Here is a 115,343-nt window from a genome sequence, read left to right on the forward strand (position 1 = left end):
ATCCCTAACTGGGTGATGCGATAATTGCACAGATTTCTGGGTGTTTTTACTCACTATTATCTCGGATAATTCACTTTTACCCCCTCAAGCAGTGTATGTGCCAGTTGGGGGTGCGGAATGTGGGTTAATAAGTAGAATATATCTCTAGGCTGGAACAGACAAAACCGCCAAATATCGCAAGAGTAAATCTCTAGATAGATGGCGGTTGCAGCTCGATCTGCTATTATTTTTAACACGCAAAAAATATCCTATTGACACTCTCAGGGCTGAATCCACTGAGATTCTGCGAACGCGAGTAAAACTCTCGCTACGACCGTCAAACGCCGTCTACTTAGTCACAAATCGTCAAGCGATAGTTACTAGCTAATGATTGTGTTTTTAATGCTTTCAGAATCCATCACGATAGGCCAAGACGCGGTACGCTCCACAACCTGCCATTATTTGCTCTTTCCTGTCATACTGACGTTAGGACTTAAACCTAACCGTTGTTTCATAGGAGCCGGGATTTCTCCGATACTAGGATGCTTCAACACGTAGATGTTTTTGTTCTTACTCACAATCTAGATTGTAGCACATTTTTAATACCGCGGCGGTTAAAACCGCACGAGTAGCTTCCCTCTCAGGTCTAAAGACTCGCTCGTTTCCCGCATCCCGTATTATTTTTATGACTGTCAACAAGAAGTGCAGTTGCCAGACGAACGTGACCAACCAGAATCCCAGAAAATCAGATCGACACGGGCGGCCGAAACCCACTCATTTGCAGAACTTTCTTTCGTCCTATGCCATTAAGCTGGTATGTAATGTGTGTAAAGATCGTGCTGAGCAAACTCTCTGCGTCCGCTGCCTCTTTCTGGAGAACGATCGCCTTTTTGTGATTGAGTGGACGCCAAGAACATATAATCAGCAGTGGCAATTACGAGCAGTTCCACTAGGCGTTCAAAATATCGATCGGCGCTGGCACTCAAGGTAATGCCCAACAGGCTCAGTAAAGCAATTGCAGTGTAGGTGTGCATGGGTAGTATCCGTGTCAGTGTCTATAACCTGATACAGACTTCCCCCCATCCATCAGGATAAATTTCTGACAATTTTCGGAACTTTGCAAAAAACCTCACCCCTTCCATGTTACTGCACCCAACCGCAGCCAAGCACCAGCAAAATTCAGCCTGCCCCATACCGTCAGAGGCTTTTCGGTTTCGCAACTTTCTAACAATCTGTCGGTTTCCCAGTCCAAAGTCACGAGTTGCCAAGTTCGATCGGCTAAGGATGGGGGACTTGTTAGCGTCAGTGTCCAGTCTTGTGGGCCCAGACGGCGGAAAATGCCCGAAAATTCACTCTCGGTATTTGCTGTTGTATTGCTGGGAGTTGCACAGAAATTGGGTTCAAATATCAAGGTTCTCGGTTCAAACACAGATACAGAATTTTCGTTGAGAAACCGGGTTTCTCGATTTTTTGGGACTGAAACAGGACATTCGCCGCTGGCGGGATATGCTTGAGGTCGATCGAGATAATAGCGTTGCCAATGCAGCCAGTCCGATCGATCCGGTGTCAAATTAAATAAAGGAACAACTGCCGCCCTCGCCTCGGAATCTTGCAGCAAAGCTTCCTGCAAAACTCTGACAGGCAAATCGCGCGGCGCACATCCAACTTCCGCACACAAAGCCGCCGCCATCCCCGCCGCCTGTCCGATATTCATCACCAAAGGCTGCAAGCGAGTTGCACCGTTGGCGATGTGAGAGACGGAAATATTTTTTTCGCAGACTAGCAATCCGTCTGTAGTCGCAGGAATTAGCGCACTGTAGGGAATTGTAAACGGAGTGCCAGTCCAGCGCCCGCCCCAGCGGATGGATTTGGGCTGCAAGGGAATGTCGCCGCTGGTGTAATGGTGATCGTTGGCATAGTTGCCGATCGCAATTGTCTCGCAAATTCCCTGAGAATCGATCGGCAATTTCGCGACTCTACCCCCGACAACCGGCAAAATATCTTGTTCTGTGACTGTACTTATCCCTCGCAAACGGCGGCTTTCTCGGTAGTAGGGGTGCAAGGCGAAGGCAGAAAGTAGGGAAGAATTTGATTGATTTTCGATATGGGAAACGGGGAAAATATTTTGTGCCAAACCGTAGCGGGGGCCGAGTTGGGTTTGAATGAAGCGGGCGAAACTTTGGCTGTGCCAGAGACTTTCTTGGAGGAATTCTGTTCGGGATGTTTTGGATTCAATTAGTCGATCGACCTTTTCACCATAATCATTACCACAAATCGGCCAATTAATCATCAACAATCCCCCAGGAAGTCGGCCGTAATTGAGAAATTGTTCGGGAGTGTAATCTTTCCAAGCATCGAAAAATCGATCGGGATTGTCAACAGGCGGCGCGGGAATTTCTGGCGCCACCGCGCCCTCGCCAAAATCCTGCATGATGGCCACCCAAGTTGGAGCTTGCACCGAATACCTTTGTGTGAGATCGTTAGATGCGATCGGCGCGCTAGGTTCTCCCCACTCTGCTTGGAATTCCCAACCCCAGCGATGTCCAACATCAGCTAAAGCCAGCAAATCTCCCAATTCCGTTGCATCCAAAGTGATTTTGGCAGAAACCGTAAAATCGGCAAATCTCACCCCAGAAATTCTGTTGTCTTCAAAAATCACATCTTGAGCTGTTTGTCCAGAAATCCACTGCAAGTTCGGCAAACACTTAACCCAATCAGCAAAAATTTCAGCACCGATGCGGGGATCGTAAGTAAAAAAACTGACCCAGCCCCAATCCAAACCTCCCGGCTGTCGCTGCTCAAGTTCCCGGAGAAACGCGCCCCACAAACCTGTCTGAAATGCTGCTAATTCGTTGCCGTCGGGGGCACAAACGCCGGCCGAAGTCAGCATTCCTCCCAGCCAGGGGAATTCGCTGACTAAAATAGTTTTGGCACCTCGGCGGGCTGCTTGGACTGCTGCTGAAGTGCCGCCGGTGCCGCCACCAACTACTAAAACATCTGCTTTTAAGACGGGAAACATAGGCAATAGGATTGGAGATTGGAGATTTGGGATTGTTCAAGGCTTATGTAGGCGAGCCGTGCCGTGAATATACGGATATATTTTCAACACTTGTGATAATTACCAGCAATTTGTGCCGTGAATATACGGATATATTTTCAACACTTGTGATAATATCAAATGTTGAGTACCGTTAATCTACGGATATATGCTCGATATTTATAATAATTTTAAGTGTTCAATGCCGTAAATATACTGTTAGATCTTCGAGGTTTGCGATCGATCGCGACTTTGATTTGAATTTGTTAAGTCTTTACAAAGAATATATCGAAAATTATATGGCTGTCGCGCATTTTTGTGGTGATATGACCGCAGAGCTCGCAAGTTTTGAGTCCTCATTTTTCGCAGGCAAATCTTATCAAGATGACACCGCAAACCACGATAAGATAGAAAAGGGAGAATAGATATAGAAAGTTTTACATCCTATAATTTCCCAGTTACTTATTAATGGTTGAAAATGGAAAAAGGTTTTATTTTGTGGTTTACCGGACTCAGCGGTTCTGGCAAGACAACTATCAGCAAAGCTCTCGAACCAGAATTGAAGGCCCGAGGCTGCAAAGTTGAAATATTGGATGGAGATGTCGTTCGCACCAACTTGTCAAAAGGCTTGGGATTTAGCAAGGAAGACCGAGATACTAATATTCGGCGGATTGGATTTGTCGCGAACCTACTCAGCCGCAATGGAGTGGTGGTAATGACGGCAGCTATTAGCCCCTACAGAGCCATTCGCGACGAAATTAGAGCAATGGAGCCAAATTTTGTTGAGGTGTATGTCAAAGCCCCGTTAGAAGTGTGCGAAGCCCGCGATGTCAAAGGGCTGTACGCTAAGGTCAGAGCAGGAGAGATTAAGGGTTTTACGGGCATTGACGATGCCTATGAAGCACCCCTCAATCCCGAGATTGTTTGTTGCACAGACGAGGAAAGTTTGGAAGATAGTGTCAAAAAAGTTCTGAGCAAGTTGGAACAGTTGGGTTACATTTAATCTTGGCGGGCTAGGAAGAGGATAGGGGCAAAAAGCGATGGTGGCGAACAGTTCTTTGCGTGGTGTGCAACTTGAGAAAAAACCTCACCCTTCGGTTGTGTTGGCAAAGAGGAAAAGGGGAGATTTTATCCCTTATCTTTGCAGGCAAGGGTCTGAAGGAGAGGTTTTCAGCAAAAGCTGCAAACAGGTTTATGACGTAAGTAATGCAGTCAAAAATTTAATTTTCCAAAGTTTAACAGTCTCAGTGCTGGCGGCGACTGTGGGTTCATCTGCGGCAGTGGCGCAGTTTTTGCCTCCTCCTCCTCCTTCTCCTCCTTCTCCTTCTCCTTCCCCTTCTTCTCCTTCTCTTCCTTCTTTTCCTCCTCCTCCTGCTTCGGGTTCTCCGATTCGCGTACCGGTACCGGCAGCGCCGGGATTTCCGTCAGTTCCGGCAAGTGCACCTTCGAGTGTACGATCGGAAGTTTACACTTTGGGCGCGGGCGATCGCATCCAAATGGACATTTTTAACGTCCCAGAATACAGCGGCCCCAACGGTCAACACCAAGTACAGGCTGACGGTTCCCTGAGTTTGCCCTTAATTGGCAGCCTATCAGTGGCTGGAATGACCTTACAACAAGCTTCTAATGCTGTCAAGGAGCGATACGGCAAATATCTCAAACGTCCTTGGGTTACGCTGAAACTCCTGGCTGCGCGTCCTTTACAAATTGCGATCGCAGGCGAAATCAACCGCCCTGGAGCCTATACAATATCTTCAGCAGCAGGCCCTGGAGGCACATCAGAGCAAATAGGCACTCAAATGCCCACAATATCGCGGGCGCTGCGACTGGCGGGCGGAATTACCCAGTCAGCAGACGTGCGGCAAATCAAAATCCGCCGCCCCCAGCGCAACGCAGCAGAACAAATTATCAGTGTGGATTTGTGGGAATTATTGCAAAACGGCGATTTGCGCGCCGATATGACTTTGCGCGACGGCGACACAATATTTATTCCCACTGTAACTAGCCTCAACCGCCAAGAAGCACCGACTTTAGCAGTAGCTAACATTACCGGGCAAAGCACTCAACCAATTAATATTGCTGTAGTGGGCGAAGTAACTCGACCCGGTACTTATACTCTGGCAAAAGAGCTTCAAAGTAGGTTACAAGAGAATGAATCGGGTGCAGATTCTGGTTTGTTTGCTGCTAAGGAAACGGACGGTGGAGGGGAAAATGTTTTGCAGCAAACTGTAACTAGGGCTATTAAAATGGCGGGCGGCATTACGCCGGTAGCTGATATCAGACAAATACAAGTTCGCCGCCTGACGCGGGCGGGCACCGAACAAATTATTAATGTGAATTTGTGGCAACTTTTGGAAGCGGGAGATGTATCCCAAGATTTAACACTGCAACAGGGAGATACGGTAATTGTTCCCAAAGCCGAAAATCTCAATGCACTCGAAGGCGCACAAGTTGCTACTTCTAATTTTTCACCGGATTCGATTAAGGTTAGTCTGGTGGGAGAAATCGTCAAACCGGGGTCTTTTGCTTTAGTGCCCAACACTACTTTAAATCAAGCGCTGGTAGCAGCGGGAGGTTTTAATAAATCGCGGGCAGAAATGGATTCGGTGGATTTAATTCGCCTCAATCCTAACGGCACTGTTTCGCGGCTAAGTGTTAAGGTGAATTTTTCTGCAACCGCCAATGAGGAAAGTAATCCCAAACTGCAAAATAATGATGTAATTATGGTAAGGCGATCGGGTCGCGCTGCGTTCTCGGATAATGTAGGTGGCACTCTCGCTCCTTTCAGTCCACTGTTGGGAATTTTCCGGTTGTTCAATATTTTTCGGTGATTTGAATAGACTAGCCCTAATACCAATTTTTTATGAGGCTGCATAGAATTCCGATCGCCCTGGCACCCCCCTTGATAAGGGGGGGACAAGATTCTTCTCAAAGTCCCCCTTCTTAAGGGGGATTTAGGGGGATCGGAATATGTGCAACTTCACATTAAATTGGTATAAGACCTCATCAACCCGGTTTCTACAAAAAAAATTAGTTGGTAGCGATATCTCTAGTCAGAAACCGGGTTGATGAAACTGCGCCAGCATTACAAACGTTTAAACTAATAAGTTGTAGCAATCAAATGAAACCAGGTAAAAAATCTTCAATAGCACTGTTTAATCACAATAAAAAAATCCTTGGACAGCAAAAGTTATCTTCCGTACTTTATGATGAAGAGCAGTTTTTCGGCAGGGAAAATACAGAAGAACCGTTAAGTTTTTGGGAAGTTTGCCGCAGTCGTTCGTTCTTAGTTATCGGCGTAGCAGCGGCGGTGACAACCGGGGTTTTTGCCTGGACGCTAACTCAAAAAAGCGAGTATGAAGGACGATTTCAATTATTAGTAGAAACCCCTGTTACGCAAAATACTTTAGCAAAAGTCTACTCCGGGGAGCTGAAACTACAACCAGCGAGTCCCGCGACTCCAGAAAATCCAGTTTTTGACTACGAATCGCAAATTCAAGTTTTGCAAAGCCCGCAAGTAATGTCGCCAATTATCAAACAGTTGCGAGCGAAATATCCAGAAATAAATTACAACTATCTTTTGAACGAAAAAGCAGATAATCTGCCATATTCTCAGGGAACTAGGCTGTCAATCAATCGCTTCAAAAATACCAAGATTATTGAAGTTAGATATCGGGATTTCGATCCGAAAAAAATTCAGTTTGTTTTGGAAAAAGTTGCCCTAGGCTACCGCAACTACAGCGTGCAAGATACCAAAACTCAAATTAGCCAGAGTTTGGATTTTGTAAAATCGAAAATTCCCAACCAGCAAAAGCGCCAACAAGCTCTGCAAACAGAAATTCAAAAGTTGCGGCAGCAGTACAATTTCATCGATCCGCAAATTCAAACCCAACAACTCGCGCAGCAAATCAGCCAACTTCAAACGCAAAGATTGGACGCGCAAACGCAGCTCAACCAGCAAAGATTGCTCTATATTAACCTGCAAAGTCAGCTCGGATTAAACCAGCAACAAGCACTGATGGCTTCGGCGCTGAGTCAAGCTCCCCGCTATCAAGGAATGCTAACTCAATTGCAGCAATTGGAAGGACAAATTGCGATTAATTCGGCAACATATACAGACCAAACTCCGCAAATGCAGTTGTTGCGAGAACAGCGCAAAAATCTGATTCCTTTGCTGAAGAAAGAAGCCCAACAGGTTCTGGGAACTGATTTGGCTAAGGTGAATTCGCAAGTGCTGGCTTTTCAAGATCCGGTGCGGATTAAGTTAATCGAACAGTTTATCGGTACTGCTAATTTAATTCAGATTTTGGGCGTGCGGAATCAAGTTTTGGAACAGGCTGCTAAGCAGTTGAATCAATATTCTCAAGGATTCCCGGTGATTTTTCGGCGCTATTCGGATTTGCAACGGGAGGCGGAGTTGACTAACAATACGCTGAATGGTTTGCTGGCAAAACAGCAAGCTTTGCAGCTTGAAGCTGTGGGTAAAAAAGAGGTGGCTTGGGAAGTTATTGCTAAGCCGGAAATTCCGCGCTACAAAAATGGCGAGTTGATGGCTGTTGCTCCGATTATGCCTTTGAATTTGGCTTTGGGGGGATTGGCTGGTTTGTTGTTTGGGATGCTGGCGGCGCAGTTGGCGGAACGGTTTAATAATAAAACTGTGTTCAATTCTCCTGAGGATGTCAAACATTCGGTTCGTTTGCCTTTGTTGGGGGTAATTCCTGCTAGCGATAAAATTTTGAGACTGCCACCTGCGGAGGGAACTACGATTGATGTGGGAAGTTCGCCGGTGCCTACGGATGCTTTTCAAGAGGCTTTTCGATCGCTCAATGCTAATATTCGGTTGTTAAATGTTAATAGTCCGATCGCATCTTGTGTAATTACGTCTTGTCAAGTAGCTGACGGCAAGTCTACGGTGGCGGTAAATCTGGCGCGGGCGGCGGCGGCAATGGGCCAGCAAGTGCTGTTGGTGGATGCGGATTTGCGGAGGCCGCAGGTGCACGAAATGCTGGGTTTGCCGAATTGGCAAGGCTTGCACAATGTAATTGCTGAGGATGTGGATGTGGAAGAGGTGATTTTGCGATCGCCCCGCGATGAAAACCTATTTGTGTTAACATCCGGGCCAGTGCCTCCCGATCCCACAAAGGTGCTTTCTTCCCGAAAAATGCAGCATTTAATGGCAGCTTTGGCAAGTCATTTTGACTTAGTTATTTACGATACTCCGCCGCTTTTGGGTTTGGCAGATGCGAATTTGTTGGCGGCTCATACTAACGGATTGATGCTCGTGGTGGGGCTGCATCAAACTGAGCGGGAGGCGCTGTTGTTGGCTTTTGAGGATTTGAAAATGGCGGGAATTCCGCTGTTGGGAATGGTGGCTAATAACGATAAGGGCAGCAGGTATTACTATCAGTCTTACGTGCAGAATTACATTGAGGAAAAGTCTGTTTAGGATGATTCGATGGGATTGTTAACGACGAGCGGGGACGATCGCACTGTTACTCGTTACCAGGCTCTGCCTGGTAGCGGATATCCGGAGGCTCTGCCTCCATTGTCGATTGTCCCAGCCGAGACAGAGCCTCTGAATATGGGTTCCCCGGCAGAGCGAAAGGAACCATTTAAGGAAACGAGCGATCGAGTAATACCAATTTAATGTGAAGTTGCACATATCCCGATCCCCCTAAATCCCCCTTAAAAAGGGGGACTTTGAGTTCTTCCTCCCCCTTTTTAAGGGGGCTGGGGGGATCAGATTCTATGCAGCCTCATAAAAAATTGGTATAACAGTGCGCTATCGTCCGGGGCATTCGATCGCAAACATAAACTTTAAAAACAAAATTTCTTAAGATTTGCAATTAATACTTTGCACTATAATTAAAAACAGAGAGATTTAAACAAAACCCGGCACTTGCAAGTTAGCAAGCTCTAAAAGTATGGCTGTTCAACAGTTGACAGTTGACAGTTGACAGTTGACAGTTGACAGTTTGAGAGCGACCTCTACCTATAACGAAGAGGATTGGAGTAATGAATAGTCTGATGTTAATTTCTCCCTCAAAGCGAGAGGCTTTCAACCAATTCTTTCTGGTAAATCCCAATTTTGTAATACATCAATACAACTCCCAAGCTAGGTTCAAAACTATCAGGGAGTTTTGTATATTTTGAAACGGAGATAGAACAATGGGTATTTCTACTATCAACCCGGCAACGGGAGAAACGCTGAAAACTTTCGAGTCACTGACAGATGAAGCAATAGAAGCTAAGCTGGCATTAGCACAGCAAGCTTTTAACAAATACCGCCACCTGCCTTTTGAGCAGCGAGCAATCTGGATGCAGAAAGCTGCGGATATCTTGGAGCGCGATCGCGAAAATTTCGCCCAAATGATGACGCTGGAAATGGGCAAAACGCTGAAATCGGCGATCGGCGAAGTAGAAAAATGCGCCTTAGTTTGCCGCTACTACGCCAAAAATGCCGCTCAATTTATGGCAGACGTACCCGCAACCACCGACGCTAGCAGCAGCTTTGTCCGCTACCAACCACTGGGCGCTATTTTAGCCGTTATGCCCTGGAATTTCCCATTTTGGCAAGTTTTTCGGTTTGCGGCACCGGCGCTGATGGCGGGCAATGTGGGCTTGCTAAAACACGCTTCCAACGTGCCTCAGTGCGCTCTAAAAATTGAAGAGATTTTCGCCGAAGCAGGGTTTCCCGAAGGAGTTTTTCAAACCTTGTTAGTGGGAGCCGACAAAGTAGCTAAGATCGTTGCGGACGATCGCGTCAAAGCAGCAACTCTCACCGGTAGCGAACCAGCCGGCGAAAGTTTAGCAGCAAATGCGGGCAAAAATTTGAAAAAAGTTGTGCTGGAATTGGGAGGAAGCGACCCATTTATTGTGATGTCCAGCGCCGATTTACCAGCAGCTTTATCAACTGCTGTGATATCACGAATGCTCAATAGTGGGCAAACTTGCGTAGCTGCTAAACGCTTTATTTTAGCAGAAGAAATCGCCGACGAATTTATCAAAGGATTTGTCAAAAAATTCGAGGAATTGAAAGTAGGAGATCCGATGTTGCCAGAAACCGATATCGGCCCTTTAGCTACTCCGACAATTCTTAAAGAATTGGACAATCAAGTGCAAGCTTGCATTCAGTCAGGAGCAAAACTTTTGACAGGCGGCCGCGCACTGTCAGAGAAAGCCGGCAATTTCTACTTGCCAACTATTTTGACAGATATTCCCCTAGATGCTGCGGCGCGCCAACAAGAATTTTTCGGGCCCGTGGCCTTAGTATTTCGGGTTGCAGACATCGATGAGGCGATCGAACTAGCCAACAATACATCTTTTGGCTTAGCCGCGACAGCTTGGACTACAGTAAGCTCAGAAGGCGATCGATTTATTTCGGAACTAGAAGCAGGCGCCGTATTCATCAACGGCTTAGTAAAATCCGACCCCAGATTGCCCTTTGGCGGCATCAAACGCTCCGGTTACGGACGCGAATTGAGCATCCAAGGAATTCACGAATTTGTCAACATTAAAACAGTGTGGGTAAAATAAGTAAAGCTCGATACACTTTTCGCAAAATCTAAATTTATCTGGGTTTATGGTGGCATGGGCAGGGGTATCTCGCCCCTTTAGGGCACGGGTATCCCGCTTCTTGATTGTGGCATGGATATCCCGCCCGTTGTTTTATCTGCGGTCATAAACTCAAATTTTTTTGTAAAAAGTTTCCCGAGGGCGATCGGCTAAAAACTTTGTCAGCCTCAACAGTGGTACAATAAATTCCGACATTGCAGATTATTTGAGCAAAAAAAATCCTGAATAACAAAGGAAAACAACGGAAATGAACACAGCTCAACTCTTGGTAAAATGTTTAGAAAACGAAGGCGTAGAATACGTCTTCGGACTTCCCGGAGAAGAAAATTTAGAAGTTTTAGAAGCCCTAAGGCACTCTTCAATTAAATTTATTACTACTCGCCACGAACAAGGCGCCGCTTTTATGGCAGACGTTTACGGCCGCCTTACCGGCAAAGCAGGCGTTTGTTTATCCACCTTGGGCCCCGGCGCAACTAACTTAATGACAGGAGTTGCTGATGCCAACTTAGACGGTGCTCCCTTAATAGCAATTACCGGACAAGTCGGCACAGACAGAATGCACATAGAATCGCACCAATATTTAGATTTGGTCGCTATGTTTGCCCCAATTACTAAGTGGAACGCTCAAATTGTCCGCCCCAGCACAACCTCAGAAATCGTCCGTAAAGCCTTTAAAATAGCTCAAAGTGAAAAGCCGGGAGCAGTTCACATTGACTTGCCAGAAAACATCGCGGCAATGCCTGTAGAAGGAACTCCGCTAACCAAAGACAACCGCGAAAAAACTTTTGGCGCTTACCAAAGCCTCAATAAAGCCGCTGTGGCAATTTCCAAAGCAAAAAGTCCTCTCCTGTTAGTTGGAAACGGTACGATTCGCGCTAACGCCAGCGAAGCATTGACAGAATTTGCTACTCGCTTAAATATTCCCGTAGCTAATACTTTTATGGGCAAAGGTGCAATTCCTTACACTCATCCTTTAGCGTTGTGGACGACGGGATTGCAAAAACGGGATTATATTAGCTGTGCTTTTGAAGAAACTGATTTAGTGATTGCTGTTGGCTACGATTTGATTGAATATTCCCCGAAAAAGTGGAATCCTGACGGCAAAATTCCGATTATTCACGTAGGAGCTCTGCCAGCAGAAATTGACAGCAGTTACATTCCGATGGTAGAAGTTGTGGGGGATATTTCGGATTCGCTCAATGAAATTTTGCAGCGTGCCGATCGCATGGAGAAGACAGATCCTTTTGCTAAGCAATTGCGGGCGGATATTCGCGCTGGGTACGAACAATATGCTAAGGATGATGGTTTCCCGATCAAGCCCCAAAAACTGATTTACGATTTGCGGCAAGTGCTGGGCCCGGAAGATATTCTCATATCTGATGTAGGAGCTCACAAAATGTGGATCGCGCGGCACTATCATTGCGATCGCCCGAATACCTGTTTAATCTCCAACGGATTTGCTGCGATGGGGATTGCGATTCCCGGCGCGGTGGCGGCAAAACTCGTTTATCCCGATCGCAAAGTAGTAGCAGCTACCGGCGACGGCGGTTTTATGATGAACTCTCAAGAGTTAGAAACTGCGTTGCGCGTCGGTACTAATTTTGTCACTCTCATCTTTAATGATGGCGGCTACGGGTTAATTGAATGGAAGCAGGAAGATCACTTTGGTCATTCAGATTTCGTCAAATTTGGCAATCCCGATTTTGTAAAATATGCCGAAAGTATGGGTTTAAAAGGCTATCGCGTGGAATCCGGTACCGATTTTATTCCTATCCTGAAGGAAGCGCTGGCTCAAGATGTCCCCTGCGTGATTGACTGTCCGGTAGACTATCGTGAAAATGCTCGTTTCAGTCAATTATCTGACGATATGAGCTGCAATATATAATACCAATTCACTATGAAGCTGCACTCCATGGTTAGCCTGAAATCCTTTCTAGTAAGGATCTATTCCATGGAGCTTCATAGAAAAATGGTATCAATCCGCTAAACCAGAGTTGTTAGCCCGACTAATTAACGTTTTGCCCATTCTTCCTCAAGAATGTTAAGCCTCCGAATAGCCTCATCACTTTGTATTCCCCATTGGTAGGCTTCCATCATCCCACGTCCACAGATGAAAGCTCCATTGAAGCCAATTGGTGAACACGCTCCTTTCGCTGTTGCTGCCGAGCCTTCTCCCTCGCCAGTATGTTTATAAAGGGTGTTAATATAAAACCCTCTCTCGATCAAGTCGGCTTTTGTGACATAACCAATCCAAACATTTTGCAAAAAACCGCCAAGCCACGAGTCTGAAAGAATAAAGTTTCTTATTTCCTCATTTTCTGGCGGTAGGAACGATCTGAAGTCCAGCGCAGTCTTCTGTGAAGACTGCTCTGAACTATTCGGTTGAGCAGGCGTTGAACTTTTGGTAGATTGCTCAGGCTTCGGCGAGTTTCGACTCTCCGTGGGTTGGACAACTACCGACTGATTCTCTGATTTAGGCAATATGCCCCATATGAGGATTGATAAAAAGATAAATGGGATAGCAACCAAAACTCCCTTAATTGTACGTTTGGTAGCACGCTCCGCCTCCTCAGGAGTCTTAAATTGCCTTTTTTGAACCATTTCATTTAATTTATCTTCAGGAATTTTGTGATTGTCAGCTACTTGATTAACCCAGCGCCAATAAGCCTTACAAAGATCCAGGACATATTTTCCACTATTGGAATTTTGCTTCATTTTTATTATCCTCTAAGTTACAATTTATATAATACAAGAATACCGCTGATATTACTTCATCCCCTGATGTCGCTCGTCTGATACGGTTAAGTCGTCCATACATTTGCTCTTCAAATGTAACGATCGTAATGGCAATATCTTTTGAATTAACTGCACTGACACGCTGCACTATTTGTGGATTCCCCTGCCCAAAAAGTGTGGCATGGTCTGTATCAAATATCCACAAAGTCACTTAACCGTTTCCTCCACCTCAACTTTATTAGTGGATGCTGCCTCATCGAGTCGATCGTAATATTCTGCCATTTCTGCATTCCTGTCGCGGCGCAGTTCTGCAATATCTTCTAGCATCTCATCAAAGTGCGGATCGTTTTTAAAGGCTCCTGCCCACTTCATCAGAGGATTTTCAGCTTTGGGAATGTCTACTGTCAGAGAGACTATTTCGACTCTTTTTAGACGCTCCGTCAACAATCGGTGCAAAATTTTTAAAGCTTCTTCTTTGCTAGATCCTGAGCTTCTACACTCGGGCAATTCCCAAACTATTGCGCTGTAGAGATCTTCATCGTGCTTTTCAACCAAAACTTGATAAGTTAATTGGGTTAAAGGATTCGGATTAGGATTTAATACTGTGGCATTCATCTGTTTTTTGCGGTTTAAATAGATATGTTTACGGATTGTAGTCAGCCAGAATCATCATTGCTTTGTTGCGGCCCGCTGCGCTCTGCGTTCCTGAAGTTTGACTCGCGCAGCTTCATATTCAGAGCGAGGGGGAGTTGCAGCTATGCGAGCAAAGCGTTCGCGGTTTCGCTCTTCCCAATACTGCCGAGTTTCTTCGGCTAATTTCAAAACTTCTTGATACTCAGCTTCTACGTCTGTCTGATGCGCTTCTATGTAAGAAAGAGCAGCGCCAAGCTGCTCATCCGTAAGATTAAATACATCACGAATGAATTTAGAGGGATACTGGGCTTTGAGATGCTCTATTACATCATAAAGGGTTATGCGTGTTCCCGCGATCGTCAGCCCCCTTTCTGTGCGGACAATAGTCACTTTTTGATTAAGATTAGGATTAGGATTTAATACTGTGGCATCCATCGGTTTTTTCCGCTTGGCTATATTTGGCATTTTAACGCATTGTTTTTCAAACATTCCATTTTTTTCGCAATGCTTTCGATAGATGTCAGAGGTTAATAACCAATAACTCCGCAGCACCTAAAGAAATCGTGATTCTAGCCTTTACCAATCATTCAAGGCTGCGATCGCAACTTCAATCAACTTTCATTACATCTCAAATCAGAAAAATATTATTGCCAAGAAAACCACTCTATGGTATACTAGAAGATTGTGAATATTAATCAAAAGTAAAGTAACAAGCCGGGAGAAATCAAAATGACACAGCAAACCCTGCACGGAACCAGCCGCAAAAGAAAAAGAACATCCGGTTTTCGCGCCAGAATGCGTACCGCAACTGGTCGATTGGTAATCAAAGCACGCCGGAGCAAAGGTCGCCACCGCCTCGCAGTGTAGCACGGCCCAAAAATGAGCCCGATCGCACGCAGCCACCATGTTGCCCCTGACAAACCGACTCAAGCACCGAAAAGACTTCAGCGCCGTTTACCGCAAGGGAATCCGCCGCAACTCCGCTCATTTCAGCTTAAGAGCTCTTCGCAAACCCAAAAGCGTCGAGATTGACAAACCCACAGCCGAGAAATCCTTGCAACCGAGTCGCACAGGCATTTCTATTAGCTTGAAAGTCAGCAAGCGCGCCGTAGTCCGCAACCGGATCAAGCGCCAGATTCGCGCAGCTTTGCGACAGCTATTGCCCCGATTAAAATTCGGATGGGATTTAGTAATTGTGGTGCGTCCGATCGCACAAGAGTGCAATTATGCAGAAATTCTGCAAGAATTAGAGCAGTTGTTGGTAGAAGCCGAGGTACTAGATGGGAATTCGAGAGGAAGTATATTATGAAGGCGGCCCAGCGCTGGGAGACTTGATTATCAACTTACTGCTGGGGTTGACTGTCGTGGGAATCCCCCTCGCAGTAGGAGCAATTGTCCGGGCTCTGTGGCTGCGCTACCGGATCACCAACCGCCGAGTATCGGTAACTAGCGGTTGGATGGGTGGCGATCGCATCGACGTTATCTACTCAGATATAGTCAAAATTGTCACAGTACCTCGGGGTTTCGGGACTTACGGAGACATGGTGCTGACAATGAAAAATGGCAGCCGCTTGGAACTGCGATCGATTCCGAAATTTCGAGCAGTATATGACTACATTAACGAAAAACTGCCCGCAGCAGCTCAAAAAGCCAACGCAGCAGCAAAAGCTAAATAACCAAAAGGCTTTCACCCTGATTTGAGGGCGAAATCAGTCGATTTTCCATTTTGCGATTTGAGATTTACTCCACAGATGAATCTGCGAGGTTGAACTCTTAGTCTAAAATTTGGGGAGCATCCACGACGATTGTCGGGGGCTTGTATGCGTTTTTTGGGTGAAGTCAGCGCGAGTAGTGGCTTTAGTCATTACAAAAATCTGTGAGCGGGCGGTCGATCGACAGGCAATGTCCTAAGATAGAGACAAAAGCCTAAAAGTTGAGGCGGCCCGCATTCAGCGGGTAAAAATAGTTCTCAACAGTAAACTAAGAGCACCTAAATTAACTCAAAGCGAATGGATTTTGGTATCTCGTTTCTCTCCAACAACCTAATGCTGCCGATCCTAGATTTTTTCTACGGGATCGTGCCAAGCTACGGTTTAGCGATCGTAGCTCTGACGCTCGTGATTCGCTTTGCTCTCTATCCTCTCAATGCAGGATCTCTTCGCAATATGCGGCGCATGAAAGTAGCGCAGCCGTTGATGAAAGAGCGAGTAGATCAAATTCAAAAACTGTATAAAGAAAATCCTGCCAAACAGCAGGAGGAAATGAGCAAAGTATACAAAGAATTTGGCAATCCTCTAGCAGGATGCTTCCCGTTAGTGCTGCAAATGCCGGTGCTGTTTGCACTGTTTGCAACGCTGAGAGGTTCGCCTTTTTCTGACGTAAATTACAGCGTCAACGTCCAAGTTTTGCCGAAAGAACAAATCGAAACTGTTCAACCGCAAGCCTTTGCTACGCCTCCACAAAATATTTACGTGACTGGTACATTTCACGCCCCAGTTGTGGGCGTGATTCCAGCAGGTGACAAACTTGGAGTCGGCGATACAACCAAGGTTGAATTTAAGACCCCAGACGGTAAATCTCTCCAAACTCTAGCGACAGAAAATAAGAGCGAAATTGACTTTGTTCCCAGTTGGAAAGTCATCAAAGGCGAAGAATTTGTCAAGGTAGACGAACAGGGCAACATCGTGGCTTTAGCGCCCGGTGAAGCCACAGTTCAAGGCACAGTCCCCGGATTGGCTACTAACAAAGGATTCCTGTTTATCGAAGCTCTAGGCCGCGTGGGCGCGATCGACCCAGACGGCACAATCCACTGGGATATTTTGGTGATGATCCTCGGCTTCGGTATCAGTTTGTATATCAACCAAACTCTTTCGGGACAAGCACAAGGCCCAAACGACAACCCCCAACAGGCTACAGTCAACAAACTGACGCCAGTTATATTTTCGGGGATGTTTTTGTTCTTCCCGCTGCCCGCAGGCGTGTTGATGTATATGCTGATTGCTAACATCTTCCAAACAGTTCAATCGTTTATTTTGTCCAGAGAACCGCTGCCGGAAAATCTCCAAAAAATCGTGGACGAAGCAGAGGCGAAAACTAAAAAAGAACAGGGATTAGATGCACTTCCCTTCGAGCCGGGCCGTTCTAAGAAAAAGGCTTGATTGTTAAAATGAAAGAATCAGAAATGCAGCGCGGACAGCAATGGTTAGAAGAATTGCTAAAACTGTCCGCAATTCCCTCAACAGTGGTAAGCCAACAGCAAGATGATTGCTATTGGATGACAATAGATGACAGCAATCTGACACCAGAACAAGTAGCCATCTTAATCGGCCCAGACGGTAATGTCCTAGATGCGATTCAGTACCTCTGCAACACAGTTGCAAACATCGCTCACGAATCAGATGAACCGATTGCTTATACAGTCGAACTGAACGGCTATCGCATCCGCCGACAAGCAGAACTGCGATCGATGGCAGAGTACGCAGCAGATCAAGCGCGATCGACTGGAGGAGAAGTTGAAATCAAATCGCTGTCTTCGGCAGAACGCCGTCAAGTACACAGTTTCTTGAGCGAATGTGAGGATATAGAAACTTACAGTCAAGGACAAGAACCCGATCGGCGTTTGGTAGTGCGACTGCGCTGACGGTAACAAGGAAAAAAGAAAAAAGGAAAAAGGAAAAAGCCAAAAATGAGCTATTCCTTTTGACTTTTAACTTTTTACCCGTTACCCGCCCAAAAACAGGTACAAGCCCCGATGCCCTTCGTGGATGCCCCCCAAATTTTAGACTCGTGTTTAATATCCCAGATTCATCTGTGAAGTAAATCTAAAATCTAAAATCTAAAATCGACTGGCTTGTGACTTGAGACGAGGATAATAAAACGGCGAAAGATGATTATGGAGACAATTTATATCCCTCATCTGCTCACAAAAACCGAGCGGAAAGAGGTCATTGATTTTGAAGAAATTATCCCCGATTTAGAAACTCTAACTCCCGTGCGGGGACGGCTGCAAGTTATTCACAAAGGTAATTTTCTTGATGTGAAGGCGAACGCTGAAACAATTGTGACTCTTAGCTGTCATAGATGCCTAAAACAATACAACCACCGTTTAAAAATCCAATCATCGGAAATAATTTGGCTCGAAGAAAAAGTGAGCGATCCTGATGCAAGTTCAGGAGAATTTGAAGTTGATTTAGAAGATTTGGTGGAAAATTTATCTCCCACAGGCTATTTCTCTCCGAGTGATTGGGTGTACCAACAAATGTGCTTGGAACTGCCGCACAAACAGCTATGCGATGTTGAATGTCCGGGAATAGATTTAAATGAGGATGATGCAGAAGAGACAGAAAGTTCAGAAACAGTCTCTGACAGTCGCTGGGCATCTCTGGCGGCACTTAAACGTCAATTGCCCTAGTCAAAAGTCAGCAGTCAAGAGTCATTAGTCATTAGTCAGCAGTCAATAGTCAATAGCTAAGGGAGCATTTCAGTTTTGCTTTTACTGTCCGCGAGCGGGACAGTTGCTAGATGTATAGCCTTTCTCAAAAAGATGAGGTATAACTGACAGCTTATATAACCACTTAAACCAAGAGGGCCCAAGCCCAACAACGTCCGCGAATCTTTGTGAGAACCGGTATATATAAGCTTTGCTGCGATCTTGAAGAACTCGCACTCTAACAAAAACTCTTTTTACTCTCGGAAAGAAATGCTTGCGTAGCTAACCACGAATAACCGTGGAATAACGACGAAAAAAACACCCGCTAACAACTAATGACTAATAACTAATAACTAATAACTAATAACTAATGACTAATAACTAATAACTAATAACTAATGACTATTTTTAGCGACGAGTTTGAACTGCTGCTACGATCGCGCTACCCCGTAATCTACATTCCCACACGGGAAGAAGAGCGCGTCGAAGTCGCGATCGCCCAATGCGCCAAAAAACAGGGTTCTCGCGCCGTCTACATCTGGGATTTTGTAGATGGCTATCAAGGCAATCCCAACGATGCGGGTTTTGGCAAGCGCAACCCGCTACAAGCTTTGGAGTTTCTTGAAAAATTGCCGGCATCCGCACCAGCAATCTTTATTTTGCGAGACTTTCAGCGCTTTTTAGAAGATGTCTCAATTTCCAGAAAGTTGCGAAATTTGGCGAGACTGCTCAAATCTGTACCCAAAAATATAGTCATCGTATCTCCGATAACTTCGATCCCGGATGACCTCAGCGAAGTCATCACTGTTTTGGAGTTTCCCCTGCCTGCGGCTGCGGAAATAAAAATGGAGGTAGAAAGGCTGTTAGGCGCTACCGGACAAGCCATAGAAGGGCGTTTGCTGGACGAAACGGTGCGCTCCTGTCAAGGATTGTCGATCGAACGAATCCGCCGAGTGTTAGCAAAGGCGATCGCCACCAGAGGCGAACTGCATCCCGACGACGCCGAACTGATTTTAGAAGAAAAACGCCAAACCATCCGCCAAACTCAAATTCTCGATTTTTACCCAGCCCGCGAAAACATCTCCGATATCGGCGGTTTGGACAATCTCAAAGAATGGCTGCTGCGGCGCGGCGGTGCTTTTTCCGATCGCGCCCGCCAATACGGTTTGCCACATCCCAGAGGCTTGTTATTAGTCGGAATTCAAGGCACCGGCAAATCCTTAACTGCAAAGGCGATCGCCCACCACTGGCATTTACCTTTGTTGCGGTTGGATGTCGGACGGTTGTTTGCCGGATTAGTCGGGGAATCGGAATCGCGCACCAGACAAATGATTCAGCTAGCGGAAGCCTTGGCGCCTTGCGTGCTGTGGATTGACGAGATTGACAAAGCTTTTTCGGGATTGGATGGTAAAGGCGATTCTGGGACAACCAGCCGCGTGTTCGGAACTTTTATTACTTGGTTGGGCGAAAAAACTTCACCGGTGTTTGTCGTCGCCACGGCGAACAACATCCAGTCTTTACCGCCGGAAATGCTGAGAAAAGGCAGGTTTGACGAAATATTTTTTGTAGGTTTGCCAAGTCAGGAGGAACGGCGGGCGATTTTTGAGGTACATTTGTTGCGGTTGCGATCGCACAGCATCAAAAACTACGATCTAGAGCGCTTGGCTTACGAAACTCCAGATTTTTCAGGAGCCGAAATCGAGCAAACTTTGATTGAAGCAATGCACATTGGGTTTAGCCAAAATCGAGACTTTACCACAGATGATATTTTAGAATCAGCTAGTCAGATGGTGCCGTTAGCCCGAACAGCGAGCGAGCAAATCCAATTTTTGCAAGATTGGGCGGCGGCGGGGAAAGCTCGCCTTGCTTCGAGATACGGCAGTTTGAGCCGCCGGATTCAGGGATAGTCGATCGCAAACATTGTGCAGACAGTCAGTATTCGGTATTTACCGGAATCAGAAGTTGTCTTCCCAAAGTCTATCCCACCCAGCCCAAATTTCTCAATTCCCGATTTTCCCGATTTTCCCGATTTTCCCGATTCTTTATTCTGGCGATCGACGGTCAACTATTCCTTATTCTTTCGACTAACTGTCAACTGTCAACCCTTCTCTTTCGCAATCTGTCAACTCTCAACTATCAACCCTTCTCTTTCGCCAACTGTCAACTGTCAACTGTCAACTGTCAACTGTTAAGTCAACTGTCAAATTTTCCTTCATATGAACAGTGTATATAGCGTTTTCAAGTTTTTAGTGGGTTTTCTGCTAGCGATCGTGCTGATGGCAGGCGCTAGCGTGGCGGCTGCACTTTACTTTGCCGCTAAGCTAACTACTGTGCCCGACAGGCCTGTTTTTCCCAACGACAAAACAGCAGCACAGATTGCCGGTGCTGGGGCGAAGTCAACAGCCAAGGCCAGCCCAGTTTCTACGTCTAGCGATGCTGCGTCTGGCGATGCCGCGTCTGAGAAACCCCTGGAACCGGGAGCTTACCGAGCTCTGGTGACTCAGCCGATCGGCTTAATTCTCCGGGATAGTGGCAACCGAGACTCGAACCGAATTGGCGGTGTAGGTTACAAGGAAAAAGTTGTGGTTTTGGAAGATTCACCAGACAAAGAGTGGCAGCGAATTCGAGTTGAGGATGGCAATCGCGAAGGTTGGGTGAAGGGCGGCAATACTGAAAAAGTTGAGGGCGAATAGCACAAAGGCTGGTGTCTAGAAATTATCCGCGTTGGCCTGTGTTGCTCTGCGGTTGCCCGATCGCAGATCGTATGCAATAAGTCTAATCTTTATCTCCGCTCAACCCATCCTACATATCACATTCTTTTTGAAAAGTCAAATTAAATTTATTTAGCATAAAGATTTGGTTTAAACCCCCAAGCTTTTTCGGAAAAAATCAAAAGCAGACTATTCATTACTCCAATCCTCGGACTTCCAGATAGAGTTCGCTGTCAGCGGTCAACCAAGAGGGCCCGCACGGCGGTGTACCACCCCTACGACAGGTCAACTGTCAACTGTCAACTGTCAACTGTCAACTCTCAACTGAGAGTTATGTTAAGAAACTTAGCAAAATTTTAAGCTTAGTTGCAAATCGTAGGCTTTTGTCACCGCAGTAGAGGCAAGAATGGTAGCTTAGATCACAAGATCTAAGTTTTCAGCTTAACAGCTATCAACCATAAAAAATATGTACGACAAACGTCCCGATCGAGATTTGGCGACTGCTGCTGTAACTGCGGCTTTAGGAGCTGGAGTGGTCACTTCTTTTGCAGTCAGCAGAGGGCAAAACCCTCTGGTAGCGTTAGCAATTACTGTTTTTGCAGCCGGAGTAGCTTTGATTTGCGATCGGTTCGGTTTAATTTAAGTTAATTTCAACTTTGTAGAGAATAATTAATAGTTAACAAATTAAATCCCCATCCTGTTGGCAACTAGCAAGGGTGGGGATTTTTAGTCGATCGTCAACAACTAATATTTTTCTAATACAAAATTTCATTTTTAGCCAATAATAGCCAAAAACTGGTCATTTTTCCCTCAGCAAGGCTAAGATGTGGCTGCAAACTATTTTCCTGACACTCGCGTCTCTCGAAACAGCGATGCTATCGTGGTTGTTACCTGTAATTATTTTTGAAGGCATTTTTTTTTAACACGGGTGCTTCGCGCAAACAGGTAAAACTTAGTCTTGATAGATCCTGAGCAACCCAAAGCTCAGCTTGAGTTTGCTCGTACATCACAGCCACAATTTCACACTAAAAATTTATGGAATCTCTCGCCTACCTCGAACTTGCTCTTGTTTGCGAAGCACCCGCACAAGAGTCGAAAATTTTTGATACGCCCAAGTGGCAAAACCTATCGACTCAGACTTATGTCCGTTTGCTGTCTCTGGCTTTGATGCTGTCGGTTTTGAGTGCAGCCGGTTCGGCTTTTGCTCAAATAGATCCAGGAAATCCCAATTTGCGCTCTGTTCAAGACAGATTGCGGGATCTTGGCTATTTTTCCAGATCTTCTACCGGTCAGCTAGGCCCGGTAACAAAACAAGCTCTGACTAACTTTCAACGAGACTATCAACTGTCGCTGACTGGTAAACCCGATCGATCTACGGTGATAGTGCTCAACAGTTTAGACGAGGACGATCGATCTTTTAAAACTACTTATACAAACTATAGCTATAACGAGCTGCGTTATGGAGACTCGGGTGCAGATGTTACCGCTCTCCAGCGCAGGTTGAAAGAGCTAGGCTACTTCAACACGCATCCCACAGGGAGTTTTCGCGAAATTACTCTCAATGCGGTGAGATACTTCCAGCGGATTAATCGACTGCGGGTGACTGGAGTTGCTGACAGGCAAACTTTAGCCTTGCTGTTTGCTTCCACCAGGCCAACTCCCCCCGTTACTCCTCCTGATATTTCGGAAAATGGCGGTTGCAAGGGGCTGCGGTTCGGCGACAGAGGGGCGACGGTAGACTTGATCCAGCGGCAGTTAAAAGCTTTAGGCTATTTTGAGGGCGGGATTGACGGCAAGTTTCGCGAACGCACTCTCTACGCTGTGACTCGTTTTCAGCAAGATTTCAATCTGGTTTCTGACGGCTGCGCTGACACTGCTACTTTGAAGGCGATAGATGCCCAGATGAGGGAAGCTCAAATTACTGTATATCCAGGAGAAAATGACGAGCAGAGTAATAATGCTGGAGATTTTCTGGATTTGGGCGACACAGGTCGAGAAGTAGAATTGTTGCAACGGCGGCTGCAACAATTGGGTTATTACAGGAGCCAGATTCACGGTTGGTTCGATCGACCAACTCAAGAAGCTTTGATCCGATTTCAGAGAGATAGCGGGCTGTCCGGGACTGGCACAGTAGATCGCAGCACTCGATCGGCTTTGAGACAAGCCAACAGGCAGGCTGCAAAGCCGCAGCAGCCCGTTGCAACGGGTCTGCGGCGGGGGGATACTGGGCCTGGTGTCCGACAGCTTCAGTCTGCGCTCAGAAGTCTGGGGAAAAACCCTGGCCCGGTGAATGGAGTATTTGGAGCCGAGACTGAGTGGGCGGTGCTGTCCTTTCAACGCGAGCGCAATTTGTCCCCGGCTACGGGTATTGCCACTCCGGCAACTTTGGCCGCAATCCAAAACGGGTTAGCTGGGCGAGTTACTGTTCCTGCTGTGCCGATTAGCAGTGTCAATTCTCGATCGAGCATTCACCAATTACAAACACGATTGCAAGGCCTCGGCTTTTATACAGGCTCAATTACCGGAGTTTTTGATGCTCCGACGAAAGACGCTCTCGATCGATCTGTGCGCAGTTACGGGGTGAGCAGCGATGATTTGTTGAGCCAAACTTTTTAGCACCCAAGTTGCGGATGCGACATCAAATAAATCTGGTTTCTGGTTCCTGACTCATTCCCGATCTGGATCTATTGTCCCCCAGAAACTCGGTTTCGGCGCAAGTGCGATCGCACTTGCGCCGAAGATGTTTTGCTAAAAATTGTAACAAACCGTACTTGAAATGCCAAAATAGTGTATTATCACTCGATTGCATCAGGAGCACTGTTGCCATTCTGGGCGATCGACCTCGGACAAGACCAATTGCTAGAAACCAAAGACGGCCATCCCATCCGCAAAGCTTCATGGCACACCGTATGAATCGTTAACTGGCAGTCTAGCAGGTGCAACCCAGACTTTTCAGCTTGTTTCATGCCAATTTTCAAAATCGAATCGTTGTTAAATTCGATCGTTCTGTTGCACTGAACGCAGACTAGATGGTGGTGGTGGTGCGGGTAAGGCTGGTTTATTTCATAGTGTTTGTGACCTTCGGCTAGTTCGAGTTCGCGGAGCAAGCTCATCCTTGCCATTAACTTTAAAGTTCGGTAAATAGTGGACAAGCTAATGTTTTCGCCACGATTTTTTAACAAAGTGTACAAATCCTCCGCACTCAGGTGGTTGCCTTTGGGGAGGTTCTGAAACACGTGCAAGATGGTTTCCCGTTGGGGAGTCATCCGCCAGCCTTTGTCATTGAGTTCGGATTTGAATGAGGACGCGGTGTAAAGTGCCATAGTGACCCTCTCAAGAAAGTCTGCCTATTGACAATAATACATAACGAGCGAGATATTTTGCAAATATCGGAGCTTATTGAAAAAAGCTGGGGATAAAAATTTAGACAGAGGACAGAGAAATCGTGTAGAAGTAACAATCATTACTTCTGTTTTATGCTTTCTGTCTTCTGCCTTCTACCTAGATCCAGAAACGGACATTACCAATACATTGACCTACTCCCGAACCTTGAAGAATGGGGATTCTGGATTTAAACAGACAAAGCAAGCATTCCTTGTCTGATATTGCCGAGCATCCTAGTTTGATGCCTCAACCTATAGGATTGTTTTGCCATTATAGAATTGAGACCGGATTTTTAGCGCTCGGGTACCAACAATACATAGCCAATTATGAAAGCCGTCCTATAAGAAGGACGAGGCTCTAAACCCTATTGGGCAGTAAATGCACACCAGCTAACTTAAGTTAGAGACTCCAGATAGTCGCGCACGCGGTTGCGACGCTTGGGTTGGCGGAGTTTTTGCAAAGCTTTGGCTTCAATTTGGCGGACTCGCTCGCGGGACAAGTCGAGAGCGCGACCGATTTCTGCCAAGGAGTAGGGGTGTCCGTCGCCCAAACCAAAGCGCATCAGAATTACATCTCGTTCGCGGCTAGTCAAATCTGCCAACAATTGTTGCAAATCGCGGTGCAGAGCTTCTCGCATCAGCATTTCTTCTGGCGAGATGCTGTCTGTTTCGAGTAAGTCGCCCAACTCTGTATCTTTTTCGTTGCCCACTTTAGTTTCCAGAGAAACAGAGCGAGGAACTCGCAGCAATACTTCCCGAACTTGAGCGGCAGTCATGTCCAATTCGACGCCGATATCTTCGATCGTAGCTGTGCGACCTTTTTCTTGAGAAATTTTGCGCTGGGCTTTCTTGATTTTGTTAAGTTTTTCGGTGATGTGGACGGGGAGGCGGATGGTGCGGCTTTGAGTCGCTATAGCCCGCGTGATTCCCTGGCGAATCCACCAGTAAGCGTATGTGCTAAACCGATAGCCCCGTGTCGGGTCGAACTTTTCGACAGCTCGTTCCAGTCCGAGAGTACCTTCTTGTATTAAATCGAGCAATTCTAAACCGCGATTTTGATATTTTTTCGCCACCGAAACCACCAGGCGCAAATTCGCCTTAATCATGTGGTCTTTAGCTTCGATGCCTTCAGCTTGAATTCTTTCGATCGCCTCCACCGTCATCTCTGCCAACTCTGCCCACTGGCGCTTGCCTTCGGACATAATTCGCTTGAGTTCTGGCACGTCACTGATGCCGGCGGTTAATGCCCAGCGTTCCAGGGAAGGTTTGTGTCCCAATTGTGCAGACAGGCGATCGCGCACTTCTATTAAATGCACGAAGCTTTGAATCAGCCCTTCTTCCTGGGAGGCGACGGTATTCCGCAATTCCAGCAATTTGATGTAGCGCTGAACTTTTTGAGCTTCGGAGACTTCTTCGTCTCTACCCAAGAGACGCACCCGACCGATTTCCTGTAAGTACAGACGCACTAAATCTGTAGTGCGGCGGCTAGCGTTTTTTTGCAATTTGGATGCTGTGTCTGCATCTTCAGTCTCTGCTGAGTCTTGGTCGATGGGTTCGTCTCCAGCTTCTTCAGCATCTTCATCCAACACATCTACATCTTGCAAGGGATTGACTCGCAGTTGTTCGTCGAATTCAGCTTGAGCGTAAAAAGAGGTGGCTGGCATAGTGATTTTCTCAATGGCTCCGGGTGAAAAGATGCTACGCTTAGCGGTTATTTATAATTATGATGCCCACTTTGTTAAGACGAAGCATCACCGCTGTTTGTTTCTTTACTAACTTTTCTGACTTTTGTGCTGTGGTCGAGATCGAACTTTTGCTGCCCCACTTGTTTTACCAAGATTCGGGAAAACGCTAAGAACTTTCTGATGTAACAGTTTGAAGGCCCGAAAAGTGCGTTGTACTTCTTTGTTTATATAGCTAGTATAGATAGAGACTGGCTATAAACAAGTGACCTTCGTCAGAAGTTAAGTTAATCTTCATCACTAATAACCTGGTTCCCGATCACTTCGGAAAAATAGGGATTTTTTTAATAAAACTTTATATAATCCTGCGTTCTTGATTAAATATCCCACAGCTCACAGGAAGCTTAATTCCTTGCACCATATGAGATTCATTGTTTTTAGAGTCTCCCTTATCGAGTTGGCGGTTAAGGGGAAAACCGGGTTTCCTGACAAAAATTCTGCATTTAAACCCAGGAATTAGAGGAAAAAACCCGGTTTCTTGATGTATTTGGCGTAGGTTGGGAGTTGGATATGGCGATCGATCTATAACTTTTTTGGTGTTGGCTGGGGCTTCCCTTTTAACCTCACCCAATATGAGCAGCATCAAAAACCGGGTCTTTTGAACTCCCGCTGGCACAGAAAGCGTAGGTTTTTCATCGCTGTTACCGGATTGTTGAAAAGTTAAAACTGGCCTTGCACTTGTCAATCAGTAAGATTACTTAAAAAACTGCTTTTGAGAGTATTGAAAAATTAGCGGGGGTAAGTGGGCATAAATATGGCCCTCCGAATGTTGGCGAAGCCCTCGAAGACGATCGCCTAAATCTCAGTTTTTCACCCAAAATTTGAGCAAATTTTAAGTATAATTGCTGAGGGACAAATACTTCCCTCGCTTAAATTGTCACCAATGCTGTTACCCGATCGACTTTGAGTGACAATCATTCTCTCTCGCGTCAGTGCACTCCAATTAAAATTACTAGCGCGGGTAAAGTTTCATCAATTCCCTCACCTGTTCGGCATGATAGGAACTGCGAGTTAAGGGAGAAGCGACAATTTGCAAGAATCCCAAAGATTCGCCAAACTCTCTCCAAGCATCAAACTGTTCCGGCGGCACAAAATTTTCAACGTTCAAGTGCTTTTGAGTCGGTTGCAGGTACTGTCCCAGGGTCAAAATATCGCAGCCAACTGCCCGCAAGTCCTGCATCGCCTCGCGAATTTCGGCATCTGTTTCCCCCAGTCCCACCATGATGCCGGATTTGGTGTAAACCCCAGGTGCGAGTTCGCGGCTGCGTTGCAATAGTTCCAGGCTGCGATCGTACTTTCCTTGCGGCCGCACCTTGCGGTAAAGTCGCTTTACGGTTTCGGTATTGTGGTTGAGTACCTCGGGCCCGGCTGCGAGAATAATTTCTAAAGCTTGCCAGTTGCCGCACAAGTCGGGAATCAAAACTTCTATAGTTGTATCCGGCATTGTCGATCGTACAGCTTGAATGCACTCGACAAACTGAGACGCGCCCCCATCCGGCAAATCATCGCGGTTAACAGAAGTAATCACAACATGATTGAGTTTGAGCCGCTGCACCGCCTGCGCCAATCTTTGGGGTTCCGTCGGATCTAAAGCTTGGGGCTTTTTCTCAAAATCGATATCGCAGTAAGGGCAGGCGCGGGTACAAGCCGGCCCCATAATCAAAAATGTAGCAGTACCTGCGTTGAAGCATTCGCCGATGTTCGGACACGAAGCCTCTTCGCAAACCGTATTCAGGGATAAATCCCGCAAAATTTCTTTGACGTTGCCGACGCGCTCCCATTGGGGGGCTTTTACTCGCAACCACTGGGGCTTAACTGTCACGCCTGCCTCCGCCTGAGTAGTGTTTTACAAAACATTATACTAGGAGGTTGCTAACTTTTGACTTAAATGTGATATTATAAAAAATCTATTGACTAATTTCGGGATGTAGCGCAGCTTGGTAGCGCACCTCGTTCGGGACGAGGGGGTCGCAGGTTCAAATCCTGTCATCCCGATTGTTAAAGTAAATCGGATATTCCGCAGCAATTTCGAGGCAGAGCCTCTGGATATTCATTACCAGGCTCTGCCTGGTAATGAGAAACAAGCGCAACTGCGAACGAGTTTTTTAAACGCTCAAATTGCGACGCAAAAAGCTTTCTAGGGATTCCATTCTGATGCCGTAGATTAACTCCAATTTTTGCACTTCTTCGGGAGTGCAGAAAAACTCGTTACCCAGCAATACCCGCAAAGTTCCCAAGCCTTTTTGAGCCTGAGGATTTAACAAACCCAAGGCATTTCGCAAGCCGTCAAATACCATCAACGGCGGATTGATTACCACGGGTTCGCGATTGAACAAGCGTCCGAAAATCCGGGCAATGTCGTCTCTGGTCAGCACATCGGGGCCGCCGACTGATAAAATTTGGTTGCGCGCGCCTTCGACTGTTGGCGAGTCTGCTGCAATCTTTGCTAAGTCGTCGGTACTGACAACAGAGGTGCGGTTTTTGCCGTCGCCAATCAGCAGGTAAAGCCCGGTTTCTCGAAATCTTTCTGCTAGCGGCAGCAAACTCGAAGCGAAACCGGCTGGCCGTAAAATGGTATAATTTAATCCGCTGTTTTGCAGGTATTTTTCGACTTCTCGCTTGGCTTTGAATACTGCTGAATCTTCGTATCCGCGATCGACTCCCAGTACCGAAAGAAAGACAAAGTGCTGCACTCCCGCTTCTTTGGCGCAGTCGATCAGTTCTATGTTAGCGCGGTAGTGTACTGCTTGAACGTCGCCGCCGGTGCCGTGGCTGCTGATGATGTACTGCACTCCTTGGCAAGCTTTTTTAATATCTTTGTCTTGTTTCAAGTCGCCGATAAAGATTTGGGCGCCTCGGTTTTCTAGTTCTGAGTAGCGAGATGCGAGGCGAACAAATGCGCGGACAGGTTTGTCTTGCTGTCTGATTTCTCGTACAATTCGGCGGCCTAGTGGGCCTGTTGCTCCAGTTACTAAGAACATGATTTTTGGTTGTTGGTTTTTATTGAGATATTGCAGTCCGGCAGGGGTTTAAACCCCTGCCTCATAGCTTAAGTCTTCTGAAAGAGGACTGAGGAGTTTATTGAGAATTATGCCCGATGTGAGTTGTTATTAAATTTATAACTGATAATTCAAATTTCGACAATTACGGGGGTGTGATCGCTGGGTTTGACTAATTTTCTGGGAGCAATATCTATTGTACAGTTTTTGGCTTTTTCGTAGAGGGGAGGGCTGAGATAATGGTGGTCGATTCTCCAGCCGTTGTTGCGGGGAAATGCGGCGGCGCGATAGTCCCACCAACTATAATGTCCGCCTTCTGAGGTGAATTTGCGAAAGGGGTCGCTTAATCCTAATTCGGTGATTTCTGTTAATGCTTGGCGTTCGGGTATTGATAGGCCAACGGAGTTTGCAGCAGCTTTGGGATTGTATATATCTCGATCGTCCGGTACGATATTGAAGTCGCCACAAATGCACAGGTTGGGCGATTTGTCTAGTGCTATTTTCAGGTATTCTTGCAGCAGTTTGAGCCAATGCAGTTTGTATTGATACTTCTCGGAACCAATCTCGGAACCGTTGGGAACGTATACGGAAATAATGCAAATATCGTCTATAACCCCGGCTATGAGGCGCTTTTGTTCGTCAAAGATACCTGTGGTTTCGGTGCCGAGAATGGGGGAAAATCCGGCGCTGACTTGTGACAGGGGCGATCGACTAAAAATAGCGACGCCGTTGTAGGATTTTTGACCGGAGATGTAGCAGTTGTAGCCGATGTCTACAAATGGTTGCAGGGGAAAGTCTTTGTCTGTAACTTTGGTTTCTTGCAAGCAGAGAACGTCGATTTGGTTGGTTTGCAACCAGTTAGTAACGTGTTCGAGGCGGGTGCGAATTGAGTTGACGTTCCAGGTGGCAATTTTCATTTATAGTAAGTAATAGATTAGTCGATTTTAGATTTTAGATTTTACATTTACTCATCGGAGTGCGATCGGGATGCTCGTGAGTGATGGTCGCAACCGCGACGCTCTATAGTATAGTACAGTTTGAGGGTGGTGAGTTCGGATGTGCGATCGAATAATTGAGTCAAAGTTGACATTTGGCGATTTGGCTGATACAGTACCGTAGCGCAAACTGAAGGATATAGAGTCTTCGTAGAAATGAAATTTAACACCCTGCGATCCACCAACAAATTAAAGCAATAAATTGTTGTTTGATCCAATTTTTTTATTTAGGGTTGTGACAGCAATTATGATTCAAGGCGATCGAGATATTAAGAATGTCTTTCAACTGGTTAATCGTGAGAGTCAGAAAGAGTTAAGGAGTAAAGCAAAATTAATTACATAATTTTCTCCAAATTCTTTAATTTTTTTCTACATATGAAACAAGAGATTGCCAGCTAGAGTAGTCATCTATCTATCGCTCGCTCGATCGCCCTTAACCGAAAACATCACATCCCCGCAGCTAAGGCGGAGTCAGCGCGAATTTGGTAGTTTCATGGTACTGTAATGAAGTTATACCACAAGTGTGAGTTTAGCTCTTGCTAATCGATCGAGTGGATTTTTGATTGCGCGCGTCGATAAAGATGAGCGTTTTGCTGATTTATCTCAAATTATCAAATTTATTTACAGAGGTGAGTTTTGGAGATTATTGAAGTACCGTTCAACAGTTTTATTGGCATTGAGAAAGCGAGTCACTCCAGTGAAGTTCTGCTTAAACTGAGCAATTCTCCCAATTACCAAAATCACCTGGGTACTGTTCATGCGAGTGCTCAGTTCGCTCTGGCTGAAGCTTGCAGTGGAGAATATTTATTAAGTCGTTTCAAGGGAAATTTATCTGACTACGTTCCAGTGGTGAGAAGAGTTGAAGTTAAATATAAGAAACCAGCGACAGGAGAGATCTATGGAAAAGCTCAAGTTTCCGATGACGATTTTCAGCGGTTTATAAATGCTCTAGAAGCAAGAAGTAGAGCAATGTTATCTATTAGTGTTGACATCGTGGACTCTGAAAATATTGTGACAATGAGTGCTTCTATTGAATGGTTTGTTCAGAAACTAAAGTAATAGGGAGCTTAACTTTACAAAATGATATTATAAGGTCGATCGCCATTAACCGCAAATAATCAAATTCCTGACTTTTCAAAATCTTCCAACTCCCACAAAAAAGTCGAGGATTTATGGTGCTAGGCGCCAAAGCCCGAAAAAATCAAATCCCCGACTTCTAAAATTCTCTCATTTCAATTCAACGTTGACAGTAGCAGACATCCCCGGTGCAATCCGCGATTCATAACCTTTAATGCTGTCGGCATCAAAGACAACTTTCAATGGAATCCGCTGCACTACTTTGGTGAAGTTTCCCGTTGCATTGTCGGGAGGCAATAGGGAGAATTGAGCGCCAGAAGCAGGGGAGAAACTATCGAGACGCCCTTCAAATTTACGGCTACCAAAAGCATCTAATTTGATTTCTACTTTTTGGCCTGGTTTCATGTTTGCCAGTTGCGTTTCTTTGAAGTTGGCAATTACCCATAAATCGTTGCTGACGATCGCCATTAACGGAGTTCCCGACTGCACCCGCTGCCCCACTTCAACCGATTTGCGCCCGATTTGTCCGGCGGCGGGTGCGGTGATATTCGTGTAGGAAAGTTGCAGTTGAGCGTCTTTCACCGCAGCTTCCGATTGGGCGATCGCAGCCTTAGCAGCATCATACTGCGATCGACTGACCTTAGTTTGCTCGCCCGTAGCTTGAGCCTGTTGCAATCCGCCCTTCGATGCAGCCAGTTTGGCTTCAGCGGTGCTGATACCTTCTTGGGCTACAGCGACTTTAGCTTGGGCGCTGGCGATGCCGACTTTGGCTTGCGCGACTTGAGCTTCAGCTTGTTTTACTCCTTCTTGAGCTTGGGCTACTGCTGCTTGGGCTGCGGTTACGCCTTCCTTGGCTTGGGCTAACCGCGCTCTAGCTTGGGCAATTCCTTGTTGGGCTGCGGTGGTTTGGCCTTGGGCGACTTCGTAGGCTGCTCTCGCTGCGTCTAGTTGCTGGCGGGCGATCGCACCTTCTTGCTGCAAGCTTTCGTACCGTCTATAATCTGCTTGCGTTTTCACGAGATTAGCTTGCGCTTGCACTAACTGAGCTTGCGCTGCGGCAATTCCGGCTTCGGCTTCCGTCACTTTAGCTTCAGCTTGGGGAATTCCGGCTTCAGCTTGGGCGACTTTCGCTTGTGCTGCGGGGACGCCAGCTTCCGCTTGGGCGACAGCGGCTTCGGCGGCGGGTACGCCTTGTTGGGCTTCTCTAATTGCTGCTTGGGCGGTGGAAATGCCAGCGTTGGCGGTGCCGATATCTCCTTGAGCTTGGGCTGTTTTACCTTGGCTGGTTTGAGAGGCTAGGGAAATGTTCGCTTGGGCTGCTTCGGCTTGGCGGCGGGCGTTTTCTAGGGCTGCTTGGGATTGTTGCAGTTTAACTTGGTAGTCGCGGGGGTCAAGTTTAATCAGCAGTTGGCCGGGTTTTACTTGTTGGTTGTCTTCTACTAAGACTTCGCCGACAGTACCGTTGATGCGGCTGCTGACTTGGTGGATGTGTCCGGCTACTGTGGCGTTTTCGGTTTCTTGGTGGATGGAGGCGTATTGCCAATAATTGTAGCCAAAGCTGCCTGCTGCGATCGCCCCGATGCCCAACGCTGCAAAAATCAGCGGTTTCTTGGACTTTTTCTTCGGGGTTGCAGGCGGTAGGGGTGCTTGCAGTTCTGTTTCTGTGCCTGTTTTGACATCGGCGGGGGCACTGATTTCTGTCTCTGGGGCGGGGATTACTGGTAGGCTTTTTGCTATGGTGTCGTCGATCGGCTTTTCTAAGACAGCTACTGCTTTGCCTTTACCGTTACCGTTGAATTCTGCTGGGTTGATTTCGTTTGTGCCTTTCATGGTATTTGACTCCTGATACTTTAGTAAGATGTCGTTTGTTTAGGGTGCGTAGTTTTTATTTAGTAAGACTGCTTGTTTTAGTGTTATCAAAGAAGGTGCGTAGTATTTTTCGGTTATTTGTAATGTAGTTGAGGTAGATGCTGCTGCGCTTCAGTCGAAAGAGCTATTTGTTGGCGGTTTAGGAAAGATTGACGATCGCCCGATCGATCAATTGGGAGAAGAGTTCTCGATCGGCCTTTGAAATTCCAGTCATTGACTTCTCTCTGATATCTGCTACCAGCGGGGGCAAAACCTCTTGCAGTTGCGTACCCGAGTCTGTCAGCCAAATGCGCCAAATGCGGCGATCGCGCGTGTCTCTCTCCCGGCGGACTAAACCTCTTTCTTCCATGCGATCGAGCACGCCTGTCAGTGTACCGCCTACCTGTTGCAGTTTGTCGCCAATACTGGAAGTTGGCAACCCGTCTTCTTGCCACAAGCAGCACAGTACCAACCAGTGAAATGGTGTCAGCCCAAATGGTTCGAGTATCTCTTGCAACCTGCGAGTCCCTAGCTGCCCTAGCAGTTTGATGCGGTAGCCCAGGCTGTGGGGGGCGAGAACGTCGTGCCACCTAGCTAGATATTTGCGATCGACTGTCGATGTAGTAACCATCTGTTTATTACTTAGCGTTCTTACTATCAGTGTAGGATGTTATTTGGGAGCTGTCAAGGGGCGATCGCAGGGTTTTCGGTCATCGGATTTGAGATTTGAGATAGAGTCGGCAGCAAGTAAGTCAGTATAATGAGGGCGATCGCCCACGCTCGATCGCAAAAAACAGCTAAATTTTCGTCAAACTTGTTTGGATTTCTTAATTATTCCTAAAATAGGAAGCTCAAAGTTGCGATCGCACTTTATTGTATTCCCAGGAAATCAGTACACCAAGTTAAATAATACCGACGATAATAATTTGTTCTATTCCTATATATAGCCTTTCTCAAAAAGATGAGGTATAACAGACAGTTTGCAAAACCAGTAAACTCAGAGGGCTCGCATCCCAACAACGTCCGCGAATCTTTCTGATAACCGCTATAATTTAGTCTCTCAAGGAGTGATGAATGTGATGTGCGAAGAGCAAAGAAAAAAAATGCATCAAATCATTCAGCAATTAAAGAACGCCCAATCCGAGGTGGAAGAAGCCTACGAAACAACAATGATGAGTGATGCCAAATGGGCCGTGTCTCGCCTGTGTGATAATTTAAAAAAAGATGAGTCGATCGATCCGTCTATGAAGAGCCAGATACTGCCTTATTTTGAAGCCGCTCATTCAGCTATTCTTGGTCTTGAATCAACGTATAAACGAGCCGGAATGTGTGGTGACAAGCTGAATGAAGCAGAGTCTTGCATAATAAAAATACTGAGTAAACTCTGAAGATAATGATTTAAAACAGGAGCAGGCGAGTGCTGGAAAGTTTATCCTGGGGAATCTGTTTACATTTCTTAATTATTAGTAAAATAAGAAGAGTAAAGTTACGATCGCACATCGCACGTTATGCCACTCCAAGAAAATCAGCGCACCAAGTTAGACGATACAGACGACAATCTGTTCTATTCCTATCCCCGGTTTGTGACGCACGTAGACGAGGGATTCATTCAGCAACTAACCGATTTGTATCGGGAACGGCTGAAACCGAATACTCGGATTTTCGATATGATGAGCAGTTGGGTGTCTCACTTGCCCGAGGAAATGGAATTTGCTCATGTCGAAGGGCACGGCATGAATGAAGAGGAGTTGGCAAAAAATCCCAGACTGAATCATTATTTCGTGCAGAATTTGAACGCAAATCCTAAATTGCCGCTGCCGGATGCAGAGTTTGACGCGGTTGTCAACTGCGTTTCGGTACAATATTTGCAATACGCGGATGCGATTTTCACCGAAATTCACCGGATTTTGAAGCCGGGGGGCGTCGCAATTATCAGTTTTTCCAACCGGATGTTTTATCAGAAGGCAATTGCGGCTTGGCGGGAAGGTTCGGAGGGCGATCGGGTAAAATTAGTCCAGGGTTACTTTGATTCTGTCCAAGGAGCGAACATACCCGGATTTAGCAAGCCGGAAGTAATTGCTAAACAGTCTAGCTTGCCGAGTTTTATGCAAATGCTGGGGATGGGAGGCGGCGATCCATTTTATGCAGTAGTTGCTTACCGCCAAAGTTAGGATTTTTTTAAATGTTCGTAGTGAGGACTTTAGTCCGCTGATTTTTTTGAGGACTAAAGTCTTTACTACAAACCGAGCTAGAGTTACGATCTTTATCTTAGAATATATTTAACAGTGGCTCCTCAAACATGGACAACCAACTTTTGCAACGCATCACACTCGATCCAAATATCTGTCACGGAAAACCCTGTATTCGCGGTCTCAGATATCCAGTAGAGTTGATTCTTGAATTACTCTGTTCAGGTATGAATGCTAAAGAAATTATAGATGATTGTGACGATTTAGAAGATGAAGATATTTATGCTGCTATAGTGTTTGTAGTGAGGACTTTAGTCCTCATAAATATTTTAGGACTGAAGTCCTCACTACAAACCTTTGTACAGTAATCATCAAGTAGGTAAAACCTTGATATGAAGCCATATCAGCAAATAGAAATTGACGAATGTGGTGAGCCTTTAGTCCCAATTCCACCCGAACATTTTGCTTTTGAAATTCCGCACCCTTATCAAAAGTTGGGTGCTCCCTATCACAACAGTAAAGTAGATTCACCTTACTATTTGCGGCAAGGAGTTGTAGATAATCTGGTAGCAGCTAAAACGCATCTACAGCAAAATCATCAAAATTTGAAAATTCTAATATTTGATGCCTATCGACCCGTGGAAGTTCAGCAATTTATGGTAGATTATACTTTCAATCAAATTGCCGTAGCTCAAGGCTGCGAATTTCCGGTTTCCGAAGACCAACGCCAAGTTATTATAGAACACGTATATCAATTTTGGGCTGTGCCGAGCCTCGATCGCGCTACGCCTCCCCCTCACAGTACAGGCGCAGCTTTGGATATAACTTTAGTCGATGAAAATAATGGACAAATTGATATGGGTTCTCCGATTGATGAAATATCGGAACGTTCTTATCCCGATTATTTTGGTAATAGCAAAGACGCGCAAGAACAGCAATACCACCTGCACAGGCAAATATTGAAAGATGCGATGATAGTTGCTGGTTTTCAGCAACACCCTAACGAGTGGTGGCATTTTTCTGTGGGCGATCAGATGTGGGCGTGGTTGACAAATAACAAGAATAGTGGTAATCAAGTTATCGCCCGATACGGCCACTATTAAACCATTTTAGATTTTAGATGACTGAATGCTCGATCGCTAGAAATCATTTGTTGGATTGGAACCGACAAGATATAGCGTTTCGACATCTCATATCAGGTAATCATGGGCATAGGGCATAGGGCATAGGGCATAGGGCATAGGGCATAGGACATAGGGCATAGGGCATAGGGCATAGGGCATAGGGCATAGGGCATAGGGCATACCTCACTTTTTGAGAACCGCTATATTACAATACTTCGGACAGTTTTTTGACGACTCTGTAAGCGTTACAGCGTAAGCCCTGGCATTTTTAATGGTTTTTTTAAAACTCAGGACGCTTACTTAAAGATTGAAAAAATACTCATCCCTATAGCCATCAAAGGTTTGAGATACTCAATTATATCTAAAACTGTCCGAAGTATTGATATTAAAAACGTTCTTAATTGCTGAAACCCCTGCTTTGATTACTTCTGTCAACTGTCAACTGTCAACTGTCAACTGTCAACTGGTGTGCTGTCAACTGTCAACTGTCAACTCTTCCTTCTTTTTGATCGGCTATTGCCAGCGGGGTAGCCGTGCTTTAAAATTAACGAGAGCGAATAAGTGCAGGCAAATCAAGCCAGCACCGCAAACCCTAAAGGATAACTTAGATTTCACCCAATGAAAGCACTCATCCTCTCTGGCGGCAAAGGAACACGCTTGCGTCCCCTAACCTATACGGGTGCTAAGCAGTTGGTTCCTGTGGCAAATAAGCCGATACTGTGGTACGGAATTGAAGGCATTGTGGCGGCTGGGATTACGGATATCGGGATTATTATTAGTCCCGAAACCGGGGAAGAGGTGAAGGCGAAAACAGGAGATGGCTCTCGCTTCGGTGCAAAAATTACTTATATCTTACAATCAGAGCCGGCGGGACTCGCTCATGCAGTAAAAATTGCTAGACCATTTTTGGGTGATTCTCCATTTATTATGTATTTAGGAGATAACTTAATTCAGAGTCAGCTAGATCCGTTTTTAGAGAATTTTAATAAGCAAAAACTAGACGCTCTAATTTTGCTGCGCCCAGTTCCCAATCCCAGTGCTTTCGGTGTAGCAAAGGTTGATGAGAACGGGCGAGTTTTACAGTTAGTAGAAAAACCCATAGTTCCGCCGTCTAATTTAGCACTGGTGGGGATTTACTTTTTTGCTCCTACTATTCACGAGGCGATCGATCAAATTCAACCATCTGCCCGCGGGGAACTCGAAATTACTGATGCTATCCAACAGCTAATCAATCAAGAAAAACACGTAGAAGCCTGCAATTTAGATGGTTGGTGGTTGGATACCGGGAAAAAAGATGATTTGCTGAGTGCAAACCAAATCATTTTAGATAGCTGTATCGTAGCTTCAACTGAATTAAAAGTAGATGCCAAAAGTCAAATTATTGGGCGAGTGCAAATAGGCGAAGGCAGTGAAATTATTAATTCTACAGTTCGCGGGCCTGTGGTAATTGGGGAAAATTGCCGCATTGAAAATTGCTTTATTGGGCCTTACAGCAGTATTGCCGATCGCGTGACGATGGTTGATGCTGATATCGAACACAGTGTAATATTGCAAGGGGCGAAAATTGTTGGCATTCACCAGCGAATTGTTGACAGCGTGATCGGGCAGCGAGCTCAACTCACAAATGCGCCGCCGCGCCCTAAAGCGTTGCGGTTTATGATTGGTGATGACAGTCAAATCGAGTTAGTCTAACTTGGGATTTGCACTATTCTCGTAGGGGCAATTTACCCAGTGGTGCGGGTTGCTAACCCTACGAGATGGTGTGCCGAGGCGCACCATAAATTAAAAGGAGGCGACAGATTGCAGTACGAAGAAATACCGACTCAACAAATTATAGATAAATTGCGCCAAACTTTGGAGCCGCGAATTGGTATTGCTGAGTTGCCGCTGCCGGAAAGAGCAAAAAGTGCGATCGCCCAAAATGAAGATGACGAAGACATTGCCCTTCTCAAAGCGGGCTTTGACATTTATAACATTCCAATTACATCTTACCAAAGGCGGCTCGGTTCCGCAGTCATCGCCGTCAGAAAAATCGTCCGAAAATTGCTCAAGCCCGTATTAGACAGGCAAGTAATTTACAATTTCGCGAATACCCGCGTTGTGCAAACATTGAGCACACAGTTGCAAAAATTGCAAGAAAATCAACAAACTCTAGAGAAAAAACTTACATCGGAATTCAGCAGCGGATTTCCCGAACTTACAGCACAGCTTGAGAGTCAACAAAGGGCGATCGCAAATTTTCAGTCTGAAGTAGAGCAAATCAAAGCAGTACAGCAGCAACATACTGCTATTTTACAGGAGATTACCGCTCAATTGGGCGATCGACAACCATAAAGCATCAAAGATGACTACACTTCCTATATGCTCATTTATTATAGTTAACTATAATGGTCTGCGCCACACCAAAGACTGCTTGAAATCCCTACAAAAACTTGCGTATCCAGAATCACAACTCGATTTAATTGTAATTGATAATTGCTCTCAAGACGATTCCGTTAGTTCCCTGCGCGAACTGTTTCCAAAAGTTCGCATTTTTGTGAATACCGCCAACAACTTTGCCAAAGCCCTCAACCTCGGCATCAGCGAAGCAAAAGGGCAATACATCGGCTTTCTCAATAACGATGCAACGCTTGAGTGTCACTGGCTAGAAATATTAGTTAAACGCCTAGAGACTGAAAAAAAAATCGGTGCAGCTAGCGGCAAATTGCTGTTTAAAGACGGGCGAATTAACAGCGCGGGCATTCAGCAATTACCTAATTTTTATTGGCAAGATGTCGGTTTTGGCGAAAAAGATTCGGGACAATATAATACAGAAAGGGAAGTAGAAGGGCTTTGTTGGGCGGCGGTGCTTTTTCGCAGAGAATGTCTGGAAGATCTCGGGCCTATAGATGAAGATTTTGTGATGTATTTTGAAGATGTAGAGTTTTCCAAACGCTGCCAAAAACGCGGTTGGAAAATGCTTTATACTCCCGCAGCTATCGCCCATCACGAGTATCGAGGTTCGAGTAAAGGTAGCAAACTCACCGAGTATTTCTGCAACCGCAATCGGTTTTTGTATTTGGCGAAACACGAACCTCTGCAATTAGTGAAATCGATTCATACTTCGGATTTTTTTAGTAACAAACAGTACGATTTGCTGTTCGAGAGTTTGTTTTTCGCGATTAAAAAACTGCTAGATTATCAGAAGCCGGAAATCGTCGCCACTGTACTGCCGCAGTTGACTGAAAAGTTGGCGGTGATTTACAGTAGAATGAAGATCGATCGCATTTTACCTCGATTGGAGGTGGTTAGGGGCGATCGCAAAATGTCGATCGCAATTTACGATCACGGACTGCATTTTATCGGCGGCGGACAAAAATACGTCGCTACCATCGCCTCGCTACTGCAAAATGAATTTGATATTACTTTTATCGCCAACAAACCCGTTGCTGTTTCTGACTTAGAGTCGTGGTACGGACTCAACCTTTCAGGATGCAAAATCAAGATTATTCCGTTGCAATTTTACGAGAAGCGCGGAATGCAGTGTATCGATTCCAGTATCATCGCTGAGGATATGGAAAATCCCTTTGATGAAATTGCCAGAGAAAGCAAAAATTACGATCTTTTCGTCAACGCCAACCAACTCGAAAAAGTCAAACCGCTGTCGCCGATATCAGTATTTTTCTGCCACTTTCCGAATACTTTTCGCAACCGTCATTTTGCTGTGGATGATTACACTTTTATTATTGCCAACAGTCAATTTACTGTCAAGTGGTTAGAGAAACGTTGGAATTTGCAACCAACTTTTATGCTATATCCGCCCGTGGAAATGGCTACAGCTAAAGTGTCGAAGGAAAAGATAATTTTAGCTGTGGGACAGTTTGAAGCTGGAGGAACAAAAAAGCAAATTGAACTCATCCAAGCTTTCCGCAATTTGCTAGCAGATTATCCCGATGAACTTCAAGGATGGCGGCTAATTTTAGCTGGAAGCAGTGTTCCGAAAAATCCTTATTTAAAGGCGGTTCATAATTTGCTGAAGCAGGATTCAAGGGCGATCGAACTTAAAGTTAATGGTTCCTTAGATGAGATAAAATTGCTTTATGCTAAATCGAGTATATTTTGGCATGGCTGCGGTTTGGGTGAAGTCAATCCTCAAAGGTTTGAACATTTTGGGATGGCGACTGTTGAAGCAATGCAAAATAGTTGTGCCCCGATCGCGTTTTGTGGCGGTGGACAACCGGAAATTGTCGAACACGGGCGATCGGGCTTTTTGTTCAATACGGTTGAGGAACTTTGCCACTATTCACATCAACTAATTGTCAATCCCGATTTGCTGGCAGAACTTCAAGCTGGCGCACAGCAACGCAGTCAGAACTTTAGACTCCCACCTTTTGAACACAAAGTCAAGAGTTTTTTTGAGATTATTCACCAGGAGTATGCTACAATTCGGCTGCCAAATCCAGGCGAGATTGCTCAAATGCTCGATCGACCTTAAGCATACATATATTGATGTGGGTAAGGAAGTGGCAGTGTCTGTTAGTGTTAATTTAAGCCTAGATCCCCCCTAGCCCCCCTTAAAAAGGGGGGGACAAGAGTATTCTCAAAGTCCTGCTTCTTAAAGAGGGACAAAAGTATTCTCAAAGTCCCCCTTCTTAAGGGGGATTTAGGGGGATCGAGCCTTGGATGCGAACGATAAATTCAAAAGTTTTAGATCTTAAATTAACACCAGCGGGTAGTGCCATTCCTCACAAATATCGCCGAAAATCGACTTAGTTTGATATCAAATATCGACTAATCACAAGTTTATTTTTACTCAAAACGTGTCCAATCAACTGTTAATCAATTTATCCTTTCTTACTCCCGAACCCACGGGAATCGGTACTTATGCAGCCAATCTTTTCCCCCAACTGCAACACCTAGAACCAACATTACTCGCTTCCCAGAAAATTGAGAATTATAGTTGCTATCAAATTCCAGATAACATCACACCGAATCGAGGCCCGAAAGGACAAATTAACAGACTGCTGTGGACTCAATTTGAATTGCCTAAAATTTACGACAAATTGCAGTCAAACCTAATATTTTCGCCGATTCCAGAAGCACCTTTATATTCCAAATGCCGTTACATAGTTACGGTTCACGATTTAATTCCTTTGCGATTCCCCCAAAAGTTCTCTCGGCTGACAGCTTATTTCCGCTACTACATCCCCCAGGTTTTGCGACAAGCCGAACATATTATTTGCGATTCCCAAGCAACGGCGATAGATGTTGCTAACTTTTACCAGATTTCGCGTCAGAAAATGACCGCAATTCCCCTAGCTTGTGATAATATTAATTTTCGCTGTCTCGACTTGCCAGCAAAAAATTATTTTCTTTATACCGGCAGACACGATAGTTACAAAAACTTGGAAAGATTAATTGCTGCATTTGCGAGTTTAGCCGATCGCACAAACTACGAACTTTGGCTAGCCGGGCCTCCCAACGCCTACACGCCACAGTCGATCGCACAAGTAGAACAATTGGGTTTACAATCTTTGGTAAAGTTTCTCGGTTACGTTCCCTACTCGCAATTGCCCGTACTGATGAATCAGGCGATCGCCCTGGTGTTTCCCACACTCTGGGAAGGATTCGGCTTGCCGATTTTAGAAGCAATGGCCTGCGGTACACCAGTCATCACTTCCAACCTGTCATCGATGCCAGAAGTAGCCGGAGATGCGGCATTATTAGTCAATCCCTACAGCGTTGGAGAAATAGCAGCAGCCATGCAAACAGTAGCCACAGATTCAAAAGTGCGATCGCGCTTAAAAAAATCTAGCTTAGCGCGATCGGCCGAATTTAGCTGGCACAAAACCGGAACAGCAACCGCCAACATCTTACAACAATATCTGTAAATCTTCCCACTCTTCTTTCCACTCTCCGCGCCCTCTGCGCGCTCTGCGGTTAATCAAAAAAAATCCCAACCAAAAAACCGCAATCCTCAACATCTGTAAAACAGCCCACTATTCTTTCATCTCTCTGCGCCCTCTGCGCCCTCTGCGGTTAATCAAAAAAAATCCCAACCAAAAAACCGCAATCCTCAACATCTGTAAAACAGCCCACTATTCTTTCATCTCTCTGCGCCCTCTGCGCCCTCTGCGGTTAAATAAAAAAATCCCAACCAAAAAACCGCAATCCTCATATTACGCTATGCCAAACCCCCAATCCAACCTACTAATTAATCTCTCCTTCCTAATTTCCGAACCAACCGGATTAGCCATCTACGCCAAAAACCTATTTCCCCACCTAAAAACCCTCAATCCAACCTTACTAACAGCCCAAAAATTTCCCAATAATAACTGCTACAAAATCCCAGCCAACCTCACACCACAACAAGGAATCAAAGGACACATCAACCGATTGCTGTGGACACAAACCCAAATCCCCAAAATATACAAAAAGCTAAAATCTAACCTGTTATTTTCGCCAATTCCCGAAGCTCCTCTATTTCGCGGTTGTCGGTATATAATTACAGTACATGACCTAATAGCTTTACGATTTCCCCGCCGCTTCGATCCTTTGGCAGTTTATCACCGCTACTACATTCCCCAAGTGTTGCGGCAGGCTGAACATATCATCTGCGATTCCGAGTCAACCGCCAATGATATTACTAATTTTTGTAAAATTCCAAGTTCTTTAATTACACGAATTTTTCCCGGCTACGATACCAGTTTTTTTAAGTTTCTAGACTTACCAACTAGCAATTATTTCCTGTATATGGGCCGCCACAATCCCCATAAAAACGTCCAGCGAGTTGTAGCAGCGTTTGCGGCTTTACCCAATAATTCCGACTACGAATTGTGGATAACGGGATCGGAAGATAAACGCTATACGCCGCTGCTGAAGGCCCAGGTTCAAGAATTGGGATTGTCCGATCGCGTAAAATTCCTAAATTACCTCCCCGCGGCTGATTTGCCGAAAGTCATCAACCGGGCGATCGCCCTGGTATTCCCCAGTCTTTGGGAAGGATTCGGTCTCCCGGTGCTCGAAGCAATGGCCTGTGGCACTCCTGTCATCACTTCTAACCTATCTTCTATGCCGGAAGTCGGGGGGGACGCAGTATCGTTAGTCAATCCGTACAGCATCCAGGAAATAGCCTCTGCTATGCACGAGCTGGCAACAGATACTAAAGCTCGATCGCACTTGCGGGAACTAGGTTTGGCCCGAGCAAAACTGTTTAGCTGGGAAAAGACAGGCGTGGAAACTGCTGCTATTCTCGATCGATACTGTTGACTGTTGACTGTTGACTGTTGACTGTTGACTGTTGACTGTTGACTGTTGACTGTTGACTGTTGACTGTTGACTGTTGGAAGACGGAAGACGGAAGAGGGAAGAGGGAAGAGGGAAGAGGGAAGAGGGAAGAGTTGACAGAAGGAAGAGTTGACAGTTGACAGAAGAAAGATTTTTCCAATCTCCCCCTCTCCCTATCTCCCCATCTCCCCATCTCCCCATCTCCCCCCTCTCTCCTCCGCTTCACCGAGGCACTATAGGCCCTTTTACTTATTGATACCCAACTGATCGCCGCGCTTGTATTGCTGGTAAGCAGCAAAAAACAGCCCCGCCAGAGTAACAAAGATTAAACCCAGAACAATACCTGAAAGCAGCGGTTCTACCATGAGAGCTCCTTAACGTTAAGATTTAACAATCTAATTTTAATATTACCAGCACTGAGACAGATGAATTTTCCCATTCTTGGGAGTTCTGGGGGTATCAGATCTTGATATCCCCGCTGGAAACGATTAAGCTATGTGATGAGAAATAAATTTTCTTGTAGATACTATTTTAAATTTGCACTCCTTTGAATCACCAAATTGCCACGAATGAAATTAAAAACCCGATCGAGCGACTGGTCATATTTGCGATCGCCGTGTTGCTTGCCATCATGTTGGCGACGATGACAATTCGTCAGTTTCAAGTTGCCGATCCCTACGTCAAAAGCGTACTTTCCCTTACTGGCGACCAGTTTCAGGGTTCCGCCATCTTTCAAATGAACTGTGCGGGGTGTCACATATCCGTCGGAGAGACTCAAGTTGGGCCCAACTTGCACCGAGTTTCAGAGCGCAAATCCGAATTCGAGCTGATCCGCCAAGTCACCAGCGGGCGAACCCCACCAATGCCACAGTTTCAGCCGAGCCCGCAAGAAATGGCCGACTTGCTGAAATATCTCCAACAAATTTAACAAAAAAAGGGGAACGGAATTTCGTTCCCCTAATCCTGATTGTCCAGCTAAGAGTAGGTGCGCGAAGTGTGCATCCTACTGTGGATTGGTGTCAACTTAACCCCGAAAACCTTTGTATCTCTCGTTTACCCTGAGCGTCGATCCCCCTAAATCCCCCTTAAGAAGGGGGACTTTGAGGAAAATCCTGTCCCCCCCTTAAGAAGGGGGGCTAGGGGGGATCTGGCTCCGATCGCCAAACAGAAGACAGCCACTAGGTTTGACGTTAAGTTGAAAGCGATGCCTACTAAGGACTACAGATTAAACCACTAGCACGTTAAAACTGCTTGCAGCTAACCGGTTGGGGACAACGCCCGCCAATATAGCCAAAGTCTGGTTGGTGCTGGCGATCGCGATCGCAGTTGAGCCGTTAGTTTCGGTTAACGACAGTTGACTGAAGTCCAAACCTCCCACCAACTGGATCGAATCAGATTCTGGTCTGAAGTTGATAATCGTGTCAGTGCCCTGAATCGCTGCCAATACAAAGCCTTGTGAGTTGCCATTAGCGATCAAGGTGTCATTGCCAAGGCCGCCAAAGAGCAAGTCATCGCCGGTGCCACCAAAGAGTATGTCATCGCCGCTGCCGCCCAGCAAGGTATTGTTACCGTCGCCACCGCAGAGAGTGTCATTACCTTGATCGCCCAATAGTATGTCGTCGCCGCCTTCTCCCAATAGCACGTCGTCGCCTTTGCCGCCGTACAATACGTCATCGCCATCGTCGCCACTTACCGAGTCGTTGCCGCGATTGCCGTAAAGAGTATCATCAGCTCGATCGCCAAAAATCAGGTCAAAGCCTTTACCACCAAAGATAGTATTGCCATCTTTGCCACCGAAGATAGTATCGTTGCCGACATTACCATTGATGTAATCCCCGCCCTCTTGGCCGAAGATCAAATCGGCGCCACCTAACCCGAAGATAGAGTCAGCATTGGCACTGCCCACGAGGGTATCGTCGCCGTTAGTGCCGTTGATGACACCGTTCCGCGAAGGACTGGGGGACAGATTCGGAGGGATAACCCTGGGGAAGGAATCGGGACAAACCAAATCTGTCACTAAAGGTGTCGGTGTCGGTGTCGGTGTCGGCGTCGGTTCTGGTGTCGGCGTCGGCGTCGGCGTCGGCGTCTCTGGTGTCGGTGGTGTCGGTGGTGTTGGCGGTGTCGGCGGCGTCGGTGGCGCAGGCGTCGGTGTTGGCGTCGGCGCAGGCGTCGGTGTCGGCGATGTCCTGCCAGGTGGTTCTGGCGTCGGTGTCGGCGTTGGTGAAGGTGTCGGTGTTGTTATAACCGAATTCCCGAAGTTGATGCCGCTGACAATAGCGCCCGAAGCCAGCACGATGTCGGCGGGGTTGGGGCTGCTTTGAGTGAAACCAACTGGCGCGATTTCCCGAACGCGGTAGGTTGCCGGCGCTAGGTTCGCGAACAGGTAGTTGCCGCTGTTATCTGTGGTAGTAGTAACCGGAACAGCAACAGGAGCTCCTGGCGCGGGAGCTACGACTTTGGTTAACTGAATTTGGACATTGGGTAAACCCGGTTCTCCGGCATCCTGAACGCCATTTCTGTTGTTGTCTTGGAACTTCAGACCGCGGATCTGGCCCGGTTGGGGCAGGAAGTTGCCGAAGTCAATGCCCGTGGGTTTTTCTCCGGCTTTAGCTATAACAACGTCGGCAGGGAGCGCGGTTGTCAGCGTCCAGCCGGTTTGCTGGACTTCCCTTACCTGGTGAGTGCCTACGGGTACGTCGTTGATAGTGTAGTTGCCATCCTTATCCGTGATGGTAGTCAATTCGCCCTGCTGAAAGACTCCATCCTTGCTGGTGTCTATGAAGATTTGCCAGTTTTGTAGGCCCAGTTCCCCGGCATCCTTAACGCCGTTGTTGTTGAGGTCATTGAATTTTTGACCGCTGATCGTGCTCGCCTCGAAGAAGTTGCCGAAGTTGTTGTTTTGCGAGTCTTGACCGCTGGTGAGGGCGATCCTGTAGGCACCTGAAAGGGTAGGCGCGGTGCCGCTGGCTGCCGGGGCGATTTGCGTCCAGCCCGGTTCTACTAACTCCCGGACGTTGTAGGTGGCGAATGGCAAGTCGTTGAACTGGTACTTACCGGTGATATCGGTGACAGTAGCGGTTTCGGTTGGCTCTAGCGTGCCGTTGTTGTTGGCATCTAGGTAGATTCTCCAGCCTGCTAGCGCTGGTTCGCCGGCATCTTGGACACCATTTTTGTTGCGATCGTTAAATTTGATCCCGCTAATCTTGCCAACCTGGAAGTTCCCGAAGTTGGTGGGAAGGGCGGCGGTGTTGGCAATGTTAACGCCACTTGCGGTAGTAAGCCTCGTGGCGGCTGGGGGAACAGGGAAAGTTTGCTGCCAACCAGTCTTTTGCTCTTCCCGCAGGAGGAATGTACCAGCCCCAACTTCAGTAAAGGTGTAATTCCCAGAGGCATCCGTGGTAGTCGATCGCGGTACTGCTGTGCCGATAAAGGTCTGTGGTTCTAGTAAGATTTTCCAGCCTTCTAATCCTGGTTCGGTGCCCTCTTTGACCCCATTCCCGTTGAGGTCGTTGAACTTCTGACCGGTGATAGTGACGTTTTTGAAAATGCCGAAGTTCTGCCCGACGACGGGTTTACCGCTTTCGGTAGTAACCGCAATAGCCGGATTTGTGCCAGCGGGGAAAGAGATGCTGGAGCTGGCCGGGGGAACGGCTTGTATCAGGTACTTGCCCGGGCCGATGTCCGCAAAGCTGTAATCTCCTGTTGCCGTAGTCGTTTGCGGAGTGCCGACAACTGTATCTGTGGCGGCTTGGAATATGCCGTCGCCGTTGGTGTCTCTGTAGAGATTGACAACGACGCCAGCTAATGCGGTGTCGTCGGGAGTGAAACCGTTGCCTGCGAGGTCGCTGAAGGTTTTGCCCGCGATCGTAGTTTTTAGGAAATTACCGAAGTTAGCGTTAGGGACATCAGCAGTACCTGTAGAGGGCGGAGTCGGACCGACAGTCTGCACCCAACCTGGTGGTAACGTTTCGGCGATCGCAGTGTTTGCCTTAGTATCCGTAAGGGTGTACTGACCGAGAGTTGCAGGAACGCTAGAGCTAACAGCAGTAGTGACAGATGTAGTAGAAGTCGGGGTTCCTGCGGTAATGGTAAAATTCCCTAGACCTGGATCTGTCGCAGCTTTAACGCCGTCGCCGTTGATATCGTTGAATTTCTGACCCTGAACAACTGGGCCATACTCGTAAGCACCGATGTCAATAGTTGGTTTACCAACGAGAGTATTGTCAATTTTGCGAGGGAAACCAGTGCCGCGTTGGTCGAAAGCAGTAGTGCCCACTACCGTTATGGTTGGGTCGCCTCCACCAATTGCCGGATTAGTGCTCGTGGTGACGACGGGGTTGCTAACTAGGGCGAGGGTGAAAGGAGCGGGAGCAGTTGCGCCGTTGAGTCCGGCAGCAGCGGCTGGTGCTAATACCGTCGCTAGAGGAACCGCTAATGCCTGACCTGTTAAACCGGTGCTAGTGCCTAGAACTCCAATCAGGTTGTTGTTTCCTGTAAATGCCCCTGTAACATCGGGGTTGGTAGTAGCTGTGTTGCCAGCGACGATCGTATTTTTGACCGTGACAGTACCGCCGTTGTTGTAAATTCCTCCGCCATTAGCAATCAGACTGGCCGGTGTACCAACTGTCGCTGCTGTGGCAGAGTTATAGGCGATCGTGTTGTTAGTCAGGGTAGCTGTGGCACCAAAGTTGACAAAAATTGAACCGCCTGCGGCTGTACCCGCACCTGCGGTAGCAGCACCAGCATTTCCACCCCTGACTGTATTGCTATATAAGGTGCTGTTGGTCAAGGTCAAGTTGCCGCCGCCGACAAAAATCGCACCACCCAAACCAGCACCACCGCCACCTGCGGCAGCGACAGCAGTCCCACCAGGGGTAAAGAGATTGATCGCAGTGCTGAGACCGGGAGTAGCTCCCGCGCCACCACCGCCACCGAAGCCTCCAACACCTCCTGCACCGTTAACACCAGCAAGAGCAGGGGGAGTAGAAGTACCACCAGTACCGCCTGCACCGCCACCGCCCCCGAAGCCACCAGCACCGCCAGCGCCACCAGTACCACCGCCACCGTTGGTCGTAGCGCCCGTACCGCCATTCCCGCCAGCACCGCCAGCACCACCGCCACCACCAATAGAGCCGCTCACACCAGCGCCACCAATACCGCCAATGCCACCTACGCCAGCAGGCCCGACTCCATTACCACCTGCCCCAGCAGCACCACCATTACCAGCCGGAGCGCCTGCGGAGAATCCAGGAGAACCGTTGTTTCCGGGGTTACCATTGGGGGTAAAACTACCACCTGCGGTGGCTGCTGTTGGGAAAGCAACGCCTGGGCTGCCTCCAAAGGGAACACCACCGAAATCAGCAGTGCCACCTTTGCCACCGATTCCAGCAGCACCTGCACCACCGATAGCCTGGTTATTCGAGAAAGTCACTCTGTCAACTATTACAGTGCCGCTGTTGATAAAAAGTGCGCCCCCTAAACCCGCAGCACCACCACCACCACCACCAGCCGGTGCGATTCCTCCTACTGCTGTTGCAGAATCAATGGTGAGGTTGGAAATGTTAACTGGGCCGGTACTATCAACGACAAAGGCTCGGGCTGTCGGAGTACCGGTGATTTTGAAACCGCCACCAACAATATTTGTAGGGCCGGTAATTCTGGGTAGCAACCCTGTCAGGGTAAAGTTGCTCTTAATGTTGATTGTGTCTGGGCCATCGTTGGTGTTGGCAACTTTAATAGCATTGTCTAGTTCGCTAAAATTGTTAACGTCTAGGGTAAGGGGAATCAGAACTCCACTGTAAGCTTCCCTCGCCTCTTGGGAAAATGCTAAAGGTGTTTCTATTTTCCCTGTAGTTACTTCCAACACCCAGTCTCCGCCCAGCGCGGCACTGCCGGTCAAGTTATCGGATGCGGCAATATTTGCCCCCGTGAGCTGGCTCAGCCTTTGGACGAAGGCGACACCGGCTTCTGTGGCGGCGACGTTGCAACCGTAAAGCAGAATTTCTGGTTTAGCAGTAGTTGAAGAGTTCGAGTTTGCTTCGGCTGCTGGCAAAGCAAACCATTTTTCTAAATAATTGCGGTAGGTTTCAATGTTGCTGAGATTGAGTTCTGTGCTTCCCAGTTGCAGGCTGGCTGCTGAGCCGTGAGACAGAATATGAACTGCTGCAATGTTTTGCCGCTGTTTAAGTGTTTCGGCGATTTGCGCGATGCCGTCGCGATCGGCCTTGAGAATAATAACTTCTGTATCGGAATTCGCGGTTTTCGTTAAACTTTCGCAATCTTTAACTTGTGAATCCGCAAAAACTATCTGGTGTTTCCGTTCTTTATAGACTTCCATGATTAAATTCCTCTGGTACACACACACATTAAATTCATAGCACAAACCAAACGCAGCAGCGATCGATCTTATTCCGCTGCGGATGCAAGTCGTTGACAAAGCCCTGGAAGACGATCGCCCTAACTTTCACCTCAATGGAAGATTGACAAAAACCTTTTTTTATGCTCTCCTAGGATATACTAAGTTTAGTTTGATTGTGTAGAAGTTTGCAAGGTAGATATTGTTCCGGATGTTACAAAAATATTTGAGAAGACTGGCGCCTAGTTTTTGATGCGATTACACTCTGTCAGGTACAACGTTTTGTCATAAATGTCAAGCAAAAAAATAACTAATGGCGATCGATATTTGTCAGTAAAAAGTCATCAGTCGCGGCGATCGGCTGTAAACTGATGTTATTTGGTATTTTTGGGCTAAGGAATGATAGTTTGGGCGATCGCAAAACCGCAATAAAATTGGTTCGTAGTGAGGACTTCAGTCCTAGTCTTAATAAGGACTAAAGTCCTCACTACAAACGTTTACCAAGTTTCCTCATCGGGATGATTGGAATTGCTCCAGATTTCCACATCTAAATCGTTGAGATAAATCAGAGCACTTTCAATTTGTTGGCTTGTACCGTTAAGCTCCAAATCAAACCAACCGTCATCGGAATTTTTTCCACCCAACAAAGCTGCATTAAAATTTACCTTTAAACCGTGTTCCGAAATCAGGTTAGAGATGACAGGTTCCTGATGGTATTCTTTGGGAATCCGAATCCGAATGCGGGTTTGAGTTGGTCTGCTGTCTCCTGACTCAGTGTGCGGTAGGTCTGATTGTTGAGTTTGGTGGAAATTGTCGATCGGCTCAAATTCAGGTTCGCTATTGTTGTGGTTTAACATTGTGGCCTCCTAATGTCGGTTTTTTTTCAGGGATAACGTACTAATGATTAACGATTAGTCTTTCGATCCACCCTCACCCTCCTTAACAACGGAGGGGGACAGGAGTATTCTCAAAGTCCCTCTTCTTAAAGGGGATTTAGGGGGATCGAAACAGCGGTATAAACTGTCAACTGTCAACTGTCAACTGTCAACTTCCTTAATGGTAGTTTTTCGTTCCAAAATCTCCTTAAGCACCAGAGTAACAACCGCTAAAAAACCGAGAACTACCGCAGCGGAAAAAGCTGCTTGCGTCGCGTACTGCTTGTAAGCATCCTCGACAAACAAAGGCAAAGTCTGAGTTTTTTTAGCAATATTTCCCGATACCACAGAAACAGCTCCAAATTCTCCCATTGCTCTAGCATTTGTCAAAATCACACCGTAAAGCAAGCCCCAGCGAATATTCGGCAGCGTCACATTCCAGAAGATTTGCCAATCATTTGCTCCCAAAGTTTTCGCCGCTTCTTCTTGATCGGTTCCCACTTCTTCTAAAACAGGAATCACTTCGCGGGCAACAAAAGGTAGAGTGACAAAAGCAGTAGCTAGCACCATTCCTGGCAAAGCAAAGATAATCCTAATCCCGGCACTTTCCAGCCACGGGCCGAACCATCCCAGCCGACCGTAAAGCAGTACAATCATTAAACCTGCGACTACGGGAGAGATGGCAAACGGCACGTCTAAAATGGTGATTAATAGGGTGCGTCCGGGAAATTTGTTGCGGCCGATTACCCAAGCTGCACACAAACCAAATACTGTGTTTATAGGTACAACTATCAGAGCTATCAGCAGGGTAAGTTGGGCTGCTGATAGAAAATCTGGTGAGGTTAAGTTGGCGAAAAATGGCTCGATTCCCTTTTTGAAAGCTTGGTAAAAAACGTTGAGGGTTGGGATAAATAAGACGAGGGCGAGATAGCCGATCGCAATTCCGATCAACGTTGGCTTTACCCAGGCTTTTTCGTTGCCCCGCGACGAACCCGCTGGCGGAACTGTGTAATTTTTAGATAAATTGAGATCAGCCGTCATAGCGTCTCCTCCAAGCTTGTAAAATATTAATTGTGAACAGCATTGCTAGGGAAATTCCTAACATGACAGTGCCGATTACTGTGGCTCCTGCATAGTCGTACTGTTCCAATCTTTGGAAAATTAAAACAGGTGCAATTAAATCTTTAAACGGTACGTTAGCTGCTACAATTACCGTCGAACCGTACTCGCCAACGGCTCGGGAAAATCCGAGAGCAACTCCGGTTAAAATTGACGGAAAGAGCGGCGGTAAAACTACTCGCCAAAAGGTTTGAAATTGAGAAGCACCCAAGCACCAAGCTGCTTCTTCGATGTCTTTTTCCATTTCGTGTAAAACTGGCTGTACAGTTCGCACGATGAAGGGTAAGGAAATAAAGATCATGGCTACGCCTACGCCCAAGCGAGTGAATGATATTTTGATTCCCAATGGTGCAAATAGGGAGCCGATCCAGCCGTTATCGCTGTAAACTGTGGCGAGGGTTAAACCTGCAACGGATGTTGGTAGCGCAAAGGGTAAATCGACTGCTGCATCGACAATGCGTTTTAAGGGAAAGTCGTAGCGGACTAATACCCACGCTATTAATGTGCCGAAAACTCCATTGATTAAGGCGGCAATTAATGATGTGACGAAGGTGACATCGTAGGCGGAAAGGGCGATCGGGCTTGTGGCGATTTTCCAAAATTCGCCGGGGTTTGCTGTGCTCGCTTTTAGCAGCATGGCTGTGACTGGGAGAAGTAGCATGAGGCTGAGGTAGCCGATGGTGATTCCCCAAGGTAAGGTAATTTTGCCGATCGCTCTTTTGATATTTGCGATCGCAGATTGAGGGTTGGTTGCTGGAGATGATACTGCCATTTAGGTTTGAGTATTTCTTCGTTTGTAGTAAGGAATGCAAGTCCTTGAAAAGCTAATATTTTGGGGAGGACTGAAGTCCTCACTACGAACCGTTTGGAGAGGACTGAAGTCCTCACTACGAGCGGGTAATTTGGGACTTAGCGTTTAATCGATCCTTGGATTTTGTCAAACGTGGCTCCGTCATCAAAGAATTTCGTCTGAATTTCTCCCCAACCTCCCAAATCTTTAGCTGTAAATAGGGTTTTGACGGCGGGATATTTTTGGGCAAATTCTGCTTCTTTGGCTACTGTCTCATCTACTGGGCGAAATCCTGCTTTGGCAAATTCTCGCTGGGCTTCTGGAGTGTACAGATACTTGACAAAGGCTTCGGCGACTTCGCGAGTGCCGTGTTTGTCCACATTTTTATCGACGATCGCAATGGGATTGTCGATCGACACATTCACATCTGGAATACTATAACTCGGTTTTTCGCCTTTCTGAGCTACTAAAATAACTTCGTTTTCGTAGTTGATTAAGGCGTCGCCTTGGCCTTGTTTAAAAAATACATCCATAGCTTCACGGGCATCTTTAGTCAGAATCGGAACGTTTTTGTAAACTTTGGTGGTAAAGTCTAATGCTTTGGTGTCGTCTCCTCCGGTTTTGATAATCGAACCCCAAAGTGCTAGGAAATTCCAGCGAGCAACTCCTGAGGTTTTGGGATCTGCTGTAATTAATTTCACTCCGTCTTTGCTTAAATCTTCCCAGGTTTTAATGCCTTTGGGATTGCCTTCGCGGGTGACTATTGCTGCTACGGATTTGGTGACGATTCCGCCCTTGGGGACTTCTTTTTCCCAGCCCGGTTGGATGAGTCCGGCTTTCTCGATTTTGGCGGTGTCGAGGGCGAGGGCTAGGTGTACGATGTCTGCTTCTAATCCGTCAATTACTGCTCTGGTTTGGGAACCGGAACCGCCATAACTTTCGCTGAAGGTGACGGTTTGTCCTTTTTCTTTTTGCCATTGTTCGACAAATTTGGGAATTATCGCTGCGTGGGCGGCTTTGGTGACGGCGAAGGAAACGAGGGTTAATTCTACTTTGCCTTTGTTGGCTGCTGGGTTAGCACCGCCTGGAGTGGTGGCGGAGTTGTTTGGGGTTCCCTGCTGGCAGGATACAATTGCCAAACTTAAAGTTATTCCTACTACAAATAGCGACACAAATCTTTTAAGCGCAGTGAGCGATCGATTTTTGCCAATTGGTAGCTGTTGTGGTTGGTGAAATTGTTGAGTTAGGTGTTGCCACGGGCTCATAAAAACACTCGGTAAGTGGGAAACTCAGAGACTTTAGTCCTGAGAGGGAAACGAAGAAAGCGGTTTCAACCGCCGTGAATCCCCTTGCGGGGTAGAGGGGTATGGTTGCCCCTCTGCGGAGATATGGTTGTCTCCAAGCCCTTACGGGTAATGTTAGGCAACGCCCAATGTTATGAGAGCTTGAGAGACCTGCAACACTGTTGAGCGTGACTTTCAAACTGTTTAATTGCAGATGACAGAGCAAGGAACTAGCTACGCATTCGCTTGGTGTCGTGACTCAAATAACGTAGTCAGTTAAGACGCTTGGCTGGTCAACACAGCTTGCTCGATTGCTCTTACAAGCTCAGTGGCGTTGATTCCCTGAGTTGCTGACTATATTTGTTCCTCTACTAAAGTACGGTTATTAGGTCGGAATACCGTAATTATGGTGTTGAAGTACGATTATAGACAAGGGCGGGTAACAATGGCAACAAAAAAAACGAATTCTGGCACTCAGAGTCGATCGAATATCCTCAAGTCTTTTGCCTCGGTGCTTTCCACTCAGATTCGCCGTAAAATGTAAACCGTAGAAACACTATGATTGAGTTAAGGTGCTAAGCTTGCGCGACTGTACGATACGCCTTACGGATACGCTGGCTCCGCTCAAAAACGGATACCGTGCCCCGACAATCGTCGCGAGCAGACTCAAGTTCTAGCTCCCAGATTCATCTGTGGAGTAAATCTAAAATCTAAAATCTAAAATCTAAAATAGATCGCTCAAATGTAAGGCCATGCTAAGAGTCTCCGCCCAGCGGGATACGCCTAAGTGGCGCGATCGCCCGCAAAGTAAGAAAAAGTTTTAACTGGTATGTCATTACCCCGCCCCGTCTCAGACACCCTAATTGAACTGTTGAAACCTGTAGCCTGCGAATTGGGAGAAAGATTGGGAGCAAGCGCTGTCAACGAACGCTATGCAGAAATTGAGCCGTCTGGTTCTTCTGCTTTGAACCAGCAAATCAAAAAAGACCCCCGCTGGATTAAAGCACAAGTGAAGTATTTGCAACGGCAGCAGGCCCGAGAACAAGAGTTAATTGCGATCGCCAGCATAGAAGAAGAAAATGTAAAGGAAGAACGCGCCAATCGAATTAGGGCGGAAGAATTGAGAGATCAGCGGGCTATTAGCCGGCTCGGCCGCGAGTTAATGCGGGAGATTCAATCAGAAGCAATTCGAGTTAAGCTGAACGAAATTCAAATTATTTGGGACAGGGACAACTGGTTTTCCAATTTGAGCAGGCAGGAAACTGAACAGATTTTGCAGCAGCAGCAGCACCGATTGCTGTTGTTAGTTGCTCCGGCCAAAATTAGCCAAGATTGCCCGGATTCGTTTCGCCACAATCTGAATATTGAGCTGCCGGCTAAGTTGAGAACTTTTTTGAACCAGTACTACCCCCAGCACGGAGAATCCTGCCCGGTTCAGTTTTACGGAGATTATTTCAAAAACCCTATTTCTGATATTGATGTGGAGCGGTTGCAGACTGTTTTGTCTCCCGTGCCAACCGCTATATTGTACAGCGACATCAGCGATTATGAAGTTAATTTTCATGTCGGTTTTTGGGGGATAATCAATCAGAATGTTTCCCTAGTGGCGATGCAGCCTTGGAATTGGGAAGAAGTTTATCACCAGTTGGAAGCCGAGGGGAAAGATGAAAAGGTGAGACTGCGGATTATTCGGCAAATAATTGTGACAATTCATAAGTTGCTGGCTGCTTTTTTAGCGGATTTGTATTATTTAAAAATAGATTTTACTCACGAACCTCAGCTATTTAATTTAGAGGCGGAATTTGCTCAGGAATGGTTTTCTCAAGATTGGGCTCTACCGTATATAGAAACTCTTAAAGAAATTCAGGAGCAGCAGCGAATAACCTATAAGGGAGAGATGCGGCGGTTAGCACTGCGAGAGGCGAAAGCTAGGGCGGAACGCAAGCGTTTGGAGGAGGAGGCACTAAAAAGCAGACAGGAAGCTGAGGCGAAATCAAAGCGGGCGAAGGAGTTCGCTCACAAATTAAAAAATCTGAAATGGCGGTGCGCTTACACCCTGCCGGGACATTCATCGTTTGTGAATTCTCTGGCGATTAGTCCTGATGGCGAAATTCTGGCTAGTGGCAGTTGGGATAAAACTATTAAGATTTGGAATTTAGAAACAAGGGAATTAGTTGGTACTTTGACGGGACATTCCGATCGCGTAAATTCGGTTGCGATTAGCTATGACGGAAAAATGTTGGTCAGCGGCAGTTCGGATGAAACAATTAAGTTTTGGAATTTGTACAACGGCGATCTATTGTGTACTTTCCCAGGACATTCTATGGAGGTGAATTCGGTGGCGATCAACCCGAAGGGGCAGGTAATTGCTAGCTGCGGCGGGGCTGATAATACGATTAAGCTGTGGAATTTGCGGACTGGTGAGTTGCTGCGGACTTTGAGGGGTCATTCAGACAATGTGAATGCGGTGGTTTTTAGCCCGGATGGTAAGATATTGGCGAGCGGCAGTTCGGATGCGACGAGCAAGGTTTGGGATGTGGAAAGCGGTAAGTTGCTGCGGACTCTTTCGGGTTTGAATGTTGGGGTGAATTCTGTGGCGATCGCGCCGGACGGTCAAATTCTGGCTAGCGTCAGCAATGATTATACGATTAAGCTGCGGAATTTGCACACGGGCAGTTTGTTGCGGATTTTAAATTCTAATTCTGCGAAGGGAAAGGGTGTAGCGAATTTAGGGATGAATGAGGCTGTGCATATTTTGCGGAATTATGTAAGTCGGGGCGATTCGGTTGCTATCAGTAGGGACGGTTTGACTTTGGCTAGCGGCTGCGATGATAATACGATTAATATTTGGAGTTTGCAAACGGGGGAGCTGTTGAGCACTCTTGAAGGACATTCGGGTACAGTATACTCGGTGGCGATCGCACCTTCGGGTAATTTGCTAGCCAGCGGCAGCGCGGATGAGACAATTAAGATTTGGTGTTGCGATTAGTCATCGGGCATCGGGCATCGGGCATCGGGCATTGGTTGGACGAAGATAATTCCGGTTTTGCCCTTGCTCCGAGGGCTTTTCGGTGATTTTGGAAAAAAAAGTTTGCTGAGGGGGTTGCGCTAATGGCGATAAGTTTGCTATATTAATTTTCACTGCTGGTGTAACTCAGTTGGTAGAGTAGCTGATTTGTAATCAGCCTGTCGCAAGTTCGAGTCTTGTCACCAGCTTATTGAATGAAAAATAAGGCTAGATAAAAATTCTAGCCTTATTTTTTTGCCCGCAATCGTCTCAAGGCGCTTGTCACCCGCCTCAGCAATTTTGATTGTTAACGCAATCTTTTTTCCAAAAATAGAAATATCTATGGTTGTATTGAAGGTTGTATTGAATCGGGCGATCGCAAATTTGAGCGTTTGATTCTAAAGTTTAATTAAATGTTGACCACTAAACTTAGCAATTCATTATAAACTAATTGTGCGATCGGTCTACAGGAGCAGTCAAATGTCCCCTTGGGTAAAAGATCCACATTCAGGAGGAGTTAAAATCCCACCGGCAGTTCAAGAACGGGTGAAGCAGCGTATTCTAAATTATGCTGCTGCTAACTACGCTGGTAAATACACTCGCCTAGGCATCCGCTTTCGCAGTCAGTTTTGTTACATTGATGCCTATACAGAACCTGATGTCCCCCTAGATTTTCCGGCGAAAGATTTGCGCGTATCTCGTGAGGAATATTTAGAACGAAGGCGAAATACCCCAATGCAACTCTGTCGGCTGCGTTATTTTAGTGATGAAGAAGCTTGGAGCCTGGGCTTTTATACATATAGTAATGAAAAATATGAGCTTTGTGTGTTCAACAATGGCAGTTTCTATGGTACGCCTGAAGAAGCGTTTGCCTCCTCTTCCATGTACTTGGAGTAACCCAAAATGAGCGAATATCAATATTACGAGTTTCAAAGTGTCGATCGACGTTTGACTCAATCGGAACAAGAAGCAATCAGCAAACTCTCTAGTCGCGCGAGAATCAGCTCTAGTAAAGCTATTTTTGTCTATAGCTATGGAGATTTACCGGGCAATGAAAAAGAATTATTAGTCAAATATTTCGATGCTATGTTTTACATAGCTAATTGGGGAACAACACAACTAATGTTTCGTTTCCCTAAAGGTTTGATTGATGTGGAACAGATGCAGAAATATTGCATTGAAGATATAGTGGAGGTTTCTGAACTTAATAATTTTGTCATTTTAGAAATTTCTATTAATGAGGAAGGAGGTTTTGATGGATGGATAGAGGGAGAAGGAAGTTTATCCTCTTTGATAGGTTTGCGTCAGGAAATTTTGCAGGGAGATTATCGTTTACTTTATTTGGCTTGGTTGAAAGCAATTACCTATCTTGAGGGATTAGACGACGAAGATGAAGATGATGATGATAATGATGATGATGATGATAATGATGATGAACAACAAGGGCTAGAGCCACCTGTTCCTCCTAATTTTGGCAAGTTATCTCCATCGTTACAGGCTTTTATCGATATTTTTGAAGTGGATGAGCATCTACTGAAAGCTGCAATAAGTGCGAGTGTTGCTAAACCTTCAATTCCTGAAAGTAGCTTCAAAGAAGCTATCAAAAAACTCAATCGTTCTGAAGTCGATACTTTTTTACTGCGGTTGCTCAATGGAGAAGCTAATCTCTCTATTGAATTGACTAAGAAATTATCAGGAATGATAGAAGTTAAGAAAGAGGAGAATCCTGGTAAACGAACAATTCGTCAGCTTTTAGAAAGTGCAAAAAAGGCAGAAATAGAGGAAGAATACACAAAGAAAGAGCTAGCTAAAGCTGCACGAATCAGAGAATTAGAAGCTTTGGCTAAGCGAGAAACGGCTGCTTGGGAAGATATAGACGCTCTTATTCAAAAAGGAACTTCTAGCTCTTACGATGAAGTAGTGCCGTTACTTTTAAACCTCCGAGATTTAGCGGCTCATCAAAACCAAACAGTTAAATTTTTAAAACGGCTTCAACAACTTCACGATCAATATAGCAGTCGCTCTGGATTGAAAAGACGTTTGCTTAAGGCGAATTTATTATAATCCAAATCAAGGTACGTTGTTGGGCTTTAGCCCTCTTTATTTATATCTTGAAAGAGGGCTAAAGCCCAACAACGTACCTATTTTTTCAATACGCAGCGCAGGCTTTTTTCAACCAGGTGATTGTGGCAGTATCGAATACGGGGGCGAGTTTCTCAACTACCGAAGCGTGATAGTTGTTTAACCATTGTAATTGAGTTGTTGACAGCCGATCGACATTTATCAATTTTTGCTCGAACGGAATATACGTCAGCGGTTCAAATCCGTACCAAGCCGTACCGTTTTTAGACGGCATTTCCCTGACAACATAGAGATTTTCGAGGCGAATTCCGCCCCAGCCTGGTTCGTAATATCCCGGTTCGATACTGGTTATCATTCCCGGTTCGAGGGGATATTGGACAAATTTGCTGATGCCGTTGGGGCCTTCGTGACCGGCTAAAAATGCGCCGACTCCGTGGCCTGTGCCGTGTCCGTAATCTAGCTGTTGTTGCCATAATACCGCACGGGCGATCGCATCTAACTGCGATCCGGTTGTACCTTTCGGGAATTGCTGCATGGCACAGTTGATGTGTGCGATTAAAACTGTGGTGTAGTGTTCGATTTGCTGCGTTGTCGGTTCCCCGACTATCATGGTTCTGGTGTCGTCGGTTGTTCCCGCTAGATACTGTGCGCCTGAGTCTAGCAGCAGCAATTCTCCGGGTTTTAGCGTGATTTCGGGGCTGGGAGTGCCGTAATGTACGATCGAGCTATTTGCTCCCGCACCTGCGATCGTTCTAAATGTTAAAATATGAAAGTCAGCTTCTTGTTGATAAAAACTTTCGATACTTTCTTTAACATCAAACTCCGTCAGGACTTTACCATTTTCTAGCTGTTCTGTCAACCACTTTAAAGTTAGAGTTTTAGCTCTACTTGCCTTAAAATTGGCAGATTGCATCTGCTCGATTTCCACCGGATTTTTCCGAGCTTTCATCCCTTCCACGGGATTCGGATCGAAAACTATTTCAATGTTATTTTTAGCTTTTTGCTGGTCTAAAATTAACTGGTACGTGCCTGCCGTACTGTGTTTCGAGTCCAATAGCACCCGAACTTGTTTCGGCAAATTAAAACAACGTTCCAAGGTTGATGGATAGTCGGAGTAGGGAAGTAAAGTTGCAACCCCCGCCAATTCTTGCTCGATTTCCGGTGAAACTCGTTCGAGATTTGTGAACAAAAATGCTGCATCTGCCGTGACAATCGCGTAGGATATGAAAATGGGAATGTGGGGAATATCCGAGCCTCGCAGATTGAACAGCCACGCTATTTGATTGAGGTTGGTAATCGGGAGCAAGTCGATGTTGGTTTTCTGCATCGATTCTCTGACTCGGACTAATTTTTGGGCGGCGGTTTCTCCGGTCAGGGATGCTGGTAAGCTAAATATAGGAGATTCGTCAATCGCGGGTAAAGTCTCTGTTGTTTGTCGAACCTTGTCTGCTAAATTCTCCGGTATCGGTACGAGTTCAATTCCCGCTGTTGCAAATTTGTTCACCCAATTTTGATATTGCTCTGTGGCGACGGTAAACGGATCGAAACCGAATCTAATTTTAGTTGATTTTTGTGCGGATTCAGTTGCCAGTTTTTCTAAGGTTTCAATCAAGCTTAAATTTCCTTCTAAGCCGAGTTTCGATATTTGAATAATTCCCGTATCGACTTGTAACTCTGCTTGTTCGTAATAGCGGGAATCCACAAACAACCAAGCGGAATTTTTGCCAACTAACAAATCGCCAGCCGAACCCGTAAAACCGGAAATCCAAGCTCGTCGCTGCTTTGCTGCTGGGACTGATAAATTTAAGTGTTCGTCAACTGCTGGGATGAAATAGCAATCTAAGTCATAGTTTGCCATCAAAGCACGCAAAGTAGCAATTTTTTCAACGGAGGCATTCTTAAGAATGCGTTCAGATTTAAAGTTAGTTGCAACCATTTTTTGATATCCTATATTACTGATTTAAAATTGTCTTCAAACCTTTGACCAGCCTGCTAATTCCTGCGGTGGCTGTTGCAGTTTCTAGGGCACCGTAAGCAACGCGCAAATAGCAGTCATTATCCATGCCGAAGGTTGTGCCGGGAAGCACTGCTACATGATGTTCGCGAATTAATCGCTCTACTAATTCCATTGTATCGAGTTCGGTGTCAACTTTCAAGAAAAAGTAGAAAGCCCCAGCGGCTGGGGAAATTGTACACAGATTTTGGATGGTATTGAGTTCGTCTAATACGAGTTGGCGCACAGATGCGATCGCCCTTACATAATTATCGCAGTAACCTCTACCAACTTGCAAGGCTCCCAGGGCTGCATACTGGGAAATTACCGGCGGACAAATTAAGATGGTATCTTGAATTTTCCTCACCGAAACCAGCAAATGCTGTGGAATTACCATATACCCGATGCGCCAACTCGCAAAACCGTAGGCTTTGGAAAGGCTAAACAGGGAAATTGTATGTTCGCTGCTATTGGAAAAAGTTGCGGGCGAATAGTGTTTCACGCCGTCATAGGTAAAATATTCGTAGGCTTCATCGCTGATGTGATAGATATTGTGTTTGCGGCAAATCTCGTTGACTTCCCGGAGAGATTCAGCAGAATAAACCACGCCTGTTGGGTTGTTGGGTGAAATAGTGACAATTGCTCGCGTTTTGTCGGTGATTGCTTTTTTGATCGCAGCAATATTGAGTTGATAGTTGGCATCGGTTTCTACTATCACCGGGCGGCAATTTGCCATGACAGCAGCCATTTCGTGGTTGAAATAATAAGGTGATTGAATGATAACTTCGTCTCCCGCCGAGGTGATGGCGAGAATGGCGTTGGTAAATCCCATGTTGCTGCCGGCGGTAACGACTATGCAGTTTGTGCTGTTAATTTCTATGCCGTTATCTGTTTTGAGTTTGGCTGCGATGGCATCTTGTAATTCTGGGATTCCTTCGACGGCTTTGTATTTGTGATTGTCGGGATTTGCGAAGAATTCGGGAATTTTGTTAAATGATTCTTGGGGCGGATTGTAGTAAACTATGCCTTGTCCTAAGGATATCGTTCCCGGATTTTGCCGGATTAGTTCGCCAACTACTGGAATTATTGGCGATTGTACGGATTGCATTCGAGTTGGGTGATTTTCGATCATATATTATAGGGAAATACCGTTCAGTTAGAATTGTCATTGCGAGGAACGAAGCAATCTCCGTCTCTATTTTTTATATCGCTTTTACTTTTTTGAGGTCTGAACTGTATTGTATCATAGGTGATTTTACAGGCAAATTTATACAGCAGACTTTTTACATAAATCTTTGATTGATGGAGTAATCGCAGATGTAATACAGATGATTTCGAGATAAGTTGCGATTTTTTCCATAAGTTTAGTAAGGTGCATCGGGTGCAGCGGCTTGTGCAAGAAAATATGTTTGTAGGGGCGAAGCATGACCTCCGTGAATATGAGATTATAACTAATAACTTATATGCGGTCATGCTTCGCCCTCTTCAACAGTGAGATGTACTCGGTTTTTAGGATTAAATTTGTTTGTAGACGGCGGTTGAAACCGCGTCTACACAAGGGAAGTCCGCCTCCGCGGACTGAAGAAAATAACTGAAAAAAACAGCGTAATTTTAACTACCCAATCTTCAACCCGCAAAGGCGGGTTTTGCTTGTGTAGACGCGGTTTCAACCGCCCTGTCTTCTAAACTCTTTCAACTTCTATTCTAGAACCTTGGGGGGATTTGAATACTTTAACTTGGGCAGGCAATCTTTCGCCCAATCCTCTAACGTGGGTAATTACTCCAATCAGCCTTTCTCGCTGCCGCAACGATTCTAAAATTTGAGTGACGCTTTCGAGGGTTTCTGCATCTAAAGTGCCGAATCCTTCATCAAGAAATAAGCTGCCAAGTTGGGCTCCTTGAGATAGTTTTTCTGATAAAGCTAAAGCCATTGATAGCGAAGTGGCGAAGGTTTCGCCACCGGAAAGGGTTCGCACTCGTCTAGCTTCGCCGCCATTCCAATTATCTGTTACCCAGTATTCGCCGTCTTGGTTTTTCAACTTGTACCGATTTTCGGTTAATTCTTGCAAAATCAAGGTGGCGCTGCCGACTAATTCTGCTTCTAAATGTTCTAAGATGTAAGATTGAAATTCGTTGGATTTGAGATTCTGCGCTAAGGTGTGGTAGGTTTGCTCTTGTTCTGTGAAATTTGTAATTTGCTGTGACAGTCTTTCGGCTTGTTCGAGGGTTTGGGCTGCTACTTGAATCCACGCTAAAAGCTCGGCGCGGTTGTTGTTGGCTTGTTTGAAGTTTTCTTGGGCGGCGTGTTTTGCCGATCGCACTTGTGCTAAAGTATCTTCATCGGTAGTCCTGCCTGCGATCGCCTCGCCTAAATCCTTCGCCCGCGTCTCCAACTGAATTTTTGACTCGCGCACAGACCGAATCGCATTTTCCCACTGCGATTGTTCGCTAACGGGCGCCACCGCTGCTAAAAATGTCTCTTCTGTGAAATCAGCCGCTGTTAATTTTGCTAACCAATCCTGGTTTAACTGCTGTTTGCTGGCTTGGGCTCGTGCAAAAACCTCCCCTGCTTGTTGCTCTCTCTCGGCTGCTTGAATAGCAGTATTTTGAGCGGTTTGATAGGATTTTTCGGCAGTTGTCAGTAGATTTGCCAGCTTTTGCTTGTCTTCTGCTAAGGCTTTTGCTAAATTAGCATAGGGTTGATATTCTGTAATTTGATAAAGCGCATTCACACAACTTTGCAACTGCTGCTTCCGACGGTCTGATTCGGCGATCGCATCTTGATATTCTTGCTGTTTAGCTGCTTGAGCCGTCACCGCAAAATTAAATCTTTGTTCGTAATTGTTATATTCCAAGGATGCGAGTTGGAATTGCTGCTCGGTTTCGCGGTATTGGCGATCGCTATCTGCAAGTATAACCAACTCCTGCTGCAACTGCAAGACTTCCCACTCAGGATTTTCCAGAACTTGAGTGATTTGCTGCTGCAACTGAGCAACTCTCTTCTCTGTCAATTCCAATGCTAGAGCAATTTCTGACTGTTTTTGCTCGCAAGCTGAAACTGCGCTTTTCGCCTCAGCCACCGCCATTTGAGCAGTTGGCAAAACCTGATTTGCAGCCGCCACTTTCCGGCGCAAACCAGCAACATCGACAATCTTAGAAATCGGCAAAGCAGGTAGCAAATCGCTCTCAGGATGCACCCCCCCGCACACCGGGCAATTATCCCCAGCATTCAGCGACATCCTGACAGCAGCAACACTCTCTAAACGCGCCGCTTCCGCATTAGCAGTTTCCACCGCTTCTAACTCGGCACTGCACTCTTTTAGCCTGATTTCGGCTGCTGCTAAATTAGTTGCAACCTGCACGTAATTCTGTTCGGCACTTGCTTTTTCGGCGACAGATTTATTCAACTGTTCGCGCTGAGTTTTTACCTGTTTGGCAATTAGCTGAAGTTCCATCAATAAAGGTGCAACTTCCTGCAATTTTTCAAAACGCTTTCCTCCCGGCGAATAGTTTTCGAGCATTGCCGCTACTTGAGTAACCCGAAAACCAGCCACCTGAATTTTAGTATTAGCAGCGTGCAGTTCTTTATCTGCTACTTGGAGAAAGCGGAGTTTTTCCTGTTGATTGTTCTGGGCGAGGGCAACTTCTTTGTCTAATTGAGTGCGCTGTTCTTCATATACTTTCGCAGCAGCTAGAGCATCTTCGCGAGCCTTAATTTGTGGTGCTAATACCTCAAATTTGGCTTTGGCAGCTTCAAATTGCTGTTGCTCTGTTGCTTGCTCCGAGCGAGCTTTAGTTAACCGCTCTCGCGCTGATAAAGCAGCACTTTCCGCAGTTTCATACTGACTGCGAGCCGATCGCACTAAAGCCCAATCTCCCTGTAAATGGTTGGCAGCTTGCGCTCTTTCTAAGCGCTGTGCTAAAATTGCTATCTCGGCGGAATTAGCATTTAATTTCGCTAATTCTTGTTGCAACTCTTGCCAGCGAGTGATTTGGGAAAATAGCTGTTCTTCTTCATCCACAGCCTTCTGAGCTTCCATAACAGCGCGCTCGAACTGGGGCAACTGCTGCTCTAAAATCCAAAGTTGCGATCGTTTTAGCTCCACCTCATTCGCCGCCGGAGCGCTCAACTCAGCCAACTGTCTTTCCACCATTTCCCGTTCTTGTTTCAGCAACTTCGCGAGTTCGTTTGCTTCCTTCCGCATCTGCTCAAAAATTTCAAAACCCGCTAGCTGCCGCAAAATTTCTCGGCGCTTAGAAGTATCCCCTTTAATAAACTCATCAAACTTGCCTTGAGGCAGAATAATGGCTCTAGTAAAAGTATCAAAATCCATTCCTAAAATCTGTTCAATCGTATTTTGAACAGCAACAATACTCGTCCCCAAAGTTTCCCAATCGCCATTTTGCCAACTCTCCAAAATCACCTTGTTCTCGGGAGATTTCGGACGAAAACGCCACCTCCGCGTCACCCGATACTGTGCCAAACCCACAGCAAAACGTAACTGCACCTTTAAATTCTCGCTTCCTTGACTTACCAAATCAGCTACTTGTTTGCCACTGCGATTTGTCGTACCAAAAAGTGCGTAAGTCATCGCATCTAGCAGTGAAGATTTACCCGCACCAGTAGCGCCAGTAATTGCAAACAAATCGAGTTGAGAAAAATCTAAACGTTGTTCCCGGCGGAAGCTGGTAAATCCTTCGAGCAAAAGTTCTAGTGGACGCATACTGATTTTAGATTTGGGGATTGGGCATGGGGCATCGGGCATCGGGCATTGGGCATTTTGGCAATTATATTGTTCCGAGTGGTATGGGCTTTTCTTAAGTTTGTTAGGGATAACAGTTGACAGTGAACTCTACCTGGAAGGAAGAGGATTTGATTAAACAGTTGACAGTTGACAGTTGACAGTTGACAGTTGACAGTTGACAGTTTGAGAGCAACCTCTACCTAGAAAGAATAGGATTGAAGTAATGAATAGTCTGACTTTAATGTCTCCCTCAAAGGGTAATGAATAGTCCGATTTTAATTTTTCGCTAAAAGGAGAGGCTTTAAACCAATTATTTTGGTAAAAGTCCACCAATTATCAATTACCTATAGCGGTTCTCAAAAAAGTGATGTATGCTCTCTTTGCCCGATGCCCGATGCCCGATGCCCATGAGTACCTCAGATTTCTGAGAAAGGCTATATTTAACTATTAACTGTTTCCTTAAACTTCTTGTACAAATTCTCAAATCCCTCCAATACAGCGGGTTGTGGTGTCGTTCCCAAGCGGTTTTGATAGTAATTACAGAACTCTGCTGCCGGATCGAAATTGTTGGGATCGATATTAGTGCTCTCTGTTGGTTCTAGCAGTGCATCCCGATAGCGCGGTTCAATTAACACTGCTTGAGAACAGATTTGCCGCACGCGATCGGCTAATCCGATTTGCGGGCTATCCAATTCGACAATTACCTTCAAAAAACCAGGATGATACTGATGAGCTTCTAAAGTAGCATCAAGATTGTCATTATCACATTGAAGCACTTTTAATGGTTTGTGGCAAGCCACCGGTCTAAATTCTACCTTTGCCTGACTTCCCGGCTCAACTTCGATCGAGTAAAATCCTTTTTCCTGTTCGGCTTCTCCAAAATCTAACTGAATCAAAGAACCGGAATAATAAGCGGGAGAATTCTTAGCAATCTGCTGGTGAATGTGGATGTGTCCGAGGGCAACATACTGAGCTTCTGGCGGCAGAGTTTGCGATGATAGCAGGTATTGTTCTCGCGTGTAGTAAGCGACTTCGGATTTGGCCAAGCGAGCGCCGTCAATGCTCATGTGTCCCATCAGCATATTCACAGTATTGTCTCGAAAATCTGTGGTTAAATTTTGCAGTAAATCTGCTACAATCTCGCGGTAGTCTTGACGGCGGTTGGCGTCGCCGGAGTGCCACAGAGAATTGGCATCTAACAGTCTTTGTTCCGAAGCAAAGGGCATCGCTCCTACGCACAGTTTACCGCTTTTTGTATTCAGAGTAATCGTGCCGCCGTCTGCCGATCGCCTGGGTTTACCCAAAGCGCGAACGCCGGCAAGGGATAGCAGTTGGGCGATGCTGTCGATGCGGGATGCTGAATCGTGATTGCCGGCGATCGCAATTGCGGGAATTTCGGCTGCTTGGAGTCCGCAGAAAAATTGATAGGCAATGCGTTCAGCGTAGGCTGGAGGGTTGGGAACGTCGAAAATGTCACCGGCGACCAACACGGCATCGACATCGAGCTCCTTGGCTTGTTTCAAAATCTGTTCCAGGGCGATCGCAATTTCAGAAGTGCGATCGATCCCTCGAAAACGTCGTCCCAAATGCCAGTCAGCAGTATGAATTATTCGCATAGTAAGTTCGGCAGTTGACAGTTGACAGTTGACAGTTGACAGTTGACAGTTGACAGTTGACAGTTGACAGTTGATTTGTAGTAGCGGCGGTGGATGGTGCGTGCCCGCCCTTTTAGTTGACAGAAGGAAGAAGACTTAGATAGTAAACTTGAGCGCGAGTTGTATTTTATGTTTGATTAGGTGCAGTGATAGTGGATTTATTTATAAAGTGTACAAGTTAATTTCAAACTGAGATATTCTATCACTTATCTTCACCAGACGGGCGGTTAACTCGAATCAGCATACCTGTTAATGTTTCTAGATTAGAAATAGCCTCATCAATCCGCGCTGCCAGCCGCTCTCTATTTGAATCATCTTTACAAACAATGATACCAGCATGGTCTGGTTGTAATGTATGCAGCTTGATAAAATGACGGCGATTGAGTGTTAAAATAGCGCGATCGATACTCAATGCAAAAGCTAATACTTCGTCATCAGGAATTTTTTGATTAGCATTTCCTGCTTCCTGTACTGTCAGGACATCGTGACCTAAAGTCCTTAGAAATTCTACAATTCGCCTTGGGTATTGTTCATCTGCATAAAAACGTGCCACTTTTTAATCCTCCTCATTTTCTTGAATTGCTGTTTCAATCTCGTCAGGATATGCCTCAGCATAAGCCCAAGCATTTGCCAAGTCAGCGGCACGCAGAGTCGGATAATCTTCTAATAGTTCAGATTCCGAAATACCTAAACGGCGAGCATTTACCAGCACCCAAACAGGAATGCGCGTTTGTCTGATACAAGCATCGCCGCCGCACACGCCAGGAGTCTTTTGAATTCCCGACCAAAAGTTAGTTAAGCTTTGGGCTAAAATTTGTATGGCTTGAGTCTTTTCTTCGGGACTTAGCGCCAGGAGTTGCGGTTGTAATTCTTTTAGTGTCATGTTCGTTATTCGTACTAAGTGGTAAAAAGTATATGTTTGGTACTTGTCAAACTATTCTAGCACTTGCTACCCAGATTTATTCAGCCTATTTAAGTTCCAATTGTCTGGTACGCATTACCAGCCAAGAATAGAGAATAATGTAACTCACAACTTCATTAAACAAATACAAAAACCTGCACTTTTAATCCTCCTCATTTTCGTGAATTGCTGTTTCAATCTCATCAACGTGTGCCTCAGCATAAGCAAAAGCATTTACCAAATCGGCAGCACTCAGATCTGGATGACCTTCTAAAATATGAGCATCGCTAGCACCTTGACGGCGATAACTTATTAACAGCCAAACAGGAATGCGAGTTTGTCTGATGCAAGCTTCGCCACCCATTACGCCAGGAGTCTTTTGAATTCCCGACCAAAAGTTGGTTAAACTTTGGGCTAAAAATTGTATGGCTTGAGTCTTTTCTTCGGGACTTAGCGCCAGGAGTTGCGGTTGTAATTCTTTTAGTGTCATGTTCGTAATTAGTGATGAAAATCTACATTTTGTCACCATCAAATTATTCTAGCACTTGCCACCAGATTTAATTCAACATATTTAACGGTAAATCGTAGGCTGCACCGCCAGCACCAAATCCGAGAACAATGTATAGCGTTTCTCAAAAAGATGAGGTATAACAGACAGCTTGTAAAACCACTAAACTATTAGGGCTAAAGCCCAACAACGTACCTCATTTTTCTGATAACAGCCATAACTCAAAACTTTTATTCAACAGGCTTCACATCGTGAAACAGAGTATAATCAACCACTCGCGAACCGTCCGGTTTTCTGTGAATAATATCTACAAACCGCATATTCCACACAATTTCTGACGCTACAAAAGAATGTCTGGCGTGAATTGTTTGCGAAACTGTGTCGTCAATTCCCGTTAGCGTAATTACAATTTCGGCTTGCTGCTCGATCAAATCTTTGGCGGTAAGTTGGTACAAAGGACTGTTCTCATCAATTGCGTGCATCACCGTCCAAGTTAAGGCAAAAATAGGAGATTGACTCCGCATTAATTGCAAATCGTAAAAACGCCGCATATATTCTCCTTCCGATGTTACTTCGTCGCGGATCAAAGTAGCTCGCTGTTGCGCTTCTAAAATTTGGTTGAAGCGCTGATTTCCTGCGCGGTACATCAGAGTCGGAACGCCGTTGAAAGGAGCGATTATAGCTACGCGGCTGAAGATAACTCTAGCACTTGGTCGAGAAAATCTCGAAAAAGCCAGTCCCGTTACCATAGCGACTCCCCACAAACCAAAAAACGCTTCGATCGCAACTATAGTGTTAGCGTACTCCGTGCGCGGATACATGGCACCGTAGCCGATTGTCGCCATTGTTTGCACGCTGAAATAAAAGGCATCTTTGAATGAACCGGGCCGTGCATTAGCAATACAATCTCCTCCCGCTAAGTAAGCTAAGGCAAATAAAGAATTTGTCAGTACATACGACAGACAAATCAGCATAAAAAATTGCGGCCAAGAAAGAGTTAGCAGCCTGTGATATAGATCGGCAAAATGCAGGCGAGGTACTCCCAACTTGACAATACTTAGGGGGAATTGTCCTTTGCGACTGACTAAACGAGGCTGTGGCGGGCGATTGCGGTGAATTTTCATTGCGATTTGTAACTGCGGCTGTGTCAAATTGTAACTATTGCTTGGAGCTGGAAAACTTATCCTTTAGACTGATGTCTAATTCCAAAAATTACGATAAAAGCGGAGTTTTAAAAATGCTTGAGCTTAACTGGCATGATAATCTGGCGATCGTTTCTTTTGTCGCTGCTATTGCGGGTCTACTGTTGCTGAGCGATAATCCCACCTCTGACGGGGCTGACGATTCCCTACGGGATAGCTTCGCCGATCGCACTTTGAGCGAAGAAGTCCTGATCAAGATGAGCTTTACTTACTGGATAGTTTACTGCATCTCTGTTTTCGGGCTGAAACTTCACTTACCAGAGGATAGCTGGTTGTTCCTGAGTTTGAAGCTGACTACTGTTCTTTCTTATTTGTTGACTGCTTCTAGCATCCTCAGCCTGCCGCTGCAACGCATGGCTGTCAGACAAGTTGAAGAGTGAAAAGAACGGGTTTGCAGTCAGGACTTCAGTCCTTCCGGTTGGAGTGAAGAAGGACTAAAGTCCTCACTACAAACCTCTTCAATAGTTTTGCATTAAAGATCGTCGGTTAAAACCGACTCTCATATCAAATGCCGTGAGTTCGTCCCGCAAAGATCGATCGCACAATCAGGATTTAAAACCCTTAGAGCTTTTCTTTTTATCCTGCGGCTTGGACTTTGACTTGTGAACTTCGCCTAAAGCTTCCTGAAATAAGTTGTGCAGGTGCAGGGGAACGCTGGCAATTTCCGGGAGTTCGGGTTCTAAGGGTTTTTTGAATTCTTGCAGCAGGGGCTCTAAATCGCGATCGATCTGAAAGTCTGTGCGCTGCAATACTGTTTGCAAAATTTGTTGTAATTTCGCTGGGTTAAGTTTAGCTAACCGCCGCCAAATCCAGGCATTAATTGCCGGATCTTCTAGATAGCTGCGAAGGAGTTTATCGTAACCGGGAATGGTGGAAAAGTCCTCGGCTGCAAGCATTTCGGTAAACTGGCTGTAGTTAGACAAAAAGGTTTGTCCCCAGCGGGAATGAGAAAGCGCTGTCACCTTTTCGGCTTTTTTGAAGCGATCGGGCAATTCGACTTTCGGCGTTACCATTTTTGAACTCGCATTGCTGTCGATCGCCACCTCAACTGCTTTAGTATCGGCGCCTGCTGCTGCGATGGCGACTGCTTTGATTTCTTCTGGATCGATTCCGGCATCTTCAACGATATCCGCGAGAGATTTACTTTGATCGATGCCAATATCAGCTAAGCGTTTTTTAGTCATTACCTCCTGAAATTCGGCCAACTGTTTGTTGAGGTGATATCCCGATAGCGTCACTTCGTCACTGCCAAAAAATTCGGTAAAATCGTCGTGATACTGTTCTACTGACTTCCAAGCTTGCTCTAACAATTCTGGGGCGTCGCTGTACAGGTTATTTTTGTAATTTTGCTTGAAATTGCCGATCGCCACCGCCAACTTCGGCTTGCCCAATTTCCCCATGACAATCGGAGGCCCCGACAGTATCCACCAGTCATCGGTGAGAGGCGCAATCCGAGCCCGCAAGATTTCTCCTAACTTAAAGCGAGACATTTCTGGCAGGAAATTAGCGCTGTTGGGCTTGACAGAGTAGTGCTTCGCCGTCAGCCAGTTCATCAGTTCCAAGCTGTCGGGGGAAATTTTAGTGATTTCAAACAAGCCGGTGAAGCTTTTTTGGCCCCAACTTTTTAGCAAACCGATCTCGATCTCGGTTAAATCCGGCTGAGTTTCGACAAAAAGGTCGATCGGCGTTTTGTTTCCGACTTTACCTTCGACTGTAAAACTGTCAATTACCTGATTTTGTTGGGCAATATCGTAGCGCTCGCCCGTCGAGCGAATTGCGGCAAAAGCTTCTAAAGCTACCGCCAACTCTCCCTCAGCATCCAGCACAAAGTCAATTAAATTTTGCTTGAGTGTCCAAGCTCTTTCCAACATTGCATCCACAAGTTATACCAATTTTGAATGAAAGGATTTAGATTCTTAACAATTATCGGACTTGAAGCAACTGACGCTTTCACTCTCCGGCTGCGATAGAATGACGCAGATTGCGAAGAATGACCGAAATATGCGATCGATGCCTGAGTCCTGAATTAGTTTAATTTTAAGCCTAATTGTCAAAAAAAATGTCAGCCTCAAACTCTTATGTTAATCAGAGTTTGATATTCAAGCCGGAAAACCAGCCTTGGAAAGATTTGGCTTCCTAAAAAAAGCGATTTTAACTCATTTAAAAATACCCCTCTCCGATGTATAGAGTGGGTTCAAAATCCCCAATAACTTTGCTAAAATCGTGTTGAAAATAGTGTCATATCATCTCCGCTCGATTACCATAAAAAAAAGTTCGTAGTGCGGACTTCAGTCCGCAATCCGGATGCGGACTGAAGTCCGCACTACGAGCCTTACTTATTGTGATTAATCGATCGGACAAGGTATCCGATCTCAGTTCGTAGTGCGGACTTCAGTCCGCAATCCGGCTGCGGACTGAAGTCCGCACGTGCGTTCCTTACTTATTGTGATTAATCGATCGGACAGGATATCCGATCTCAAGCAGTCCAAGACTGAAAAATACTTGCTGGCGCCTTTAGCGGCCGTCTCGATCAATGTCGCCAGGAACAGCCCGTTCAACCCGATCCCAAGCGTCGCGCGTGGCGTGCTTAGCTTTTTCCCAAGTCACATTCGACTTACCGCGATTTGTTTCGTAATCGCGCTGCAAATCGCTTTCGATCTCGTTGAAGCTTTTACCTGTACTGCGATAGCGGCTGTAGCCCTCATAACCGGTGCGGTATGCCGGTTGATAGTCCTCGTAAGTTGTGCTGGTGTCCGCGTAAGGACGGGAGCTATGGTTGTTTTGCCAGTAAGCATCTTCTACCGTGGGGTCGATCGACTCTGCGACACCTTTACCCGCCAAACCGCCGCCAAACGCGCCTACAACAGCACCTACAACAGCTCCTACAGGCCCGCCAAGTGCACCGCCGATCGCAGCGCCAGCAGCACCAGCACTCGCAGCACCGATACCCGTTCCCACAGGATGAGCTCCGGTTTCCCCTGACAGCGGGTCGAGGTTAGCATCAGGTTGCTTCACCGTTTTGTTATCATTGCTCATGATATTTTTTCCTTTTATCTAACTGTAACTACGATTAAATTTAGCTTTTTAATTCCTATTTCTTCATCTTCCTTAGGGATGAATATGCTAGCTTAAAAAGCAGGCGAAGCGGAAGCATAAAACTATCCCGGACTAAATAGTAAGTGGTTAAACACGCTACTCAAATGACCTAAGGTGCGCGGCGGGAGCGCACCCTAAATAATTACGCTCAAACGAGATCGTGTCTCGTCTCTTACTCGCAATAAAAACGGTTTGTAGTGAGGACTTTAGTCCTTCTTTTTTGCGGACTAAAGTCCTCACTACAAACCAATTTTGTTTGGATTGTTAGAGCGGACATAATATGAGTCGCGATCTCTGCTCTTATTTGTCGTTACCCAAGCTGCATATTTACCAACTTGAGTTAGATGACAAATTGTTAATTTATTCCTTGCCCGTGACCTTTTCAATCAGGTCTTCAGCTTTTTGAACAATGTTTTCTTGCGGGTGTTCTTGCTTGTATTCCTTTAAACTTTCATCGTAAACCTTCTCAACCTTGGCAGGATTTTGAGCTGTATTGACGATATCTTCGTAAGCTGCTTGGGGATTGAGATCCTCAAAACTTTCTGCGGGGTCAGTAATTTTAGCCTCCGGCTGCGCCTGACTGCTGTATTGACCTGCGCTAGCAGCCTGACTGGGTACGACGGCCAGACCGGCCAGAACGAGCAAAGCCAGCGTACATACCAGCAAAATGCTTTGACTCAATGTTTGCCCGAGAGCTTTTAAAACCCGCTTCATATCAACGTCTCCTCGTATTTTGTCGCAAAAATTATCGTGTTTGTTGTCCCGATCGGGCGATCGCGCATCAAGAACCTCGGTTAAAGCGCCATCTTTATCGCAGCTACCAAAGAGCGATCGAGCGAACAGGGATATTTATCGTGATGTGCAACATACTAAGCTCCTGCTTGTTACCATTACTTCTACCAAAAGATAGATTAGTTAAACCAGCGGAACTCATCTAGTGTGAGGGGCGATCCCCTTCCGCAAAAAACTCTATCTAGCAGTTCTCCCATCAATGGCAAACCCTTACTCTTCTTTCCTCTTCCTACCCTTCGGGAACGGCTTCGCCGAACGCGTGCTTCGCGTCTTCGCGGTTCATCAAAAAAAGCCCATGCACCAAACATCAAAACTTGCATAAATACCCGATAAAACTACAACAAAACCTGCTCTATCTTAAGGTTTCGACTCTGCATAGCTCCTTCAAACAGCTCAGTAGAAAGAGCCTGTTCTACCGACCAAACCCCCGGTTTTGTTAATGTCCCTTCTAACATTAATTGAGCAATGCTGCCAGTACCGATACCCGCTGCTGTGGCAGCATTCGGGTGTAGCGCTGTCGATCGCACTTTTGCGGGTTGACCGTTTTTGATGCCGCTCACTTGCGATCGCACAGCCACGCCCACACCGCTAAAATTATTGCTAACAGCCGTCATCCCGTAGCTGACATAAGACAAAAACTCAATGACAGAATTATTTTTCAGCCAGCTATCCGGCCAGTATTTAGCAACAAACCAAGTCAAGTGATTGTAAAGGTCGGGAGAAGTGCCAAATTTAGTAATAACTGTTTTTACGGGGAAAGTTTCGGGCAAAGTAATCGCTTCCGGCATATCGAACCAGTAAACGCCTGTTTTGCCGTAGGGTGCGGGAAACTCTATCATTTCGCGATCGGTGTATGGTTTGATTTGCTGTAGTTTGCCATCAACCAAAACATCAAAAGGAGTTTGCAAACCTAAAAAAGTAGTACGCATGACGGTAACGCCAGCACCGCCGGAACCGCCGACAACATAACTCAAATGAATGTGTTCTGCGGTATCTAATTGCTCCACATCTCGGCGCACCATGCTGTTAGAAACTCCCGGAAAAATACCCGTATTGATAATCGCTGTCACCCCGGCATTTTTAGCAGTTTCCCGACAGTCTAAAGCTCTGCGAGTAAAACTGCTGCTGTCACTGACATCGGTATAATTAACACCTGCTTCGATGCAAGTTTTCAATACACCCGCGTCTCGGTAGTGAAAAGGCCCGGCACAGTGAACGACGAGGTTAGAGGCTGAAATTGCTTGGCGCAAAGCTGCACTGTCTGCTAAATCTAAAGATAAATAGCGCGATCGATCCGGCGATAACTCTGGAGGAAGAGAGCCATTGGGGTCGCGTCCGGTAATAGTAACTTCTGCGTCGGTATAAGTGAGAATATCTTGGGCAACACTGTTGCCAATTCGTCCGCGCCCGCCGACAATCAAAACTCGGTTTGCCATCGCTCAAAAAGGGGTAACGCCATCTTTTAGTATCTTAACTTTGGATCTATCTTTTCATCCACATCAAGTATGAATTTATGATAATTGGAGATGCTTCTCGATTGGCGATCGCCCATGAGCGCAGATGGGCTGGGGCGATAGGCAAGAAGAATGACTTTTTAATTGATTTGCCCGTTTTTTCCAATATATAAAACGCGCGAGTCGGATTGTCCTGAAATAGCATACTCGTACAAATAACAAACAAAACACAGAGCAACGCAAATATCAAGATGATTCATCTGCGTCGCTCTGCGTTTATCCGCGTTCATCTATCTGCGGTTGCTAAAAATCTTACTTCTAATTAATCCGAAACACCGACTTAGCCGTCGATTTCAGAGAATTAGCCGCATCCGCTAAAATTTGCGCGATCGGCTGCTGCGAGTGCATGAACACGCGAGCAGTATTGCGTCCCGGCATCCCCGAAATCGAGCCGCCGGGGTGCGTGCCCGCACCGGTGAGGAACAAACCGTCGATCGGCGTTTTGTAATTAGCCAACTCGGGTAACGGACGGAAAAATATCATCTGATCCAGCGTCATGTCAACGTGGTAATAATTCCCCTTCAGCGCCCCCAAACGCTCTCCCAATTCCGCCGGACTTTCCACGCGGCGGCCGATAATTGAGTTCTTGATATTGGGTGCGTATTCTGCTAATTTGTCAATGCAGCGATCGGCAACTTTGTTTTTCAGCTCATCCGTCCAACCCGTACCGTGCTGGCCGGTTCCTTCAGCATTTTCGATTTGGTAGGGAGCAAAAAATTCAATCCAAGCCGTATGGTGTCCGGGGGGAGCCATTGACGGGTCTCGTACCGTCGGAAACACGACATACATCGACGGATCGGAATCGGGGATTTTGCCGATCGCAGGCTCGGTGTGAGCAATTTCTACGTGTTTCACCGAATCAGCAATCAACACAGAACCCATTAAATATTCGTCTTTATGGTTCCAGCGATCGAACTTAGGTACCTCATTGAGAGCTAAATCTATTTTCAGAATTGTCTCATTATTATTGACAATTTTGCGCTCCAATCTTTCCCGCAAATTCGGATCGGCACTGTCAACATCGCTGGAGTCCATCAAGTGCAGAAACAAACGCTTCGCATCAATATTAGAAATGACGCCTTTAGTCGCTCGATATTCTGTGCCGCCTGCAACTCTAACACCGACAGCGCGGCCGTTATCAACTAATATTTTCTCGACGTGCTGGTCGGTAAGTATAACACCCGCATAGCTTTTCACCAAATTGACTAATGCTTGCACCAACGCACCCGTTCCTCCCCGCGGCCTCGCCATCCCCGGATTGTGGCGCATCGCCATCATAATTGCGCCTATAGCAATGGTTTTTTGGGAAGGAGGCGCGCCTAATTCTGATGCCAATCGGGCGAGAGGTGCTTTAATAAATTCCTCATCAAACCATTCGTTAAGAAGATCCTCCGCACTGGTAATCATCGTGCGAATAAAGTCCAGCGTTTTCTCTGGGGAACCGATGACTGAAAATAAGTCTTTGAGTTTGGCAATATCGTAATTGCCGGCAATATTTATTAGAGACTTTGGCGGTGCGTTAAACATCGGCATCATCGCACTTACAGCCCGCTGCCAAAAATCTGTATATTCGGCATATTTTTTAGCATCGCGCTCATTGTAGCGGGCAATTTCCGCACAGGTTTTTTCTACAGAAGTGTGCGCTAAAAAATATTTACCGTCGGGATGCGGACAAAAGGCAACCGGATCGCAGTAAAGATATTCTAAACCATATTTTTCCAGTTCTAATTCTTCTACAACTGGCCCTAAATGGATAAATTCGTGGTCGATCGCGCACAGATTAAATTTAAAATCCGGCAATTCGGGAATCGCAGCTTCAGTCGTGGCGGCACCGCCGGGAACCGAACGTTTTTCTAACAAAAGAACGGTATATCCAGCTTTGAGGAGATAAGACGCACAGACAAGCCCGTTGTGACCTGCTCCTATGATAATCACATCATACGTTTGCATAGATGAAACTCTGGGATGGGATGTTTTGCTCATTTTACAAAAATTAACAACTTTGCGGTTTCTATCAATAGAAATAGATTCATCTTAAAAGAGTAGTTTGAGCATCTTACAAAAGATGTAGTTTTGACTTAGTGCTGCTGTGCGATCGCCTTTATTTCTTCTTGAATTTACCAGAAAGAATTGGTTTCAAGCCGCAACCCCGATCGGGAGAAATTAAAATAAGACTATTCATTACTCCAATCCTCTTCCTGCCAGGTAGAGGTCGCTCTCAACTGTCAACTGTCAACTGTCAACTGTCAACTGAACGATCGCTCGCCACGCCAATTTGCCCAGCATTATATCACAGAAATTTGAACTTATCTGTATTACACAAAAAATTAACAATCCGTAGGATTTCCCAGATAAACTATTGTTTTGTAAACCAATGAAACAAAGCCGCGATCGTCGGAGTGAGCTTGATAAAGTTCGGTTAAATCCGAGATAAGTTTCTGCAATGGAGGCCCGGAGTTCGGCATATAAGATGAGCTTTGTGCCCGCCCGATTAACCCTGCTAAATCTAAATCTTGTCTATTAGCAAATTCGATCGATCGCACACAAGTAAAATCTGCACTCGCAAGTATTGGTTCGATCGAGCGATCGTGCTTTTGGGCAGGATAGCTCTGGGAAGCGCTCTTAACAATTTGAGTGTAGCCCTCTGTCAGCGCATCCGTGCGATCGCGCAAATTCCAAACTACAGCCAACCTTCCCGATGGCTTGAGAATTCGCCGAAATTCTGGTAAAGTTAAAACTGGATTGAACCAATGGAAAGACTGGAAACACGCGACTAAATCGATCGATCTCTCAGGCAAATTAGTAGCTTCGGAAGTTCCATCTCTAAACTCTACCAAAGTATGAGGTGCAGCCGCTTGTCTCATCTCGGCATTGGGTTCTATTGCTAATACTCGAACCTCTCTTTCTGCTAACAAACGGGAAGAAATGCCCGTACCTGCACCGATATCGGCTGCGGTTAACTGTGAAGGTTCCCCAACTCCTGCTAAAATCGCATCGATCGCAGCGGCTGGATAACTCGGGCGGTATTTGACATAATCCGTAGCGCGATCGGAAAATCGATCGAGTGGATTCATCTCGTAAAGTGGTGGTTGGGAGTTATGAGTCATTAGTTATTAGTTATGAGTTATAGCGGTTCTCACAAAGATTAGGTACGTTGTTGGGCTTCAGCCCTCTGGATTCAAGCGGTTATATAAGCTGTCAGTCATACCTCATCTTTCTGAGACAGGCTATATCAGTCATTAGTTATTAGCCATCAGTAATCATACCAAATCCGGGTTGGTAAATTATTTATTTTCTTAGTCCGCGAAGGCGGACTTCGTTTTTGTAGAAGCGATTTTAATCGCCGAATCATAGTTCGATCGTAGCGCAAAACGGGCGATCGGAGAACAATATAGGAATCCTTGCAGGAATCGTAAATTTTTAACCCCACCCCAGCCCTCCCCTTACTAAGGGGAGGGAGCAAGAAATTGACAAATGATTTACGATCGCTATAGCCTTTCTCGAAAAGGTGAGGTATGGCTGACAGGTTACATAACCTCCCAGACAAAGAGGGCTAAAGCCCAACAACATACCTCATCTTTCTGAGAACCGCTATATATTAATACTCACCTACAAACTGCTCGTGAACCCACAGGAATTCGCGCCGTCTATTCTGCACTCGAACTAAACCACCAAAGCCAGGATCTTTGGCTTTTAGCAGCGCGTGTAATTCTCGCAAAATCGAGCCTTTTGCCACGATCGCTGAGTCGCCTTGTTGCCAATCTGGGATATCATTTTCGGTAGATGAATTAGTAGCTAAATCGCTGACTTTCAAGGTAGACTCGATGCTTTTTTGTCCTAAATCGAGTTCCTCTTCAATGCCTTTGTAGGTGGCTTCGTCTAGCATGAACTTTGTTGCCGAGGCTGCGACAGGTAAGACTAGACTCAGGGTTCCGGTCAAAAGTTTGAGATAGGGGGCTGCTTTGGTAAACCATGCGCGCGATACTTCCAATTCATAAACTCCTTTCTGCTTGTCGTGAGGATTTAAGGCGGGAAGCGGTTGACGAGAGTGTTCGCACCAGAGAGTAATTTGCAATTTTGTACTAATCCATTTTGGGCGATCGAAAAAGCTTGGATCGATCGGCTTGAAACTGAACAAACGCGGCCCATCTTTCGCTTCATCCGTGAGCATTTGCATCAGCGACGCAAATTCCTCATCGACTTTGCTGAGAATAATCCGCTGTTCCTGAGACAATGACTGATATCGTTGTTGATTTCGACTATCGAAAGTTACTAAATCTTCGCGGATGATTTTTAGCTCATCTTTAACAATAGTGCGAAACTGCTGAATGCCGATTTCTTGAGATGGAGGTGGAGCAATTGGCGCGTTATTCAGCAAAGAATCAATATTTTGCCATTCACCGCAGCCTGAAATCGGACAGGGATAATCATGACGGTGCTTCTTTTTACTCTCAATTAGTTTCTCTACTTCAAATAGCCCGTTTCCAGGCAAATTTTTACCGCAAGGCGCAATGCAGGGAACCATCACATTACATCGCAATCCTTCCCAGAAATTCTCGACTAGCCATTTAATCTCTTGGGTGAGATAAGACAAAAACCGTTCTGGATAAGCTGCCCGCACGGTGATTTTGACATCAGTATCAATATATTCCAGCAATGCCCGACCGTTGTAGTCGTTGTCAAGCATCAAACCCCGTTTCCAATGAATACTTTTTTCGTAATTGCATCGCCCCAGCGAGTATTTGTGCAAGCGCACAATCAACTGATAAAACAATCCTTCTGCTACTGCAAGTTGTCCTCGATCGTCCACAATCTGGCAGATTTGCACTTGTTGTCTGTCTCCGGCTTCCGGTTGCTGTCCCCAATCGGGCAATTCCGGGCGCGTATCGGGTACGAGTTGAGCAATCAAACTGGTGTTGCTGGGTTTAGTTGGGTCGAGCACCACGCGGTAAGATAAATCGAAGCGTTCCATCAGCTTGAGAAAGATGGGATGTAGTTCTTTCGGATAGCCATTCTCGCCTGGAAACGGGGGATTGCTCCATAATTCACCCAGATGGTCAAAGTCTACTAAACCGTTGCGGCGGCGGGTTAATTCATCGTCGAGTGCGAAACTAATTGCCTTTGCTAACCAGTCGGGTTTAAGGATAACAATATTTCGCAGTATTGGATCGTAATGGTAATGAATGATATGCCCCAAAGTATGGGAAATGCGAAGGAAAAGTTCTGCTTGTTCTTTATCGATTCCGTGTCGATCACAAATGGCAATAACTTCATCGTAGGGGAGATAGGCTTTGTCGTTTGTCTGCAAGATTTCCCGCACTCGCTGCCATTTTGCGGGAACGGAACGTCCCATTTCGGGAAGAGAGGCGGCGACACTAGCGATCGCACTTTTTAATTCTGCCACGCCGTTGCGGGAGTTCTGAGCGTCGGGTTTGCTGTTGACATGGAAGAAGCCGAGCACCGTATCGCTGCCGAATCGATCGCAAATTTCCTGTCTGTCAATGTCGGGTTGTCGCTGTCCGGGGCCGCCGTGGGTGGCGACTACTAGCACTTTGGCATCTGGTTCGCGATGCTTGATCAGGGTAATCCACTCTTTGACAAAGCCCTGCTGGGGGCCTTCTCGTGGCTTCCACACCACCAGATACACGGCTGGTGCACTGAAAAACAACTGGTGTGTGGGTCGATAAACGGGTTGGCCGCCAAAATCCCAACCATTGAGGGATATTTCTGTGTCGGTGTCGGGATGGGTGACAATAACTGGCTTAATTTCAATGCCGTGTGTGGTGTCACGATTTTCTAGCCATTCATCTTCTCGCAATGCGCCTAAGAGACAACTTTTGCCTACTTCGCCTTCACCGATCAAAATCAGTTTGGCTTCATTTAGGGTGATTTCTCCTTCTGCCTTTGCCTCCAGGTATTGCAAGACGGCTTTCGTGCCTTGTTCATAGGCGGCGGCGAGGTCTGGATTGAGAGGGTTGTTGTGGAGGTTAAGCAATTGCAACTGGGTGAGGGAGGCGATCGCCTCTGGCAGTTCCGTCAGTTGGTTGTTGGAAAGGTTAAGCGTTTGCAACTGGGCGAGAGATGCGATCGCGTCTGACAGTTCTCTCAATTGGTTGTTGCTGAGATTAATCCATTGCAACTGGATGAGAGAGGAGATCGCCTCTGGCAGTTGCGTCAGTTGATTATTGTTGAGGTCAAGCCATTGCAACTGCGTGAGGGAGGCGATCGCCTCTGGTAGTTCCTTCAATTGGTTGTTGTCAAGGTAAAGCGTTCGCAACTGAGTGAGAGATGCGATCGACTTTGGCAGTTTCTTCAGTTGCAGGTTCCCAAGATAGAGTGTTCTTGCTCCCTCTCGCCTTGCCTTTCCAATGCGTTGATATGCTTTGCGATCGCCCTCAGTTTCTAACATTGCCAATTCCTGGTTTTGATTTTTGTATATAAGTGCGATCTACCTTTGAGATGAAAGGGCGATCTTGAGACATCATTTGATTTTGAATATTCCTTAATCTCAATACAAAATAACACGAATATTTTGGCGATTCGTGAGGTTGGAGTAAACGAGCTAAACCGGGTTTTTGAGTCCCTGGGCTTAGTACAAGAAACCGGGTTTCTGCGAGGATTTACGCCTCCTCACCGAGATTTTGGAGAGAAACCCGGTTTCTGAGGCCCTGCGCGATCGCCCCCAAATCCAAGAAACCGGGTTTCTGCGACAATTTTCGCATCCCCACCAGATTTTGGAGAGAAACCCGGTTTCTGAGGCCCTGCGCGATCGCCCCCAAATCCAAGAAACCGGGTTTCTGCGACAATTTTCGCATCCCCACCAGATTTTGGAGAGAAACCCGGTTTCTGAGGCCCTGCGCGATCGCCCCCAAATCCAAGAAACCGGGTTTCTGCGACAATTTTCGCATCCCCACCAGATTTTGGAGAGAAACCCGGTTTCTGAGGCCCTGCGCGATCGCCCCCAAATCCAAGAAACCGGGTTTCTGCGACAATTTTTGATGCCGAACCACTATCATTTATTGGTTTACCTGAAAACTAATCGTTTTTCTAACCTGATGCAGGCATTTACTCTGTCTTATGCCAAGGCTATTAATAAACGCTATCAAAGAGTTGGTTCACTTTTTCAGGGACGGTTTGAGGCGATTCATGTGGGAGCATCTCAATTTTGTAAAAAGCATTTTTTTTATTATAGTGCTGTCCCCGCTCGCGTATTGTACAACTCGCGACCGGGGACAGCACTATATATAGCCTTTCTCAAAAAGATGAGGTATAACTGACAGCCCACACAACCCTTAAACCAAGAGGGCCAAAGCCCAACAACATACCTCATATGAGAGCTAGATCCGCTATAAATGAAAAACTGAGATGCTCCCAGTTTCGATGGCTCTGTTTGGGTGGCTCTTTTTGCTGCTGTTTTTCACGATTAATTGACCCGCCCAAAAACGGAAGTCCCCGCAGGGCTGTCGTGGGTATCCCAAGATTTTAGACCTTAGTTCGATCTCCCAGATTTATCTGTGGAGTGACCATTGTGTTTAGGACTAAAGTCATTACTACAAACCGTTGTCACATCAAATAAAGGTACGTAGTTGCGCTTTAGCGCTCTTTGCAGATCTATGAAAGAGCGCTGAAGCGCAACTACGTACCTAAAGATCGATTGCCTGTTGTGTTTAGGACTAAAGTCCTTACTGCGAACTCTTGAGTTTGTGTTACTAAAATATTTATTTGTTAGATTATTAGCTGATGCCACCTGAAGTGATTTTTGGAAATGCGGGTGCTGAAGGTGCAAGTCGCGGCGGTTGGTTTGCGGGTCACTTTATAACGCCCGAAGATGACGCGCGATCGACTTCTGCGTTAGAGGTAAAATGGGGCGTTCACACAGCGGGAGATTGCAGGACTCAGTGGGCGGTAAATGCGGCAGCAACTACGCTTTCTATTCTGGTAAAAGGGCGGTTTCGCTTGCAATTTCCTTCGCAAGAAATCTTGCTGTGTTGTGAAGGAGATTATGCTCTCTGGCTGCCGGGAGTGCCTCATTATTGGTCGGCCGAGGAGGATTCGGTTATCGTGACTGTGCGGTGGCCTTCGGTGTCGGGAGATAGTTCTGCGATTAAGAATTAACTTGAACTTCGGGAACTAAAACGCGACCATTATAACCCGCCCGCTGGTAGCGATCGATCGCCTCTGATGCAATAACATCGGCTTTCCCACTCTTAACCAGTGCAACACAAGCACCACCAAAACCTCCGCCCGTCAGCCTCGCGCCGAAAACTCCGGGGATTGACTGCAAGATTGCCGCCAAGGCATCTACTGCAACCACCGAAACTTCGTAGTCGTCGCGCAAACTCGCATGGGAAGCATTCATTAAATCGCCGAAACGTTCGGCTGGTAAAGATTTTACAGCTTGCAGCACGCGGTTGTTTTCGGTGACGACGTGGCGCGATCGCCTTTTTAGGGGTTCCGGCAATACTTCCACTGCTTTGGGATCGGTGATATCCCTAAGGGCTTTAACTCCCAATATCCGGGCGGATTCTTCGCACTCAGCACGCCGCTGGTTGTAGCCGCTTCCGGCTGCTAGCTTGTGGCTTTCACCGCTGTCAATGACTAAAATTTCTGTGCCTGTGGGAAAAGGTAGCGCGCGGTATTCGAGGCTGCGGGTGTCGAGAAATAGCATCGTTTTGGTGTCTGCTAAACTCGACGCCATTTGATCCATGATGCCACAGTTCACCCCGGCATACCGGATTTCGGTTAGCTGTCCGATTTGAGCCAGCCGCACGTCGTCTAGGGGGAGGTTCAGCAGCGCGCGGATTGCTCTGAGGGTGGCTATTTCTAAAGCGGCGCTGCTGGACAAACCGGCGCCGATCGGCACATCGGAGGTAATGTAGAGATTTATTGGTGGTATTTTGTACCCTTCTTTTTCTAAAAGTCGGATGCAGCCGCAGATATAACTGACGAATTTTTGCGGTATGGTATCGTCGTCTGAAAAATTTATGAGTTCGTCATATTCGGCTGAATAAAAATGGTGTCGGGTATCGCTGCTGAAGCCAATTTGTACTGTTGTGCGCTGCCCAATCGCAGTCGGAAGTACAAATCCATCGTTGTAGTCTGTGTGTTCGCCCAGCATATTTACTCTTCCGGGCGCGCTGGCTTGGGTTTGGGGTAATGTACCAAATACTCGTTGGAATTTCATTTTGGGAGAATTGGGAATTGGTTATTGGTTATTTGTTATTGGTTATTTGTTATTGGTTATTTGGAAAAACAGCTATCCGTGTATCCGTGACTTCCGTGTCGTCAATCAAGGGAATTGGGAAGAAATAAACTTATTTTTTATCGTTAATCATTTTATGATGCCTAAGTTTTTTGCTGAATTCAACCCCTGTTTACAAAAATAAACATAACTTTAGCTTGGGAAAAAATATGGGTTGTGATAGAATGGCAGGCTAAGATTTCTCCAAGAATTCAAAAAATGCGATCGACCAGACCCCGGAAACAGTTTGCTCAACATTGGCTCAAAAGCGAGAAAGCCTTAGATAAGATTGTCAAAGCGGCAAGTTTGTCGGGCGATCGCGTCCTGGAAATCGGGCCGGGCACTGGGATTCTGACTCGGCCCTTGCTTGCTGCGGCTGAGTCTGTTGTTGCGGTGGAGATCGATCGAGATTTGTGCCTAAAACTTGCCAAGCAACTAGGCAAAAACGACAACTTTTTACTGCTACAAGGCGATTTTCTGGAAATGGATTTAGAGGCTGAACTAATCGCCTTTCCCAAATTCCAAGATCCCAATAAAGTTGTTGCCAACATTCCCTACAATATCACCGGCCCCATCCTGCAAAAACTGCTGGGAACGATATCTGTGCCGGTTGCGAAACCCTTCGATGCGATCGTCCTGTTGGTGCAGAAAGAAGTAGCCCAAAGGCTTTACGCTAAACCTGGTTCGACAGCTTTTGGCGCTTTGTCGGTGCGGGTGCAGTATTTAGCAGAATGCGAGTTAATTTGCGATGTGCCGTCTAGAGACTTTTATCCGCCTCCAAAAGTCGATTCCGCCGTGGTGCGGCTGCTGCCCCGAGTGATAGAAACGCCAGCAGTTAATCCGCGTTATTTAGAGACTTTAGTCAAGTTGGGATTTGGCAGCAAGCGCAAGATGCTGCGTAATAATTTAAAAGGATCTGTGGATTTAGATAAACTCGTTCAATTGTTAGAAAAGTTACAGATAAATCCTCAATCTCGCGCTGAAGATTTAAGCGTGGCGCAATGGGTAAATTTGAGCAATAATTTGTGTGCCGATGACTAGAATTCTTGCACTCCCAAGCTTTCTTATCTGGAAATAATCTGGGTTGCATCTGCGGTTCGCCTATCAATCAAAGATTTATGCAAAAAGTCTACTGATGACTGATGATTAATAACGTTCGCGAACTCTTGTTTACTCGCAAAACATGACTGATGAATAATGACTAATGACTTTCGCGTTTGGAAATAAAGTAAACCAGTGTAATCGGGAGCGAGAAATAGGCGATCGCGATTATTGAATCTGAGGCTACGTGCAGCCAGACTAACTTGGTCTGCCATCGATAACAGTGCCCGTGGGGAATAAATGACCCCGAACTAAAAAAAGTTTTCCACATTTCCTGCATAATATTTCCTTTGAGTTGTGAGAAAATGTAGTCTGACTGGTGTCAATTAATTTCTTCAACCAGGGGTTTCTTTCACCCGCGGCTTAATCACCTATGCGTTCATATTCTCTGCTAGCTTCAGCAAAAATCAATCTGTATTTGGAGATAATAGGCGATCGCCCCGACGGATATCACGAACTGGCGATGGTGCTTCAAAGCATAGATTTGGCCGATCGAATTGACTTGCGCGCGATCGGAACGGACACGATCCGCGTGCGCTGCGATCACCCCCAAGTCCCCCCGGACAAGAATAATCTGGCTTATCGGGCGGCGGATTTGTTGGCGCAGCAATTTCCAGATGCTTTGGCGAAATACGGCGGAGTCGAGATTGCCATTCACAAGCAGATTCCGGTGGCCGCGGGGCTCGCCGGCGGTTCTGCAAATGCTGCCGCAGTTTTAGTCGGGATGGACTTGCTGTGGCAATTGGGACTCACTCAATCGGAGTTGCAAGAGTTGGGCGGAACTCTGGGTTCTGATGTGCCTTTTTGCATTGGAGGAGGTACGGCTCTGGCAACAGGTCGTGGGGATAAACTCTCTCCCCTGCCCGATCTGGGTGGTTTTTGTGTGGTGCTGGCGAAGTTTCGCAATCTCAGTATTTCTACTGCATGGTCGTATCAAACTTATCGCAAACAGTTCAGTAGTTCCTATTGTGCGCCCGAAGATTTGGAATGTCGGCGCCAAAGGCTGCATTCAGGGCCGATGGTGGGGGCGATCGCGCAAAAAGATCGATCGAAAATTGGTCAATTGCTGCACAACGATTTAGAAAAAGTTGCTTTACCCGTGTACCCGCAGGTGTTGCAATTGCGGGAGGCTTTTGAGTCGGCGGGGGTTTTGGGTGCGATGATGTCTGGTTCCGGGCCGACGGTGTTTGCACTCTGTGAGTCTCCAGAGCAGGCTCAGCAAGTTCTGGAACGGGTGAAAAGTGCGATCGCTTCTCCTGATTTGGATTTTTGGGTAGCAAAGTTTAGCAATACTGGGATTCGGATTTTTTCGGAAGGAAATGACACGAAACCGCCGATTGTGAGGGTGTAACTCGCTGTCGGGTGCGATCGCGATCGTCGTTTAAATGTCAGTGGGGGCGATCCTCTCCGAGGGCTGCGCTAACGGCAAAAATGAATCTAACTTTGCGCGGAGTCTATTAAGGTCGCAGAACTGATAAAATGACATGAAACACCGATTTTAGTTTTGGTAAATTAACCAGAAATCTAAAATCTAAAATCTAAAATCTAAAATCGCCATGGCTGATTTAACTAATCCAAATTCTACTTCTGAACCTCTAAGTTCGGCGCGGGATATAACGCCTGTATCTCCCAAGCAGCCGACTGTTTTGCGGTGCGTGATTGGTTCGCTGATCGCGAGTGTGTTCGCTTTTGGTTTGTATTCGCTAACTATGTCGATCGCTCTAAATTTTGCTAGCAAGCCGCTGCATTCCGCCAATATTACTGTGCTTAAAATTAGTGTCGCCGTGCGAACTTTAGTAGTGGGAATGGTGGCTTTAGGTACGGGCGTTTTTGGGCTGGCGGCTGTCGGTTTAATGCTGCTGGGTTTGCAAATTGGGATTCAAAAGCTGGTGAAGAAACCCGCAGCTTGAAACTATCAGCCCACAGAAAATCTCGCCTGCAAGCTGAATACTTAATAGTAAGATCGAAACAATGGAATTATTTACGATCGGACACTCCAATCACAGTATTGAAGCGTTTATTTTGCTGTTACAACAACACGGAATCACAGCGGTTGCGGACGTGCGATCGCATCCTTTCAGCCGCTATTTACCTCATTTTAATAAATCAGAAATTACAGATTCTCTGTCTGCTGCGGGCATTCAATATGTTTTTTTGGGGCAAGAATTGGGTGCGAGGCCGGAAGACTTAAGCTGTTACGATACTAGCGGTAAAGCTTTGTACGATCGCATAGCAGCGACTCCTCTATTTGCCTCAGGAATTCAACGCTTGCTCAAAGGCACCACTAATTATAAAATTAGTTTAATGTGTGCGGAAAAAGACCCGATTACTTGTCACCGCACTATTTTAGTTTGCCACAAACTCAAGGAATTTAATTTGCAAATAAATCATATTCTGTCCGATGGCAGTGTAGAATCGCACCAGGATGTAGAAGCAAGACTTTTGAGCAAGTTTAACAAAGGTAAAAACAAAGGTAAAAACAACAATCAGCCAATTCAGTTAAGCTTGTTTGAATTAGAACCTCAAGTTAAAGATGAAATAGTTGATTTAGAAACAGCTTATTATCGTTACGGATTGGAAATCGCGTATGTCACCAAAGAAAGCAATTAATTTATTTACAATTGGTTTTACTCAAAAAAGTGCCGAGCAATTTTTTGATACTTTGATAAAAGCCGGAGTTAGGTACGTTGTTGGGCTTCAGCCCTCTTATATTTATTAGATACTAAGTGAGGCAACATCAATCAAAAACTCGATTTGCCGGAGTTAGGTACGTTGTTGGGCTTCAGCCCTCTTATATTTATTAGATAGTAAGCGAGGCAACATCAAAAATTCTATTTACAGTTATACCTCATCTTTCTGATAAATTCTATAGCCTTTCTCAAAAACATGAGGTATGACTGACAGCTTCTATAACCCTTAAACGAAGAAGGGCCCAAGCCCAACAACATACCTCATCTTTATTAATGTAAGGAGATAATCCTTGTTAGAACTTGTTAGAAGTTGATTGCGGGTGTGATTGAGTTGGAGGAAGATATTATTTATTATTGATTAGCTGGCGTTTTGATTGAAATGGCGATCGATTCTTGATTTTTGATTAATTTTAGTAACAACTCTTGACATCGCATACATTTGAAATTATGGTAGGGCGATCGGCGCGCGGCATAGGTTTAGAGATTTTGTTCGAGATTTAACATTCTTCGTGCTATAATTCTGCGGGACTGTAGCAGAAAGGGGTGCTTTTTCATGAAAGCAGAATTTTATTATGACTGTCACAGATATATTTGCAGCTTAGTTCAAGTTGATTTTGTCAAAGAATTAAAAATTAAAAATCATCAAGGTTTTGTGTTGGCTGTCAAGCAAGGAGAAAAGATTGGACTTTTGGGGAAAAGTCGCCATAATGCTAAACAAGTTGATGTGTCTAAGCCGCATTTTTATAATGTAATTAAAGCAGCAATGAGCGCTTTGGAATTAGAAACTAGAAATGAAGTCATATTAGAGAGAAATCGAACTATTGCTGATGGCGAAGAAATGATTCAGCAGCAAAACCGAGAAATTCGCGTTTTGAATGAACAGCTTAGAATTCAAGCGACTCAGATTGAGCATTTGTCAAGGGAAAACCAGCAGTTATCGTTGCAGTTAGTTGAGAAGGAAATTAGAGAAACTCAAATTAGTCAAGAAATTGAGGAAGATTTAGCGGCGGAAATTGACGATGGGGTTGGGGAAGCTGAGATTAGTGAAGCCATGGATGAATTGCCGATTTTAGATTCTGGATTTGGATTGGAGTTAGTCGAACATCAGCAGGATTTGCAGGATGTTGAGAAAGCTGAAGAAATCAGCGGAGGCGAGGTTGAAATTGTGGATTTAGAAATTGTAGAAAAAGTAGAAGTTCCAGCCGAAAGTGAAATTAAGCACTTGCCTAAAAGAGGTTCACAGAGAAAGATGAGAAAGAAATAATGAAAAATTATAATTGTTTTTAAACAGTCAAAGGTTCGTAGTGAGGACTTCAGTCCGCATCAAATGCAAGGGCTGAAGTCCTCACTACGAAACGGGTGCATCTCATTTTTGCAAATATATTCGTAGGGGCGAAGCATTTCGGCAGTAAATCTCTGGTTCTCATTCATAAATTATGTGCCGAAATGCTTCGCCCTTGCCAAATTGAGTTTTTGAAGAGGGCGAAGCATGACCGCATATAATTTATTAGTTATAATCTTATATTGACAGCGGTCATGCTTCGCCCCTACACACATATTTGCAAAGCTGAAGAACACCCTATGAGGCGACTTATTTTATGTGGCGACACACCCTACTAATACTAAGCTTATAGCATTTTTAGTCGGGATTTCTCGGCGATTAGGTACTCCGGTACCCAAAAACGATCGACAGACATGAGAATAGCTACAGATATGAAAATATCAATATTTTCTCCCATTTCCTCAGTGGGCAATAAGCCAAATAATTCGTCGAATTCCTTGACATCTGCTAAAATATTATCAATGTCTTCTACAAGTTCGTCCGGGTAAATGCAGTGGATTCCTCTCTCATCTTCATAATATGCTTCTTCGTCAGGAAAGAATTGTGAGGGTTTGAGTGTTTCCATCAGATAATCTAGCTTGTGAAATTCTGTTTCAGGAACGATCGCAGCTAGATCTTTCCCTGCTTGCTGTAAAATAAAACGATCGCCCTTTTGCATCACTCGTTTCACGATCGCGATCGCATTTTCGCAAAATTCCTCAACAGTTAAGTGGAAAAACCCCTCAGAGTCGATCGCCAGTTTAGCGCCCGCAGCCGCGCCCACAGCAGAATTTTGACAATTATCCAGGGCGATCGGTAAGATCGTAGGTGCGATCGAACTACGGTCAGCAGCATTAAATCCTTCAGTCATCAGTCGTTCCTCAAGATACGCATAATTGTTGACAATATTGCACAATAGAGAAAATTGTAAATATATAGCACCTACGTCTTTTTACCGCTGATGAATAGCAAATTTCTCGATCGACTCCACCACCCCTCGCGCCCAGTCATCGTCTTCGACGGCGCCATGGGAACCAACCTGCAAGTCCAAAACCTCACCGCAGAAGACTTCGGCGGTAAAGAATACGAAGGCTGTAACGAATATCTCGTGCACACCAAGCCGGAAGCAGTCGCCATCGTGCACCGAGGATTCCTCGAAGCAGGCGCCGATGTCATCGAAACAGACACCTTCGGCGCTGCTTCCATCGTGCTCGCGGAGTACGATTTAGCAGACAAAGCCTATTATCTCAACAAAACGGCGGCTGAACTCGCCAAGAATATCGCAGCAGAATTTGACACGCCCGAAAAACCGAGATTTGTCGCAGGATCGATCGGCCCTGGCACCAAATTGCCAACCTTAGGACACATTGATTTTGACACGCTTACCGCCGCTTTTACCGAACAAGCAGAAGGACTTTATGACGGTGGCGTTGACTTATTTATTGTCGAAACTTGTCAAGATGTACTGCAAATTAAATCAGCATTAAATGCCATTGAAGAAGTATTTAAGAAAAAAGGTGCGCGGATTCCGTTAATGGTATCAGTCACAATGGAAGCCACCGGCACAATGTTAGTCGGTTCCGACATCAGCGCCGCTTTAGCTATTTTGCAGCCCTATCCCATAGATATTTTAGGATTAAACTGCGCCACCGGGCCCGATCGCATGGCGGAACACGTCAAATATCTATCCGAACATTCGCCCTTCGTGGTTTCCTGCGTACCAAACGCTGGTTTACCCGAAAACATTGGCGGCCACGCACACTACAAACTGACGCCGATTGAATTAAAAATGGCCTTGATGCGCTTCGTCGAAGACTTAGGCGTGCAAGTCATCGGCGGCTGCTGTGGCACTCGCTACGATCACATCCGCGAACTGTCAGAAATTGGCACAACTCTTAAACCCAAGATTCGCGAAATTACTTGGGAACCAGCCGCTGCTTCAATTTATAGCGCCCAACCCTACGAACAAGAAAATTCCTTCTTAATTGTCGGGGAAAAACTCAACGCTAGCGGTTCCAAAAAATGCCGCGATTTGCTAAACGCTGAAGACTGGGACGGTTTAGTAGCAATGGCTAGAGAACAAGTGCGAGAAGGCGCGCACGTTCTCGATGTCAACGTCGATTATGTCGGGCGCGACGGCGTGCGCGATATGAAAGAATTAGTTTCTCGCGTTGTGACTAATGCAACTCTGCCTTTAATGCTGGATTCCACCGAGTGGGAAAAGATGGAAGCTGGCTTAAAAGTGGCGGGCGGCAAATGTTTGCTAAATTCTACCAACTATGAAGACGGAGAACCGCGTTTTTATCAAGTTTTGGAGTTGGCGAAAAAATACGGCGCGGGGATTGTGATCGGGACGATTGACGAAGACGGGATGGCGCGAACTGCTGACCAAAAATTTGCGATCGCCCAACGCGCCTACAACGCTGCCCTCGCCTACGGAATTCCCGCCTCAGAACTCTTTTTTGACACCCTGGCTTTGCCAATTTCTACCGGGATTGAAGAAGACCGAAAAAACGGCAAAGCTACCATCGAATCCATCCGCCGCATCCGCCAAGAATTGCCGGGATGTCACGTGATTTTGGGAGTTTCTAACATTTCCTTTGGCTTGAATCCGGCGGCGCGCCAAGTTCTCAATTCCATGTTTTTGCACGAAGCGATGCAGGCGGGGATGGATTCGGCTATTATCAGCGCTAATAAGATTTTGCCGATCGCCAAAATCGACCCCAAACACCAAGAAATCTGCCGCAAACTGATCTACGACCAACGCGAGTTCGACGGCGATATTTGCGTTTACGACCCCTTGGGCGACCTGACAACGGTGTTTGCGGGCAAAACTACCAAGCGCGATCGTACCCAAGACGAAAACCTCCCCGTCGAAGAACGATTGAAGCGCCACATCATCGACGGCGAACGCATCGGCCTCGACATCCAACTAGCCAAAGCATTAGAAACCTATCCGCCACTGCAAATTATCAATACCTTCTTGTTAGATGGGATGAAAGTAGTCGGAGAATTGTTCGGATCGGGACAAATGCAATTGCCATTTGTATTGCAGTCAGCAGAAACCATGAAAGCGGCAGTTGCTTATTTAGAACCGTACATGGAAAAGTCCGAATCCGGGGACAATGCTAAAGGCACATTTATCATTGCAACTGTCAAAGGCGACGTTCACGACATCGGCAAAAACTTAGTTGATATTATCCTATCAAACAACGGCTACCGAGTAATTAATTTGGGAATTAAACAGCCAGTTGACAATATCATCGAAGCCTACGAAAAGCACAAAGCTGATTGTATCGCCATGAGTGGCTTGCTGGTAAAATCTACCGCATTTATGAAGGAAAATCTGGAAGTATTCAACCAGAAAGGAATCACTGTCCCCGTAATTTTGGGAGGTGCTGCTTTGACTCCCAAGTTTGTCCATGAAGACTGCCAAAATACCTATAAAGGTAAAGTCGTTTACGGCAAAGATGCGTTTTCTGACTTGCATTTTATGGACAAACTGATGCCAGCCAAATCTGCTGGAAACTGGGAAGATTTGGCTGGATTTTTAGATGAAGTTGGGAGTGAGAATGGGGTGGTGAAAGCAGCTAAAACTTCGGCAGAAACTGCGGTTGAGGATGCGAAGAAGGCAGACACTCCGGTGATTGTTGATACCAAGCGTTCCGAAGCAGTTGATGCAAATATCGATCGCCCGAATCCTCCTTTCTGGGGAACCAAACTGTTATCGCCCGAAGAAATCCCCTTTGAAGAGCTTTTCTGGCACTTAGATTTGCAAGCATTAGTCGCGGGACAGTGGCAATTCCGCAAGCCAAAAGACCAATCGCGAGAAGAATACGATGCTTTCTTGGCAGAGAAAGTTTATCCCATACTGGAAGAATGGAAACACAAAATTATTACCGAAAAGTTACTGCATCCCCAAGCAATTTACGGGTATTTTCCTTGTCAAGCTGAGGGAAATTCGTTGCATATTTACAACCCGGAAATTATGAGTAACGGGCAAGATGTATCTACACCCGCCACAACATTGACATTTCCCCGGCAAAAATCGGCGCGCAGGCTGTGCATTGCCGACTTCTTCGCGCCGAAAGAATCGGGCAAAATCGATGTATTTCCGATGCAAGTGGCGACGGTGGGAGAAGTTGCTACGGAGTACGCCCAAAAGCTATTTGCTAACAATCAATATACCGATTACCTCTACTTCCACGGGTTGGCGGTACAGACAGCGGAAGCGGTAGCAGAATGGACTCACGCGCGGATTCGCCGAGAATTGGGCTTTGCTAGCGAGGAACCGGACAACATTCGGGATATGCTGGCGCAGCGATATCGCGGTTCGCGCTACAGTTTCGGCTATCCGGCTTGTCCGAATATGGCGGATCAGTACAAGCAATTAGATTTGTTAAAGTGCGATCGTATAAACCTGTACATGGATGAAAGCGAACAGCTTTATCCGGAACAATCCACCACTGCAATTATCACCTATCACCCAGCCGCGAAATACTTCAGTGCTTAATTATTTGGTGCGCGCGGACTAATCTGTTGTGCATTTAAATCCCTCGGGTTTGTAGTGAGGACTTTAGTCCGCATTTGGAGAGGACTAACTGGTTTGTAGTGAGGACTTTAGTCCGCATTTGGAGAGAACTAAAGTCCTGACTACGAACCTCTATTATGGGTTTGTAGTGAGGACTTTAGTCCGCATTTAGAGAGGACTAACTGGTTTGTAGTGAGGACTTTAGTCCGCATTTGGAGAGGACTAAAGTCCTGACTACGAACCTCTATTATGGGTTTGTAGTGAGGACTTTAGTCCGCATTTGGAGAGGACTAACTGGTTTGTAGTGAGGACTTTAGTCCGCATTTGGAGAGGACTAAAGTCCTGACTACGAACCTCTATTATGGGTTTGTAGTGAGAACTTTAGTCCGCATTTGGAGAGGACTAACTGGTTTGTAGTGAGGACTTTAGTCCGCATTTGGAGAGGACTAACTGGTTTGTAGTGAGGACTTTAGTCCGCATTTGGAGAGGACTAAAGTCCTGACTACGAACCTCTATTATGGGTTTGTAGTGAGGACTTTAGTCCGCATTTGGAGAGGACTAAAGTCCTGACTACGAACCTCTATTATGGGTTTGTAGTGAGACTACGAACCTCTATTATGGGTTTGTAGTGAGGACTTTAGTCCGCATTTGGAGAGGACTAAAGTCCTGACTACGAACCTCTATTATGGGTTTGTAGTGAGGACTTTAGTCCGCATTTGGAGAGGACTAACTGGTTTGTAGTGAGGACTTTAGTCCGCATTTAGAGAGGACTAAAGTCCTCACTACGAACCTCTATTATGGGTTTGTAGTGAGGACTTTAGTCCGCATTTGGAGAGGACTAAAGTCCTGACTACGAACCTCTATTATGGGTTTGTAGTGAGGACTTTAGTCCGCATTTGGAGAGGACTAAAGTCCTGACTACGAACCTCTATTATGGGTTTGTAGTGAGGACTTTAGTCCGCATTTGGAGAGGACTAAAGTCCTGACTACGAACCTCTATTATGGGTTTGTAGTGAGGACTTTAGTCCGCATTTGGAGAGGACTAAAGTCCTGAATACGAACCTCTATTATGGGTTTGTAGTGAGGACTTTAGTCCGCATTTGGAGAGGACTAAAGTCCTGACTACGAACCTAGAAAATAAAAAAGCACCTTAAAAAAAGTGCTTTTATCAACATGAAGTTTGATTGTCTGACCAAACTTTTACAAATGATTCCGGGGAGTACGGGCGCCGGCAGATGCTCCAGCCATTGAAGCAACCAAACCCAATAACGAGCCGAACAAAAATGACCAACCAGCTTTCGCGGCATTTTCAGCAATATTGCGAGCATCCTGAGCAGAAACGCTAGGCGCTTGGTTGGGGAGATTCACATTACCTTGCTGCGCTTGATTAATCGCTGCTCCGGCATTCGCTGCTACTACGCCAAAAGTCCCGGCTACGCCATTTGCTAACAGCCAAGAGCCAATTGTTAAGGTAGTTGCCCACAAAATTGCCCCGTTCAAAAGCGCGGTGCTGCGGTTCATCGGGCCGCAAGCGCGTGCAGTTACCCAACCGCCAACGCCCAAGCTGATTAATAAACTGATAATTGACCAAATTCCTACTCCGGTACCCACGCTGCCGGCTATACTGCGGGGAGCTCCTGAATTAGCAATGTTGCTCAAACCGATCGCAGCACCCAATGCACTTAACACCAGTTGTGTGCCAATTGCAATTACCAAACCTGAAAAAATTGGGCCCCACCGCACTAAATCGTGATATTCCATGACCGGCTTAACTAGAGTCTGCTCGGTAACAACGTTGTCTACTGGTCTATTTACGTATGCCATAGCTATTGCTTTCCTTTGAGAGTTGGTTTTATTTTTAACAATCTTTCACCTAAGCATTGATTGTGGCTGAGATTGATAGAAACCATATCTGCCTGGGGAAATAACCAGTATCTATGTCTGAAGAAATAAAGTAAAAAGTCATCAGCTTTGGGCCAGCAGCTATTAGCTAATAACTGATGACTGATGGCTGACAACCAATAACTATTTTATCCAGTTAAAGAACTTCGCTGATGTATATAGGAAAGGCGGCTTAACGCAATCTGACAGCCGTCCCAACGGCAGTAATCAACAGCAAAGCCCCCGAAGAGTCTACATTAATCGTGCCGGTGTCAACTTCGACCCCGATAACGGCATTAGCACCCAGGCGCTGGGCCCGTTTTTCGAGTTCCGCGAGGGCATCTCGCTGTCCTTTGAGAAACACTTCCTCGTAACTGCCGGTGCGCCCGCCGATGATGTCGCGAATCCCCGCGAAAAAATCTCGCAGGGCGTTGGTGCCGTAGACAACCTCGGCAGTTACAATTCCCAAGTAAGATTGAATTTCTGCTCCTTGGATGATATCAGTTGTTGTTACAATCATCAGTTGGCCTCAAGTGCGAAAATTTTGAGTTGGTCGATTTCTGTAGGTTTACTACATCTCCCCGCTCAAAGATTCCAGGCAAACCCTAAGCTGTAAGCTTGTTAAGCTGACAGCAATTCGCTCTTTTAATCCACACACTCTTTGAAAAAAATGGCCGTCCACAAACAAAGTCTCTTGGTATTCAGTACACTTTTGGTAGCGGGATTCGCGATCGCAACGCCGCAGATAGCGCTCTCAGCAGACACACCAGAGGAAGTTCAACCTAAAAATAATGCAAATTTAGATAGTCTGCTGCGACAAGGACGCGAGTTGGTAGATTTAGGAGACTACAGCAAGGCGATCGCCATTTATCAACAAGCAGCCCGTTTAGATGCGGAAAACCCGCGCATTTTTTCCGGTATTGCTTATTTACAAGCGCGTCAGGGAAACTATCAAGCCTCAGTGGAATTTTACCAACAGGCGATCGGTCTGGAACCGAAAAATGCTGACTTTCAATACGCCTTAGGATATGCTATGGCGAACCTGCAAAACTATCCCGCAGCAGCAGCAGCTTACCGTCGCGCCGCCCAGCTCGATCGCAAAAATGTCAACGCCCGAATTGGACTCGGAGTGGTGCTGTTTCAGCAAAAAGATTACAGCGGTGCATTTAAAGCATACCAAGAGGCGATCGCCCTCGATCCGAAAAGTTGGCAAGCTTATTCTTCATTGGGTTTAGTATTGATCCAGCAGGGAAACTTTGCCAGTGCTGTCACCGTACTCAAACAAGCAGCCAAACTCGCTCCCAAACAAGCCAGCATTCAGTTAAAATTAGGTACTGCTTTGCTGCGTAGTGGCAACACTTCCGAAGGGCTAGCAGCTTTTGAAGAAGCGTCAAAACTAGAGCCGCGGAATCCCGAAGTACAGTTAGAAATTGGCGAACTTCTCAGATCTCAAAACGACTTAGAAGGAGCGATTTTAGCTTATAAGCGAGCGATTGACGTGCGACCGAATCTAGTGAGCGCATACGTGGCAATCGGAGAAATTCAACTAGAAAAACAAGATTTTTCAGGAGCAATTATCACTTTTCGGCGAGTGATCCAGCTCGATCCAGCCCGAGGAGAAGCTTATTACAACATGGGTCAAGCATTCAAAGCGCGCGATCGCAAATCCGACGCAATTCAAGCTTTTCAACAAGCCCTAGACACTTACCGCCAGCAAGGCAACAATGATGGCGCACAAAAAGCCGAGGCGGCGCTTAATGAACTGAAGTAATTAGTCAGTTGATAGTTGATAGTTGATAGTGTTTCTGATGGGTCAGAATCAACAATCCCCGATCGCGCGATACTCAGAAACCGGGTTTCTTCGGAAAATCTCGTGAAGAGGCGTAAATTCTCAGAGAAACCCGGTTTCTTGGACGCTTGCGCGTGGAACTCAGAAACCGGGTTTCTTGGATGCGCGTAGGTTCTTTCTATTCTTCAAAGGTTAAATGCTGGATTAATTTATCGCTAGTTAAATCTTCTAAAAAGTAACGATAAGCATCTGCTGACTGAAATTGCGATCGCACTCGATCTATTTTAGGCAAACTACCCTGGCGCAAATCAATATATAGCCTTTCTCAAAAAGATGAAGTATGGCTGACAGCTTACATAACCGCTGAAATCAAGAGGGCTCTCTTCCCAACAACGTCCGCGAATCTTTGTGAAAACCGCTATATTCTTGATAGCTAGAAAACTCCCAATCCTCGGCTTTTTTAACTATATTAGCACAAACTGGATTTAAGTGAATATAACGAGTTAGGTGTAATAAATACTCTTCTGTATCTACATGAAACATGAAACATGAACAATATCTGTTTGTCTATCAATATTCACCGCGCCACTCCTCTCGCCCCTACGCAGAATCATCGCATCAGAGCAAGAAGTCTGTTAATGCCATTCAAAAGTAACGAAAAATACAAAGGGACAAAATCCTACTCGCTGCCATTTGTAACTTTTAGGCTGTCTGGCAGTTGTGGCATTTCCTCATACTACCAGACAGGATAGAATGCTCGTTATTAGTGAGCGATGTAGGTAGGCAGAAAGTGAAGTATGTCGCGCAGAACGCTATATCCAGCCATGTCCCAAAGCAAATAAGCTAAGAAACCGATCATCGCTAAGCGACCGTTCCAAAGTTCTGCTTGTGGGTTTAAGCCAAACAAAAAGGCGTTCCGATCTTTGCCGTTGTAGGCATTAGCGGTAGGAGGTAAGTTAGTAGGACGAGTTTCCATGTTTTTACATTCCTTAACAATGTTTCGCCTATCATGGTAGCGACCTAATTTCTAGTTTGCTATCTGTCCATAGGTGCAAAATACATACAAGTCTAAAGGAGGATTTTGAGACCAAAATGACGTGTTAAATTTTGTTAAAAACCATTTTTTCAGCGATCGCCTGTATCGGTAGATAGTGACGTACCCGACATTGATGCTATGCATACAGTGCGGGCTTCCCGTTTCATCCGCCGTTGCCTCTACTATCCGAAGATAGTGTTGGTCTTACACCGCATCCAGAGGTTTTAGTCAATGCTTGAATCAATCAACACATTGCTACTGACTCTTTCACTATCCCGTGATAGTGACCGGGCAGACTCCCTGCGTCCCAAGGAGTTTAAGTTCTACTCGCACAACACACCATGGATTTACGGCAATTGCCAACCAGCTAGGCGTATTCCTTCCCCGAACTCTGGTCTTGCTGTGGCAAGCGTTTGACCGCTACTGTAGCCTGTCTGTTCGAGCAGTCGGGCGGGTCAACGACCATTGACAATATAGCGTGAAAACAATTCTCTGAGGGCATTTCAAGGTTTTCGACAATCCAGGAGGTTAACTGACTGTTTCCTCCATCTCCTGCGAGTCTGTTGGGCAACGCCCAATTCGTTCAGGGAGCGTCGTCAACAGCCCTGCTCTCATCCCGACGCTCATCTTTCAGATAGAGCGCGGGGCTTCCCGTGAGATAGCTAAAGACAACTGCAAGTTGAGATGGCTGCTGTGAAAAGCTTGCGAAGCCCGGCTGCGACAAACAACGGCCGTTGTGACTCGACAATACTGAAGCCGCGAGAAGCTACAGGAAAAAAAAGTGAGCCAATTTCAACCGCCAAACAGAACACGATCGCCCTTGAGTTAACTAAAATAGGAAATAGACAGAGCGCGAGGGAGAAACAGTTATCGAAACCATCTACGGCAATCTTCAGGGTCTCAAATCCAGCCAACTCAAACAACTCGAAAAGCTTTACCACCAGCGACTACCGGGCGATCGCATCACCACGGCAGAATTCGCACAGCGCGTCGCCGCCATCAGCACCGAAATCGACAAGCCAATCTGCACCTACATCAACCGTCGCGGACAAGTAATTCGCGTCGGCGTCGGTACGCCCCGCCAAACGCAGATTGCGCCCCTAGAATTGCCCCGCTACGGGGGAGGCCGCCTCAGTGGCATTCGCTGCATCGCCACCCACTTGAAGCCCGAAATCCCTAGCGAAGCAGCCATCACCGCCATGGCAATTCAGCGCCTCGACGCCCTGGTTTGGCTGACTCTGAGCGGCGGAGGATTTCAGCGCCGCGGCGGCGGTGCGACCGGTTACATCCAAGACACTTATCTGGTTCACCTCATACCCCAGGGAGACCGACCAAATTTTGAGTTCTCTGTGTTGAGCGCTAAGTTAGAACCAGCTTCAAGTAAAAGTGAGGAAATAGAAGAGCCTTTAATTCAAAACTCACCCATCAAAACTCAAAACTTTCCCTGGAAAATATCAGAACCACTGAGTTTGGACGACCTCGCAGACCAAGACTTTCTGGAGTTGGTGGAAGGACTCGAAGCAGATTTTCAAGCAGAATTTGTCGCCAAACAAGTAGATGCAGACCAAGACAAAGTGCTACTGGTTGGTGTGATGACTCAGCACATGACTCTGCTGGATTTTGAGGACGGACTCGCAGAAATCACGCGGCTGGTGGAAAGCGCCGGAGGTCAGGTATTGCAAACAGTGCGTCAAAAGCGATCGAACCCCCACCCGCAGACAGTCGTCGGCGAAGGCAAAATTCAAGAAATTTCCCTCACCGCTCAAACGATTAGCGCTAACCTCGTGGTATTCGATCGCGACTTGTCCCCCGCACAAATACGCAACTTGGAAATTCAGATTGGTATTCGTGTCGTCGATCGCACCGAGGTAATTCTCGATATCTTCGCCCAAAGAGCGCGATCGAGCGAAGGTAAATTGCAAGTAGAACTCGCTCAACTACAGTACAACCTGCCCCGCCTCACAGGTCGCGGTCAAGCACTGTCGAGACAGGGCGGCGGCATCGGTACCAGAGGCCCGGGGGAAACTAAACTCGAAACCGAACGGCGGACGATCGCCAAACGCATTTCTCGATTGCAGCAAGAAGTCAATCAACTCCTAGCCCACCGCTTCCGGCTGCGGCAGAACCGCCACCACCATGACGTACCCTCAGTGGCGATCGTCGGCTATACCAATGCAGGCAAATCGACTCTGCTCAACCTGCTCACAAATTCCGAGGTATACGCAGCCGACCAATTATTTGCTACCCTCGACCCCACCACCCGAAAACTGACGATTCCTGGTGCGCTCACCGGCGAACCGCTGTCGCTCGTCCTCACAGATACAGTGGGATTTATTCGCGAATTGCCCCTCTCATTGATCGACGCTTTTCGGGCTACCCTCGAAGAAGTTACAGATGCCGATGCTTTGCTGCACCTTGTCGATCTTTCGCATCCCGCGTGGCAGAGCCAAATTCGCTCCGTCATGAATATTTTGACAGATATGCCCGTAACTCCCGGGCCTGCCCTTGTAGTATTTAACAAAATCGATGCCGTAGATGGAGATACTCTTGCTCTCGCCCGAGAAGAGTTTCCTCAAGCCGTATTTATTTCGGCGGCCAAAGGTCTAGGCATGGAAAGCCTCCGCGATCGACTAGCCCAGCTCATTCAATACGCCCTCTACCCTCGGTAAATACTTAAATATTCCTTTTCAGTAGTTGACATTCGGGAATACACGTACATATACTGAGGACAGATCTCGTCGAAGCATGAGACTATAAAAGAATAGTCAGATTGTGGATTGCTAATTAGAATACATCAGAGCCACTTTGCGATCGGTTACATACTTAACTTCAGGAGGCGGCGCTCAAGGTTGATTAACAGTAAGACTTTTTCGGACATTTGCACGGACGATCGCTTACATTTGTCATAGGTCTTCGTATCATATAGAATGAATTTACCCACTCAGATGTAGGTGAAAAACCTTGGTAGTACGCAACCGCTATATCAATAAGTTGCCTCTACAGTATCAAAGCAAATAATCAGATTGGCTAATAGCGCTAAGCGATAACCAAGCTGAACGCAAGAATATAAGTGCTTGTAAAAATTTTTACGGGCATAGGTTGATACGCGCAAGGTTCGAGATCCGATCTCAACTTATGTATTTGTTAGCAAATGTGAGCAAAAAAGTATCGGTAAAAACTCTCTTTTAATAGCTGTAAGGGCTCTTGGCTCAGAGGTTGCCAGACGGTGCAAACCACCCTAGGCGACTAGGGTCAAATAAAATAAGACGACCAAAGTGTTTGGGCGATCGCCTCAAGCGCTATACTATCTATTACAGGCGTCCGGGAGAGAAAACATCAATTTATGGTAAGAACTCTAAAATCTATGCCCGCCGTGCAGCGCTAATCTCTAGCACTACTTCTATTCTCCGATTTTACCACTGTTTAACTAAATAGTTATGTGTACGCCACTGGCAAAACTAGCAATTGGACTCTCTGCCACAATGGCAACAGGGTTCTACTATCTAGCTGCCGCCCCTCCGGCTTCAGCAGCAGTCGATGTGTGCGGGCCCGGAAACTATTCAAGTGCCTGCGTCCCTGATAATTCCCTCAGCCCTCAATCACCAACACCCGTACCAGTCGAAGTACCGACATCACCAGCACCCGTGCGAGACGCGGTACCGGAAGCGCTGGTAGATCCAGCACCAGCACCGATACCGATCGTACAACCTGTAGTGCCGGAAGTGCCGGTAGTCCAATCACCAAGCCCCATAATAGTAGAGTCCGCAGTACCGGAACCACCGGTAGCCTCACCACCACCATCAACCCCGATACCGATATTACCCACGCCGGTCATACCACCGGTCATACCACCGGTATCACCATCACCATCGCCAGTTCCGCCGATACCGGTGCCATCGCCGAGATTGCCAAACTACATAAACCCCCCCGTCATTAGGAGAACAACTATCCCAGAACCGGGTACTGTGGTAGCACTCCTGCTGACAGGCGCAGGAATCATGTGTTCCGCCAGAAAACGAAACAAGCAGGTCGGTCAGCAACGGTAAGCAGGCCCAAGCTGCTGCTTGTTTTCAACATCTCTCCGTTTCTTGAAGCGCGAGTGTTTTTTTGTTTTTAGGTGAAATCATAAAAAATGTATAGATAATTACTTTACAGCTTGCAGGGTACACTTGGAGCAGAAGGAAGAAGAGTTTAGCGATCGAACGCCGTGAAGTCAAAAGCAAGAGATCGCATCGGGAAAGTACAATGCGAGAAATTCGTAACCGTCGGGCGCGGCTGCTATATATAAAAATTAAAATAAGATTAGTTAAGATTACAATAAAAAAATATTGTTATTGTGTGAGCGTCCGATGACACCTAAAGTAGAAATTTACACGTGGAGAACCTGCCCCTTTTGCATTCGTGCTAAAGCACTGCTGAAGCAAAAAGGGGTTGAATTTACAGAGTACGCGATCGACGGAGACGCAGCAGCACGCGATCGCATGACCGATAGAGCCAACGGAGGCCGCACCCTGCCCCAGATCTTCATTAACGACCAACACGTAGGCGGCTGCGACGATATCCACGCACTCGAGGCTCGAGGACTCCTAGATCCGCTCTTAGCAGAATAAAGTATTTGTCCTTGAATCTTCTATTTTGCCAGATTTTTCTACGACCATTTTTAAATTGTCACTCACCATGAAATTTGCATTCATCATCGATCCGCTCGATCGACTAATTCCAGGACATGATACCAGCGTAGCGCTGATGGAGGCAGCTCAAGAATTGGGTCACGAAGTGTGGGCGACTCAAGCCAACGAATTAAGCATCATTGGCGGCAAAACCTGGGCAATGTTGACTAGAGTAGCCCTCACCCCAGTCAAACAAGTAGAAGGGCGCTGGGAGGCGGCTGAGGCTTGGTATCAGGTGGAACAGCCTGCATTGGGCCCACTCGAAGCAATGGACGCAGTATTTATGCGTACCGATCCCCCAGTCAACGTTCCCTACCTCTACACGACTTATCTTCTAGACGGCATCGATCCCGCTAAAACTTTGGTAGTTAACAGTCCCAAAGGATTGCGAGCAGCTAATGAAAAGATGTATGCTTTGCAATTTGAAGGAGCGATCCCAGAAACAATTGTTTCTCAAAACAAGCAGGTAATTCGGCAATTTGTGGAGAAAAAGGGAGCGGCAGTTCTTAAACCATTGGGAGGCAAAGCTGGCGAGGGGATTTTGTTCTTGGAACCGGGCGATCGCAATCTCAACTCCATGGTTGAAATTAGCACTCAACAAGGCAAAATTCCAGTGATGGTGCAGACTTATCTGCCCGAAGCAAAAGACGGAGATAAACGCATCATCCTCTTGAACGGCAAGCCCATCGGCGCAGTCAATCGCATTCCCACCGGCAATGAATTTCGAGGCAACATGGCTGTCGGCGGCCGAGTCGCAAAAACAGAAATTACCGATCGCGAACATCAAATTTGCGCTCAGTTAGCACCCGTGCTGCAACGAGACGGACTGTACTTTGTCGGCATTGACATCATTGGTGGTTATCTCACCGAAGTTAATGTTACTAGCCCTACGGGAATCAGAGAAATCGATTTGTTTGATGAGGTGAGTTTGGGCAAACAAGTAATTGAATGGGTGGTTAGTCAGTTGACAGTTGACAGTTGACAGTTGATAGTTGTCAATTGTCAATTGTTATTTATAAGTAGTAGGGTGCGTCAGCTCTTTCTCGATACGGGAGCATCTCATTTTTGTAAAAAGCATTTTTTCTTTGAGTGCGAGCGTCCCCGCTCGCGTATTCTACAACTTGCGAGCGGGGACGCTCGCACTATAATAAATGCAAAACTGAGATGCTCCCTCTCGATACCCGCCTAAAAATCATGCTATGAGCTGACGCACCCTGCAATCTCTAACTATTTTTGCAAGAAGTCTAATAACGGAGAATTACTCATATGTCAATTATTTTTTTTGTAAAATAACAAAAAAAATCGCCTTTTTTTTAGGGTAAAAAGCTTGACTTTGAGCATTTGAAAAGGTATTATTTAATAATGGGAGTGGTGACCAAATTAAAATTTAAGTCACCACTCCCATTATTAAATAATAATATCCCGATAATCCCGAAAAATCAATAGGTAATAGTTACTTTTTTAGGACAAATTTTTTAACAAAATCACAAAAAAACTCGGTGCATTTCACAATATTGTCAGAAGTTCATATATTGGCAAGCTTGTGTGCGAGCAGAAAACATTGCACTCCGAAGCTTTATTATCTTAAAATGATCTGCGTTAATCTGCCTTCAATCTGCGGTTGATATCTCAATCAAAGACTGAATCCCCAATCCCAATCCCAATCCCCAATAATTAAATCATGTCAAAAATTGGCGTTGCAGTAGTCGGTACAGGTTTCGGTCAAAAAGTGCACCTGCCCGGATTCGAGACCCACCACCGGACAGAGGTTGTGGCTGTCTATCACCGAAATTTAGATTCATCTCAGGCGATCGCCACCGCCCACAACATCCCCTACGCTTGCAACTCGATCGCAGATATAGTAGCGATTCCAGAAGTAGCGGGCGTCAGCATTTCCACGCCGCCATTTTTGCATTTTGAAATGGCAAAAACAGTCCTAGAAGCAGGCAAACATTTATTATTAGAAAAACCGACAGCCCTGACAGCTAATGAAGCTAGGGAACTTTACCGATTAGCAAACAGCGAATCTCAAACCCAAGCAATTGCCACCATGGACTTTGAGTTTAGGTTCATTCCCGCATGGCAAATGCTAGCAGAATTATTAGCAGCAGGATATGTAGGAGAAAAGCGTTTAATTAAAATTGATTGGTTGGTGCCCGGCCGCGCTGATGCGACTCGCCCTTGGAATTGGTACGCACAAAAAGAGCGAGGCGGCGGAGTTTTGGGCGCGACAGGTTCCCACGTTTTTGATTATATTAGCTGGCTGTTCGGCCCCGTGCAGAGGCTTTCAGGGCAATTGATTACAGGAATTTCGGCGCGGCCGGATCCGAACGATTCGGGAAATTTAAAACCTGTTGATGCCGATGATTCTTGCACGTTGATGTTGGAATTGGCTGGGGGAACGCCTTGTCAAGTTTGTTTGAGTTCGGTTACTTATCAAGGGCGGGGACATTGGGTCGAAATTTACGGCAGTAAGGGTACTTTGGTGTTGGGGAGCGACAATCAGCAGGATTACGTCCACGGATTTCGCTTGTGGGGTTCCCAAGCTGGAGAACCTTTAGCTGAAATTAAGATTCCTCAGAGATTGGAGTTTCCTCAAGTTTATCCAGACGGGAGAATTGCACCGTTTATTCGGGTAGTAGACAGGTGGGTTGAAGCAATTGATGCGGGGAAATCTTTGATACCGTCTCTCAAAGAAGGAGTTTACTCGCAGTTGTTGATGGATTTGACCCAGGAGTCAAATGCTACGGGAACTTGGGTGGATGTACCGAATTTAGAGAAATTTTTGGGCGGTAGATAAGATTAAAAATTTACCAGAAAGAATTGGTTTAAAGTCGGAGCCCTTGTAGGGAGAAATTAAAAGAAGGCTATTCATTACTCCAATTCTCGGACTTCCAGCTAGAGGTAGCCCTCCGAAGTCAACTGTCAACTGTCAACTAAATGAAAAAGCAATCTCTCGTACTCGATCGCACCCCAAACCCGATAAACTACTAATAGAGAAACTCAATCGATCCCTTTATCCAGATTCGGTAGTTGTGAATGGCGCGCCCTGAAAGTCCTTGCCTCAGTATAGCGATCGCTCGCCTGAGAACCGCTGGGGCAAACCATTTTGCCACTTGGGTTCTACAAGCTCCCTATCCCAGTGGGTACGTTCACCACGACTGTATGTGGCCGCTGGCCCTGTCCCAATCTTGGAAAGCTTGGCAGGAAATGTTTTCCCCGTCAGGGACAATTCACGAATTGCCCCTAAATCCTGATGGCAGTTTCGTATCGCCAGAAAACAACCAGAATCTACTGGCAGAAACTGAAAAACGAACTGCTAAATCACTACAAATCCCTCCAATTATGCCCTCTGTGCCGCTCCACCTCAGTCAAGGGAGGTTGGTGGAGAGGGGCGAGCAGAATCCGCCACCGCCACCTCCTAGCTACAGCAGTCGCCTGATGCAGCATTTGGGGATCGATCTTTGGCAGTGGCTGTTTGAAGGGCCGATTCAGGGCAGTCTCCAGGAAAGTAAAGGTATCGCGATCGGGCAAAATCTACCCCTGCGAGTCCGCATAGACTTGCGCGAACCGTATTTGATTGCCCTACCTTGGGAAATTATGCAACCTCAAGCCGGTCAACCGGCCATTTCTCTGTCGCAGCAACTGCTTTTCAGCCGCACTACCAGCAATGTTGAGCCTTTACCGCCCCTGCATCCTGCCGATTCCCTCAACATTTTGCTGGTTTTGGGACAAGCAGAACCCGGCCGCAGTGCTAATTCTGAATTTTCTAGGGGCAATAATCGTCATTTGCAGTTGGAAGCAGAAGCAGTCGCCCTAGCCGGAGTTCTCGAAAGTGCTTTTCAAACCAACGACAGCGGTAAATATTTCGATATCAGTGTTTCGACTCGCGTCGATACTCTGATCGAACCTACTCCGGCGGAACTAATTTCTCGGCTGGAAACGCAAGCTTATAACATTCTGTTTTACGCCGGCCACGGGATACCTGGGCCTGACGGTGGCTTGCTGTTTTTGGGGCCGGACACGGCGATTAACGGTACTGAATTGGCTCAGGTTTTGGTTCGATGCCGGGTGACGCTGGCGGTGTTTAATGCCTGCTGGGGAGCTCAGCCGGCGGTGGAGAGGCTGCATTCAAATAACGGCCAGCAACAGGCGATCGCCCGCAGCAGTTTGGCTGAGGTGCTGATCCATCACGGGGTGCCGGCGGTGTTGGGGATGCGGGACTCGATCGCCGATCGCGAAGCCCTGAGTTTTATCCAAACTTTTGCCCAAGCTTTGGCCGGACGAATGTCGATCGATCGCGCCGTCGCCATCGCCAGACAGCAGCTACTGACACTGTACAAGTTCAATCAACCGGCTTGGACGTTGCCCGTACTGTATATGCACCCAGAGTTTGACGGTCAACTGACTGAACCGGTAGATGACCTAAAAACTGAATTGCCTTTGAATTCTTCTACTTGGCTGGGACGTTTGCCGTCTTGCGCTTACTTGCGGGGGCGCGATCGACCAAATGTCAAATCTAGCGAATCTGGCAATCAGGTTTGGCCCATTACCGCTGGTATGGTTCGAGTCGGACGCTGGGAAGAAAACGACGTAGTGATTCGAGAACAATGGGTTTCTCAAAAACACGCGGAGATTTTCTGCCGCAACAGCATCGGCGATCGCGGGGGCGAACCTAGCTACTTCCTGCGCGATTTTTCCCGCTACGGGACTCTAGTTTTGGGTACAGACGGATGGGTGAGAGTTCACCACCAAGAACTGCTGCTGCAATCGGGTACTCAGCTAAAATTTGGCAGTTCTCAAGGTCAGATTTTTGAATTCACTATTGAGGTTCCAAAAACTTCGGGCTACAGTGAGACTGATTGCGGAACTAATTAAGGTGCGGGTGTAGCTAATGAAGGCAATCGGCGATCGGGACACCAAAGTTCTCGACGCCCGTGTCTCAAGTCTGAAGTTAAAACAGTTACTCACCACTGGCAACTAGCACTTGGCAGAGTCCACCTTCTGTATTTTACTTGAACTACTTAGGTATTACATCATGGCTACCCAATCTCCTGATTCTCAATATTTTCGCGACTCACAAACTCAGGCGCAGATGGAACTTCTCACCACAATAGTTCAGACTGATGTTGCTTATCCTTGGAATCCTGCACAGCTTGAATCAGAATCTTATTTAACCGATCTAGAGCAAGAATTTGCCCTGTTTGATTCCTTCAGCGACAGCGATATAGCGGAGAAGTCGCAAGTTTTATTCGGACAACTAGAACAAATTTGGCTGGCGACTTCTCTACAAAAATCTTTGCGCGAAAAATTTGCTCGGGTTCCTCAAGATTTTCTAGCCTGCATCGCTCAAAGCGTCCAAAACGCAACTGTTAAGTATCAATCTTTAGCTGACCAAATGGTTGAGTGCGTGTTAGATATTTTGCCTCAGTGGGCTGAGGAAGATTTGCAGGTGTTGGCGCGTCCTTTGGCTTATGCGATGCGAGAGGCTGATTCGTCCGCAGTGGAAGTGGTGATGGAGACTAGAAGACCTTGGGCCCAATTGTCGGAAATAGAACAGGCGAGAGTTGGTTTGGCTGTCGCCCGCTATGCAATCTCGCAATTAGAAATTTCTGATTAGTTTTTGACGGCTAGTTTTTTATTCTGCGATCGGGGTAATTTTAAAAATTAATATAAAATCAATCTACCTTTAGTTAGATGTCACATTCGTCTAATTATTAGCCCCTAGGGATTGCTATCTCAAACGATAGCAATCCTATTTGATTTGTAGACATGATATTTTTTGGTTGAAATAACTGCAAAAAGTCGAAGAATGCTGGCAGTAAACAGGAAAAACCATCAGAAATGGGGCAAAAAATTTGGTTTATAGGGCAATACGGTTGACTTAAGAAGGATCTGACTTGCAAAAAAATCCTGTACTGCCTATAAAATCGTCAGATGAACTTCCCCAAAAAGTGTTAAGTAAACCGTATTGGTTTATAGGGAGGCACGTTTGTAGTGTGAACTTTAGTCCGCAGAATTTTATGAGCACGTGCATTCCGAAGATCGAACCAGGTTTGTAGTGAGGACTTTAGTCCGCAGAATTTTATGAGCACTAGCATTCCCATCGAACCAGGTTTGTAGTTGTGCGATCGCACACAATCTCAACAAGCTGTTGCTATACTTGGCCTGGACTGGATATTGCTGAGTAGTTTGCCATCAGCAAGCCAGTGAACTATCATAAAATTGTCAGAATGTTAAAAAATGTAAATATCGTCAGTGGGGTGTGTCGGAATTTTCAACGGGATTAAAAAGTGAACAGCAGGAAACCTTGACAGTTGCAGATACGATCGGGAATTGCAAATTTTATGAGAAATTCAAGATGTGACCTTCAAGACTTGAAACGCCACTTTTTTAGGTGGATTTCGCACGTACAGGTGGCAACGCTAGTCGTGTTGGGGGTAGTTGCTTTCGCAGGTGCGATCGCCGCAGCCTGGTTGAGCGGTGAAGGTACAGTCAGCGGTATTTTTGCCACAATCAATACTTGGCAGCAAAACCCGCCTGTATGGCTCCAAGTACCCGCGGCAAGCAAGATGTATTTGTTTGTACCGACTTTCGCCCTCGTCTCGGTTGCTTTAGCTGCGATGAAAATTTCGCCTCAACCACAGAAATGGTCGCGGGCTGTGGTAGTTGGCATAGTTTTGGCTTTAACCATTCGCTACGTTTTGTGGCGATCGCTAGTTACCCTAAATTTAAGCGATCCCCTCAACGGTATCTTTAGTTTGGGACTATTTTTCCTAGAAATGCTGATGGTTGTCAGCAGCAGCATTCAAATGTATTTAATGCTGAGAATGAAAGACAGGCATCGAGAAGCCGATCGCATGGCTGTTGCAGTTGCTGAGGGAAACTTTACTCCAACAGTAGATATTTTTATCCCAACTTACAACGAACCAATTTTTATTCTCCGGCGCACAGTCATCGGCTGTCAAGCTTTAGATTATCCTAACAAACAAGTATATTTGCTTGACGATACAAAGCGCCATGAAATCCAATTGTTAGCCAAAGAACTGGGATGCAAGTATATAACTAGACCAGATAACAGTCACGCCAAAGCTGGTAACATCAACCACGCCACAAGCCTAACAAATGGAGAACTCATTGTAGTTTTTGATGCCGACTTCATTCCCACTAAAAACTTTTTAACAAGAACAGTTGGCTTTTTTCAAAATCCAGAAATCGCCCTCGTGCAAACACCGCAAAGCTTTTACAACCACGATCCCATTGCCCGGAATTTAGGTTTAGAAAATGTGCTGGTGCCGGAAGAAGAAGTATTTTACAGGCAAATTGAAATCATCAAAGATAGTGCAGATAGCGTAGTTTGTGCTGGCACGTCTTTTGTAATGAGGCGCAGCGCGCTACAAACAGTGGGAGGCTTTGTCACAAATTCAATCTGCGAAGATTATTTTACCGGAATTCGGTTGTCAGCCACCGGGTATCGTTTAGTTTACTTAGATGAAAAATTGAGTGCTGGTTTGGCTGCTGAAAATATAGAAGCCCATCTAACTCAAAGATTGCGCTGGGCGCGAGGCACCCTTCAGGCATTTTTTATTGATTCCAATCCTTTAACGATTCGCGGCCTGAGATTCGTACAAAGGCTGTGTCACCTGGAAGGATTGCTGCACTGGTTTACCAGTTTAAGCAGGATTGTGTTTCTGTTGATGCCTTTAGCTTATGCGTTTCTTGGGGTACTTCCTTTGCGGACAAATGCGCGGGAATTAATCTACTTTTTCCTGCCTTACTATTTGGTGCAAGTTACTGTGTTTTCTTGGCTGAACCGCAAATCGCGATCGGCTTTGCTATCAGATGTTTACTCGTTCGTCCAGTGTATTCCTTTGGCGGTGACGGTGGTGAGTGCCATGCTCAATCCCTTTCAGAAAGGGTTTAAGGTGACGCCAAAAGGAATTGCGAGCGATCGCTTTAGTTTTAACTGGAATTTGGGATGGCCTTTGATTGTCTTGTTCGCAGCTACAGCATTCGGTTTGTTCCATAATTTAAGCATTCATTTAGTTAAACATACGGGCAGTTGGCGGGGAATACCAGCAAGTGCTGATTTGTTAAAAGGTGTGAGTGCGGGCTGGATTTGGAGCGTTTACAACCTGCTGATGCTGGGAATTGCGCTGCTAATCTTGGTGGATATTCCTAAGCCGGATATATACGAATGGTTCAATTTGCGGAGGGTGGTGCAGTTGAATGTGGGAGGTAAAAGTTTTTGGGGAATAACTACTGTAATTTCAGAAAGTGGCGCTGAAGTTGCTCTGACTGAACGGCCGAGTTTTGCGATCAAAGGTAAAGGGAGCAAACAGAGTTTTACCGCAGCAGAGATGTTACCCAAATATGCCGCTGAGACAAGTTTATCGCAGGGTAAAATCAGAGCGATCGCTCGCAGCGTAGCAGTCAAAGCGAAGATATCCGTAGCGCCGCCTGTGATGGAGTTGGACACCGAAGCTCGTTTTGATAACCATTTGATTGATTGCGACTCGGCGACTCTGGAAATTATGGAAGAGAAATGTTTGATTCCTGTGGCTAAGATTGAGTTGGTTAGCGATAAATCTCACTTGGAGTCGAGTTTTCGGGATGCAGCAGGGTGCAGTGTTGCGGAATTTCCGACTGTGCGAATTGCGTTCGATCGCCTAAACATGAGCCAACACCGCTGTTTGATCGAAATGCTGTACTGTCGCCCAGGGCAGTGGAAGCGCCAGGAAACGCCCGGAGAATGGCACTCGCTGTGGCTGTTGTTGAGAATTGCTTTCAAGCCGAGGGCTATTTTTGAGAGAAACAGGCCAGTTAGGGCGATCGCAGTTTCGCAAGTTTAGCCATATCTCGCTGTTAGATCCTGATTAAAATCTCACAGTATGAATATTGGGGTAACATGAAAGTTAGTTATTTTTCTCGAAATTACTCAATCCATGAAGCTCAACTCATTCTTGTTTTATAAAGCGGTTTTGGTGGCGAATTTGCTCCTAGCATCTGTCACCGCTTTAAGTGTTGGTGTTCAAGCCGAAACCAAAAACCCTCCTGAGAATTTTCGCTCTAAATGCAGTTTTTACGGACAGAATCAACGACAAGCACAAACAATAGGCTGCTCAGTGAAGCAGAATCCAAACAAAATTACAATTGTCTGGGATGATGGGTTCACAACTAATCTGGAGTTCTCAAAAGATGGTGTTTGGGAATCAATGCCATCTCGATCGAAAGCAGACATAACATTTTATGCAGGTAGTGGACAAGTATCTAGGGTTGAAATTAAGGAAGGCCCCGGTAAAGGTATTCTTGTTGTAAATCCTCTTTAAAATTAGGTTGAAAAACCCGGTTTTTCTCAAATATCGCGGATATATCCGGATAGATATTGATTCAAAAGCCGGGTTTTCACCTTGGTGTGTCAAGGACTGTTAGTATCAAACTCTCTCCTAAAATGATGGTGGCGGTTTTGGCGTCGGGGCGTAGGGTAAATTGGGGGTTTGCGGTGATGAAACTGGGAGATTTGGGCGGCTGCGGCCAGTCAGCCACCAAATACCTCCACCTACTAGGGCGATCGTAATTAACAGCGACAAAATGACCGCTGGAACTTTATTTTTTTGGGACATGACTTTAAAATTTTAGATTTCTGTCAATCTTATCTAGTAGAAATAATTCATTCACCCGATCGGTTACACCATTTCACTTACCCGAAACTGAGGGCAATTGTTCGCGAATCACTTCCCCTGTGCCAAAATCAGTAAACTGACGTATTTCCGGTTCATGGAATGCTAAAACAATATCTTCTTTAGGCACTCCCAATTCGACAAGTTGGTTGGCAATTCCGACTTCAGTACCGTCATGCTGAATCCAAATTTTTCCACCCTTGATGTCAAGATGTAGAATACAGCCAAAATCGCGTTTATTTCCACGCCAACCAACATACAGCAATTGATAATGATCTTGCTCGCTATCGAAAAGAGTTTGCACTTCATATTCTTGGGCGTTGTATTGTCTCGAAGCCCGCTCTCGCCGTTCTGAAAGTAGATGACGAATGTATTGCCGATATTGCTCTATAGCCATTGAACAATAGCCTCCTATTGTAACAGTTGACAGTTGACAGTTGACAGTTGACAGTTAACTGGACGTTAATGTTCCGATGCTAATAGATTTGGTATTACAACATTCCCAATAAAATGCAAATAGTTTACAAACCGGATATCGGCACAAATTCATAACCGTAACTGGTGCGATTTCCCGGTTTGACAATTACTAATTGCACTGCTCGATTGCGATCGCCCGAAGGTAAAAAGCGAATCGGCCCCGATGCTCCTGTTGCCGAAAAATCTGACGCCGATAAAGCTTGTTGAATGCCTGTGCGAGTCGGATTGCGCCCTAAACCGACAATTAGCGCGATCGCCGCATCGTAAGCTAAAGCTGTGCGCCAACTGACTTCAGCATTCCAAAGTTGTTTCGAGGTTTGGGGAAAGTTTGACTGCGGATCTGCGAGAATGTGCCAAGGAACTGCCAACACCATATCTGTGGCTCCTGCGCCACCAATTTGCAGTGTTTTAGCACTATAAGCGCCGTCTCCTGCTAGTAATGGCAGCCGTTTGGCGTTGACTTGCACTACTTGCAAAGCTTGGTCGATAGTGGACGAATTGGACGCTAACATAATCACTTCTGCTCCCTGGGCGATCGCACTTTTAACGCTTTCGGCAGCATTAAAATTCCCCTTAGCAAAGTCAAATTCCGATACTATTTGTCCGCCATCTCCGTAAACAGCAGTAGTAAATTCATCTTTTAAAGATTTGCTGTAACTGCTGGCAGAATTAAAAAATATAGCAACTTTTTGCTTTTGCAATTTTGTCAGCATATAACGGGAAAGAGCATTCGCCGCAAATCGATCGCTCGGCACTGTCCGAAATATATTGCTACCAACTCCTGAAAGCTGCACAGAGGTACTTGTCGGAGATATTGCTACTAATTGATTTTGCTGGTAAATCTTGCTCGCTGCTAGGGTTGTGTCCGAACCAAAATGCCCGATTACTCCTAATATTTCTGAGTTATTTGCGATCGCACTGGCAATTTGCGAGGCAATCTCTGGGTTGTTGTCGTCGTTAGCAATTACCACTTTTAATGGAGTCCCGTTAATGCCGCCGTTTTGGTTGATTTCATTTTGAGCTTGAGCGACTCCCCGCAGAATTTCTTGAGCAGCATTGATATCGGTGCCAATGGGAACCGCTGCGGCAATTGTGTAGGATTTTTGGTTGCCGATACGGGCGTTGTTGAGGTAAATTAGTGCTTCGGGATCGTTGCGATTAGCTTGCAGCGAAGCTTCTAAGTCAGAAATAGCGGCGTTGTAGTTGCCAGAGGCGATCGCTTCTACTGCTGCTTGTTTCTTTGTGCTTGCTTTTTCTGAAATTAACAATTTTTTCCCCGCACTCAG

96 protein-coding genes, 2 tRNA genes and 1 pseudogene (1 of these 99 running past the window's edge) are annotated in these 115,343 nt (G+C 46.1%); 53 read left to right on the top strand and 46 right to left on the bottom strand.

Features of this window, described 5'->3' with window-relative positions; all coding sequences use genetic code 11:
* Positions 1-785: 785 nt before the first annotated feature.
* Both QZW82_RS10555 and QZW82_RS10560 read right to left on the bottom strand, forming a co-directional pair.
* On the bottom strand, positions 786-1,013 hold the full coding sequence (locus QZW82_RS10555) for a hypothetical protein (protein WP_293147771.1): 228 nt from the start codon (positions 1,011-1,013) through the stop codon (positions 786-788).
* A gap of 95 nt (positions 1,014-1,108) precedes the next feature.
* On the bottom strand, positions 1,109-2,998 hold the full coding sequence (locus tag QZW82_RS10560; protein WP_293147773.1) for an FAD-dependent oxidoreductase: 1,890 nt from the start codon (positions 2,996-2,998) through the stop codon (positions 1,109-1,111).
* A gap of 496 nt (positions 2,999-3,494) precedes the next feature.
* Between QZW82_RS10560 and cysC the strand changes: the two genes are divergently transcribed.
* From cysC to QZW82_RS10580, 4 genes are all read left to right on the top strand, one after another.
* Positions 3,495-4,019, top strand: a complete 525-nt coding sequence (cysC, locus tag QZW82_RS10565) for an adenylyl-sulfate kinase (protein ID WP_293147775.1) — start codon at positions 3,495-3,497, stop codon at positions 4,017-4,019.
* A gap of 37 nt (positions 4,020-4,056) precedes the next feature.
* A complete protein-coding gene (locus tag QZW82_RS10570) occupies positions 4,057-5,847 on the top strand; it encodes an SLBB domain-containing protein (RefSeq protein ID WP_293147777.1) in 1,791 nt (596 codons plus the stop codon).
* A 290-nt stretch (positions 5,848-6,137) separates the two neighbouring features.
* On the top strand, positions 6,138-8,462 hold the full coding sequence (locus QZW82_RS10575) for a tyrosine-protein kinase domain-containing protein (protein ID WP_293147779.1): 2,325 nt from the start codon (positions 6,138-6,140) through the stop codon (positions 8,460-8,462).
* A gap of 9 nt (positions 8,463-8,471) precedes the next feature.
* Entirely contained in the window at positions 8,472-8,663 is a 192-nt protein-coding gene (locus tag QZW82_RS10580; RefSeq protein ID WP_293147781.1) for a hypothetical protein, read from the top strand.
* Between the two features lie 259 nt (positions 8,664-8,922).
* Here QZW82_RS10580 and QZW82_RS10585 read toward each other — a convergent pair whose 3' ends face one another.
* Entirely contained in the window at positions 8,923-9,078 is a 156-nt protein-coding gene (locus QZW82_RS10585; RefSeq protein WP_293147783.1) for a hypothetical protein, read from the bottom strand.
* Positions 9,079-9,184: 106 nt separating this feature from the next.
* Here QZW82_RS10585 and QZW82_RS10590 point away from each other — a divergent pair, with 106 nt between their 5' ends.
* Both QZW82_RS10590 and QZW82_RS10595 read left to right on the top strand, forming a co-directional pair.
* Entirely contained in the window at positions 9,185-10,552 is a 1,368-nt protein-coding gene (locus QZW82_RS10590; protein WP_293147785.1) for an NAD-dependent succinate-semialdehyde dehydrogenase, read from the top strand.
* A gap of 286 nt (positions 10,553-10,838) precedes the next feature.
* The gene (locus tag QZW82_RS10595; protein ID WP_293147787.1) at positions 10,839-12,476 is read left to right on the top strand and encodes an acetolactate synthase large subunit; all 1,638 of its coding nucleotides are present in this window, start codon (positions 10,839-10,841) and stop codon (positions 12,474-12,476) included.
* A gap of 125 nt (positions 12,477-12,601) precedes the next feature.
* On the opposite strand, the gene QZW82_RS10600 is transcribed toward QZW82_RS10595, so the two are convergent.
* The 4 genes from QZW82_RS10600 to QZW82_RS10615 are packed head-to-tail and all read right to left on the bottom strand — an operon-like array spanning position 12,602 to position 14,449.
* Positions 12,602-13,306, bottom strand: coding sequence for a hypothetical protein (locus tag QZW82_RS10600; protein WP_293147789.1), 705 nt, complete (start codon positions 13,304-13,306; stop codon positions 12,602-12,604).
* Positions 13,287-13,538, bottom strand: a complete 252-nt coding sequence (locus QZW82_RS10605; protein ID WP_293147791.1) for a hypothetical protein — start codon at positions 13,536-13,538, stop codon at positions 13,287-13,289. Before QZW82_RS10605 ends, QZW82_RS10600 begins: the two co-directional genes overlap by 20 nt.
* Positions 13,535-13,942, bottom strand: a complete 408-nt coding sequence (locus QZW82_RS10610) for a type II toxin-antitoxin system HicB family antitoxin (RefSeq protein WP_293147793.1) — start codon at positions 13,940-13,942, stop codon at positions 13,535-13,537. Before QZW82_RS10610 ends, QZW82_RS10605 begins: the two co-directional genes overlap by 4 nt.
* A 54-nt stretch (positions 13,943-13,996) precedes the next feature.
* Positions 13,997-14,449, bottom strand: coding sequence for a DUF433 domain-containing protein (locus QZW82_RS10615; protein WP_366665000.1), 453 nt, complete (start codon positions 14,447-14,449; stop codon positions 13,997-13,999).
* Positions 14,450-14,689: 240 nt separating this feature from the next.
* Between QZW82_RS10615 and rpmH the strand changes: the two genes are divergently transcribed.
* The 11 genes from rpmH to QZW82_RS10670 all read left to right on the top strand — a co-directional run bounded on the left by rpmH (position 14,690) and on the right by QZW82_RS10670 (position 23,716).
* Complete coding sequence (gene rpmH, locus QZW82_RS10620; protein ID WP_006632320.1) at positions 14,690-14,827, top strand: 50S ribosomal protein L34; 138 nt, start codon at positions 14,690-14,692, stop codon at positions 14,825-14,827.
* 37 nt (positions 14,828-14,864) lie between these two features.
* Positions 14,865-15,269, top strand: a complete 405-nt coding sequence (gene rnpA / locus QZW82_RS10625) for a ribonuclease P protein component (RefSeq protein ID WP_293147795.1) — start codon at positions 14,865-14,867, stop codon at positions 15,267-15,269.
* Entirely contained in the window at positions 15,241-15,636 is a 396-nt protein-coding gene (locus QZW82_RS10630) for a PH domain-containing protein (protein WP_293147797.1), read from the top strand. The genes rnpA and QZW82_RS10630 overlap by 29 nt, the downstream gene beginning before the upstream one ends.
* Positions 15,637-15,969: 333 nt before the next feature.
* Positions 15,970-17,118: a membrane protein insertase YidC gene (gene yidC, locus QZW82_RS10635; RefSeq protein ID WP_293147799.1), complete on the top strand. Its 1,149-nt coding sequence runs from the start codon at positions 15,970-15,972 to the stop codon at positions 17,116-17,118.
* Between the two features lie 8 nt (positions 17,119-17,126).
* Entirely contained in the window at positions 17,127-17,600 is a 474-nt protein-coding gene (locus tag QZW82_RS10640; protein WP_293147801.1) for a R3H domain-containing nucleic acid-binding protein, read from the top strand.
* A 252-nt stretch (positions 17,601-17,852) separates the two neighbouring features.
* Positions 17,853-18,371, top strand: a complete 519-nt coding sequence (locus tag QZW82_RS10645; protein WP_293147803.1) for a YceD family protein — start codon at positions 17,853-17,855, stop codon at positions 18,369-18,371.
* 416 nt (positions 18,372-18,787) lie between these two features.
* Positions 18,788-20,296, top strand: a complete 1,509-nt coding sequence (locus QZW82_RS10650; protein ID WP_293147805.1) for an AAA family ATPase — start codon at positions 18,788-18,790, stop codon at positions 20,294-20,296.
* A 15-nt stretch (positions 20,297-20,311) separates the two neighbouring features.
* Positions 20,312-20,581, top strand: a complete 270-nt coding sequence (locus QZW82_RS10655; protein WP_293147807.1) for a hypothetical protein — start codon at positions 20,312-20,314, stop codon at positions 20,579-20,581.
* Between the two features lie 24 nt (positions 20,582-20,605).
* The gene (locus QZW82_RS10660; protein WP_293147809.1) at positions 20,606-21,082 is read left to right on the top strand and encodes an SH3 domain-containing protein; all 477 of its coding nucleotides are present in this window, start codon (positions 20,606-20,608) and stop codon (positions 21,080-21,082) included.
* Positions 21,083-21,566: 484 nt separating this feature from the next.
* On the top strand, positions 21,567-21,743 hold the full coding sequence (locus QZW82_RS10665) for a hypothetical protein (RefSeq protein WP_194010918.1): 177 nt from the start codon (positions 21,567-21,569) through the stop codon (positions 21,741-21,743).
* Between the two features lie 392 nt (positions 21,744-22,135).
* A complete protein-coding gene (locus QZW82_RS10670) occupies positions 22,136-23,716 on the top strand; it encodes a peptidoglycan-binding protein (protein ID WP_293147812.1) in 1,581 nt (526 codons plus the stop codon).
* Positions 23,717-23,895: 179 nt separating this feature from the next.
* On the opposite strand, the gene QZW82_RS10675 is transcribed toward QZW82_RS10670, so the two are convergent.
* From QZW82_RS10675 to lipA, 3 genes and pseudogenes are all read right to left on the bottom strand, one after another.
* A complete protein-coding gene (locus QZW82_RS10675) occupies positions 23,896-24,423 on the bottom strand; it encodes a transcriptional repressor (protein ID WP_293147815.1) in 528 nt (175 codons plus the stop codon).
* 455 nt (positions 24,424-24,878) lie between these two features.
* A complete protein-coding gene (gene sigC, locus QZW82_RS10680) occupies positions 24,879-26,147 on the bottom strand; it encodes an RNA polymerase sigma factor SigC (RefSeq protein WP_293147817.1) in 1,269 nt (422 codons plus the stop codon).
* A 1,030-nt stretch (positions 26,148-27,177) separates the two neighbouring features.
* A pseudogene (gene lipA, locus QZW82_RS10685) lies at positions 27,178-28,050 on the bottom strand (lipoyl synthase); the annotation flags it as partial.
* Between the two features lie 96 nt (positions 28,051-28,146).
* Here lipA and QZW82_RS10690 point away from each other — a divergent pair.
* Positions 28,147-28,220, top strand: a tRNA-Pro gene (locus tag QZW82_RS10690).
* Positions 28,221-28,330: 110 nt separating this feature from the next.
* On the opposite strand, the gene QZW82_RS10695 is transcribed toward QZW82_RS10690, so the two are convergent.
* From QZW82_RS10695 to QZW82_RS10705, 3 genes are all read right to left on the bottom strand, one after another.
* A complete protein-coding gene (locus QZW82_RS10695; RefSeq protein ID WP_293147819.1) occupies positions 28,331-29,206 on the bottom strand; it encodes an SDR family oxidoreductase in 876 nt (291 codons plus the stop codon).
* A 149-nt stretch (positions 29,207-29,355) separates the two neighbouring features.
* Positions 29,356-30,141, bottom strand: a complete 786-nt coding sequence (gene xth / locus QZW82_RS10700; RefSeq protein ID WP_293147821.1) for an exodeoxyribonuclease III — start codon at positions 30,139-30,141, stop codon at positions 29,356-29,358.
* A gap of 47 nt (positions 30,142-30,188) precedes the next feature.
* Positions 30,189-30,314, bottom strand: coding sequence for a hypothetical protein (locus tag QZW82_RS10705; RefSeq protein ID WP_293147822.1), 126 nt, complete (start codon positions 30,312-30,314; stop codon positions 30,189-30,191).
* A 541-nt stretch (positions 30,315-30,855) separates the two neighbouring features.
* Between QZW82_RS10705 and QZW82_RS10710 the strand changes: the two genes are divergently transcribed.
* Positions 30,856-31,278 (top strand): YiiD C-terminal domain-containing protein, encoded by a 423-nt coding sequence (locus QZW82_RS10710; RefSeq protein ID WP_293147824.1) that lies wholly within the window; start codon positions 30,856-30,858, stop codon positions 31,276-31,278.
* Between the two features lie 168 nt (positions 31,279-31,446).
* Here the strand turns inward: QZW82_RS10710 and QZW82_RS10715 are convergent, their stop codons facing one another.
* The gene (locus QZW82_RS10715; RefSeq protein ID WP_293147826.1) at positions 31,447-33,126 is read right to left on the bottom strand and encodes an HlyD family efflux transporter periplasmic adaptor subunit; all 1,680 of its coding nucleotides are present in this window, start codon (positions 33,124-33,126) and stop codon (positions 31,447-31,449) included.
* 178 nt (positions 33,127-33,304) lie between these two features.
* Positions 33,305-33,775: a MarR family transcriptional regulator gene (locus QZW82_RS10720; RefSeq protein ID WP_293147828.1), complete on the bottom strand. Its 471-nt coding sequence runs from the start codon at positions 33,773-33,775 to the stop codon at positions 33,305-33,307.
* 448 nt (positions 33,776-34,223) lie between these two features.
* On the opposite strand from QZW82_RS10720, the gene QZW82_RS10725 reads away from it, so the two are divergent.
* The 10 genes from QZW82_RS10725 (at position 34,224) to QZW82_RS10770 (ending at position 43,705) form a co-directional block, all read left to right on the top strand.
* Positions 34,224-34,532, top strand: a complete 309-nt coding sequence (locus QZW82_RS10725) for a hypothetical protein (RefSeq protein WP_293147830.1) — start codon at positions 34,224-34,226, stop codon at positions 34,530-34,532.
* 120 nt (positions 34,533-34,652) lie between these two features.
* Entirely contained in the window at positions 34,653-35,315 is a 663-nt protein-coding gene (locus QZW82_RS10730; protein WP_293147832.1) for a class I SAM-dependent methyltransferase, read from the top strand.
* 128 nt (positions 35,316-35,443) lie between these two features.
* Entirely contained in the window at positions 35,444-35,701 is a 258-nt protein-coding gene (locus QZW82_RS10735; protein WP_293147834.1) for a DUF433 domain-containing protein, read from the top strand.
* Positions 35,702-35,725: 24 nt separating this feature from the next.
* Entirely contained in the window at positions 35,726-36,436 is a 711-nt protein-coding gene (locus QZW82_RS10740; RefSeq protein WP_293147836.1) for a M15 family metallopeptidase, read from the top strand.
* Positions 36,437-36,836: 400 nt separating this feature from the next.
* On the top strand, positions 36,837-37,079 hold the full coding sequence (locus QZW82_RS10745) for a hypothetical protein (protein WP_293147838.1): 243 nt from the start codon (positions 36,837-36,839) through the stop codon (positions 37,077-37,079).
* Positions 37,076-38,149, top strand: a complete 1,074-nt coding sequence (locus QZW82_RS10750; RefSeq protein WP_293147840.1) for a glucose-1-phosphate thymidylyltransferase — start codon at positions 37,076-37,078, stop codon at positions 38,147-38,149. Before QZW82_RS10745 ends, QZW82_RS10750 begins: the two co-directional genes overlap by 4 nt.
* A gap of 39 nt (positions 38,150-38,188) precedes the next feature.
* Positions 38,189-38,791 carry a hypothetical protein gene (locus tag QZW82_RS10755; protein WP_293147842.1) on the top strand — a complete coding sequence of 201 codons (603 nt, stop codon included), beginning with the start codon at positions 38,189-38,191 and terminating at the stop codon, positions 38,789-38,791.
* 10 nt (positions 38,792-38,801) lie between these two features.
* Positions 38,802-40,931: a glycosyltransferase gene (locus QZW82_RS10760; protein WP_293147843.1), complete on the top strand. Its 2,130-nt coding sequence runs from the start codon at positions 38,802-38,804 to the stop codon at positions 40,929-40,931.
* A 325-nt stretch (positions 40,932-41,256) separates the two neighbouring features.
* On the top strand, positions 41,257-42,327 hold the full coding sequence (locus tag QZW82_RS10765) for a glycosyltransferase family 1 protein (protein ID WP_293147845.1): 1,071 nt from the start codon (positions 41,257-41,259) through the stop codon (positions 42,325-42,327).
* 295 nt (positions 42,328-42,622) lie between these two features.
* Positions 42,623-43,705, top strand: a complete 1,083-nt coding sequence (locus QZW82_RS10770) for a glycosyltransferase family 1 protein (RefSeq protein ID WP_293147847.1) — start codon at positions 42,623-42,625, stop codon at positions 43,703-43,705.
* Between the two features lie 263 nt (positions 43,706-43,968).
* On the opposite strand, the gene petG is transcribed toward QZW82_RS10770, so the two are convergent.
* Complete coding sequence (petG, locus tag QZW82_RS10775) at positions 43,969-44,088, bottom strand: cytochrome b6-f complex subunit V (RefSeq protein WP_006632329.1); 120 nt, start codon at positions 44,086-44,088, stop codon at positions 43,969-43,971.
* Between the two features lie 182 nt (positions 44,089-44,270).
* Here petG and QZW82_RS10780 point away from each other — a divergent pair, with 182 nt between their 5' ends.
* Positions 44,271-44,651, top strand: a complete 381-nt coding sequence (locus QZW82_RS10780; protein ID WP_293147850.1) for a cytochrome c — start codon at positions 44,271-44,273, stop codon at positions 44,649-44,651.
* Between the two features lie 297 nt (positions 44,652-44,948).
* On the opposite strand, the gene QZW82_RS10785 is transcribed toward QZW82_RS10780, so the two are convergent.
* The 5 genes from QZW82_RS10785 to QZW82_RS10805 all read right to left on the bottom strand — a co-directional run bounded on the left by QZW82_RS10785 (position 44,949) and on the right by QZW82_RS10805 (position 54,127).
* Positions 44,949-50,060, bottom strand: coding sequence for a DUF4347 domain-containing protein (locus tag QZW82_RS10785; RefSeq protein ID WP_293147852.1), 5,112 nt, complete (start codon positions 50,058-50,060; stop codon positions 44,949-44,951).
* 515 nt (positions 50,061-50,575) lie between these two features.
* Positions 50,576-50,935: an NIL domain-containing protein gene (locus QZW82_RS10790; RefSeq protein ID WP_293147854.1), complete on the bottom strand. Its 360-nt coding sequence runs from the start codon at positions 50,933-50,935 to the stop codon at positions 50,576-50,578.
* Between the two features lie 180 nt (positions 50,936-51,115).
* Positions 51,116-51,994, bottom strand: coding sequence for a sulfate ABC transporter permease subunit CysW (cysW, locus tag QZW82_RS10795; RefSeq protein WP_293147856.1), 879 nt, complete (start codon positions 51,992-51,994; stop codon positions 51,116-51,118).
* Positions 51,984-52,844, bottom strand: coding sequence for a sulfate ABC transporter permease subunit CysT (gene cysT, locus QZW82_RS10800; protein WP_293147858.1), 861 nt, complete (start codon positions 52,842-52,844; stop codon positions 51,984-51,986). The genes cysW and cysT overlap by 11 nt, the downstream gene beginning before the upstream one ends.
* A 137-nt stretch (positions 52,845-52,981) precedes the next feature.
* Positions 52,982-54,127, bottom strand: coding sequence for a sulfate ABC transporter substrate-binding protein (locus tag QZW82_RS10805; RefSeq protein WP_293147860.1), 1,146 nt, complete (start codon positions 54,125-54,127; stop codon positions 52,982-52,984).
* An 847-nt stretch (positions 54,128-54,974) separates the two neighbouring features.
* Here QZW82_RS10805 and QZW82_RS10810 point away from each other — a divergent pair.
* The 4 genes from QZW82_RS10810 to QZW82_RS10825 all read left to right on the top strand — a co-directional run bounded on the left by QZW82_RS10810 (position 54,975) and on the right by QZW82_RS10825 (position 59,216).
* Positions 54,975-57,134: a serine/threonine protein kinase gene (locus tag QZW82_RS10810; RefSeq protein WP_293147862.1), complete on the top strand. Its 2,160-nt coding sequence runs from the start codon at positions 54,975-54,977 to the stop codon at positions 57,132-57,134.
* Between the two features lie 154 nt (positions 57,135-57,288).
* Positions 57,289-57,361, top strand: a tRNA-Thr gene (locus tag QZW82_RS10815).
* 271 nt (positions 57,362-57,632) lie between these two features.
* Positions 57,633-58,049: a hypothetical protein gene (locus QZW82_RS10820; protein ID WP_293147864.1), complete on the top strand. Its 417-nt coding sequence runs from the start codon at positions 57,633-57,635 to the stop codon at positions 58,047-58,049.
* A 6-nt stretch (positions 58,050-58,055) separates the two neighbouring features.
* Positions 58,056-59,216 (top strand): hypothetical protein, encoded by a 1,161-nt coding sequence (locus QZW82_RS10825; RefSeq protein ID WP_293147866.1) that lies wholly within the window; start codon positions 58,056-58,058, stop codon positions 59,214-59,216.
* A gap of 85 nt (positions 59,217-59,301) precedes the next feature.
* Here QZW82_RS10825 and QZW82_RS10830 read toward each other — a convergent pair whose 3' ends face one another.
* The 9 genes from QZW82_RS10830 to QZW82_RS10870 all read right to left on the bottom strand — a co-directional run bounded on the left by QZW82_RS10830 (position 59,302) and on the right by QZW82_RS10870 (position 70,160).
* Positions 59,302-61,170 carry an aminopeptidase P family protein gene (locus QZW82_RS10830; RefSeq protein WP_293147868.1) on the bottom strand — a complete coding sequence of 623 codons (1,869 nt, stop codon included), beginning with the start codon at positions 61,168-61,170 and terminating at the stop codon, positions 59,302-59,304.
* A gap of 16 nt (positions 61,171-61,186) precedes the next feature.
* Complete coding sequence (locus QZW82_RS10835) at positions 61,187-62,359, bottom strand: pyridoxal phosphate-dependent aminotransferase (RefSeq protein WP_293147870.1); 1,173 nt, start codon at positions 62,357-62,359, stop codon at positions 61,187-61,189.
* Between the two features lie 550 nt (positions 62,360-62,909).
* Positions 62,910-65,951, bottom strand: coding sequence for an SMC family ATPase (locus tag QZW82_RS10840; RefSeq protein WP_293147872.1), 3,042 nt, complete (start codon positions 65,949-65,951; stop codon positions 62,910-62,912).
* Positions 65,952-66,104: 153 nt separating this feature from the next.
* On the bottom strand, positions 66,105-66,305 hold the full coding sequence (locus QZW82_RS10845; RefSeq protein WP_293147873.1) for a hypothetical protein: 201 nt from the start codon (positions 66,303-66,305) through the stop codon (positions 66,105-66,107).
* Between the two features lie 107 nt (positions 66,306-66,412).
* Positions 66,413-67,588, bottom strand: a complete 1,176-nt coding sequence (locus QZW82_RS10850; RefSeq protein WP_293147875.1) for an exonuclease SbcCD subunit D — start codon at positions 67,586-67,588, stop codon at positions 66,413-66,415.
* Between the two features lie 241 nt (positions 67,589-67,829).
* A complete protein-coding gene (locus QZW82_RS10855; protein WP_293147877.1) occupies positions 67,830-68,180 on the bottom strand; it encodes a DUF5615 family PIN-like protein in 351 nt (116 codons plus the stop codon).
* Between the two features lie 3 nt (positions 68,181-68,183).
* Positions 68,184-68,510 carry a DUF433 domain-containing protein gene (locus QZW82_RS10860; protein ID WP_293147879.1) on the bottom strand — a complete coding sequence of 109 codons (327 nt, stop codon included), beginning with the start codon at positions 68,508-68,510 and terminating at the stop codon, positions 68,184-68,186.
* A 181-nt stretch (positions 68,511-68,691) separates the two neighbouring features.
* Positions 68,692-69,018, bottom strand: coding sequence for a DUF433 domain-containing protein (locus QZW82_RS10865; protein WP_293147881.1), 327 nt, complete (start codon positions 69,016-69,018; stop codon positions 68,692-68,694).
* A gap of 248 nt (positions 69,019-69,266) precedes the next feature.
* Positions 69,267-70,160, bottom strand: coding sequence for an ion channel (locus tag QZW82_RS10870; protein WP_293147883.1), 894 nt, complete (start codon positions 70,158-70,160; stop codon positions 69,267-69,269).
* Positions 70,161-70,273: 113 nt separating this feature from the next.
* Here QZW82_RS10870 and QZW82_RS10875 point away from each other — a divergent pair, with 113 nt between their 5' ends.
* Positions 70,274-70,618 carry a hypothetical protein gene (locus QZW82_RS10875; protein ID WP_293147885.1) on the top strand — a complete coding sequence of 115 codons (345 nt, stop codon included), beginning with the start codon at positions 70,274-70,276 and terminating at the stop codon, positions 70,616-70,618.
* Positions 70,619-70,783: 165 nt separating this feature from the next.
* Here QZW82_RS10875 and QZW82_RS10880 read toward each other — a convergent pair whose 3' ends face one another.
* From QZW82_RS10880 to QZW82_RS10910, 7 genes are all read right to left on the bottom strand, one after another.
* Positions 70,784-72,109 (bottom strand): hypothetical protein, encoded by a 1,326-nt coding sequence (locus QZW82_RS10880; protein ID WP_366665002.1) that lies wholly within the window; start codon positions 72,107-72,109, stop codon positions 70,784-70,786.
* 643 nt (positions 72,110-72,752) lie between these two features.
* Positions 72,753-73,274, bottom strand: coding sequence for a hypothetical protein (locus QZW82_RS10885; RefSeq protein WP_293147889.1), 522 nt, complete (start codon positions 73,272-73,274; stop codon positions 72,753-72,755).
* 420 nt (positions 73,275-73,694) lie between these two features.
* Entirely contained in the window at positions 73,695-74,048 is a 354-nt protein-coding gene (locus QZW82_RS10890; RefSeq protein WP_293147891.1) for a hypothetical protein, read from the bottom strand.
* Positions 74,049-74,461: 413 nt separating this feature from the next.
* The gene (locus QZW82_RS10895; protein WP_293147893.1) at positions 74,462-75,562 is read right to left on the bottom strand and encodes a saccharopine dehydrogenase NADP-binding domain-containing protein; all 1,101 of its coding nucleotides are present in this window, start codon (positions 75,560-75,562) and stop codon (positions 74,462-74,464) included.
* A gap of 336 nt (positions 75,563-75,898) precedes the next feature.
* Positions 75,899-77,590: a beta-carotene ketolase CrtO gene (gene crtO / locus QZW82_RS10900; protein WP_293147895.1), complete on the bottom strand. Its 1,692-nt coding sequence runs from the start codon at positions 77,588-77,590 to the stop codon at positions 75,899-75,901.
* A gap of 377 nt (positions 77,591-77,967) precedes the next feature.
* Complete coding sequence (locus tag QZW82_RS10905) at positions 77,968-78,747, bottom strand: class I SAM-dependent methyltransferase (RefSeq protein ID WP_293147897.1); 780 nt, start codon at positions 78,745-78,747, stop codon at positions 77,968-77,970.
* Positions 78,748-79,238: 491 nt separating this feature from the next.
* A complete protein-coding gene (locus QZW82_RS10910) occupies positions 79,239-82,049 on the bottom strand; it encodes a COR domain-containing protein (RefSeq protein ID WP_293147899.1) in 2,811 nt (936 codons plus the stop codon).
* Between the two features lie 232 nt (positions 82,050-82,281).
* Here QZW82_RS10910 and QZW82_RS10915 point away from each other — a divergent pair, with 232 nt between their 5' ends.
* Complete coding sequence (locus tag QZW82_RS10915) at positions 82,282-82,917, top strand: transposase (RefSeq protein ID WP_293147901.1); 636 nt, start codon at positions 82,282-82,284, stop codon at positions 82,915-82,917.
* 463 nt (positions 82,918-83,380) lie between these two features.
* Entirely contained in the window at positions 83,381-83,755 is a 375-nt protein-coding gene (locus QZW82_RS10920; protein WP_293147903.1) for a signal peptidase I, read from the top strand.
* Here QZW82_RS10920 and galK read toward each other — a convergent pair.
* The gene (gene galK, locus QZW82_RS10925; RefSeq protein ID WP_293147905.1) at positions 83,745-84,824 is read right to left on the bottom strand and encodes a galactokinase; all 1,080 of its coding nucleotides are present in this window, start codon (positions 84,822-84,824) and stop codon (positions 83,745-83,747) included. The genes QZW82_RS10920 and galK overlap by 11 nt on opposite strands.
* Positions 84,825-85,100: 276 nt before the next feature.
* Between galK and rsmA the strand changes: the two genes are divergently transcribed.
* The 5 genes from rsmA to QZW82_RS10950 all read left to right on the top strand — a co-directional run bounded on the left by rsmA (position 85,101) and on the right by QZW82_RS10950 (position 89,936).
* Positions 85,101-85,922: a 16S rRNA (adenine(1518)-N(6)/adenine(1519)-N(6))-dimethyltransferase RsmA gene (gene rsmA / locus QZW82_RS10930; RefSeq protein WP_293147963.1), complete on the top strand. Its 822-nt coding sequence runs from the start codon at positions 85,101-85,103 to the stop codon at positions 85,920-85,922.
* A 433-nt stretch (positions 85,923-86,355) separates the two neighbouring features.
* On the top strand, positions 86,356-87,333 hold the full coding sequence (gene ispE / locus QZW82_RS10935) for a 4-(cytidine 5'-diphospho)-2-C-methyl-D-erythritol kinase (RefSeq protein ID WP_293147908.1): 978 nt from the start codon (positions 86,356-86,358) through the stop codon (positions 87,331-87,333).
* Positions 87,334-87,538: 205 nt separating this feature from the next.
* Complete coding sequence (locus QZW82_RS10940) at positions 87,539-87,892, top strand: DUF3082 domain-containing protein (RefSeq protein ID WP_293147910.1); 354 nt, start codon at positions 87,539-87,541, stop codon at positions 87,890-87,892.
* A gap of 61 nt (positions 87,893-87,953) precedes the next feature.
* The gene (locus tag QZW82_RS10945) at positions 87,954-88,592 is read left to right on the top strand and encodes a DUF488 family protein (RefSeq protein ID WP_293147911.1); all 639 of its coding nucleotides are present in this window, start codon (positions 87,954-87,956) and stop codon (positions 88,590-88,592) included.
* A 633-nt stretch (positions 88,593-89,225) separates the two neighbouring features.
* Positions 89,226-89,936 (top strand): hypothetical protein, encoded by a 711-nt coding sequence (locus tag QZW82_RS10950; protein WP_293147913.1) that lies wholly within the window; start codon positions 89,226-89,228, stop codon positions 89,934-89,936.
* 364 nt (positions 89,937-90,300) lie between these two features.
* Here the strand turns inward: QZW82_RS10950 and QZW82_RS10955 are convergent, their stop codons facing one another.
* Positions 90,301-90,864 carry a type II toxin-antitoxin system Phd/YefM family antitoxin gene (locus QZW82_RS10955; protein WP_293147915.1) on the bottom strand — a complete coding sequence of 188 codons (564 nt, stop codon included), beginning with the start codon at positions 90,862-90,864 and terminating at the stop codon, positions 90,301-90,303.
* Between the two features lie 90 nt (positions 90,865-90,954).
* Here QZW82_RS10955 and metH point away from each other — a divergent pair, with 90 nt between their 5' ends.
* The gene (gene metH / locus QZW82_RS10960; protein ID WP_293147916.1) at positions 90,955-94,506 is read left to right on the top strand and encodes a methionine synthase; all 3,552 of its coding nucleotides are present in this window, start codon (positions 90,955-90,957) and stop codon (positions 94,504-94,506) included.
* Between the two features lie 1,218 nt (positions 94,507-95,724).
* Here the strand turns inward: metH and QZW82_RS10965 are convergent.
* Both QZW82_RS10965 and QZW82_RS10970 read right to left on the bottom strand, forming a co-directional pair.
* Entirely contained in the window at positions 95,725-96,348 is a 624-nt protein-coding gene (locus QZW82_RS10965; protein ID WP_293147917.1) for a hypothetical protein, read from the bottom strand.
* A 250-nt stretch (positions 96,349-96,598) separates the two neighbouring features.
* Positions 96,599-96,925, bottom strand: coding sequence for a YbjQ family protein (locus QZW82_RS10970; RefSeq protein ID WP_172184303.1), 327 nt, complete (start codon positions 96,923-96,925; stop codon positions 96,599-96,601).
* 150 nt (positions 96,926-97,075) lie between these two features.
* On the opposite strand from QZW82_RS10970, the gene QZW82_RS10975 reads away from it, so the two are divergent.
* Positions 97,076-98,176, top strand: coding sequence for a tetratricopeptide repeat protein (locus tag QZW82_RS10975; RefSeq protein WP_293147921.1), 1,101 nt, complete (start codon positions 97,076-97,078; stop codon positions 98,174-98,176).
* Between the two features lie 781 nt (positions 98,177-98,957).
* Here QZW82_RS10975 and QZW82_RS10980 read toward each other — a convergent pair.
* Positions 98,958-99,170, bottom strand: coding sequence for a chlorophyll a/b-binding protein (locus QZW82_RS10980; RefSeq protein WP_293147923.1), 213 nt, complete (start codon positions 99,168-99,170; stop codon positions 98,958-98,960).
* Positions 99,171-99,597: 427 nt separating this feature from the next.
* Complete coding sequence (locus tag QZW82_RS10985; RefSeq protein WP_293147232.1) at positions 99,598-99,801, bottom strand: hypothetical protein; 204 nt, start codon at positions 99,799-99,801, stop codon at positions 99,598-99,600.
* 451 nt (positions 99,802-100,252) lie between these two features.
* Here QZW82_RS10985 and hflX point away from each other — a divergent pair, with 451 nt between their 5' ends.
* From hflX to QZW82_RS11030, 9 genes are all read left to right on the top strand, one after another.
* A complete protein-coding gene (hflX, locus tag QZW82_RS10990; protein ID WP_363318869.1) occupies positions 100,253-101,899 on the top strand; it encodes a GTPase HflX in 1,647 nt (548 codons plus the stop codon).
* Positions 101,900-102,667: 768 nt separating this feature from the next.
* A complete protein-coding gene (locus QZW82_RS10995) occupies positions 102,668-103,276 on the top strand; it encodes a PEP-CTERM sorting domain-containing protein (RefSeq protein WP_293147927.1) in 609 nt (202 codons plus the stop codon).
* Positions 103,277-103,579: 303 nt separating this feature from the next.
* Positions 103,580-103,840, top strand: a complete 261-nt coding sequence (gene grxC, locus QZW82_RS11000; protein ID WP_293147929.1) for a glutaredoxin 3 — start codon at positions 103,580-103,582, stop codon at positions 103,838-103,840.
* A gap of 67 nt (positions 103,841-103,907) precedes the next feature.
* The gene (gene gshB / locus QZW82_RS11005; protein WP_293147931.1) at positions 103,908-104,882 is read left to right on the top strand and encodes a glutathione synthase; all 975 of its coding nucleotides are present in this window, start codon (positions 103,908-103,910) and stop codon (positions 104,880-104,882) included.
* Positions 104,883-105,581: 699 nt separating this feature from the next.
* Positions 105,582-106,700: a Gfo/Idh/MocA family oxidoreductase gene (locus QZW82_RS11010; RefSeq protein WP_293147933.1), complete on the top strand. Its 1,119-nt coding sequence runs from the start codon at positions 105,582-105,584 to the stop codon at positions 106,698-106,700.
* Positions 106,701-106,939: 239 nt separating this feature from the next.
* Positions 106,940-108,778, top strand: a complete 1,839-nt coding sequence (locus QZW82_RS11015; RefSeq protein ID WP_293147935.1) for a CHAT domain-containing protein — start codon at positions 106,940-106,942, stop codon at positions 108,776-108,778.
* Positions 108,779-108,938: 160 nt separating this feature from the next.
* The gene (locus QZW82_RS11020; protein ID WP_293147937.1) at positions 108,939-109,520 is read left to right on the top strand and encodes a hypothetical protein; all 582 of its coding nucleotides are present in this window, start codon (positions 108,939-108,941) and stop codon (positions 109,518-109,520) included.
* Positions 109,521-110,247: 727 nt separating this feature from the next.
* Positions 110,248-112,752: a glycosyltransferase gene (locus QZW82_RS11025; RefSeq protein ID WP_293147939.1), complete on the top strand. Its 2,505-nt coding sequence runs from the start codon at positions 110,248-110,250 to the stop codon at positions 112,750-112,752.
* A 93-nt stretch (positions 112,753-112,845) separates the two neighbouring features.
* A complete protein-coding gene (locus tag QZW82_RS11030; RefSeq protein ID WP_293147941.1) occupies positions 112,846-113,229 on the top strand; it encodes a hypothetical protein in 384 nt (127 codons plus the stop codon).
* 117 nt (positions 113,230-113,346) lie between these two features.
* Here QZW82_RS11030 and QZW82_RS11035 read toward each other — a convergent pair whose 3' ends face one another.
* The 3 genes from QZW82_RS11035 to QZW82_RS11045 form a co-directional block, all read right to left on the bottom strand.
* On the bottom strand, positions 113,347-113,523 hold the full coding sequence (locus QZW82_RS11035) for a hypothetical protein (protein ID WP_293147943.1): 177 nt from the start codon (positions 113,521-113,523) through the stop codon (positions 113,347-113,349).
* A gap of 73 nt (positions 113,524-113,596) precedes the next feature.
* On the bottom strand, positions 113,597-113,977 hold the full coding sequence (locus QZW82_RS11040; protein WP_293147945.1) for a XisI protein: 381 nt from the start codon (positions 113,975-113,977) through the stop codon (positions 113,597-113,599).
* A gap of 124 nt (positions 113,978-114,101) precedes the next feature.
* Positions 114,102-115,343 carry the 3' portion of an ABC transporter substrate-binding protein gene (locus tag QZW82_RS11045; RefSeq protein WP_293147947.1) on the bottom strand. The gene runs 189 nt beyond the window's last position, so 1,242 of the gene's 1,431 nt are visible here — the last part of the coding sequence; its start codon lies off the right edge, out of view; the stop codon is at positions 114,102-114,104.

Source organism: Microcoleus sp. bin48.metabat.b7b8b9.023, assembly GCF_013299185.1.
Classification (GTDB): domain Bacteria; phylum Cyanobacteriota; class Cyanobacteriia; order Cyanobacteriales; family Microcoleaceae; genus Microcoleus.

Coding starts and splice junctions, on each gene's coding strand:
- QZW82_RS10725 (WP_293147830.1), top strand. CDS start 34,224: ATGTGCGAAGAGCAAAGAAAAAAAATGCATCAAATCATTCAGCAATTA.
- QZW82_RS10665 (WP_194010918.1), top strand. CDS start 21,567: ATGTACGACAAACGTCCCGATCGAGATTTGGCGACTGCTGCTGTAACT.
- QZW82_RS11015 (WP_293147935.1), top strand. CDS start 106,940: ATGGCGCGCCCTGAAAGTCCTTGCCTCAGTATAGCGATCGCTCGCCTG.
- QZW82_RS10885 (WP_293147889.1), bottom strand. CDS start 73,274: ATGAGCAATGATAACAAAACGGTGAAGCAACCTGATGCTAACCTCGAC.
- QZW82_RS10820 (WP_293147864.1), top strand. CDS start 57,633: ATGTCCCCTTGGGTAAAAGATCCACATTCAGGAGGAGTTAAAATCCCA.
- QZW82_RS10790 (WP_293147854.1), bottom strand. CDS start 50,935: ATGTTAAACCACAACAATAGCGAACCTGAATTTGAGCCGATCGACAAT.
- xth (WP_293147821.1), bottom strand. CDS start 30,141: ATGAAAATTGCCACCTGGAACGTCAACTCAATTCGCACCCGCCTCGAA.
- cysW (WP_293147856.1), bottom strand. CDS start 51,994: ATGACGGCTGATCTCAATTTATCTAAAAATTACACAGTTCCGCCAGCG.
- QZW82_RS11010 (WP_293147933.1), top strand. CDS start 105,582: ATGTCAAAAATTGGCGTTGCAGTAGTCGGTACAGGTTTCGGTCAAAAA.
- QZW82_RS10905 (WP_293147897.1), bottom strand. CDS start 78,747: ATGACTCATAACTCCCAACCACCACTTTACGAGATGAATCCACTCGAT.
- QZW82_RS10770 (WP_293147847.1), top strand. CDS start 42,623: ATGCCAAACCCCCAATCCAACCTACTAATTAATCTCTCCTTCCTAATT.
- grxC (WP_293147929.1), top strand. CDS start 103,580: ATGACACCTAAAGTAGAAATTTACACGTGGAGAACCTGCCCCTTTTGC.
- QZW82_RS10875 (WP_293147885.1), top strand. CDS start 70,274: ATGCTTGAGCTTAACTGGCATGATAATCTGGCGATCGTTTCTTTTGTC.
- petG (WP_006632329.1), bottom strand. CDS start 44,088: ATGGTAGAACCGCTGCTTTCAGGTATTGTTCTGGGTTTAATCTTTGTT.
- metH (WP_293147916.1), top strand. CDS start 90,955: ATGAATAGCAAATTTCTCGATCGACTCCACCACCCCTCGCGCCCAGTC.
- sigC (WP_293147817.1), bottom strand. CDS start 26,147: ATGCCAGCCACCTCTTTTTACGCTCAAGCTGAATTCGACGAACAACTG.
- QZW82_RS10840 (WP_293147872.1), bottom strand. CDS start 65,951: ATGCGTCCACTAGAACTTTTGCTCGAAGGATTTACCAGCTTCCGCCGG.
- QZW82_RS10825 (WP_293147866.1), top strand. CDS start 58,056: ATGAGCGAATATCAATATTACGAGTTTCAAAGTGTCGATCGACGTTTG.
- gshB (WP_293147931.1), top strand. CDS start 103,908: ATGAAATTTGCATTCATCATCGATCCGCTCGATCGACTAATTCCAGGA.
- QZW82_RS10740 (WP_293147836.1), top strand. CDS start 35,726: ATGAAGCCATATCAGCAAATAGAAATTGACGAATGTGGTGAGCCTTTA.
- QZW82_RS10750 (WP_293147840.1), top strand. CDS start 37,076: ATGAAAGCACTCATCCTCTCTGGCGGCAAAGGAACACGCTTGCGTCCC.
- QZW82_RS10695 (WP_293147819.1), bottom strand. CDS start 29,206: ATGTTCTTAGTAACTGGAGCAACAGGCCCACTAGGCCGCCGAATTGTA.
- cysC (WP_293147775.1), top strand. CDS start 3,495: ATGGAAAAAGGTTTTATTTTGTGGTTTACCGGACTCAGCGGTTCTGGC.
- QZW82_RS11040 (WP_293147945.1), bottom strand. CDS start 113,977: ATGGCTATAGAGCAATATCGGCAATACATTCGTCATCTACTTTCAGAA.
- QZW82_RS11030 (WP_293147941.1), top strand. CDS start 112,846: ATGAAGCTCAACTCATTCTTGTTTTATAAAGCGGTTTTGGTGGCGAAT.
- QZW82_RS10660 (WP_293147809.1), top strand. CDS start 20,606: ATGAACAGTGTATATAGCGTTTTCAAGTTTTTAGTGGGTTTTCTGCTA.
- QZW82_RS10860 (WP_293147879.1), bottom strand. CDS start 68,510: ATGACACTAAAAGAATTACAACCGCAACTCCTGGCGCTAAGTCCCGAA.
- QZW82_RS10805 (WP_293147860.1), bottom strand. CDS start 54,127: ATGAGCCCGTGGCAACACCTAACTCAACAATTTCACCAACCACAACAG.
- QZW82_RS10735 (WP_293147834.1), top strand. CDS start 35,444: ATGGACAACCAACTTTTGCAACGCATCACACTCGATCCAAATATCTGT.
- QZW82_RS10610 (WP_293147793.1), bottom strand. CDS start 13,942: ATGAATGCCACAGTATTAAATCCTAATCCGAATCCTTTAACCCAATTA.
- QZW82_RS10760 (WP_293147843.1), top strand. CDS start 38,802: ATGACTACACTTCCTATATGCTCATTTATTATAGTTAACTATAATGGT.
- QZW82_RS10945 (WP_293147911.1), top strand. CDS start 87,954: ATGGAATTATTTACGATCGGACACTCCAATCACAGTATTGAAGCGTTT.
- QZW82_RS11035 (WP_293147943.1), bottom strand. CDS start 113,523: ATGTCCCAAAAAAATAAAGTTCCAGCGGTCATTTTGTCGCTGTTAATT.
- QZW82_RS10615 (WP_366665000.1), bottom strand. CDS start 14,449: ATGTTTGAAAAACAATGCGTTAAAATGCCAAATATAGCCAAGCGGAAA.
- galK (WP_293147905.1), bottom strand. CDS start 84,824: ATGAAATTCCAACGAGTATTTGGTACATTACCCCAAACCCAAGCCAGC.
- QZW82_RS10555 (WP_293147771.1), bottom strand. CDS start 1,013: ATGCACACCTACACTGCAATTGCTTTACTGAGCCTGTTGGGCATTACC.
- QZW82_RS10965 (WP_293147917.1), bottom strand. CDS start 96,348: ATGGCATACGTAAATAGACCAGTAGACAACGTTGTTACCGAGCAGACT.
- QZW82_RS10785 (WP_293147852.1), bottom strand. CDS start 50,060: ATGGAAGTCTATAAAGAACGGAAACACCAGATAGTTTTTGCGGATTCA.
- QZW82_RS10870 (WP_293147883.1), bottom strand. CDS start 70,160: ATGAAAATTCACCGCAATCGCCCGCCACAGCCTCGTTTAGTCAGTCGC.
- QZW82_RS10650 (WP_293147805.1), top strand. CDS start 18,788: ATGACTATTTTTAGCGACGAGTTTGAACTGCTGCTACGATCGCGCTAC.
- crtO (WP_293147895.1), bottom strand. CDS start 77,590: ATGCAAACGTATGATGTGATTATCATAGGAGCAGGTCACAACGGGCTT.
- rpmH (WP_006632320.1), top strand. CDS start 14,690: ATGACACAGCAAACCCTGCACGGAACCAGCCGCAAAAGAAAAAGAACA.
- QZW82_RS10575 (WP_293147779.1), top strand. CDS start 6,138: ATGAAACCAGGTAAAAAATCTTCAATAGCACTGTTTAATCACAATAAA.
- QZW82_RS10630 (WP_293147797.1), top strand. CDS start 15,241: ATGGGAATTCGAGAGGAAGTATATTATGAAGGCGGCCCAGCGCTGGGA.
- QZW82_RS10640 (WP_293147801.1), top strand. CDS start 17,127: ATGAAAGAATCAGAAATGCAGCGCGGACAGCAATGGTTAGAAGAATTG.
- QZW82_RS10950 (WP_293147913.1), top strand. CDS start 89,226: ATGAAAGCAGAATTTTATTATGACTGTCACAGATATATTTGCAGCTTA.
- QZW82_RS10865 (WP_293147881.1), bottom strand. CDS start 69,018: ATGACACTAAAAGAATTACAACCGCAACTCCTGGCGCTAAGTCCCGAA.
- QZW82_RS10970 (WP_172184303.1), bottom strand. CDS start 96,925: ATGATTGTAACAACAACTGATATCATCCAAGGAGCAGAAATTCAATCT.
- QZW82_RS10715 (WP_293147826.1), bottom strand. CDS start 33,126: ATGAAAGGCACAAACGAAATCAACCCAGCAGAATTCAACGGTAACGGT.
- QZW82_RS10580 (WP_293147781.1), top strand. CDS start 8,472: ATGGGATTGTTAACGACGAGCGGGGACGATCGCACTGTTACTCGTTAC.
- QZW82_RS10850 (WP_293147875.1), bottom strand. CDS start 67,588: ATGCGAATAATTCATACTGCTGACTGGCATTTGGGACGACGTTTTCGA.
- QZW82_RS10910 (WP_293147899.1), bottom strand. CDS start 82,049: ATGTTAGAAACTGAGGGCGATCGCAAAGCATATCAACGCATTGGAAAG.
- QZW82_RS10675 (WP_293147815.1), bottom strand. CDS start 24,423: ATGGCACTTTACACCGCGTCCTCATTCAAATCCGAACTCAATGACAAA.
- QZW82_RS10880 (WP_366665002.1), bottom strand. CDS start 72,109: ATGTTGGAAAGAGCTTGGACACTCAAGCAAAATTTAATTGACTTTGTG.
- QZW82_RS10600 (WP_293147789.1), bottom strand. CDS start 13,306: ATGAAGCAAAATTCCAATAGTGGAAAATATGTCCTGGATCTTTGTAAG.
- QZW82_RS10975 (WP_293147921.1), top strand. CDS start 97,076: ATGGCCGTCCACAAACAAAGTCTCTTGGTATTCAGTACACTTTTGGTA.
- cysT (WP_293147858.1), bottom strand. CDS start 52,844: ATGGCAGTATCATCTCCAGCAACCAACCCTCAATCTGCGATCGCAAAT.
- QZW82_RS10705 (WP_293147822.1), bottom strand. CDS start 30,314: ATGTCAACTTTGACTCAATTATTCGATCGCACATCCGAACTCACCACC.
- QZW82_RS10645 (WP_293147803.1), top strand. CDS start 17,853: ATGGAGACAATTTATATCCCTCATCTGCTCACAAAAACCGAGCGGAAA.
- QZW82_RS10595 (WP_293147787.1), top strand. CDS start 10,839: ATGAACACAGCTCAACTCTTGGTAAAATGTTTAGAAAACGAAGGCGTA.
- QZW82_RS10720 (WP_293147828.1), bottom strand. CDS start 33,775: ATGGTTACTACATCGACAGTCGATCGCAAATATCTAGCTAGGTGGCAC.
- QZW82_RS10810 (WP_293147862.1), top strand. CDS start 54,975: ATGTCATTACCCCGCCCCGTCTCAGACACCCTAATTGAACTGTTGAAA.
- QZW82_RS10590 (WP_293147785.1), top strand. CDS start 9,185: ATGGGTATTTCTACTATCAACCCGGCAACGGGAGAAACGCTGAAAACT.
- QZW82_RS10890 (WP_293147891.1), bottom strand. CDS start 74,048: ATGAAGCGGGTTTTAAAAGCTCTCGGGCAAACATTGAGTCAAAGCATT.
- QZW82_RS10940 (WP_293147910.1), top strand. CDS start 87,539: ATGGCTGATTTAACTAATCCAAATTCTACTTCTGAACCTCTAAGTTCG.
- rsmA (WP_293147963.1), top strand. CDS start 85,101: ATGCGATCGACCAGACCCCGGAAACAGTTTGCTCAACATTGGCTCAAA.
- QZW82_RS10570 (WP_293147777.1), top strand. CDS start 4,057: ATGGTGGCGAACAGTTCTTTGCGTGGTGTGCAACTTGAGAAAAAACCT.
- QZW82_RS11020 (WP_293147937.1), top strand. CDS start 108,939: ATGGCTACCCAATCTCCTGATTCTCAATATTTTCGCGACTCACAAACT.
- yidC (WP_293147799.1), top strand. CDS start 15,970: ATGGATTTTGGTATCTCGTTTCTCTCCAACAACCTAATGCTGCCGATC.
- QZW82_RS10980 (WP_293147923.1), bottom strand. CDS start 99,170: ATGGAAACTCGTCCTACTAACTTACCTCCTACCGCTAATGCCTACAAC.
- QZW82_RS10995 (WP_293147927.1), top strand. CDS start 102,668: ATGTGTACGCCACTGGCAAAACTAGCAATTGGACTCTCTGCCACAATG.
- rnpA (WP_293147795.1), top strand. CDS start 14,865: ATGTTGCCCCTGACAAACCGACTCAAGCACCGAAAAGACTTCAGCGCC.
- QZW82_RS11025 (WP_293147939.1), top strand. CDS start 110,248: ATGAGAAATTCAAGATGTGACCTTCAAGACTTGAAACGCCACTTTTTT.
- QZW82_RS10835 (WP_293147870.1), bottom strand. CDS start 62,359: ATGATCGAAAATCACCCAACTCGAATGCAATCCGTACAATCGCCAATA.
- ispE (WP_293147908.1), top strand. CDS start 86,356: ATGCGTTCATATTCTCTGCTAGCTTCAGCAAAAATCAATCTGTATTTG.
- QZW82_RS10955 (WP_293147915.1), bottom strand. CDS start 90,864: ATGACTGAAGGATTTAATGCTGCTGACCGTAGTTCGATCGCACCTACG.
- QZW82_RS10920 (WP_293147903.1), top strand. CDS start 83,381: ATGCCACCTGAAGTGATTTTTGGAAATGCGGGTGCTGAAGGTGCAAGT.
- QZW82_RS10670 (WP_293147812.1), top strand. CDS start 22,136: ATGGAATCTCTCGCCTACCTCGAACTTGCTCTTGTTTGCGAAGCACCC.
- QZW82_RS10560 (WP_293147773.1), bottom strand. CDS start 2,998: ATGTTTCCCGTCTTAAAAGCAGATGTTTTAGTAGTTGGTGGCGGCACC.
- QZW82_RS10830 (WP_293147868.1), bottom strand. CDS start 61,170: ATGGTTGCAACTAACTTTAAATCTGAACGCATTCTTAAGAATGCCTCC.
- QZW82_RS10895 (WP_293147893.1), bottom strand. CDS start 75,562: ATGGCAAACCGAGTTTTGATTGTCGGCGGGCGCGGACGAATTGGCAAC.
- QZW82_RS10730 (WP_293147832.1), top strand. CDS start 34,653: ATGCCACTCCAAGAAAATCAGCGCACCAAGTTAGACGATACAGACGAC.